Annotated in this window: 113 protein-coding genes and 3 tRNA genes (2 of these 116 cut by a window edge); 56 read left to right on the forward strand and 60 right to left on the reverse strand. The window is 36.2% G+C overall.

The genetic code is table 11. From position 1 onward, the window contains the following. The 4 genes from AB8P06_RS13485 to AB8P06_RS13500 form a co-directional block, all read left to right on the forward strand. Positions 1 to 849, forward strand: the 3' portion of a protein-coding gene (locus AB8P06_RS13485; protein ID WP_369842508.1) for an IS1595 family transposase. It extends 78 nt beyond the left edge of the window; 849 of the gene's 927 nt are visible here — the last part of the coding sequence; its start codon lies off the left edge, out of view; its stop codon occupies positions 847 to 849. Then, positions 840 to 1,085 (forward strand): hypothetical protein, encoded by a 246-nt coding sequence (locus tag AB8P06_RS13490; RefSeq protein ID WP_369842509.1) that lies wholly within the window; start codon positions 840 to 842, stop codon positions 1,083 to 1,085. Before AB8P06_RS13485 ends, AB8P06_RS13490 begins: the two co-directional genes overlap by 10 nt. Before the next feature lie 129 nt (positions 1,086 to 1,214). Beyond that, a complete protein-coding gene (locus tag AB8P06_RS13495) occupies positions 1,215 to 1,607 on the forward strand; it encodes a hypothetical protein (RefSeq protein ID WP_369842511.1) in 393 nt (130 codons plus the stop codon). Then, the gene (locus tag AB8P06_RS13500; protein ID WP_369842512.1) at positions 1,597 to 2,790 is read left to right on the forward strand and encodes a DUF6575 domain-containing protein; all 1,194 of its coding nucleotides are present in this window, start codon (positions 1,597 to 1,599) and stop codon (positions 2,788 to 2,790) included. The genes AB8P06_RS13495 and AB8P06_RS13500 overlap by 11 nt, the downstream gene beginning before the upstream one ends. Positions 2,791 to 2,861: 71 nt before the next feature. On the opposite strand, the gene AB8P06_RS13505 is transcribed toward AB8P06_RS13500, so the two are convergent. From AB8P06_RS13505 to AB8P06_RS13535, 7 genes are all read right to left on the reverse strand, one after another. After that, complete coding sequence (locus tag AB8P06_RS13505; protein WP_369842514.1) at positions 2,862 to 3,227, reverse strand: VOC family protein; 366 nt, start codon at positions 3,225 to 3,227, stop codon at positions 2,862 to 2,864. 155 nt (positions 3,228 to 3,382) lie between these two features. After that, positions 3,383 to 3,529, reverse strand: coding sequence for a hypothetical protein (locus AB8P06_RS13510; RefSeq protein WP_369842516.1), 147 nt, complete (start codon positions 3,527 to 3,529; stop codon positions 3,383 to 3,385). Positions 3,530 to 3,645: 116 nt separating this feature from the next. Then, entirely contained in the window at positions 3,646 to 5,178 is a 1,533-nt protein-coding gene (locus tag AB8P06_RS13515) for a peroxidase, FMP-type (RefSeq protein WP_369842518.1), read from the reverse strand. 21 nt (positions 5,179 to 5,199) lie between these two features. Further along, positions 5,200 to 6,669, reverse strand: coding sequence for a ferritin-like domain-containing protein (locus AB8P06_RS13520; protein ID WP_369842520.1), 1,470 nt, complete (start codon positions 6,667 to 6,669; stop codon positions 5,200 to 5,202). A gap of 4 nt (positions 6,670 to 6,673) precedes the next feature. Continuing rightward, the gene (locus AB8P06_RS13525; protein WP_369842522.1) at positions 6,674 to 8,173 is read right to left on the reverse strand and encodes a GMC oxidoreductase; all 1,500 of its coding nucleotides are present in this window, start codon (positions 8,171 to 8,173) and stop codon (positions 6,674 to 6,676) included. Next, the gene (locus tag AB8P06_RS13530; protein ID WP_369842524.1) at positions 8,112 to 8,717 is read right to left on the reverse strand and encodes a GMC family oxidoreductase; all 606 of its coding nucleotides are present in this window, start codon (positions 8,715 to 8,717) and stop codon (positions 8,112 to 8,114) included. Before AB8P06_RS13530 ends, AB8P06_RS13525 begins: the two co-directional genes overlap by 62 nt. Further along, positions 8,714 to 9,160: a hypothetical protein gene (locus AB8P06_RS13535; RefSeq protein WP_369842525.1), complete on the reverse strand. Its 447-nt coding sequence runs from the start codon at positions 9,158 to 9,160 to the stop codon at positions 8,714 to 8,716. Before AB8P06_RS13535 ends, AB8P06_RS13530 begins: the two co-directional genes overlap by 4 nt. A gap of 543 nt (positions 9,161 to 9,703) precedes the next feature. On the opposite strand from AB8P06_RS13535, the gene AB8P06_RS13540 reads away from it, so the two are divergent. Continuing rightward, on the forward strand, positions 9,704 to 9,946 hold the full coding sequence (locus AB8P06_RS13540) for a hypothetical protein (RefSeq protein ID WP_369842527.1): 243 nt from the start codon (positions 9,704 to 9,706) through the stop codon (positions 9,944 to 9,946). Positions 9,947 to 10,263: 317 nt separating this feature from the next. Here the strand turns inward: AB8P06_RS13540 and AB8P06_RS13545 are convergent, their stop codons facing one another. Continuing rightward, positions 10,264 to 10,767 (reverse strand): hypothetical protein, encoded by a 504-nt coding sequence (locus tag AB8P06_RS13545; RefSeq protein WP_369842529.1) that lies wholly within the window; start codon positions 10,765 to 10,767, stop codon positions 10,264 to 10,266. A 284-nt stretch (positions 10,768 to 11,051) separates the two neighbouring features. Here AB8P06_RS13545 and AB8P06_RS13550 point away from each other — a divergent pair, with 284 nt between their 5' ends. Both AB8P06_RS13550 and AB8P06_RS13555 read left to right on the forward strand, forming a co-directional pair. Continuing rightward, complete coding sequence (locus tag AB8P06_RS13550) at positions 11,052 to 11,228, forward strand: BF3379 family histone-like protein (RefSeq protein ID WP_007843402.1); 177 nt, start codon at positions 11,052 to 11,054, stop codon at positions 11,226 to 11,228. A gap of 156 nt (positions 11,229 to 11,384) precedes the next feature. Then, positions 11,385 to 12,956, forward strand: coding sequence for a M20/M25/M40 family metallo-hydrolase (locus AB8P06_RS13555; RefSeq protein WP_369842531.1), 1,572 nt, complete (start codon positions 11,385 to 11,387; stop codon positions 12,954 to 12,956). Positions 12,957 to 13,038: 82 nt separating this feature from the next. Here the strand turns inward: AB8P06_RS13555 and AB8P06_RS13560 are convergent, their stop codons facing one another. Then, positions 13,039 to 13,608: an RDD family protein gene (locus AB8P06_RS13560; RefSeq protein ID WP_369842533.1), complete on the reverse strand. Its 570-nt coding sequence runs from the start codon at positions 13,606 to 13,608 to the stop codon at positions 13,039 to 13,041. Positions 13,609 to 13,620: 12 nt separating this feature from the next. After that, a complete protein-coding gene (locus AB8P06_RS13565; RefSeq protein ID WP_369842535.1) occupies positions 13,621 to 15,744 on the reverse strand; it encodes a Tex family protein in 2,124 nt (707 codons plus the stop codon). A gap of 233 nt (positions 15,745 to 15,977) precedes the next feature. Between AB8P06_RS13565 and AB8P06_RS13570 the strand changes: the two genes are divergently transcribed. From AB8P06_RS13570 to AB8P06_RS13605, 8 genes are all read left to right on the forward strand, one after another. Continuing rightward, entirely contained in the window at positions 15,978 to 16,655 is a 678-nt protein-coding gene (locus tag AB8P06_RS13570; protein WP_369842537.1) for a YceI family protein, read from the forward strand. Between the two features lie 114 nt (positions 16,656 to 16,769). Beyond that, entirely contained in the window at positions 16,770 to 17,072 is a 303-nt protein-coding gene (locus AB8P06_RS13575) for a GIY-YIG nuclease family protein (protein ID WP_369842539.1), read from the forward strand. Between the two features lie 382 nt (positions 17,073 to 17,454). After that, positions 17,455 to 17,718, forward strand: coding sequence for a DUF1294 domain-containing protein (locus tag AB8P06_RS13580; protein ID WP_369842541.1), 264 nt, complete (start codon positions 17,455 to 17,457; stop codon positions 17,716 to 17,718). A gap of 179 nt (positions 17,719 to 17,897) precedes the next feature. After that, on the forward strand, positions 17,898 to 19,703 hold the full coding sequence (gene typA / locus AB8P06_RS13585; protein ID WP_369842543.1) for a translational GTPase TypA: 1,806 nt from the start codon (positions 17,898 to 17,900) through the stop codon (positions 19,701 to 19,703). A gap of 120 nt (positions 19,704 to 19,823) precedes the next feature. Next, positions 19,824 to 21,431: a glycoside hydrolase family 10-like protein gene (locus tag AB8P06_RS13590; RefSeq protein WP_369842544.1), complete on the forward strand. Its 1,608-nt coding sequence runs from the start codon at positions 19,824 to 19,826 to the stop codon at positions 21,429 to 21,431. Between the two features lie 371 nt (positions 21,432 to 21,802). After that, positions 21,803 to 22,354 (forward strand): ferritin, encoded by a 552-nt coding sequence (locus AB8P06_RS13595; RefSeq protein WP_369842545.1) that lies wholly within the window; start codon positions 21,803 to 21,805, stop codon positions 22,352 to 22,354. A gap of 178 nt (positions 22,355 to 22,532) precedes the next feature. Further along, entirely contained in the window at positions 22,533 to 23,624 is a 1,092-nt protein-coding gene (ychF, locus tag AB8P06_RS13600) for a redox-regulated ATPase YchF (protein ID WP_369842546.1), read from the forward strand. Positions 23,625 to 23,706: 82 nt separating this feature from the next. After that, a complete protein-coding gene (locus AB8P06_RS13605) occupies positions 23,707 to 24,819 on the forward strand; it encodes a hypothetical protein (RefSeq protein ID WP_369842547.1) in 1,113 nt (370 codons plus the stop codon). Positions 24,820 to 24,868: 49 nt separating this feature from the next. On the opposite strand, the gene AB8P06_RS13610 is transcribed toward AB8P06_RS13605, so the two are convergent. From AB8P06_RS13610 to AB8P06_RS13620, 3 genes are all read right to left on the reverse strand, one after another. Then, positions 24,869 to 25,033, reverse strand: coding sequence for a hypothetical protein (locus tag AB8P06_RS13610; RefSeq protein ID WP_369842549.1), 165 nt, complete (start codon positions 25,031 to 25,033; stop codon positions 24,869 to 24,871). Between the two features lie 58 nt (positions 25,034 to 25,091). Then, the gene (locus tag AB8P06_RS13615; RefSeq protein ID WP_369842550.1) at positions 25,092 to 25,238 is read right to left on the reverse strand and encodes a hypothetical protein; all 147 of its coding nucleotides are present in this window, start codon (positions 25,236 to 25,238) and stop codon (positions 25,092 to 25,094) included. Positions 25,239 to 25,316: 78 nt separating this feature from the next. Beyond that, entirely contained in the window at positions 25,317 to 25,526 is a 210-nt protein-coding gene (locus AB8P06_RS13620; protein WP_369842552.1) for a bacteriocin, read from the reverse strand. A 147-nt stretch (positions 25,527 to 25,673) separates the two neighbouring features. On the opposite strand from AB8P06_RS13620, the gene AB8P06_RS13625 reads away from it, so the two are divergent. Both AB8P06_RS13625 and AB8P06_RS13630 read left to right on the forward strand, forming a co-directional pair. Beyond that, positions 25,674 to 26,612, forward strand: a complete 939-nt coding sequence (locus AB8P06_RS13625) for a helix-turn-helix domain-containing protein (protein ID WP_369842553.1) — start codon at positions 25,674 to 25,676, stop codon at positions 26,610 to 26,612. 86 nt (positions 26,613 to 26,698) lie between these two features. Further along, the gene (locus AB8P06_RS13630; RefSeq protein WP_369842554.1) at positions 26,699 to 27,463 is read left to right on the forward strand and encodes an SDR family NAD(P)-dependent oxidoreductase; all 765 of its coding nucleotides are present in this window, start codon (positions 26,699 to 26,701) and stop codon (positions 27,461 to 27,463) included. Between the two features lie 40 nt (positions 27,464 to 27,503). Here AB8P06_RS13630 and AB8P06_RS13635 read toward each other — a convergent pair whose 3' ends face one another. The 8 genes from AB8P06_RS13635 to AB8P06_RS13670 form a co-directional block, all read right to left on the reverse strand. Then, positions 27,504 to 28,652, reverse strand: coding sequence for a methionine aminotransferase (locus tag AB8P06_RS13635; protein ID WP_369842555.1), 1,149 nt, complete (start codon positions 28,650 to 28,652; stop codon positions 27,504 to 27,506). A gap of 141 nt (positions 28,653 to 28,793) precedes the next feature. After that, positions 28,794 to 29,891: a grasp-with-spasm system SPASM domain peptide maturase gene (gwsS, locus tag AB8P06_RS13640; RefSeq protein ID WP_369842556.1), complete on the reverse strand. Its 1,098-nt coding sequence runs from the start codon at positions 29,889 to 29,891 to the stop codon at positions 28,794 to 28,796. Then, the gene (locus AB8P06_RS13645) at positions 29,888 to 30,103 is read right to left on the reverse strand and encodes a hypothetical protein (RefSeq protein ID WP_369842558.1); all 216 of its coding nucleotides are present in this window, start codon (positions 30,101 to 30,103) and stop codon (positions 29,888 to 29,890) included. Before AB8P06_RS13645 ends, gwsS begins: the two co-directional genes overlap by 4 nt. After that, entirely contained in the window at positions 30,100 to 31,113 is a 1,014-nt protein-coding gene (gene gwsG / locus AB8P06_RS13650) for a grasp-with-spasm system ATP-grasp peptide maturase (protein ID WP_369842559.1), read from the reverse strand. Before gwsG ends, AB8P06_RS13645 begins: the two co-directional genes overlap by 4 nt. 67 nt (positions 31,114 to 31,180) lie before the next feature. Next, positions 31,181 to 31,402: a hypothetical protein gene (locus tag AB8P06_RS13655; protein WP_369842561.1), complete on the reverse strand. Its 222-nt coding sequence runs from the start codon at positions 31,400 to 31,402 to the stop codon at positions 31,181 to 31,183. 347 nt (positions 31,403 to 31,749) lie between these two features. After that, positions 31,750 to 32,961: a T9SS type A sorting domain-containing protein gene (locus tag AB8P06_RS13660; RefSeq protein ID WP_369842563.1), complete on the reverse strand. Its 1,212-nt coding sequence runs from the start codon at positions 32,959 to 32,961 to the stop codon at positions 31,750 to 31,752. A 413-nt stretch (positions 32,962 to 33,374) separates the two neighbouring features. After that, a complete protein-coding gene (locus AB8P06_RS13665) occupies positions 33,375 to 34,106 on the reverse strand; it encodes a LytR/AlgR family response regulator transcription factor (protein ID WP_369842564.1) in 732 nt (243 codons plus the stop codon). Continuing rightward, positions 34,075 to 37,014, reverse strand: coding sequence for a sensor histidine kinase (locus AB8P06_RS13670; RefSeq protein ID WP_369842565.1), 2,940 nt, complete (start codon positions 37,012 to 37,014; stop codon positions 34,075 to 34,077). The genes AB8P06_RS13665 and AB8P06_RS13670 overlap by 32 nt, the downstream gene beginning before the upstream one ends. Positions 37,015 to 37,155: 141 nt before the next feature. On the opposite strand from AB8P06_RS13670, the gene AB8P06_RS13675 reads away from it, so the two are divergent. The 7 genes from AB8P06_RS13675 to AB8P06_RS13705 all read left to right on the forward strand — a co-directional run bounded on the left by AB8P06_RS13675 (position 37,156) and on the right by AB8P06_RS13705 (position 45,868). Then, complete coding sequence (locus AB8P06_RS13675) at positions 37,156 to 39,039, forward strand: DNA topoisomerase IV subunit B (RefSeq protein WP_369842567.1); 1,884 nt, start codon at positions 37,156 to 37,158, stop codon at positions 39,037 to 39,039. 78 nt (positions 39,040 to 39,117) lie between these two features. Beyond that, positions 39,118 to 39,606 carry a hypothetical protein gene (locus AB8P06_RS13680; RefSeq protein ID WP_369842568.1) on the forward strand — a complete coding sequence of 163 codons (489 nt, stop codon included), beginning with the start codon at positions 39,118 to 39,120 and terminating at the stop codon, positions 39,604 to 39,606. Further along, positions 39,603 to 42,188, forward strand: a complete 2,586-nt coding sequence (locus AB8P06_RS13685) for a DNA gyrase/topoisomerase IV subunit A (protein WP_369842570.1) — start codon at positions 39,603 to 39,605, stop codon at positions 42,186 to 42,188. The genes AB8P06_RS13680 and AB8P06_RS13685 overlap by 4 nt, the downstream gene beginning before the upstream one ends. 5 nt (positions 42,189 to 42,193) lie before the next feature. Further along, positions 42,194 to 42,847, forward strand: coding sequence for a rhomboid family intramembrane serine protease (locus AB8P06_RS13690; RefSeq protein WP_369842571.1), 654 nt, complete (start codon positions 42,194 to 42,196; stop codon positions 42,845 to 42,847). A gap of 32 nt (positions 42,848 to 42,879) precedes the next feature. Beyond that, on the forward strand, positions 42,880 to 43,977 hold the full coding sequence (locus AB8P06_RS13695; protein WP_369842573.1) for a helix-turn-helix domain-containing protein: 1,098 nt from the start codon (positions 42,880 to 42,882) through the stop codon (positions 43,975 to 43,977). A gap of 146 nt (positions 43,978 to 44,123) precedes the next feature. Beyond that, positions 44,124 to 44,909 carry an SDR family NAD(P)-dependent oxidoreductase gene (locus AB8P06_RS13700; RefSeq protein ID WP_369842574.1) on the forward strand — a complete coding sequence of 262 codons (786 nt, stop codon included), beginning with the start codon at positions 44,124 to 44,126 and terminating at the stop codon, positions 44,907 to 44,909. Further along, complete coding sequence (locus tag AB8P06_RS13705) at positions 44,906 to 45,868, forward strand: NAD-dependent epimerase/dehydratase family protein (RefSeq protein WP_369842575.1); 963 nt, start codon at positions 44,906 to 44,908, stop codon at positions 45,866 to 45,868. The genes AB8P06_RS13700 and AB8P06_RS13705 overlap by 4 nt, the downstream gene beginning before the upstream one ends. A gap of 18 nt (positions 45,869 to 45,886) precedes the next feature. Here the strand turns inward: AB8P06_RS13705 and AB8P06_RS13710 are convergent, their stop codons facing one another. The 5 genes from AB8P06_RS13710 to AB8P06_RS13730 all read right to left on the reverse strand — a co-directional run bounded on the left by AB8P06_RS13710 (position 45,887) and on the right by AB8P06_RS13730 (position 49,882). Further along, positions 45,887 to 47,143: a hypothetical protein gene (locus tag AB8P06_RS13710; RefSeq protein ID WP_369842577.1), complete on the reverse strand. Its 1,257-nt coding sequence runs from the start codon at positions 47,141 to 47,143 to the stop codon at positions 45,887 to 45,889. 68 nt (positions 47,144 to 47,211) lie between these two features. Continuing rightward, entirely contained in the window at positions 47,212 to 47,571 is a 360-nt protein-coding gene (locus tag AB8P06_RS13715) for a DUF4180 domain-containing protein (protein WP_369842579.1), read from the reverse strand. A gap of 11 nt (positions 47,572 to 47,582) precedes the next feature. Continuing rightward, complete coding sequence (gene prmC / locus AB8P06_RS13720) at positions 47,583 to 48,434, reverse strand: peptide chain release factor N(5)-glutamine methyltransferase (protein ID WP_369842580.1); 852 nt, start codon at positions 48,432 to 48,434, stop codon at positions 47,583 to 47,585. Then, entirely contained in the window at positions 48,434 to 49,192 is a 759-nt protein-coding gene (yaaA, locus tag AB8P06_RS13725; RefSeq protein WP_369842581.1) for a peroxide stress protein YaaA, read from the reverse strand. The genes prmC and yaaA overlap by 1 nt, the downstream gene beginning before the upstream one ends. A 78-nt stretch (positions 49,193 to 49,270) precedes the next feature. Then, complete coding sequence (locus tag AB8P06_RS13730) at positions 49,271 to 49,882, reverse strand: L-threonylcarbamoyladenylate synthase (protein ID WP_007843467.1); 612 nt, start codon at positions 49,880 to 49,882, stop codon at positions 49,271 to 49,273. A 101-nt stretch (positions 49,883 to 49,983) separates the two neighbouring features. Between AB8P06_RS13730 and AB8P06_RS13735 the strand changes: the two genes are divergently transcribed. The 3 genes from AB8P06_RS13735 to AB8P06_RS13745 all read left to right on the forward strand — a co-directional run bounded on the left by AB8P06_RS13735 (position 49,984) and on the right by AB8P06_RS13745 (position 50,278). Continuing rightward, positions 49,984 to 50,056: transfer RNA gene (locus AB8P06_RS13735), tRNA-Met, on the forward strand. Between the two features lie 38 nt (positions 50,057 to 50,094). Beyond that, a tRNA-Met gene (locus AB8P06_RS13740) sits at positions 50,095 to 50,167 on the forward strand. A gap of 38 nt (positions 50,168 to 50,205) precedes the next feature. Then, positions 50,206 to 50,278: transfer RNA gene (locus AB8P06_RS13745), tRNA-Met, on the forward strand. A 67-nt stretch (positions 50,279 to 50,345) separates the two neighbouring features. On the opposite strand, the gene AB8P06_RS13750 is transcribed toward AB8P06_RS13745, so the two are convergent. Continuing rightward, positions 50,346 to 50,798 carry a carboxymuconolactone decarboxylase family protein gene (locus AB8P06_RS13750; RefSeq protein WP_369842582.1) on the reverse strand — a complete coding sequence of 151 codons (453 nt, stop codon included), beginning with the start codon at positions 50,796 to 50,798 and terminating at the stop codon, positions 50,346 to 50,348. 240 nt (positions 50,799 to 51,038) lie between these two features. Then, the gene (locus AB8P06_RS13755) at positions 51,039 to 51,620 is read right to left on the reverse strand and encodes a hypothetical protein (protein WP_369842583.1); all 582 of its coding nucleotides are present in this window, start codon (positions 51,618 to 51,620) and stop codon (positions 51,039 to 51,041) included. Between the two features lie 333 nt (positions 51,621 to 51,953). Between AB8P06_RS13755 and AB8P06_RS13760 the strand changes: the two genes are divergently transcribed. The 4 genes from AB8P06_RS13760 (at position 51,954) to AB8P06_RS13775 (ending at position 55,952) form a co-directional block, all read left to right on the forward strand. Next, the gene (locus tag AB8P06_RS13760) at positions 51,954 to 52,319 is read left to right on the forward strand and encodes a BlaI/MecI/CopY family transcriptional regulator (RefSeq protein WP_369842585.1); all 366 of its coding nucleotides are present in this window, start codon (positions 51,954 to 51,956) and stop codon (positions 52,317 to 52,319) included. A 1-nt stretch (position 52,320) separates the two neighbouring features. Continuing rightward, positions 52,321 to 54,138 (forward strand): M56 family metallopeptidase, encoded by a 1,818-nt coding sequence (locus AB8P06_RS13765; RefSeq protein ID WP_369842587.1) that lies wholly within the window; start codon positions 52,321 to 52,323, stop codon positions 54,136 to 54,138. 60 nt (positions 54,139 to 54,198) lie between these two features. Further along, positions 54,199 to 55,104 carry a GLPGLI family protein gene (locus AB8P06_RS13770; RefSeq protein WP_369842589.1) on the forward strand — a complete coding sequence of 302 codons (906 nt, stop codon included), beginning with the start codon at positions 54,199 to 54,201 and terminating at the stop codon, positions 55,102 to 55,104. Between the two features lie 278 nt (positions 55,105 to 55,382). Further along, on the forward strand, positions 55,383 to 55,952 hold the full coding sequence (locus tag AB8P06_RS13775; RefSeq protein ID WP_369842591.1) for a sugar O-acetyltransferase: 570 nt from the start codon (positions 55,383 to 55,385) through the stop codon (positions 55,950 to 55,952). Positions 55,953 to 56,069: 117 nt separating this feature from the next. Here AB8P06_RS13775 and fsa read toward each other — a convergent pair whose 3' ends face one another. Next, complete coding sequence (gene fsa, locus AB8P06_RS13780) at positions 56,070 to 56,723, reverse strand: fructose-6-phosphate aldolase (RefSeq protein WP_369842593.1); 654 nt, start codon at positions 56,721 to 56,723, stop codon at positions 56,070 to 56,072. Positions 56,724 to 56,949: 226 nt separating this feature from the next. Between fsa and AB8P06_RS13785 the strand changes: the two genes are divergently transcribed. Further along, a complete protein-coding gene (locus AB8P06_RS13785; RefSeq protein ID WP_369842594.1) occupies positions 56,950 to 57,438 on the forward strand; it encodes a YdeI/OmpD-associated family protein in 489 nt (162 codons plus the stop codon). A 269-nt stretch (positions 57,439 to 57,707) separates the two neighbouring features. Here the strand turns inward: AB8P06_RS13785 and AB8P06_RS13790 are convergent, their stop codons facing one another. Next, positions 57,708 to 58,262, reverse strand: coding sequence for a tetratricopeptide repeat protein (locus AB8P06_RS13790; protein WP_369842595.1), 555 nt, complete (start codon positions 58,260 to 58,262; stop codon positions 57,708 to 57,710). A 184-nt stretch (positions 58,263 to 58,446) separates the two neighbouring features. On the opposite strand from AB8P06_RS13790, the gene pepE reads away from it, so the two are divergent. From pepE to AB8P06_RS13805, 3 genes are all read left to right on the forward strand, one after another. Further along, a complete protein-coding gene (gene pepE / locus AB8P06_RS13795) occupies positions 58,447 to 59,139 on the forward strand; it encodes a dipeptidase PepE (RefSeq protein ID WP_369842597.1) in 693 nt (230 codons plus the stop codon). Positions 59,140 to 59,252: 113 nt separating this feature from the next. Then, on the forward strand, positions 59,253 to 60,623 hold the full coding sequence (gene dacB / locus AB8P06_RS13800) for a D-alanyl-D-alanine carboxypeptidase/D-alanyl-D-alanine endopeptidase (protein ID WP_369842599.1): 1,371 nt from the start codon (positions 59,253 to 59,255) through the stop codon (positions 60,621 to 60,623). A gap of 6 nt (positions 60,624 to 60,629) precedes the next feature. Further along, positions 60,630 to 61,799 carry a sensor histidine kinase gene (locus AB8P06_RS13805; protein WP_369842600.1) on the forward strand — a complete coding sequence of 390 codons (1,170 nt, stop codon included), beginning with the start codon at positions 60,630 to 60,632 and terminating at the stop codon, positions 61,797 to 61,799. Between the two features lie 148 nt (positions 61,800 to 61,947). Here the strand turns inward: AB8P06_RS13805 and AB8P06_RS13810 are convergent, their stop codons facing one another. From AB8P06_RS13810 to AB8P06_RS13850, 9 genes are all read right to left on the reverse strand, one after another. Next, positions 61,948 to 63,804 carry a M61 family metallopeptidase gene (locus AB8P06_RS13810; RefSeq protein ID WP_369842602.1) on the reverse strand — a complete coding sequence of 619 codons (1,857 nt, stop codon included), beginning with the start codon at positions 63,802 to 63,804 and terminating at the stop codon, positions 61,948 to 61,950. A 289-nt stretch (positions 63,805 to 64,093) separates the two neighbouring features. Continuing rightward, positions 64,094 to 65,725: a M1 family metallopeptidase gene (locus AB8P06_RS13815; protein WP_369842603.1), complete on the reverse strand. Its 1,632-nt coding sequence runs from the start codon at positions 65,723 to 65,725 to the stop codon at positions 64,094 to 64,096. 76 nt (positions 65,726 to 65,801) lie between these two features. Continuing rightward, positions 65,802 to 66,197: a hypothetical protein gene (locus AB8P06_RS13820; protein ID WP_369842605.1), complete on the reverse strand. Its 396-nt coding sequence runs from the start codon at positions 66,195 to 66,197 to the stop codon at positions 65,802 to 65,804. 12 nt (positions 66,198 to 66,209) lie between these two features. Beyond that, entirely contained in the window at positions 66,210 to 66,962 is a 753-nt protein-coding gene (locus tag AB8P06_RS13825) for a methyltransferase (RefSeq protein WP_369842606.1), read from the reverse strand. Beyond that, on the reverse strand, positions 66,953 to 67,690 hold the full coding sequence (locus AB8P06_RS13830; protein ID WP_369842608.1) for a DUF2071 domain-containing protein: 738 nt from the start codon (positions 67,688 to 67,690) through the stop codon (positions 66,953 to 66,955). The genes AB8P06_RS13825 and AB8P06_RS13830 overlap by 10 nt, the downstream gene beginning before the upstream one ends. After that, on the reverse strand, positions 67,690 to 68,070 hold the full coding sequence (locus AB8P06_RS13835; RefSeq protein ID WP_369842610.1) for a DoxX-like family protein: 381 nt from the start codon (positions 68,068 to 68,070) through the stop codon (positions 67,690 to 67,692). Before AB8P06_RS13835 ends, AB8P06_RS13830 begins: the two co-directional genes overlap by 1 nt. Positions 68,071 to 68,321: 251 nt before the next feature. Further along, a complete protein-coding gene (locus AB8P06_RS13840) occupies positions 68,322 to 68,822 on the reverse strand; it encodes a MepB family protein (RefSeq protein WP_369842611.1) in 501 nt (166 codons plus the stop codon). 85 nt (positions 68,823 to 68,907) lie between these two features. Further along, the gene (tatC, locus tag AB8P06_RS13845; protein WP_369842613.1) at positions 68,908 to 69,735 is read right to left on the reverse strand and encodes a twin-arginine translocase subunit TatC; all 828 of its coding nucleotides are present in this window, start codon (positions 69,733 to 69,735) and stop codon (positions 68,908 to 68,910) included. A gap of 120 nt (positions 69,736 to 69,855) precedes the next feature. After that, positions 69,856 to 70,815, reverse strand: a complete 960-nt coding sequence (locus tag AB8P06_RS13850; protein WP_369842614.1) for a KpsF/GutQ family sugar-phosphate isomerase — start codon at positions 70,813 to 70,815, stop codon at positions 69,856 to 69,858. A 157-nt stretch (positions 70,816 to 70,972) separates the two neighbouring features. Between AB8P06_RS13850 and recQ the strand changes: the two genes are divergently transcribed. The 11 genes from recQ to AB8P06_RS13905 all read left to right on the forward strand — a co-directional run bounded on the left by recQ (position 70,973) and on the right by AB8P06_RS13905 (position 85,452). Then, positions 70,973 to 73,177, forward strand: coding sequence for a DNA helicase RecQ (gene recQ, locus AB8P06_RS13855; RefSeq protein ID WP_369842616.1), 2,205 nt, complete (start codon positions 70,973 to 70,975; stop codon positions 73,175 to 73,177). 470 nt (positions 73,178 to 73,647) lie between these two features. Beyond that, positions 73,648 to 74,727, forward strand: coding sequence for a glycosyltransferase (locus AB8P06_RS13860; RefSeq protein WP_369842618.1), 1,080 nt, complete (start codon positions 73,648 to 73,650; stop codon positions 74,725 to 74,727). Between the two features lie 67 nt (positions 74,728 to 74,794). Further along, on the forward strand, positions 74,795 to 75,145 hold the full coding sequence (locus AB8P06_RS13865) for a hypothetical protein (protein ID WP_369842620.1): 351 nt from the start codon (positions 74,795 to 74,797) through the stop codon (positions 75,143 to 75,145). A gap of 272 nt (positions 75,146 to 75,417) precedes the next feature. After that, positions 75,418 to 76,821, forward strand: a complete 1,404-nt coding sequence (gene lpdA, locus AB8P06_RS13870) for a dihydrolipoyl dehydrogenase (RefSeq protein ID WP_369842621.1) — start codon at positions 75,418 to 75,420, stop codon at positions 76,819 to 76,821. Positions 76,822 to 76,923: 102 nt separating this feature from the next. Next, positions 76,924 to 77,778, forward strand: a complete 855-nt coding sequence (locus AB8P06_RS13875) for a proline and serine-rich protein 1 family protein (RefSeq protein ID WP_369842623.1) — start codon at positions 76,924 to 76,926, stop codon at positions 77,776 to 77,778. A 116-nt stretch (positions 77,779 to 77,894) separates the two neighbouring features. After that, positions 77,895 to 78,719, forward strand: a complete 825-nt coding sequence (locus AB8P06_RS13880) for a CvfB family protein (RefSeq protein WP_369842624.1) — start codon at positions 77,895 to 77,897, stop codon at positions 78,717 to 78,719. Positions 78,720 to 78,811: 92 nt separating this feature from the next. Continuing rightward, positions 78,812 to 78,958: a hypothetical protein gene (locus tag AB8P06_RS13885; RefSeq protein WP_369842625.1), complete on the forward strand. Its 147-nt coding sequence runs from the start codon at positions 78,812 to 78,814 to the stop codon at positions 78,956 to 78,958. Positions 78,959 to 79,149: 191 nt separating this feature from the next. Beyond that, positions 79,150 to 79,743, forward strand: coding sequence for a TetR/AcrR family transcriptional regulator (locus AB8P06_RS13890; protein ID WP_369842627.1), 594 nt, complete (start codon positions 79,150 to 79,152; stop codon positions 79,741 to 79,743). Between the two features lie 92 nt (positions 79,744 to 79,835). Further along, positions 79,836 to 81,188, forward strand: a complete 1,353-nt coding sequence (locus tag AB8P06_RS13895; protein WP_369842629.1) for a TolC family protein — start codon at positions 79,836 to 79,838, stop codon at positions 81,186 to 81,188. A 9-nt stretch (positions 81,189 to 81,197) separates the two neighbouring features. Next, positions 81,198 to 82,259 (forward strand): efflux RND transporter periplasmic adaptor subunit, encoded by a 1,062-nt coding sequence (locus AB8P06_RS13900; RefSeq protein WP_369842631.1) that lies wholly within the window; start codon positions 81,198 to 81,200, stop codon positions 82,257 to 82,259. A gap of 7 nt (positions 82,260 to 82,266) precedes the next feature. Continuing rightward, positions 82,267 to 85,452, forward strand: a complete 3,186-nt coding sequence (locus AB8P06_RS13905) for an efflux RND transporter permease subunit (protein ID WP_369842633.1) — start codon at positions 82,267 to 82,269, stop codon at positions 85,450 to 85,452. Positions 85,453 to 85,706: 254 nt separating this feature from the next. Here the strand turns inward: AB8P06_RS13905 and AB8P06_RS13910 are convergent, their stop codons facing one another. The 9 genes from AB8P06_RS13910 to AB8P06_RS13950 all read right to left on the reverse strand — a co-directional run bounded on the left by AB8P06_RS13910 (position 85,707) and on the right by AB8P06_RS13950 (position 91,473). Continuing rightward, positions 85,707 to 86,153, reverse strand: coding sequence for a KTSC domain-containing protein (locus tag AB8P06_RS13910; RefSeq protein WP_369842635.1), 447 nt, complete (start codon positions 86,151 to 86,153; stop codon positions 85,707 to 85,709). 324 nt (positions 86,154 to 86,477) lie between these two features. Further along, positions 86,478 to 87,059, reverse strand: coding sequence for a GDP-mannose pyrophosphatase NudK (gene nudK / locus AB8P06_RS13915; RefSeq protein ID WP_369842637.1), 582 nt, complete (start codon positions 87,057 to 87,059; stop codon positions 86,478 to 86,480). Beyond that, complete coding sequence (locus tag AB8P06_RS13920) at positions 87,049 to 87,405, reverse strand: DUF4406 domain-containing protein (RefSeq protein ID WP_369842639.1); 357 nt, start codon at positions 87,403 to 87,405, stop codon at positions 87,049 to 87,051. Before AB8P06_RS13920 ends, nudK begins: the two co-directional genes overlap by 11 nt. A 63-nt stretch (positions 87,406 to 87,468) precedes the next feature. Then, a complete protein-coding gene (locus tag AB8P06_RS13925) occupies positions 87,469 to 88,050 on the reverse strand; it encodes a Crp/Fnr family transcriptional regulator (protein WP_369842641.1) in 582 nt (193 codons plus the stop codon). Between the two features lie 37 nt (positions 88,051 to 88,087). Beyond that, positions 88,088 to 88,666 carry a hypothetical protein gene (locus AB8P06_RS13930; RefSeq protein WP_369842642.1) on the reverse strand — a complete coding sequence of 193 codons (579 nt, stop codon included), beginning with the start codon at positions 88,664 to 88,666 and terminating at the stop codon, positions 88,088 to 88,090. A 14-nt stretch (positions 88,667 to 88,680) separates the two neighbouring features. Beyond that, the gene (locus AB8P06_RS13935) at positions 88,681 to 89,592 is read right to left on the reverse strand and encodes a TIGR01777 family oxidoreductase (RefSeq protein ID WP_369842644.1); all 912 of its coding nucleotides are present in this window, start codon (positions 89,590 to 89,592) and stop codon (positions 88,681 to 88,683) included. Between the two features lie 25 nt (positions 89,593 to 89,617). Beyond that, positions 89,618 to 89,962 (reverse strand): hypothetical protein, encoded by a 345-nt coding sequence (locus tag AB8P06_RS13940; RefSeq protein ID WP_369842646.1) that lies wholly within the window; start codon positions 89,960 to 89,962, stop codon positions 89,618 to 89,620. 5 nt (positions 89,963 to 89,967) lie between these two features. Continuing rightward, the gene (locus AB8P06_RS13945) at positions 89,968 to 90,567 is read right to left on the reverse strand and encodes an HPP family protein (protein WP_369842647.1); all 600 of its coding nucleotides are present in this window, start codon (positions 90,565 to 90,567) and stop codon (positions 89,968 to 89,970) included. Between the two features lie 9 nt (positions 90,568 to 90,576). Beyond that, positions 90,577 to 91,473 (reverse strand): arginase family protein, encoded by an 897-nt coding sequence (locus AB8P06_RS13950; protein ID WP_369842648.1) that lies wholly within the window; start codon positions 91,471 to 91,473, stop codon positions 90,577 to 90,579. A gap of 300 nt (positions 91,474 to 91,773) precedes the next feature. On the opposite strand from AB8P06_RS13950, the gene AB8P06_RS13955 reads away from it, so the two are divergent. The 6 genes from AB8P06_RS13955 (at position 91,774) to AB8P06_RS13980 (ending at position 96,310) form a co-directional block, all read left to right on the forward strand. Next, a complete protein-coding gene (locus tag AB8P06_RS13955; RefSeq protein ID WP_369842650.1) occupies positions 91,774 to 92,106 on the forward strand; it encodes a single-stranded DNA-binding protein in 333 nt (110 codons plus the stop codon). A gap of 19 nt (positions 92,107 to 92,125) precedes the next feature. Next, complete coding sequence (locus AB8P06_RS13960) at positions 92,126 to 92,584, forward strand: HRDC domain-containing protein (protein ID WP_369842652.1); 459 nt, start codon at positions 92,126 to 92,128, stop codon at positions 92,582 to 92,584. 142 nt (positions 92,585 to 92,726) lie between these two features. Beyond that, positions 92,727 to 94,076, forward strand: coding sequence for a histidine--tRNA ligase (gene hisS, locus AB8P06_RS13965; RefSeq protein WP_369842654.1), 1,350 nt, complete (start codon positions 92,727 to 92,729; stop codon positions 94,074 to 94,076). A gap of 87 nt (positions 94,077 to 94,163) precedes the next feature. Next, entirely contained in the window at positions 94,164 to 94,811 is a 648-nt protein-coding gene (locus tag AB8P06_RS13970) for a GNAT family N-acetyltransferase (RefSeq protein ID WP_369842656.1), read from the forward strand. Between the two features lie 64 nt (positions 94,812 to 94,875). Beyond that, the gene (locus tag AB8P06_RS13975) at positions 94,876 to 95,412 is read left to right on the forward strand and encodes a PH domain-containing protein (RefSeq protein WP_369842658.1); all 537 of its coding nucleotides are present in this window, start codon (positions 94,876 to 94,878) and stop codon (positions 95,410 to 95,412) included. Positions 95,413 to 95,512: 100 nt separating this feature from the next. Continuing rightward, entirely contained in the window at positions 95,513 to 96,310 is a 798-nt protein-coding gene (locus AB8P06_RS13980; protein ID WP_369842659.1) for a class I SAM-dependent methyltransferase, read from the forward strand. Between the two features lie 49 nt (positions 96,311 to 96,359). On the opposite strand, the gene AB8P06_RS13985 is transcribed toward AB8P06_RS13980, so the two are convergent. From AB8P06_RS13985 to AB8P06_RS13995, 3 genes are all read right to left on the reverse strand, one after another. Next, a complete protein-coding gene (locus tag AB8P06_RS13985; protein ID WP_369842661.1) occupies positions 96,360 to 96,596 on the reverse strand; it encodes a YtxH domain-containing protein in 237 nt (78 codons plus the stop codon). Between the two features lie 96 nt (positions 96,597 to 96,692). After that, positions 96,693 to 97,535: an isoaspartyl peptidase/L-asparaginase gene (locus AB8P06_RS13990; RefSeq protein ID WP_369842663.1), complete on the reverse strand. Its 843-nt coding sequence runs from the start codon at positions 97,533 to 97,535 to the stop codon at positions 96,693 to 96,695. Between the two features lie 104 nt (positions 97,536 to 97,639). Further along, on the reverse strand, positions 97,640 to 98,527 hold the full coding sequence (locus AB8P06_RS13995) for a cyanophycinase (protein WP_034669712.1): 888 nt from the start codon (positions 98,525 to 98,527) through the stop codon (positions 97,640 to 97,642). A 201-nt stretch (positions 98,528 to 98,728) separates the two neighbouring features. Between AB8P06_RS13995 and cphA the strand changes: the two genes are divergently transcribed. Beyond that, positions 98,729 to 101,356: a cyanophycin synthetase gene (gene cphA / locus AB8P06_RS14000; protein WP_369842664.1), complete on the forward strand. Its 2,628-nt coding sequence runs from the start codon at positions 98,729 to 98,731 to the stop codon at positions 101,354 to 101,356. Positions 101,357 to 101,403: 47 nt separating this feature from the next. On the opposite strand, the gene AB8P06_RS14005 is transcribed toward cphA, so the two are convergent. From AB8P06_RS14005 to AB8P06_RS14045, 9 genes are all read right to left on the reverse strand, one after another. After that, a complete protein-coding gene (locus AB8P06_RS14005) occupies positions 101,404 to 101,862 on the reverse strand; it encodes a hypothetical protein (protein WP_369842665.1) in 459 nt (152 codons plus the stop codon). A gap of 21 nt (positions 101,863 to 101,883) precedes the next feature. Continuing rightward, complete coding sequence (locus tag AB8P06_RS14010; RefSeq protein WP_369842667.1) at positions 101,884 to 103,068, reverse strand: ATP-grasp domain-containing protein; 1,185 nt, start codon at positions 103,066 to 103,068, stop codon at positions 101,884 to 101,886. Between the two features lie 77 nt (positions 103,069 to 103,145). Beyond that, positions 103,146 to 103,979: a type 1 glutamine amidotransferase gene (locus AB8P06_RS14015; protein WP_369842669.1), complete on the reverse strand. Its 834-nt coding sequence runs from the start codon at positions 103,977 to 103,979 to the stop codon at positions 103,146 to 103,148. A 35-nt stretch (positions 103,980 to 104,014) separates the two neighbouring features. Continuing rightward, positions 104,015 to 105,133, reverse strand: a complete 1,119-nt coding sequence (locus AB8P06_RS14020) for a carboxylate-amine ligase (protein ID WP_369842671.1) — start codon at positions 105,131 to 105,133, stop codon at positions 104,015 to 104,017. A 23-nt stretch (positions 105,134 to 105,156) separates the two neighbouring features. Next, positions 105,157 to 106,110, reverse strand: coding sequence for an ATP-grasp domain-containing protein (locus AB8P06_RS14025; protein WP_369842673.1), 954 nt, complete (start codon positions 106,108 to 106,110; stop codon positions 105,157 to 105,159). A gap of 57 nt (positions 106,111 to 106,167) precedes the next feature. Further along, on the reverse strand, positions 106,168 to 106,881 hold the full coding sequence (locus AB8P06_RS14030; RefSeq protein WP_369842675.1) for an alpha/beta hydrolase-fold protein: 714 nt from the start codon (positions 106,879 to 106,881) through the stop codon (positions 106,168 to 106,170). Positions 106,882 to 106,910: 29 nt separating this feature from the next. Continuing rightward, positions 106,911 to 108,122: an ATP-grasp domain-containing protein gene (locus AB8P06_RS14035; protein ID WP_369842677.1), complete on the reverse strand. Its 1,212-nt coding sequence runs from the start codon at positions 108,120 to 108,122 to the stop codon at positions 106,911 to 106,913. Positions 108,123 to 108,262: 140 nt separating this feature from the next. Continuing rightward, a complete protein-coding gene (locus AB8P06_RS14040; protein ID WP_369842678.1) occupies positions 108,263 to 109,678 on the reverse strand; it encodes a M17 family metallopeptidase in 1,416 nt (471 codons plus the stop codon). 4 nt (positions 109,679 to 109,682) lie between these two features. Beyond that, positions 109,683 to 110,804: an alpha/beta hydrolase-fold protein gene (locus tag AB8P06_RS14045; protein WP_369842829.1), complete on the reverse strand. Its 1,122-nt coding sequence runs from the start codon at positions 110,802 to 110,804 to the stop codon at positions 109,683 to 109,685. A 215-nt stretch (positions 110,805 to 111,019) separates the two neighbouring features. Here AB8P06_RS14045 and glgB point away from each other — a divergent pair, with 215 nt between their 5' ends. The 3 genes from glgB to AB8P06_RS14060 all read left to right on the forward strand — a co-directional run. Next, complete coding sequence (glgB, locus tag AB8P06_RS14050; protein WP_369842679.1) at positions 111,020 to 112,975, forward strand: 1,4-alpha-glucan branching protein GlgB; 1,956 nt, start codon at positions 111,020 to 111,022, stop codon at positions 112,973 to 112,975. A 2-nt stretch (positions 112,976 to 112,977) separates the two neighbouring features. Continuing rightward, complete coding sequence (locus AB8P06_RS14055; protein WP_369842681.1) at positions 112,978 to 114,384, forward strand: glycogen synthase; 1,407 nt, start codon at positions 112,978 to 112,980, stop codon at positions 114,382 to 114,384. Between the two features lie 181 nt (positions 114,385 to 114,565). Continuing rightward, positions 114,566 to 115,343, forward strand: partial view of a glucose-1-phosphate adenylyltransferase gene (locus AB8P06_RS14060; RefSeq protein ID WP_369842682.1) — the 5' portion only. The gene runs 491 nt beyond the window's last position; only the first 778 of its 1,269 coding nucleotides appear in the window; its start codon is at positions 114,566 to 114,568; the stop codon falls past the right edge of the window.

Here is a 115,343-nt window from a genome sequence, read left to right on the forward strand (position 1 = left end):
GAAATGTTGAAATGGAACAAACTTCCTGTAAGCCCTTTTGATGAAAATTCAAAAGTATATAAGTGTAAGAATAATCAATATAGATGTAAGAATACAGGTAAATATTTTAATGTTAAGACGGGAACAATGTTTGAAAATTCTAAAGTTAGTCTTCGTAAATGGTTTATGGCTATTTGGCTTGTTACGTCCCACAAAAAAGGGATTAGTTCTATACAATTAGGAAAAGATATTGGAGTAAGACAGGCAACAGCCTGGTTCATGTTACAAAGAATTAGAGCCTGTTTTGGTATTGAGAATAATAATGAGCTTGAAGGTATTGTAGAATGTGACGAAACTTTTATTGGAGGTAAGAACAAGAACCGTCACAAGGACAAGAAGGTTCCAGACTCACAAGGACGAAGTTTTAAAGACAAAGTTCCTGTGATGGGAATGCTGCAAAGAGATGGTAAAATGAATGCGTTTGTAGTAAATGACACTAAAAGAAAAAGTATTCAACCTTTGATTTGCAGATATGTAAATCCAGAAACAACAATATTAATTAGTGATGAATGGTGGGCTTATAAAGGCTTAGATAAATATTATACTCATAATGTAATCGACCATTCCAAAAAAGAGTATGTAAGTTTGCAGGACAATAATATACACACAAACAACATAGAAGGCAGTTGGAACATACTGAAAAGAAGTGTTTCAGGAATGTACAATCACGTTTCAAAAAAGCATCTTCAAAAATATGTCGATGAATTTGTGTATAGATTTAACCTGAGAAAGGTCACAGACCAAGAAAAATTCAGATATTTGTTGTCAAATTCAAATGTCCGAACTAAGTATAAAGAATTATGTCATTAGGCGAAGCACTTAAAGAAAAAAATGTGAGATACATTACAAAAGATGGTGTAGATTATTTTTATGTTGAAGATATAAAGAAAAATTATGAATACTTTGCATTCGATGGAACTGAAATAATTTACATAGATAATATTCCTTTAGTTGATGGCAAACATGTGCTTAAATTAGTGGAATTCGATTTGAATATGAAAAAGGTTTTAAACTTTAAACCTAAGAAGAAAGATAAAGAATCTTAATCTGTGAATCAATACTTTTGTGAGTAATATTTTTAGTTTTTAAATTTGCATATCTTCTATGTAATGAATATTTTATATATTTAAAGCCTTATAATTATTTGTTTCACCAAATCATATATAATAAGTGCTATGTGGAAAGAACAACTTCCTGATAAATGTCCGACTGATAAGGCAATTGATTTAGAATCTGAAGTATTTAGAGTCACAAAGTCTGAGACTCCTTGTGATGATGATTTTTTAGTATATGCAAAGCTCTATCCAGAAAACACTAGATATCAAAAAGTATGTAAAGCTTATGCAATATCTTTCTTTAATACTATTGAAAATGCAAAAAATGCCATAAAAGCTTCTATTGAAAGAGGAAACAAATTAGGAAATTATATTGCCAAATACAATTTAGTTAAAGAACATGGTAAATCTGAACTAAATGAAAGTAACGGACATATAAGCACATGGTTTTATGACAATGCAAATTTTGAAAGTAATAATACATTAAACATTATTGAGTATAATGACAATTGATTCTAAATATCATATTCCTGAATTCCCACTTAATTTAAGTGTGGTAGAGGCTTTTGATTTTTCAGAAGAACCAGTCTTATTACTTGAACAAGATGAAATTGGAAATTTCTATTTAAGTTATTTAACATATTCTAATGGAGAAGCTGATGTTGAAACAAGATCTTATCTTCAAATAAGTAAAGAAAAACTCCAAAATGTTTTTGAAAATAAAATTTCAGTTTATCATGCTTTTTCAAAACCTGAAAATGGTTCCTTATATGTTATAGATTATGATTTGAGAACTGGTGATGCATTGAATGTATTTCTCATCCCCATAAATGTAATATCTGAATACAATTTAGTACCTGATTGGTATGATTATAATTTTGATTATTCAATTAAAGAGGTTGAACTAAGTGAGACATATATCTTAAACTATTCTGAGAAAAAGCAAAATTTAATATTTGATTTTTATTTACAAAGTGAAAATTTAAAATCATCTATAAAGCCATATGCTTTTTTTAAAGTTTTTACGCCTGTAGTTGATATAATCAAAAATTTAGTAGGTTTTGATAGTAGAAATGCTGATAAATATCTCGAATTTTCAAATCTAAGACAGGCATCATTAGGTATCACAATTGAGATTAATTACTCTAATGATTTATTTTTAGAAAAGGAAGATATTGCAATAAATACAATTATCGATTTATTAAATGCACAAAATCAAGAGGACTTTAAGAAAGTTATCAATTCTACTAAAGACACGAAATATATAAAAGAATATTCTTTAATTATAAAAACAATCATTGATAATAAAGCAACTCTTAGTACTGCATATGCTAATCCTATTACAAAAGAGGTTAAGTATGCTATATTAGATGAGGAAAAAGCTAAAATTGCAAAATCAATTATTGATGAATCGTTTGAAGTTATTGAAGACATTGAAATAATAGAAGGGATATTTAGGGAGATCGATATTGATGCAAAAGAACCTTCTTTTAAAATATATGCCCCTAGTGAAGATATCTCAATAAGGGGTAAATTTGAAACCTCAATACTTGAAAAGATACAAAATGATTATGTAAATATTGGAAAAGAAAACTATCGATTTACAATAAAGACTTTATATTATCCTGAAACAACTGTTAAATCAGAAGAAATAAAGAGGTATATAACAGACTATGAGTTAATTAATAAAGAATAATAAATATTAAGAGGACTAATTAATTTTAGTCCTCTTTTATTTTTAACAAGTTAGTGTAAACTAACGTATAATTACCAAAAGTTAATAAGGTTACCATCAGGATCTCTGAACAGTAATGATTGATTACCCCACGGCATTGTAGCAGGCTCCTGCACGATGTTAGGAGATATAAAGCCTCTCAGCCTCTTAAATTCTTTCTCTACATCATCAACCATAAACTCTATAATTGCAGAACGGTTTTCGGCAGGTTGGGCAATGCTTTCGCCACCAAAAAACTGCAGGGTCTTAGTGCTTCCGATCGCAAGAGTTGCTGTGGGTGTTTTCAGCTCGGCAAAATCAGGAGTATACTGTATTGCCTTAATTCCTGTTATTTGTTCATAAAACGGGACTAAACTTTCAATATTGGCTGTAATAATACGGATTGATACTAAATTCATTTTTGAAGATTTAAAATTATTCTACAAAAATAGGATGGAGTTGTGACAAGAGGGTGTCAGTAGATCTTACTTTATTTAGTTATCCGGTTTGAATCATTTACCTGTCATATACAAAAAATCCCAACTTTCGTCGGGATTTTAAGTTCAAACAAAACCTATTTTGAATCTCCAGGCTTGTGTTTGTGCGGTTTCAATTCCGGATGTTTCGGTTTGGTTTCCGGTGTTACTCTTTGCCTTCTGTCAGGAGTTCCGTCTGGTTTGTTAGGTTTTGGTCCTGGTTTAATGGCTTTGATTGTTTCCATATAAAGATTTTTATTAGTAGTCTAAAATTAATATTTCGCTAAAACTTTTCATTACGGAAAGCCATAACGAAGACTATAAAAATATCTTTATCACACCGTCGAAATTTTATAGCAATTTACCCTTTATGATAAGGACATCCCGCAGCTGCAGCCGTTTCACTGGCGCTACTCAGATGAATTCTGCTGCCATCAAAGAACTGCTCTTCGATAACACGTCTCTGATCTTCAGGAATATCTTCCAGTTTACGAAGCGTATTGACCTGAATGTGAGGCCAGCTTGTGGTACCGCCGTCATTTCCGAAATCAAATTCGAAAAATACAATCTGTTCGTATTGTAACTGTAGTATTTCTTTTCCATTTTCAATCACGGTTTCGATCCACAATCTGAAATCTACCTCAACGGTTGGAACAAACCGGTTCACAAAAGGGACGTTTAAAATTCCGCCCTGTGCTCCGGTTTTCATTTTGGATGACATTTTAACATGAACGTAATTGCTGACTTGCTGACCTCTTAACGTATCCCGAAGCTTCAGATCCGGGCGTACGGAATATGGATATAAATTATCAGCCAATATCCGTTGGGTATAGATCTTATTTGAACCGGGATCATTCTCATCAGTCAGTTTTTCATGTACCCAGGCCGGAGCCGGCTGATCAAGATCAATAGGATTGGCAGAGCTTGCTCCTGCGCCACCCATAGTACGTGAAATAGAAAGGTGATCCGTTTCCCATGCTGCGTTACCATAAGGGAATTCGGGAGAACCATTAATTAAATAACTTCCACCCTGAGGGGCAATATCTCCCAATAAAGTAATCGTGCTGCCATGAGGAATAACACCACTTCGCGAAATAGAGTAGTCAGGGATAAAATAAGGCCCGTCGATTCCTGCTCCTGGTTTTAATTCCTGGGCCGGGATAATCTCATAATATTGCTGTCCCGGTTGTAATTCACTTAGAAGGATATATTTCTTTTCCTGCCCTTCAGGTGTTACTCTTACAAGAGGCTCGTCTCTGTATTCTCCTTTATATCCGTAATTTTCAAAATCCTCCTGTGAAAAAGCATGAATACCGCGGTCTTTTTCAATAGATTCTTTAGTTGCTGCATGATTGTAAACATCACTCAGCCATAGATACATGCCGTTTTCTTCATGAATAGGAGTGTATTTTAAAGTATCCTGTCCTGCTTCGGTATTAACACTTTTAATGCTTTGTTCATATTTAACGGCTCCACAAAACAATTCGCTGGCACCACCACGGTTACGGACACCACCCGGAACAATGGAAAATGTTAATTTCTCAATATATTCTTCACAGGCAAAACTGAATTTCCCCGGAATGGTACCTGAATTTGCGCCCGGAGAAGGCATAATCGTAGTATGGATTCCGCTGGCTAATGATGGATGAGGTACATTTTTATTGTAATTGGCGTTGTAGCTTACCCATGTTCCATCCAGTGCTGCCAGAATTCCATAATCTACACTGTTTTCAATATTCTGCAGGTTGTCCTCTCTAAATGGCCTCACCGGATCATCAATAAGAAGTTTTGAATATCCATTCATTATTTCTGCCAGAGCGCTTTTACTTTCATCCGGGCTTTTGCGGAATAACTGTTCTCCCGCTTCGGGGCTTTCTTTTTTTCTTTTAAGCATGATACATAGTTTTTATGGTTATTAGTTTGTAGGATATTCAAAAGTTGGCCCTGCATTTTGTTGGGCATTCAAAGGCTGGTTCATCAATCCGACAGCCTGTTCTTTCAGAGCATACATATACATGATCGATTTTTCCAGTTCTTTTGCGTTGCCTTCTACTGCAGCCTGAATAGCATCCAATAGATTTTTATAAGTCTGGTTAAATGCTTTTCCCTGTGCATATAATTGCGGATTCGATTGATAATCTGCCATTTTAGGATTGGGTTTTATCGGATAAGCTGCATTCCAGTCTACGGGTAATTCTTTTCCTGTTGGTGGTGTGGTTACCGGCATCATACCATTTTCATCCATAAAAGGTTCATAATTTCCCCCAACATAAAAATGCTCATGGAAAACTTCCTTAAATCTGAAATAATGGGCCAATTCCGCACCTTCTTCAAACTGGGAAGGATCAACATCAAAAATAGAATCATCCGCACCTTCACCTTGTCCCTTGATCTCCTGGAAAACAGCGATTACCCCTGTTAAAGCTTCTACAGCATGCAATTTTCCGCCACTTCCGTAATATTGCTCGGGACGGATCTGTTTTGCCGGATCTCCTGTAAAAATTCCGCCTGTATTTAATTCTTCAAAACTCTGTGGAAGACTTCCATGCTCTTTGTAATAAGCAATAATTTGGAAAACAACAATATAAAAGAATAAAACATCATAATATTCTCCAATGGTATGAACATTTTCCATGATGAAACCTTTCATATTTTCAAGGGTCCAGAAGTTGTTCTCCTGTAAAGCACTTTTAGATGATAATGTGCCTGTCTCAGTTTCATAATCATATTTCGGAGCTTTCACCAAAGGATTACTCGGGCTTTCGATAGCGATAAAGGTTGCAATACTGTTTGTGGAGAATGTTTCCAGACCTACATAGAAATCGACATTCATCGGTAATTTCATCGGGTAGGTGGGATAATTCTGCGGCCTGTTGACAGAAGGCTGAATACTTACCGCATTCATTACATTACAAACCATAATCATGTGAAGCATTTCTTCAACGGCAACACTCCTGATGATTTGGGAAGCTAACGCATTGGTTCCGTCTTTAATCGAATACAAAGCCGTAAGATAAGGCGGGATTGTAGAGTGCTCGATAAGAATGGCGGTTTGCAAAAGATCCTGTAAAACAGGACGATAATCGATCTCAGCCAATTCTTTTTTAGCTTTGGAAGCTTTACCTGATAATTCCGGAACTTCTGATCCGAACTGCGAACTTAAATATTCATTAAATCCTTCAGTCTGGTCATTTAATAAGAGATTAGTCAGGGTTTTGCTGTGATGCTTTAATCCTTCAATCCAATCTGCTTTACTGATTGCAGAATCAAATAATAAAGAAGATAATGAAAAGGCATCTGCAACAATTGCATTTCTGCCTGAAATATTCGCCCCTTTTAATAAAGTTTCCTGAGGCTCTGTTTTATTGATAAGTCTTTGTCTCATGTTTTCAGTTTTTTAATTTAATTTCCAGATCAGTCAGGATCGATTCCACCGAACGGATCGTGAATGCAGATAAAGTTAAAGTAGGGTTTGAAGTGCCCAGAGTCGTCATATTTCCGGCTCCGACGATGTATAAATTCGGGTGATCCCAGGATTTACAATAGCTGTTCGTTACAGAATCATCCGGATTGGAGCCCATCCTGTGAGTTCCCACAATGTGGCCGGCTCCGTTGTAAGAATACCTCACATTGTTGTACATAAAAGTATTGTTGTCGGTTGCATTATACTTTGTGAAATCTTTAATTCCCAATCTTTCAAACATCTGATCTGAAGCCAGTTTAGCCTGCTCCATGGCTCTCTTTTCATAATCTGTAAGTTCATAATGAATAACAGGGCGGGGAATGCCCAGTGCATCCATGTACTGATCATTGATGGTAACCCTGTTGTTGGGATTGGGAAGCTGCTCAATTTCAAAATGAAATAAAACCTGTCTTGAAAGCCTGTAAGCCAAAGCCTCCTTCAATTCTTCCCCAAAAAGGCCTTCACTCAAAAATTCCGAAAGATCGGATCCCGGTGAAAATGTTGGCCAGCTCCAGCCCCAATTATCAAGCGGAGAAATCCACGCCGAAAATTCACTTCTGAAATTACCGTCCCGGAAAGACGAAATATTGGTGGTAGAACCCGGACCTCTGTATGGATAAACCGGCTCAGGGAATAATCCCCACGTCAGCATTACCATATGATCCATTAAATTCCTTCCTACCTGATCACTGCGGTTGGCCACCGTTTTTTCAACTTTCTGACCGTTTTCAATAGCTGTATATTTTGAATTCAATAAAATTTTCGGGTTTTCAAAAGCATTGGCTGCCAGGATAACGATGGAATCCGAAGTATCAATGGCCTCTTCCACAAAATCTGTTTTCTCTTTTGAAATATATCTTCTCAGATGGACTTTTGAAATCTGATCTTTATCATCAACACTTAACCTGTAAACAACACTCTGGGCTTTAATCTTCAGGTACGGATTACGGGTAAGGTTATCATTTTCATTGACTTTATATAACGCTTTTTTCAACGTTTTTAAAGCATTGTATTTTGCCTGCACCGGACAGATCGGAACGCAGGATGCATTACCTTCGCAACGTTCTCCCATATAAGGATTCCAGACTGAGCCCAATGCTTTGTATTCTTCTTTTTCTGAGCTGTCCAAAACCAGCTTATATCCTGACTGTGTGGTTTCAGCTTTAATGATTTTTGTTTTTCCGTATTTTGGATTGGGAGTTGAATTTCTTCCCTGTGGAGAAGGAACCAGTGTTAACGGGATATTTTCAAAATTTAACTGAACACTTGTTCCGGCAAGACCTTCCATGATCTTTTGATCCATATAGCTCTGGGGAATTTCTTCCATCGGGAAAACATAATCTCCATAATACTGTTCCATACTTTCAGAAATAGGGTATTCCTGTTTTATTTCCTGAAACACCGATTTCAAATTCGGCCATTTCATAATAAGGTTTTAAAGTATCATAATCAATCGGCCAGTCCATAGCTCTTCCGTATTTTTCCTTTAAAAAGAAATCATTCGGAAGCATTCTCGGCGTTGTTCCCAGCCAGTGAAGCGTTGTTCCGCCACCCACTCTGATGGCATCGCTTGCAAACGGCATCGGGCCAAACTGAACGAGATATCCCTTTTTATCCGGAAACGGTGGGGTGATAGGTTCCATATCCAAAACATTCGGCGAAGGAGCCTGTTTTAAGTTGGGATAAGGTGAATTCGGAACTTTGGCTTCCTGCCGATAAAAAGTACGCATATACTCATTATAATTAGTCATTGATGACACGGAATCCAGTTCTAAACCTGCCTCTAAACCGGCTTCAAACATCAATACCGATAATTCACGGATGTTCTCAGATTTCCCGGCATCTGCACGGTGAATCATTTTCCCTTTTTCCGTATCGAAAACATGATCGGTCAGGAGTTTCGCGATCAGTGATCCTGCAATCCCCGTTCCTACGATGATCACATCTTTTTTGTTGTCTGTCTGGCTCATGAGTTGCTGTTTACAGGTTTAACGTTCCAGGATTTGTAACCGGGCTGTTTGGCTCCCGGCGGATGGGCGTGCATGACATTCCAGACCAATCCTTCTTTGTAGGAAAGATCATTGATATAAGCTCCTTCCCAGGTTCCCAGATACCAGATGGTGATCACTTTGCCTGCGATATCATTCATTCCGGGATCTGCCATAATTTCGGAGGCAATAGCATTTCTTAACTGATCTCCGGTAAATGAATTTTCAAACACATTTTTGGAAACTGTAAGAAATTCTACAAAAGTGGCGGCTTCCAAATTTCCTAAAATGTAGGTGTAATAGGTTTCAGCCAGGCCTGTAGCCTGTAATTCGTTCACAGAAAAACCGGTAAGCGCTTCTGAGACGGACATAAACACGTCGAAATAATAATCGTCGACATTGAGGATTTTGTTAATAATAATCATTCCTTTAAAATTTGATGTTAAGGTATTTTTCAGCTCCTCCTTATGAGGGAGTCAAACATGCAGTTGATTAAGACCTGTCAGTCTTTTCGGAATACCATTGTAGAACCCATCTCTTTTTTAAGAAATGAATATTTGTTTTTTAAGGCTATCCATAGTTATCAGTTTTTTATTTATCCGAAATTAATCAGATATTGTTACATAAGATTCAGTATTTCTACGTAATTTTTATTTGTATTTTTTGTAAATGATTAAAAAAAGGCTTTAAACAATAGGCATTCGGGGTATTATATTTTCACTTTGTTTAGAATTATTTTAAATAAAAGAGTGGGTTTAAAACAGCTTTTGTTATCTTCGACTGAAATTGCTTAACCTCAGTTTATTACTTGTGTTTTACAATGTAATCCTTAAAAACAAATCAGATAAAACCATTTTATTACTTTTTATTAACAGCAATTTTATTTCTTACAAATTGCACCGATGATGCACGACCTAATGTTCCGGTTCCAGTTCATGAAACCTTTACGATCAAATCAAAATATGTTAGTGAAACAAGAACGATCAATATTGGACACCGGAAGGCTATTCCAAAGATTCCGTTCCTTTACCCGTAATGTATATGGCGGATGGAGGAATAATGCAAGAGTTTCTCATATGGCCACTACACTTCCAGAACTCATAAAATCAAAAAAAATACCGCCCATCATTTTGGTCGGAATTGAGAAAACACAGGATACAAGGAATTTGGTTATATGGTCGGGGAGTCCGAAAAATTCAGGATCTTTATGAAAGATGAGTTAAAAATACGGCTGATAAAGTTTCATTGAGATGAAAAGCTCAACAATGAAACTTTATGAATTAATACTTTAGACTTATTGTTTCTGTTTCTTTCAATGACCGGTTTTCATATCGCAAAGAAAAATTATGGATCGGATTTCTCTAAAATGAGCCGAGTTTTTTAATCTATAAAATAGATTTTCCAAAGAATGCTTCATAGCAGTTTGCTGCTTTTCTTTAATTTTCTTAAATATAGCAGTCGAATTTAAAAGCTTTGCGTTAATAAAAAATGATTGAGTGAAAAAAAATAGTATAACATTAGCTTTTATTTAAAGTTCCATCTTCAATAGATAAGCAGGCAGCGAAAAAGGTTTCATCGTACTATCTTCTGCAACTGAAAACCCGGATTCTTTCATAAATTCCAGTAAAGGATCATGGGTTACTATATTCATCCATACGATATCAGTAAATGAAATGGCAGATCTTGTTTTTTTCCACAGTGATTGCCTTACTTCCTGAGTATCAAATTCCTGAAGAATGACGAAATTCAATTCCGTTATTCTTTTTTCTTCCGAATATCCGGGGTAAACGGAACCGCTTTTCAAAATGCTGTAGGCAATGGGTTGCTCATTAAGATAAGTTATGATAAGTTGATTGGATAAATCATTCAGCTCATTGATCATCTTTCTTGAGTCTAAACTCCCGATATAATTTTTGATTTCCTCATCCGGAACCTTTTCTTTATAGAGATTGTTAATAGCTGTTGTTTTTATAGTAAGAAGATCAGCAACGCCTTCATCAGATCCTATGGTGAATTTTGAAATGATATCCATAAATTTTTTATTCAAAGTTACACGGTTATTGAATTCAAAAGAATAGCTGTTAAAAATTTTTATCAATATCGATTAATGAATTTATTTATTTCTGCAGTACCAATTTTTATTTCAATGAGGGCAATTTAACCTGATGGAATAGAGTTGTACGTTAATATTAGCCCAAAAGTATTCTATATTCATTCTAAATTTTAACAATTCTTGCTATTTCTGAAATTTTTTTTAAGCCAACTATTGCAAAACCCACCATAAAACCTATATTTGCAGCCTAAATTTTAAAAATAATGAAAGAATTAATTGAAAAAATCAACACGGAATTTGAAGCATTTGCATCTGAAGCAAATCAACAAGCAGAAAAAGGAAACAAGGCTGCGGGAACCAGAGCTCGTAAATCAGCTTTGGAACTAAGCAAATTGTTCAAAGAATTCAGAAAAGTTTCTGTTGAAGAATCAAAAAAATAAATCATTTTAAGCCGGCTCGATGAGCCGGCTTTTTTTATCAACTTTATTCTCTTCTTAATACATCCGGCTGATATTTTTCTTTAATACAGCTAATTTTTCACCATTCATTTTTAGTTTTCCCTGAATTCCTTTATCTTTATTCCAATCTATAAAGTTATGAAGATAAACACCTTTTTTGCCATGCCGGCTGTTGTACTGGCTGTGCAGTTTTCGTGGGGACAGGCACCGGCAAAATCACAGGAAAAACTTAATCCTGTTGTAGAAAGTTTTGTGAATGAAGTGAATAACAATTCCCAGCTGGAGAATCTCGCCTATGAACTTCTTGACGGCATCGGGCCCCGTCTTGTAGGTACTCCGGAAATGCTGGCTGCCAATGAATGGACGGCTAATAAATTGCGTTCATGGGATATCGATGCCAATCTTCAGCAATTCGGAACCTGGAAAGGATGGCAGAGGGGAATTACCCATGTTGATATGACTTATCCGCGGGTAAAATCTTTGTCTGCAACACAGCTTGCATGGAGCCCATCTACTAAAAAAGCGATAGAAGCAGAAGTAGTAGTGCTTCCTAAAGTGTCTTCCAAAGCTGAATTTGATAAATGGCTGCCTTCTGTAAAAGGAAAAATCGTATTGATGGCGCAATATCAGAAAATTGGTCGTTCTGATGAGCAGATCAAAGAATTTGCAACGCCGGAACTGTACGAAAAATTAAAAGCCGAAAAAGATAAAGCTTCAAAAGATTTTAAGGATTATGTGAATAGCATTGGTTATGATAACAATACACTTCCGGATGCTTTGGAAAAAGCAGGAGCCGTGGGAATTGCAATTTCCAACTGGACCGGAATCATGGGAGCAAACAGGATTTTTGGAGCTAAAACAACAAAAATTCCTATGCTGGATATTGATGTGGAAGATTACGGAATGCTTTTCAGAATGGCAGAAAAAGGAGCAAAACCTAAAATTAAAGTGGAAGCTCAGTCAAAAATTCTTCCTGAAGCCAAAACTTTCAATACGATCGGAATGATCAAAGGAAAGGAAAAACCGGATGAATATGTAATCCTTTCTGCCCACCTTGATTCATGGGACGGTGCGCAGGGAGCAACGGATAACGGAACAGGGGTGCTGACCATGCTTGAAACCATGAGAATATTGAAAAAATATTATCCGAACAATAAAAGGACCATACTTGTAGGACTTTGGGGAAGTGAAGAACAGGGATTGAATGGCTCCAGAGGCTTTGTGGCAGATAATCCGGAAATTATGAAGGGTGTGCAGGCTGCCTTTAACCAGGATAATGGGACAGGCCGCGTAGTGAATATCAGTGGCCAGGGATTTGTAAAAGCTTATGATTATATCGGAAGATGGCTGAATGCTGCTCCCAAAACTGTAAGAGATAATATCAAAACAGACTTTCCGGGAATGCCCGGCGGAGGCGGATCAGATCATGCATCGTTTGTAGCTGCCGGAGTACCCGGGTTTTCGTTAGGATCACTTAACTGGGGATATTTCGGGTATACATGGCATACCACAAAAGATACCTATGATAAAATTGTGTTTGATGAAGTAAAAAATAATGTAATCCTTACTGCCACTTTAGCATATATGGCTTCAGAAGATCCTGAATTTACCAGCAGGGAAAGAAGGGTAATGCCGCAGGATGACAAGGGAGAAACGGTAAAATGGCCGGAAGTAAAGGAACCGAGAAGAGATTCGAAAGAATTTAAATAAAACTATATCAGCCGCCTCAGTAATGGGGCGGGTTTTTTATCAGTATGGTTTATTAAAGTTTTCAAAGACAATCAAATATTCTTTAAAGTAAAAGATTCTGGTTACTTTCCTGAGGTTTTAACAGTTCTTTAATTTCAGGGATTTTACTTTCCTTTACAATGTAAGTTTTACAGATTTTATTATTCATGTGCATACTGAAGTTCATTTGAGTGCCCGCTGATCTTATTGCGCTATTGGGAGGAATATAATCTGTGAAAACAGGATAAAAGTTGGCCAGGCATAGAACATTTCTTTGCAGTGATTTAAGGAAGCCGGGATAATTTCCATAATCATTAAGAACTTTAATTCTAAATATTTTCTTTCCTAAGGTTGTTCCCCGGTACATTTCTGTAAGTGTTCCTGAAATAATGACAACAGGAATACAAAGCAATACAGAAATAAGTGCATGTATTTTAAATAACATAAAGAAAATGAGAAAGAAAGGAAGCATATCAATCACTTTTGCAAAAAGTCTTTCTGTCTCATTTCCTTTGTATCCGGGGTTATAAGGAAGATAATATTCGTAGGCATGGTATATTCTGTAACCCCACTCATCAAATTGTTGAGTCGGTCTGTGAATGATTTTCCTTTCTTTAACTTCCGATATTTTCATAGCGGGTATCTTTTATAATATCATGCTCAACTGAATTCTTTTTCTGGATTCGTCAATTTCCGTTACCTTCACTTTCACATGCTGGTGCAATTTGACCACTTCATTTACATCCGAAACAAAGCCGTCTTTTAATTGTGAAATGTGGACTAGTCCGCTTTCCTTGATTCCCAGGTCTACAAAACACCCGAAGGCTGTAATGTTGTTGACAATTCCCGGAAGGATCATTCCGGTTTTTAAATCTTTAATGCTTTTTACACCAGGATCAAATTCAAATATTTTGGCTGCTTTTCGCGGATCAAGTCCTGGTTTTACAAGTTCTTTTAAAATATCCTGTATTCCTAAAATTCCGATTTCCGTGGTGATGTATTTTTCCGGTTGGATTAAAGCGATTTTCTCTTTGTTGGCGATGAGTTCATCAGTTTTAATTCCCAGATCTTTTGCCATTTTTTCTACAATTCCATAGGCTTCAGGGTGTACAGCAGAATTATCCAGAGGGTTTTTACCATTGGTGATTCTGATAAACGCAGCGGCCTGTTGAAATGTCTTTTCTCCTAATCTCGGAACTTTTTTTAACTGTTTACGATCTTCAAATGCTCCGTTTTCAGTCCGGTAGTTAACTATATTTTCAGCCATTTTTTCACCGATTCCCGAAACATAACTTAAAAGCGGCTTGCTCGCTGTATTCAGGTTAATTCCCACCGAATTTACACATTTCATCACGGTAGAATCCAGTTCGTTTTTCAATTGGGTCTGATCTACATCATGCTGATATTGTCCGACACCAATAGATTTGGCATCAATTTTCACCAGCTCGGCTAAAGGATCGGCTAATCTTCTCCCGATAGAAACCGCTCCACGAACGGTAACATCATAACTCGGAAATTCCTCACGTGCAATTTTGCTCGCAGAATAAACCGAAGCTCCGGCCTCCGAAACCACAAAAACCTGCAATGGCTTATCAAAAGCAATTTTCTTAATAAAAAACTCTGTTTCTCGGCTTGCAGTCCCGTTTCCGATAGAAACCGCCTCAATATGATAAGCATTGACCATAGAACGGATCTTTTTCATGGCCATTCCCGTTTCGTTTTGGGGAGCATGAGGATAAATGGTTTCATTATGCAAAAGATCTCCCTTTTCATCAATACATACAACCTTACAGCCACTTTTATAACCCGGATCAATGGCTAAAATACGCTTTTCACCCAATGGCGGGGCTAACAATAACTGGGTTAAATTTTCAGAAAAAATTTCAATGGCCTTCTTATCGGCTTTTTCCTTTGCTTCCTGCAAGCTTTCGTTGGAAATAGCAGGCTCTAAAAGTCTTTTGTAGCTGTCTTTTATAGCCAGTACAATCTGATCCGAGCTCTCGTTATCAGATTTGATAACAGCTTTCTCAATGAAATCGATGGCTTCCTCCTTATCCACTTCTACATTTACTTTTACAAAACCTTCAGATTCTGCTCTCAACATAGCCAGAAGCCTGTGGGAAGGTGTTCTGTTTAAGTTTTCATTCCATTCAAAATACTGCGAAAATTTCTGGGCTTCTTCCTCATCCTTTTTTGCTTTCACTACCTTTGATGTAATGGTAGCTTTCCGTTGAAATAAACGGCGCAGGTTTTTACGCACATACATGTTTTCATTGATCCATTCAGCCATAATGTCTCTTGCTCCCTGAAGAGCTTCTTCCTCAGAGGCAACTGTATCATTGATATATTTTGAAGCCAGAAACAGAATGTCATTGTTTTTCTGACTCATAATAATTTTGGCTAAAGGTTCGAGTCCTTTTTCTTTTGCTGCATCTGCCCTGGTTTTTTTACGCTTTTTATAAGGAAGGTATAGATCCTCAAGTTCCTGAATATCGAAGCTTTCTTCAATTCTCTGTTTTAGCTCAGGAGTTAAAGCATTTTGTTCTTCCACAGATTTTAAAATCGTTTCCTTACGTTTTACAATTTCTTCAAACTGTTTATTGATCTTTGAAATCTGCTCGATTTGTACTTCATCCAGATTTCCGGTGAAATCTTTTCGGTACCGTGAGATAAAAGGGATGGTACAGTCTTCTGAAAGCAGTTGCAGAGTATTGTTAATGCTTTTTTCAGGTATGTTGAGTATCTGTTTTATATAGCTTGTAGCGTTCATTTTAAATTTTAAACAGCTAAAATAGGCAATTTTAATATGGAGTGAAATATTTTAAATGCAGTCCCGTTTACTATTTCAATGATCAGAATGAAGAAAAAATACCTGTTTTAATATTTTCTTGATGTAGGTTAAGATGATAAATAATAAGGTTTTTCTATTTTTGAAACTTCAAGATTTAAAATTTGAAATATATTTAGATTTTGATAAAACAATTTTTTAAACAATTAAATAATATGAAAAAAATTAGTGTAATTGCATTAGTAGCAGTAGGACTGCTTGCAGCATCGTGTAATAAAGAAAAAGCAGCTGAGACGGCAACAGCAACTCAGGAGCAGACCGTAGCAGAAAGCAAAGGAGAAGTATTGACAGTAGATGCTGCAACTTCTGTAGTAAACTGGAAAGCCGCTCACAAAGGAGGTATGGCACCTCGTTGGGGAACTCTGAATGTAAAATCCGGAGATTTAAGCATTGAAGGAGGTCAGCTAACTGCAGGAAACTTTGTGATCGATATGAATTCTATCAAAGTAGACCCGGCTTCAGTAACGGAAAAAGATAAAAAACCGGAAGATCTTGAAAAGCATTTAAAGACTCCTGATTTCTTTGATACAGCGAAAAATCCTACTTCTGATTTCAAAATTACAAGTGTTACAGATTTGAAAGAAGCACCTGCAGATGCGATTGCCGGAGCTAATAAAACAGTAAGCGGAAACCTTACCTTATCAGGAAAAACAATGAATGTAACTTTCCCTGCTAAAGTGGATGTAACAGAAAATTCAGCTGCTATTGAAGCTAAATTTACAGTTAACAGAGCTGATTGGGGAATTAAGTTCGGTACTTCAGAAGCAGATCCTGCTGAATGGATGATTAGCAAAGACATCGAGATCGGTGTTAATGTAAAAGCTAAAAAATAAATTGTTAGAAACAAAAAATGAAGAGCTGCTTTTTTAGGAATGCAGCTCTTTTTTATTATAGTATTTAACATCCACAAACGAATAAAACTTTCTATATTTATGAAAAACACAGATATGAAAAATAAAGTTAGGGGTTGGATGTATATTTTATTATGCTCAGATGACAGTTATTATACCGGAAGTACAAACAACCTTGAACGCAGAATTCTCCAGCATCAAAAAGGGGAAGGCTCCAATCATACTAAAAAAAGGCTTCCTGTCAGACTCATCTATTTTGAAGAGTATGACCGTATTGATCTCGCCTTTTACAGAGAAAAGCAAGTACAAGGCTGGAATCGTAAGAAAAAAGAAGCTCTGATTAACGGAAATTCTGAATTGCTTCCTCAATTGGCAATAGCTTATAGAGATCTGATTTAAAGGTGGCTTCGAGTGCCTCAGCCACCTTTCATAGTATTATTGAAATAGTTGTTTATGAGATAATAAAATGGAATTGTAGTGTAATGTTGTGTATCTCAGTGAACTGTTAGAATCTTGTTGAACATAAATAAAAATCAAGCATTTGTAAAAAATGGGACAGGTGGCTTCGAGTGCCTCAGCCACCTTTCATAGTATTATTGAAATAGTTGTTTATGAGATAATAAAATGGGATTGTTGTGTAATGTTGAGTATCTTAGTGTACTGTTAGGATCTTGTTGAACATAAATATAATACATAAATAAAAAATCAAGCATTTGTAAAAAGACCAGTACAAGGTGGCTGAGGCACTCGAAGCCACCGTTCAATCACTACTTTTGCATTAATGATATATATTCTGTTTTTAATTAACCTGTTTTCCCTGATTGTTTTTGGTTGGGATAAAAGACTTTCTGTCAGGCATAAAAGAAGAATCTCAGAAAATATGCTTTTGGGGCTGACGTTTTTCGGTGGAACTATAGGATCTGTTTTAGGGATAATCATTTTCAGACATAAAATTTCAAAGGCATCATTTTTATTAAAGCTCGGAGTAATTATTTTGATACAGGCTGTATTGATTTATTTTTTTGAAAAATATCTTTGGTATTAATTATTTAATCTCATTGAAGTTTCCGGACGCTTTTTCTCAAAATTTTTTATAATATACTTTATTTTAGAGGTTTAAATGTCAATTTATTTTAATATACTCATTATGAATTTGTTAAATAATTGAACTTGTTGCTAATATTTCATTAAAAAACACTATTTTTGCACCCGTAAAAATCATTCATGCAAAACATTAGAAATATTGCGATTATCGCACACGTTGACCACGGGAAGACGACTTTGGTTGACAAGATTATTCATGCTACAAACATTTTCAGAGAAAATCAGGAAAGTGGAGAATTAATAATGGATAACAATGACCTTGAAAGAGAAAGAGGGATTACGATCTTATCCAAAAATATTTCTGTTACCTATAAAGACACTAAAATTAATGTAATTGATACTCCTGGTCACGCCGATTTCGGTGGAGAAGTAGAAAGAGTTTTAAAAATGGCAGATGGGGTAATTTTGTTGGTAGATGCCTTTGAAGGGCCGATGCCTCAGACAAGATTCGTACTTCAGAAAGCTTTGGAACTTGGTTTAAGACCATTAGTTGTTATCAATAAAGTAGATAAGCCAAACTGTCGTCCGGACGAAGTTCACGATCAGGTATTTGACTTATTCTTCAACCTTGAAGCTACTGAAGAGCAGTTGGATTTCCCAACGTTCTACGGATCTTCAAAACAGGGTTGGTTCAACACTTCATTAGAGCAGACTGAAGATATTTTACCATTATTAGATGGAATTTTACAATACGTTCCCGAGCCGAAAGTAACGGAAGGAAATCTTCAGATGCAGATCACTTCTCTTGATTATTCTTCATTCTTGGGAAGAATCGCGATCGGAAAAGTGACGAGAGGGGAGCTTAAGGAAGCTCAATGGATCGGTCTTGCTCAGGCAGACGGTAAAATTGTAAAAGGAAAAGTAAAAGAATTATACGTTTTCGAAGGTTTAGGAAAGAAAAAAGTAACTGAAGTTCAGGCCGGAGACATCTGTGCTGTAGTAGGTTTTGATGCTTTCCAGATCGGAGATTCTTTCGTAGACCTTGAAAATCCTGAACCATTGGAAAGAACTGCAATTGATGAGCCTACATTGAACATGACGTTCTCTATCAACAATTCACCTTTCTTTGGTAAAGATGGTAAATATGTAACTTCCAATCACCTGAAAGAGAGATTGATGAAGGAACTGGAGAAAAATCTTGCATTAAGAGTTCAGCAGACTGATGATGCGAATACTTTCCTTGTTTTCGGTAGAGGTATTCTTCACTTATCGGTTTTGATCGAAACAATGAGAAGAGAAGGATATGAAATGACAATCGGCCAGCCACAGGTTATCCTAAGAGAAATCGATGGAGAAAAATGTGAGCCTTATGAATCTTTGGTTGTAGATGTTCCTGAAGAATTTGCTTCAAGAGTTATCGATTTGGCAACGCAGAGAAAAGGTGACCTTCATATTATGGAAACTAAAGGAGAGATGCAGCACATGGAATTCGAGATTCCTTCAAGAGGTTTGATCGGATTACGTTCTCAGATGTTGACTGCTACTGCCGGTGAAGCTATTATGGCACACCGTTTCACAGAATATAAGCCTTTCAAAGGTGCAATTCCAGGAAGAAATAATGGAGTATTGATCAGCAAGACTCAAGGTCCGGCTACAGAATATTCTATCGCTAAATTACAGGACAGAGGTAAGTTTTTCGTTGATCCGGGTGAGGAAATCTACGCAGGTATGATCATCGGTGAGCAAAACAAACCTGGTGACCTGGTTGTAAACATCGTAGAAGCAAAACAGCTGAACAACATGAGAGCTTCAGGAAAAGATAAAGATACCGGTGTTGCTCCGAAAATCTTATTCTCATTAGAAGAATGTATGGAATATATCCAGGGTGATGAAGCGATTGAAGTAACGCCGAACTTCATCCGTATGAGAAAGAAATTACTTTCTGAAGAAGAAAGAAAAAGAGTTGAAAGATCAGCGAAAGCTTAATCAAATTCTTATAAATATAGTAAAGCCCTGAATTTTCGGGGCTTTTTTTATGAAGTAACAAATAAAATGTTTATTTTTTCCCCTTAAGTTTAAAAATAATTTAAAGTAGTTTTGCAGACTATGAAAGTGATTCAATTAAAGCTAGTATTTTTATTAGGGATTTTTGCGGCATGCAGCAGCTCCTGTTCAGTTCAGAATAATGTGGTAAAGCCCGTACCGGATAAAAATACAATAAAACCGGATAAAAATATTTCAAAACCTAAAGATTCCGTTGTGATCAATAAACCGGTAATTCCGCCAAAGGAGGAAGTTTTTAAAGTAAATCTTCCTGCCATTAACAGGGAATTCCGTGGTGTATGGATTGCAAGTGTTGCCAATATCAACTGGCCTTCAAGAAATAATCTGTCAGTTGATCAGCAAAAAGCTGAAGCCATCAGTATGTTGGATATGCTGAAAGACAATAATTTTAATGCTGTTATATTTCAGGTCCGCCCTTCTGCCGATGCTTTATATACAAGCTCAATTGAGCCTTGGTCATACTTTTTGACAGGTGAAACCGGAACTCCTCCTTATCCGAATTATGATCCGTTACAATTCTGGATCGAGGAATCTCATAAGCGCGGATTGGAGCTGCATGTATGGTTAAATCCTTACAGGGCACATCATGCAAATGGAGGTGCTGTTAACAGTTTGTCGATGGTAAATAAACTTTCCGATATTGTTGTACGGCTGAAAAACGGGATGTATTGGTTTGATCCTGCCAATCCAAAAACTCAGGGCCATGTTTCCAATGTTGTAAAAGACATTGTGAAAAGATACGATATAGATGCCGTACATTTTGACGACTATTTTTATCCTTACGCTACTTATAACAGAGGCGCGGATTTCCCGGATAATGCAACCTGGAATGCTTATGTAAGCAGTGGCGGAACATTGTCGAGAGAAGACTGGAGGCGGGATAATGTAAATAAGTTTGTGGAAAGAATCTATAAAGAAATTCATGCAGAAAAAAACAATGTACGATTTGGGATCAGTCCGTTTGGAATCTGGAAACCGGGTTATCCGGAAGGGATAGTCGGATCCTCACAATATGATGAGCTGTATGCTGATGCTAAATTATGGCTGAATAAAGGCTGGGTAGATTATTTTTCACCCCAGCTGTACTGGCCGATTGATTCAAAAGGGCAGGGCTTTGAAGCATTATTAAACTGGTGGAAATCTGAAAACACCCTAAACCGCCACTTATGGCCGGGATTAAATACCGTTGAGGTAAAAGTTTCGGATCGTCCGACAGAAATTAAAAATCAGATTGAAATTTCAAGACAGATTCTGAAAAATGATGCCGGAGAAATTCACTGGAGCATTGCCGGACTTACAAAGAATTCAAACATGTTGCCGACTTTAAAAAACGGGCCTTACAAAGAGAAGGCATTGGTTCCGAGAAGTCCATGGATTAAAGCGGTACCATTACAAACCCCTACATTATTTACAACAGATAACGGAAGTTTTGTACAGGCAAGCTGGAGCACTAAAAATATTGGTGATGTTTTTCAGTGGGTAATTTTCACACAATATAACGGAGTCTGGGAAATTGAAATCGTTCCTTTAGACAATCTTTCAAAAGAAATTCCGAAATACAAAGACGGAAAAACCCTGAATGCAGTTGCAGTTAAGGCAATTGACAGATTAGGCAACGAAAGTGATTATATGGCGAAGAAGCTGAAGTGAAAAGGCTGAACTGCTGAATCATTAATTTGTAAAATCGTTAAATTGTAAGTTGAAAATTAACTGTTATCCTGAGCGAAGCAAAAAAGAAGGTAGAATCTTACGACGTAAATTTTTCCAGACCGAAAATCTTCGATTTTCTCGTGCTTTAAAAAACATATTTAAAAATAAACATCGCGTCTTTGCAATTTACTTGAATAACAATAAGCCCGGTTCTTCTGATCCGGGTTTTATTTTAGAATGACTATAGATTAATAATTCAAATTGTTGAAATATAGTATGTTGTGAACGTATGTTCTGCAATTTGTTAAAATTAAATACTTTATCGGAATCATTTTTGCATCATTATACCTAATCACAAAAAAATATACATTATGAATACTAACAGACTTTCCCCGACTGTGGAAAAAGCACTTAGTGATCAGATGAATAAGGAAATTCATGCATCACACGTTTTTTTGTCTTATGGAATCTGGGCTGATGATAAAGGTTACCAGGGAATTGCCAATTTCCTTTACAGGCACGCACAGGAAGAAAGAAATCATTCGATAAAATTTATGGAATATGTTCTCAACAGAGGAGGTAAACCGAAAGTAGACGCCATTCCGGCACCACCTGCTGACCCGGAATCATTATCAGCATGTTTTGATGGAGTTTTTAAGCATGAAGTTGATAATACTACAGCAATTTACAGAATTGTAGATCTGGCACTGGAAGAAAAAGACTGGGCAACGTGGAATTTCATGCAATGGTTTGTACAGGAACAGATCGAAGAAGAAACACTGGCTCAGAATTTAATTGATAAGTTAAAAATTGCCGGTGGTGACAGAGCAACCGATGAGTCTTTATTTACTTTAGATAAAACTTTACAGGAAGCCCCGAATGATGTTCCGCTGGCGCAGGATGCAACGGGGGCTAATCCGTAGATGACAAAATAAAATTTTAAAAATCTGTCGGTCTTTCCGGCAGATTTTTTATTATGAAACTCTTTTTAAAATCACTATCTTTGCACACTGATAATTCAAGGTATACATTTAAACTGTTAAAGTTTGAGTATAAGCGAAAAACCTTGAACCGTAAACATAAAACTTTGAATTTTACAATATGAAATGTGGAATCGTAGGCTTACCGAATGTAGGTAAATCAACTCTTTTTAACTGTTTAAGCAATGCAAAAGCTCAATCAGCGAATTATCCTTTTTGTACTATTGAACCTAACTTAGGAACAGTATCAGTACCGGACCAGAGATTATTTGAACTGGAGAAAATAGTAAACCCTGAAAGAGTTTTGCCGGCTGTTGTTGAGATCGTTGATATTGCCGGTCTGGTAAAAGGAGCGAGTAAAGGAGAAGGTTTAGGAAACCAATTCTTAGCCAACATTCGCGAATGTGAAGCCATTATCCATGTTTTAAGATGTTTTGATAACGGAAATATTATTCACGTTGAAGGCTCTGTAGATCCTTTAAGAGATAAAGAAATTATAGATATTGAGCTTCAGCTGAAAGACCTTGAAACCGTAGGTAAAGCCGTTGAAAAAGCTAAGAAATTTATCAAATCCGGTAAGAAGGAAGATATTCTGACATATGAAACGCTTCAGAATCTTCAGAAGTTTCTTGAAGACGGAAAAAATGCAAGAGAATTTGCAGCAGACGATTTTGCAAAATCTATTATCGGAGAAGTTCAGCTTTTGACCAATAAACCTGTACTTTACGTTTGTAATGTAGATGAAAATTCTATCAAAAACGGAAACGAATGGGTTGGCAAAATTGAAGAAATGGCGAAAGGAGAAGGAGCTGAAGTTGTTGTTCTTGCAGCACAGATTGAAGCCGATATCAATGAGCTGGAGACTTTCGAGGAAAGAGAGATCTTCCTTGAAGAACTAGGTCTTACAGAACCGGGCGTAAACCGTCTGATCAGAAAAGCTTACGATTTATTAAAGCTTCAGACCTACTTTACTGCAGGAGTAAAAGAAGTAAGAGCATGGACTATCGGACAAGGATGGACAGCTCCTCAGGCAGCCGGAGTGATTCACACCGATTTTGAAAAAGGTTTCATCCGTGCTGAGGTAATCAAATATAATGATTATGTAAGCTACGGTTCTGAAGTTAAAGTAAAAGAAGCCGGAAAACTTTCTGTGGAAGGAAAAGAATATATTGTTCAGGATGGAGACATCATGCACTTTAGATTCAACGTATAAGAAAATATTAAAGTTCGTATATATAAAAACGTTTCCATGAATTTGGGAGCGTTTTTTGTATGCATTTATCAAACGCTTACCTATGAGATATTTGTATTTTCTCCTTTCCTTTTTCTTTTTTTCTTCATGCTCTGTAAAAAGTAATGAAGAGAAGAATTGTTTTACAGAAGCTGAAGAACCGTCTGTAAAAAATGATTATATAATTCAAGCTATTGATAAAAAAAATTATACTGTAAAACAGATTCTTAAAGAAAAACCTGAATATCTTGAAATTATTAATCTGAAAGAATACAGGAGTTTTAAAAAGGACAGTGCATCCTCCGATATGTATGGTACAGATCTTCCACCGGAAAAGTTTAAGGAAAAATGGAAAATAAAAGAAAAAGAATTTGAAAGATTTAACGAAAAATTTACCGGACAGTTCCGATATTTTTCAAAACAGGAAGCTGGAAATATACAATATGCTTTAGCAGAAAATAGCCTGGGATACTGGCTTTTAAAAATAGAAAATAGCAAGCCTTCCGCTTATTTTTTAGGATTGAGTTTCAGCCATTATTATTGCAATGAGGTTCAGGAAAACCCTATCGTAAAAGATGGATTTCTTCAGATAGAAGGTAGTTTGGTTAAAATTATAAAGATGCCCGGACTTCCCGGGTATGATGATTATTCTGCTATCGAAGACGGAAAATTATTTAAAATCAACTTAAAGTATTTAATGAAAGATTCTGATCGCGACGGATACAATGATATTTTTGAAAAGAGTTTTGGTTTAAATCCGGACAATAAAGATTCTGATTGGGACGGAATCAGTGATTTTGATGACATGAACCCTTTGTTTAAATCTGAAAAGAATAAATTTACCGAACTATATGAACAATTATTGCCCGATTATGGGATAGAACAGCTCAAAAAAGACCATTATTCTTTTGATGTATATGCGAGTGATTGTGATTATTTTCACCGGGTTAATCCGGAATTAAGAATTTTATTTGTTCCTGAAAGTGAAAGTAAACAGACAGATTATGTCAGAGTAACTGATGTTCTTAATGGTGGAATTTCTAAAATCAAAAGAAATAAAAATGATCCCAACAGGTTTTATATTACAGAATGGGGAAACAGCAGCTCCTCAGATTACTCCGCCGAATATATAAATGGGAAGTGGGTTTTGAATGTAGTAGGCGGATATATTGTTTAAAATAAAATACCGCCCCGTATAAGAGCGGTATTTCTTTTTGAAAATATTTTTATAAAGGATCTATTACCGGTCTGCATTGCAGCTGTGCACAGCCCATTGATATTTTTCTGCATCCTCCTGTTGCAGGATCTATACAGTCTTCCAGGCCACCTGTAACGGTTCTCAATTGTTTCTTATTAAGCTTTTTCCCTTTGGGTAATTTTTGATTTTCCATGATAATTGATTTTATGATTTGTTAAGTTTTAATTTAGAACATTAAAATGTACACGAATCTAAGGTATATACCGGCATTGTATTTCCGCACATTGTCGTCCATATGCCATACATTGATTGGTATCAGGATCAATACACATTTGTAAGCCGCCTGTAATCGTTCTCAATTGTTTTTTGCTCAGTTTTTTTCCGTTTTGATTTTTCATAGTGATGATTTTTAATGAGTTAGTTTATGACTAAGTTATAAAAAATAATTATATATCACTTCGTATTGACAAATATTTTTAAACAGGATCTATAACCGGTCTGCATATTTTTTGTGCACAGGCGGAAGAGATAAGGGTACAACCGTTTTCGTCAGGCTGGGGAAAGCTCGGATCACAAGGGAAAGTAGGGCAGTAAACAGGCTGCATACAATCAAGCATACCTCCGGTAATGGTTCTCAGTTCTTTTTTGTTTAATCTTTTTCCTTTTGATAAGTTTAAATTTTCCATTTTAATTTGATTTTTAATGAGTTAGTTTAAAACTAAGGTATAAAAAATATCTAATAATATATCACTTCGTATAGAAAAATAATTTTGTTATAAATTTTAAATATAGTTTCTCAACTTTGTATATTTGAATTTTACAAATGATTGATCATGGAAAAAATCGTTCACACTTCTCTGGAAGATTTCTACAGAGAGATAACAGCCAAGCTGGGAAAAGATTTTGAAAGTATATTCCCAAAAGGACTTCATAAGGATATTGGTCATTTCAATGTATTTGATATTGCCCAAACTATTGAAAGGGCAAAAACCACTTCTGAAATGCCCTATAACAGGAGAAAATATTATAAAATAAGCCTGATCAGGGGCAGGAATAGAGCTGAATATGCAGATAAAGTAATTGCCATTAAAAAAAATGCTTTGTTGTTTGCGACGCCTAAAGTACCTTATCACTGGGTACCTGAAGATCCTGATCAGTCGGGGAGTTTCTGCGTATTTACCGAAGATTTTTTCATTAAAAACCAGTCCCGTTATTCCCTTGAAGACCTCCCGATCTTTCAGCCCGGCGGTTTTCCTTTGTTTGAAATAGATGATGAAATGGCAGACGAAATAGAACAGCTTTTTATCAAAATAAAAAAAGAAATAGCTTCCGATTACATTTTTAAATATGACCTGATCAGAAATTATGTCCTTGAACTGATTCATTACGGGCAGAAATTACAGCCGGCCACAAAACTTTCAACGTCTAATGATGCTTCTCTGAGAGTGGTTTCCTTATTTATTGAGCTTTTAGAAAGACAGTTTCCTATTGAGTCGACAGATCAAAGATTACAGCTTAAAACTGCAAAAGATTATGCAGACAGATTGGCGGTACATGTTAACTATTTAAATAAAAAACTTAAAGAAAGTACGGGAAAAACGACAACTGAATTTATTGCAGACCGACTTATCCAGGAAGCTAAAATTCTTTTGAAGCAAACAAAATGGAATGTTTCAGAAATATCATATGCATTAGGATTTGAGGAGATTGCTCATTTTTCAAACTTCTTTAAAAGAAAAACAACATTTACACCTTTAGAATTTCGTTCATGATTTGAATTTTACAAATTTCAGATTGATTCAAGCAAATATCTTTACCCTAAAATGCGCCAACTTTGTATCATTAAATAATGAAAGAAATGGATACAAAAACAAAAATCGCATTAGTAACCGGTGGAAGCCGTGGTTTAGGAAGAAATTCAGCAATAAAAATTGCTCAGAAAGGGCATGACGTAATTATTACTTACAGATCTAATAAAGAAGAGGCAGAAGCTGTTGTAAAGGAAATACAGTCTCTGGGAAGAAAAGCTATAGCTTACCAACTAGATACAAAAGATATTAAAAGTTTTGAAGCTTTTGTAAAAACAGTCGGTGATCACCTGGAAGAAAATACAGGAAGCAGAAACATCGATTATCTGATCAACAATGCCGGAACAGCTTTATATGCTCCGATACAGGAAGTCACCGAAGAACAGTTGGATGACGTTGTAGATATCCACTTTAAAGGCGTATTTTTCCTGACTCAGAAATTATTACCGTTCATTAATGATGGTGGTGGTATCGTGAATATTTCTTCAGGATTGGCGAGATTTGCTTTGCCGGGATCCTCCGTTTACGGGTCAATAAAGGCAGGTGTTGAAATGTTAACCAAGTATATGGCGAAAGAACTGGGATCAAGAAAGATCAGAGTCAATGTTGTTGCTCCCGGAGCTATAGAAACAGATTTCGGTGGCGGAAGAGTGCGGGACAGCAAAGAAATGAATGATATGGTGGCAGGAATCACAGCTTTAGGAAGAGCAGGCCTGCCGGATGACATCGGTGGAGTAGTGGCTTTCCTTTGTACTGAAGACTCTCGTTGGATTACCGGTCAGAGAATTGAAGCTTCAGGCGGAATGTTTTTATAAAAAAAATCAGGTGGCTTCGAGAACCTCAGCCACCTGATTTTTATATTTTAGATAAATTCTCAATCGCTCTTTCCAGAGTTTCCTGTTTTTTTGCAAAGCATAACCGAATCACATTTTCGTTCCGTTTGTTTTTATAAAAAGATGAAAATGGAACACTTGCCACTTTATGGGTAACCGTTAATTCGCTGGCAAAATCAAAATCATTCTTATCGGAAATCCTGTCATATTTTAAAGCCTGGAAATAAGTTCCTTCACAATCCAGAAGCTCAAAAGAGGTATTGGCTAATCCCTTTCTCAGAAAATCTCTTTTCTCCTGAAAAAACTGATTAAGATGATTGTAATGGTCTTCATTTTTCATGTATTCGGCTAATGCAAGCTGGATGGGAGTATTAACACTGAAAACGTTGAACTGGTGAATTTTTCTGAATTCATCCGTTAAAATTTTAGGGGCAGCACAATATCCTATTTTCCAGCCTGTAACATGGAAGAGCTTTCCAAAAGAAGCTACCAGAAGACTTCTTTCTTTCAGTTCCGGATATTTGCATATGCTTAGATGCTGTTTTCCGTCAAAAACAATATTTTCATAGACTTCATCACTTAAAATAAGTATGGAGGTATTTTTTACAATGCTGATCAGTTCCTGCAGATCATTTTCCTTTAAAATCTTTCCTGAAGGGTTATTCGGATTATTAAGGATGATCATTTTGGTTTTTTCGCTCACTAAACCTTTTACAGCATTCCAGTCGATTTCATAATCCGGAGCTTTCATTTCAAAGCGTTTTACAATACCACCGAAAAGCTCTACCGTAGGCTCATAACAATCATAAGCAGGTTCAAAAATAATGACTTCATCATCTTTTTTAATGAAAGTGGCAATCGCGGTGAAAATAGCCTGGGTTCCTCCTGCTGTAACCGTTATTTCAGAATCCGGATGATAAACGGCCTGATGGCTGTTTTCAATTTTACGGGCAATTTCTTCCTTTAAAGCGATCATTCCGCCCATCGGAGCGTACTGATTAAATCCTTTTTTAATAAAATGATCTACGTAGTCTAATAATCCGGTATCCGGCATGAAATCCGGAAATCCCTGTGATAAATTGATTGCTTCATTCTCATTGGCCAATTGAGTCATCTGGCTGAAAATAGTGGTTCCCACATCAGAAAGCTTGGAAAAAGGAAGTTGTATCATTGACGCTGTTTTTTTACGTTCACCGAATTTAATTATTTTTTGTAAAGAAAAGCCATCATCGCATAAAAAAGACTATCCGGTGTGGATAATCCGATATTAAGGAAATATTTTACGAAAAAATAGAATGTCTAAATCAGCGGTTTATTTTTTTATTAACGACCCCATTTCATAGTGTTGAATTGCTGATTCTTTTAACGGATTCGTACTCCATTCTTCCCATTCACAGGTGTAAGGGTTGTATCCACATTTAAGCGGAGCAGAATATATATCATCGGGAGTATCTATGTAAGCACGACAATCGGTACATATATGACGGAATTCACAGTCTTTGCACTTGGTAATCTGATCTTTGGTAATATTCCAGTATTTTTTAAATTCCGGATGATCTACAGCTTCCTGCAGTGAACTGTTTTTGATATTTCCATAACTTTCTTTCATGCTGGGGCAGTTTTTGATATCACCTTTCGTATCTATACTTATCTTACGATTAAGACAACTGTTAAAGGCTAAAGATTCTGTATAAGTGGGAATATTGATAGAAAATAGATTACTATGGATGGCACCACAATGAAGTTCATGGTCTATGATTCTATCGGTTTGTAATATATAACCCATTCCGTATACACCTTCTTTATAAATCCCGGCTATAGGAGCCCCGGTTATGGTAAGATTACTTATTTTTCTATTTTCATTGACAAAACACTCTGTTTTTATATAAAATTCATCATCATCTTTATCGGCAGGAAGTATGATTTCAATGGATTTGATTTGTGAAGGATTGATAAGTTCCATGAACCGGTCAAGCTCCTGCCGGGAAACCTTTTTGAAAAACCGGAACTGAATAAAATTACAGCACAAGGTTTCCAATTGCTTCAAAAAAGGTTCATTAAAATAGGATATTTCATCCCATGCATCTAAAATGCAATGTGAAATGTGTGCGGGAAACAACCATTCTTCAGACATTTTTGGAAAAAGCTGTAACTCATCTGTAGAGCAGTAAAAAGCCAGTTCATTGTCTTCTAAAAATTCAAAATATTCTTTTAATATTTCTTTTCCTTCATGATCTAATTGTGAAGATATTTCAACAATATCAATGTATCTGCTGTCCTTGAATAAAGAGCTGAAGGCATTAGGAATCGGATAAATATTTTTACGTTGCAAATCACAGATTGTAGCACGGGCTGCTCCTTTTACAATGAAGCAGTGACTATATAAGAGTAATAAGTTTTGAGTGATCACAATATGAAAGCTTTTGAATAGGGTTTATAAAAGGGCTCAGAAATCATAATTCCAGCATTGTATTTGCCTAATTCTATAGGTTTGGACTGTTTTATGGTGTCAAGTTCTTTTTTATAAACATGTATTTCCCAACTGTCAACGTTTAATGGCAGCTGGTTTCTGTTTTTTTCTATCCAGTCTTTTATTTCTTTTTTTATTTGTTCTTCTTTCATGTTTTTTCTTTTATAAGGTCAATCGCTATTTGCCGTTCAATATCATAATTGCAGTTTTTGGATACCCATTGAAACTGTCCTACAGGATTTACTTCCAGAAAGACATATTCCCCTTCAGGAGTATAAATCATATCAATGGAACCACAATTCATATCTATACTTTGCATGAAATGATGTAGCTTTTCTTCTATTTCCTGCGGTAATTGATAAGGGACACAACGGTTGGGGCGTTCAGTATCATAATTCCTGAAATCTATTTTTGTTTTTTCGTTGGCCTGTGAGAAAATAACCATTGTGTAGAATTTGCCTTTCAGATAAAAGATACGCAATTCATATTTTTTTGTGATATATTGCTGGAACAAAGAAAAATGATTTGCTTTTTTTTCTTTATTTTTTTGAAATAGTTGTAAAGCTTTATTTTTATCGAGAATTCGTACAGGTGAGATGATATTTATTACATAATCATTGAATGAAATTTTTATAGGATTGAATTTTATATCCTTAGAAATCAGTTTTTCATATTTATCTGAAAATATTCTGAGTTCCTTTGGATGATTAGTAATCAAGGTATCAGGAATGTTTAACCCTGAATCTTTAGCTTTTGCCAGATTCGAAATCTTATTAGTTAGATTATCGTGATGGGTATTTATTTTTTCACCATGTATTTTAGTGAGGAGATTATAAAGTTGATAATTCAGATGTTTTTGTTCCTTGAAGTTATTAGACTGGATCTTTGAATTTAGTAAATAATGATCTTGAGTTATTTTTATTAGGTTATAAGTAAATTCACCTCGTCTGTACCAGAAACTTTTAATCCTACTATTATTAAATGTTTTACCATTAGCTCGGAAAACTACACTTTCATTTTTTTGATTTGTGATTTTATAGGTGATATTTTCAATGAAAGTAATATCATTAAATCTTGTTACCTTTTCATTACTTAAGGAAAATATCCAATCCAATACATCATTTGTTGATGAGTCATCACTGGTTGATTCTACAATTATCATTTCTCGAAAAATAATAAAAGAATAGGCAAATAAACTGTAATTTGCTTATTTGCCTACTAATTCTTGATTATATGGTATACCATTTACCATCAATAAGATAACTCATATCTCCATATGATCCATCTTGTAATACATCAAAACAGTCTTGTGTAAATCTTACTGATCCACCGTGGGCTTCAGAGTTTATTACTCCACCGCCGGTTGCTTTCGCTTCGCCACCTTTGATTTTATTCATTTCATCTGGAGTCATTACTTCAAATTTTGAAGAATTTAAACTTTCTAGTTTCATAATATTGTGATTTTATTTTTATCTCTGTCTTGCCGCCTTGAGATAGTTGTTCAGCGTACAGCACTTGATTCAGGGGATGGCTGTGTCTTCCCATTTTAATTTTCCTTAATTTCGGGAAATATCATGCAATAGCTGCAGGTAGAGTGCTTTTGTAATATTACAGTAACAAGATTAATTAGTTTTCCAGGAGTAACCTAACTGTAATTTATAAGTGTAACCTTTTCATTATTAACTGTAACTGGAAAAATATCACATGTAAAAAATTATTTTAACCGAAATCTGTAATCAGTTAAAAAAAAGACTACCCATATCCGGATAGTCTTATGATTATTAATTTTTATACCTGTTTATTTTGAAATAAGCAGTTTCTGGGAACTTGTTTTTGAATTCGTTTTAATTTCAACAATATAAGTTCCCTGGATCAATTTTTCTGTATTCAGTTTTATATTTTGGCGGCCGCTTTCTACTGTTTCTGATTTTTCAATAACAGCTTTTCCAGACATATCGATTACTTTTATGGTCACCGATTCTTTTTTTGATAGATTAGTCTGTACATCCACATAATTTTTAGCAGGATTTGGGACAAGCAGATATTCCTTAGTCTCGTTCACGCTGCTGAGTTCTGCTCTTGCAACAGCTGCATTATCTCTGAGCGGAGATTTCAGGTTATTGTCTTTTTGTACTGTTTCCACAGGCTTTGGAATACATATAACAAGACATGTTGTACATTTCGGTTTATCGCCTTCATATTGGGTCACACATACTTTATAAGATCCGGAATTGGTATATGCATGAGACGTTAAGACATCTGTTACATAGCCATCACCCCAGTCTACTTTGTAAATGCTTGGAGAATTTGTGCTCTCAAGGAATACCTGTCCAATGGTGATATTACCTGAAGTACTGGTGGTCATCTGAAGCTTAAAGTTAGAATTACATTCACCACAATTTTCGCAAGGTTTTACACAGATATTATCAAAAAATACTACCTCTTGCTGAGTTGACGTCATATCAGGGCTTATTCCCAATGTGGTAGAATTCATCATAATATTATCAAAAATAGCAGTGTTCACGGTAGCCATGGTCCAAGATCCTTCAGAATTACTCGGAAGAGAACCACCGCTGGATAGTTGGATAGGAGCTTTAACACGTACCCATCCGCTTCCAGGGGTTACCGTAATGTTTGCAACAAATGTTGTACTGTTGGTTCCGTCGGAAAGGGTAATGTTCGGATGGTAAGGAGTTCCTAAACCGCTGTCATTTTCAATATAAAAATCAAAATAAATACACTGTCCAAGGAATCTTTTTCCAAGACTCTGGTAATCTGTGTGATTCTCGTACCAGGAACTACCTGACAGATCTTTTAAGATAAGAAATTGTGAGCCGTCCAAAGGATTGGCAGTCCCGAATCCTACACTTACATTTCCATCGGGTGGAGCTGCAGGAGCCCAGTTGCCCGCCGGATTGGAAGTATCATTAAAATCAGAACACGGAGCTTGTGCGTTAAGCACAAAACATCCTAAAAGCAGGTAAATCGATAAAAAATATATTCTTATCATAATGCAAATTGGTTTTATAAATCAAAAGCCAACAAAAACTTTAGGAATTAATACTCAGTTTAATCGGTTTTCACCGTTTTATGGTATTCTAAATGTATCCTGAAATTTAACTTCTCGTTATTGTGAATTAGTAAATGTTTCGATTTTGCTAATAAGTGTAAATGAACTTCTCTTAATTGTGATTTAGTATGGAAATTTCATCGGATTATTTAATGACAAAAATGATCTTCTGTTTTATATTTAAGCCTTTGAAAAATGGTCGTAAACCCTATAAAACAGGTGGGATTCCGGTGTCCGGTATTATTTTAAATAAAATGATTACAAATATATTGATGTATGTGATTGGAATACGGTAAATCTCAATAGCCAATGCTCACCAATAATAAGTGTATCATTTTTACAGATAAGTGCGATCACTCCAGATGCTCAATTTTATATAAAAAATCATTTTTCTTGCGTACGGAAACATCAAGAACAGAATCATCCGTCATAATTACCTGGCCGCCTTTTCCCTTGATATATTCCTTCAGATGGCTGAGGTTGATGAGATGCTTGTGATGTATCCTGAAAAAATTAAACTCCGAGAGATATTCTTCAAAATCATGTAACGTTTTAGATACAATTACTTTTGTCTTATCGATCAGGTAAAATGTAGTATAGCTGGAATCTGCCTCACAGCGTATGATATCTGCAATATTTGTCAGTTTGAAACCCTGAAGAGTAGGAAGGCTGATTTTATTCTGATTGGCAGTATTAGTGGAAACGTTTTTACTTTTTTTGATATTCTCCAATGCTTTATTGACCGCAATGATAAAATCAATTTTTTGAATTGGTTTTAAAAGATAGTCTGTAGCACCGTTTTTTATAGCCTGAATCGCAAAATGCTCAAATGCCGTAATAAAGATGATCTGCGAATCTATTTCCCTTAATTTTGATAAAAGATCGAAGGCTGTGCCGTCTTTCAGTTGTACGTCCAAAAAAAGAATATCCGGTGAGTTTTTGGTAAGATAAATATAAGTCTCTTCTACACTTGAGGCTTGAAATGCAATCTGAATTTCCGGAAATTCGTTCTGAAGCAATAGAGAAATGTAATCTCTTCCGTCTTGCTCATCATCAATAATGCAGACTTGTGTTTTGGTTTTCATAGGGTGTAATATAAATTTTAATTTGTGTTCCAGGTTTTAGTTGTTTTTCAGAAAGGTTGTTGATCTCTAAAATAATATTAGTCTCAAAAAGCTGCTTAAATGTTTCAATTCTTTTTTGGGACAATTTTACTCCGAATGAATTGGTTTTTGTTATCGATTGTCCGGAATTACCGATCCCTACACCATTATCTTCAATACTTATACAAAGTGATGCCCCGTTATACTCAAACGAAATTTCAATATTCCCTTTTCTGTCTTTTAAGCCTGAGATACCATGTTTAATGGCATTTTCTACAAACGGCTGTATCAGTAAAGAGGGGATTATCCATTCTTCATTAGTGTTCTCTGATACAATTATTTTATACTCAAACTGATCTTTTAAACGCAGTTTTTCCATGTTTAAGTATAAAGAAAGATATTCTACTTCTTCCCTGATCGGCATAAACGTTTTTTCAGAATAGTGAAGGGTTTTTCTGATCATCTGGGAGAATGTGTTTAAATAATTTTCAGTTTCATCATAATCTTTTTTATAAAGCAGAAACTGTATGGAATTGAGACAATTGTAGATGAAATGCGGATTGATCTGGGCTTTAATCGCCTGCAATTCCAGTTCCGCAATTTTTTTCTCATAATAGAGAGCTTCCAGTTTCTTATTTCGTTTTTTCTGAAAATACAGTGTGATGAGAATGAAAAGCAGGGTGCATCCTAAAAAAATTAATATTAATTTAAACCACCAGGTCTGCCAAAACCGGGGTTTGATCTCAAAAGCTACTGAAGAATAGGTGTAAGACTGTTTGTCATTATAGCCCAATCCGAAAACTTTAAAAATATATTGTCCGGGAGGAATCGAATTGAATACAATCTTAGATGAGCTGCCTGTCTGCCATTCATCACTTAACCCTTCTATTTTATATTTAAATTTTATCTTTCCCTGAGAAGTATAATCAGGAAAGCTTACATCAAAAGTGAGGGTGTTGTCCGGGTTTTTTCCTATAATTTCCTGATTTAGGTTGAAAATTTCCCTGTTTCCTATGGTGACTGAATTAATGATTACTTTCTTATTGATAAACTTAGGCTGAGCCAGCAGATTGTGAATAGGAAGAATGCCCAGTCCTTTTGAAGTTGCTGCATAAATCGTATCTTCCTTTATGACACAACCGGTGACAACATTAGAGGGAAGACCGTCGGTCTGGGTAAAATTATCAATCTTAAGACGGGAGCCTGTAATTTCAATTCTGCTTAATCCTGAATTGGTGCTTGCCCAAAATACCCTTTCATTTTCAACTTCTATCTTTTTGATCTGGTCTGTTGATAAGCCGTTTTTTTCCGTAATTCTTTTAATAATTTTTTTATTGTTGAAAAATATGATGCCATTAAGATTGGTGGCTGCGATATAAACATTTGATTTTAATTTTTTAATGTCGGTCACATAATATCCTTCAAGAAATAAACTTTTCTTTTTTGTCTTAGTATTGAGCTTATATAAATCTTTAAAATTTCCGAAAAATAGACTGTCTTTGTCGTAGGGTAACGCGGTGTAACTTCTTTCATTGAGCAATTGAGAAGAAGTATGGGTCATAAAATTATAAGAAGTAAGAGATTCGGAAGTACAAAGCAATACCGAATCATCGGTATATGGCAGCACATTTTTTAAGCTGCGACTTCCTAAATTGACTGTTTTATGGGTTAAAGTATTATATTGGATTGCACTGGGAGTCATTCCGAATATGATGGTATTTCCTTTTGAAAACAAAGCTTTAGTCTCAGCTTTACTGTTTTTTTCAAAAGTAATATCTGTTATGGTATTGGCGTTTAGAATGCCACTTTTTGCCTCATTATAGCCCAGAATTATACTGTTGTCGGTTTTTGCAATAGCCTTAATATAAGACGAATTGTTTTTTACAGGTAGATGAATGTAATTATTGAAGAACTTATCGGTAATAAAGTAAACACCATTATTTCTTGTTGAAAACCAGACATTATTATCCCGGTCTATCATAATATGGTTCATCACGAAACCCTCCATAAGTTTAAGAGGATTAGAAAGTTTCTGTTTATCCAGTAACGACTGCCTGAAAAATAAAACTCCGCCTTTATCTAAACAAAGCCATATTCTGTAATTTCTGTCTACCACAAGATAATTGATCTTTTCATCAATAGAAACAGATTGAACTTTTCTGAAATGAAATTTATTTTCTAATTGATAAACATTAACCTGATTATTGGATTTTAAAATATAAAAATTACCTTTTCTATAGATCGTACCTTTAGGCAGGGATATATTGCAGGCTCTAGTTTTTTTGGTGAGGATGTTATAAGCCAGAATCTTACCATCCGCATCAGCTAAATACAGCAGATGATTGGGAAGATCAAAAGTAAATACATAGCGTGGCTCCTCATATGCCGTCTTTTTTTTTGTGAGATACAAAGGGATTGATTTTACTTTCCCATTTCTGTAAACATATATTTCTTTAGGGTCACGGGTAGTATAAATAAAAAGCGAATCTCCACTGCTATATGCCGCACAATTATGATTGAATTTAAGCTTTCTAAGCTCTTTGTTGTCATCCGAATTAATAATTTTTCCCTCTTTTAAATAGACGAAATCATTTAAATAAGGAACTATGAAAATTTCGCCGTTAGACAGAGGGTAGCACGATAAAATATCGATATTCTTCAGTCCGTTTTTCTTATTGTATTGTTTAAATTCCTTCCCGTCAAACCTGAACAGCCCGTTATCACTGCCAATCCAGATAAAACCTTTACTATCCTGGGTAAGCATATAAGTATAAGAGCTGTTTAAGCCATCTTCTTCATTATAGTTGACCAGTCCGGGGATCTGTGCCAAAAAGAATGATGAAAAAAACAGAGTGATAGAAAATGAAAGAAATCCAAATAGTTTTTTCACATGATATTGAATAATGCTGTAAATATAGAATTTGATTAATAATAACACAACACATGTGGATAAATATTGATGAAAATGAATTAAAAAAAATCGGATAATTTTGTTCAATTTCGTATTTTTGTATGTTTGCTGAAATAACATATGTCACAAGATACAAATCCAATCTATTCCGAAGATAATATCAGAACCCTCGACTGGCAGGAGCACATCCGTTTACGCCCCGGTATGTATATCGGGAAACTGGGTGACGGCTCGTCTGCTGATGACGGTATTTATATTTTGCTCAAAGAAATTCTTGATAACTCCATCGATGAGTTCAGGATGAAAGCGGGTAAAAGAATTGAAATCAAACTCGATGACGGTAAAGTTACGATCCGGGATTTCGGTCGTGGGATTCCGTTGGGAAAAGTAGTGGATGCCGTATCCAAAATGAATACCGGTGGAAAGTACGACAGCAAGGCCTTCAAAAAATCTGTAGGTCTGAACGGGGTTGGTACAAAAGCGGTAAATGCCCTTTCAGACTATTTCCGGGTAAGGTCTTTCCGGGAAGGAAGGATGAAGGTCGCCGAATTCTCACGCGGAATGATCTCGGAGAATCATGAAGAAAAAGAAACTTCAGACAGAAACGGGACTGAAATCTCCTTTATTCCTGATGGAGAAATTTTCCTTCATTTCAAATACAGGAAAGAGTATATCGAAAGAATGCTCAGGAATTATGCCTACCTGAATCCGGGACTGAAAATTATTTTCAACGGAGAAACTTATTATTCTGAAAACGGTCTTAAAGACTTATTGGAAGAAGAACTGGAAAGCGAAATCCTTTACCCGATCGTGCATTTAAAAGACACTGATATTGAGCTTGCCATTACCCATTCGGATAAGTCCCAGACTGAAACCTATTTTTCGTTCGTAAACGGTCAGAATACAACACAGGGCGGAACGCACCTTAATGCTTTCCGGGAAGCCTATGTAAAGACAATCCGCGAGTTTTTCAATAAGAACTTTGATGCTTCCGATATCAGGAAATCCATTATTGCGGCCATCTCTATCAACGTAGAAGAGCCTGTTTTTGAATCCCAGACCAAAACAAAGCTGGGATCTAACGATATAGGGCCAAACGGACCTACCGTAAGGACTTTCATTATTGATTTTCTGAAAAGCAAGCTGGATAATTTCCTGCATAAAAACCCTGAAATTGCCGAAGCGATCCAAAGAAAAATCCTCATTTCCGAAAGAGAAAGAAAAGAGCTTTCCGGGATTCAGAAGCTGGCAAGAGAAAGAGCAAAAAAAGTATCCCTTCATAATAAAAAGCTCCGCGATTGCAGACAGCATTATAACGATCAGAAAGCAGAAAGAAAAGGCGATACACAGATCTTTATTACCGAGGGGGATTCCGCATCAGGTTCTATCACAAAATCAAGAGATGTAGAAACACAGGCCGTGTTTTCGTTAAAAGGTAAACCGTTGAACTGCTACGGACTTACCAAAAAAGTGGTGTATGAAAATGAGGAATTCAACTTACTCCAGGCTGCTTTAAATATTGAAGAAAGCCTTGAAGATTTAAGATACAATCAGGTAATCATCGCTACCGATGCCGATGTCGATGGAATGCACATCCGTCTCTTAATGATTACGTTCTTTTTACAGTTTTTCCCTGACCTGATCAAGAACGGACATTTATATATCCTTCAAACCCCTTTGTTCAGGGTGAGAAACAAAAAAGAAACAAGATATTGCTACTCGGAGGCAGAAAGATTAAAAGCGTTGAATGAGTTGGGAAGAAACCCTGAAATCACCCGGTTTAAAGGATTGGGAGAGATTTCACCTGATGAATTTAAGCATTTTATCGGCAAGGATATCCGTCTTGAACCTGTGGTCGTAGGAAAAGACCAGACCATAGATCAGCTCCTGGAGTTCTATATGGGTAAAAATACACCGGACAGGCAGGTGTTTATTCTTGAGAACCTCGTCGTAGAAGATCCTGATATTGATAAAAGGGAAATTCTGGATGAAGTAGAAAATTAAAATATAATTTAAAAACTAAAATAAAATTAAAAAAGAGTAATAATCCCAGAAACTCAGATAAACTAAACACAAATAACTATGAGATTAAGTAACCGTAACAAAGCTTCGGTGTACAATTTTATTAATACCTTATTATTCATGATACTTGCGGGTGGGATCACCGGTTTTTTCTTAGAAGAATCCAGGTTTAATATTTTAGGACAGGGAAGCTATTTGTTAATTATTGTTCCCGTTATTCTGTTGGGTATTTTTTACCTTAACGGAAGGCAGATTTTTGAATATGACAGTGACGGAGAGGCGCTTAACTTTAAAAACAGAAATATCATACCTTTTCTGAATAAACCTTTAAGCGATGAGTTTCCAAAATACAAACTATTAAAGTACGAAATAGTACAGATCTTTTTTTTAAAAAGACTGTATATTACGATTTCAAGTAAAAATTCCGGCTCAACAATGTTGAAATACGAAATTTCTTACCTGACAAAGAAAGAAATAAACGATTTAAAATTCTCATTAAACAAAGTTGTGAAAGCCAATAACGAGAAAAAACTATTGAATAACAAATGATAACAGACGAAAATTCGCATGAAGGGGAAAGCTTAAAAAAAGTTTCCGGACTTTACAAAGACTGGTTCCTGGATTATGCTTCTTACGTTATTTTAGACAGGGCGATTCCGTCTGTTTATGATGGCCTTAAACCGGTTCAGCGAAGAATCATGCATTCCATGCGGGAGCTGGAAGACGGCCGTTATAATAAAGTAGCCAACATTGTAGGAAACACCATGAAATATCACCCTCACGGTGATGCTTCCATTACAGATGCAATGGTACAGATCGGGCAGAAAGAGCTCTTGATAGATACCCAGGGAAACTGGGGAAATGTGTACACCGGAGACTCTGCCGCTGCAGCAAGATATATTGAAGCAAGACTGACTCCTTTTGCTCTGGAGGTTGTTTTCAACCCTAAAACTACAGAATGGGCAAAATCCTATGACGGAAGAAATAATGAGCCCATCGATTTGCCGGTAAAATTTCCTTTGCTTCTGGCACAGGGAGTTGAAGGGATCGGGGTTGGACTTTCTACCAAAATACTTCCGCATAATTTCAATGAATTAATCAATGCATCCGTTGCCTATCTGAAAGGTAAAAAGTTTGAATTATTCCCGGATTTCCTTACCGCAGGATACCTGGATGTTTCAGAATACAATGATGGCCACAGAGGCGGAAAAGTAAGAGCCAGGGCGAAAATTACCAACATAGACAAACATACACTGGTAATTTCCGAGCTGCCTTTTTCCAAAACAACAAGCGACCTGATTGATTCTATCCTGAAAGCCAATGAAAGAGGGAAGATCAAAATCAAAAAAATTGAAGACAATACCTCAGACACTGTTGAAATTCTGATTCACCTTCATAATGACGTTTCACCGGATAAAACCATTGATGCGTTATATGCCTTTACAGATTGCCAGGTAACGATTTCACCGAATGCCTGTGTCATTGTAGGTGACAAGCCGATGTTCCTGAATGTATCTGAAATTTTAAGAATGAATACTGATCATACGGTTTCATTATTAAAGAAAGAACTTGAGATCGAGCTTCATGAATTACAGGAAAACTGGCATTTTTCATCATTAGAAAGAATCTTTATCGAAAACAGGATCTATCACGATATCGAAGAAGTGAAAACCTGGGAAGAAGTGATAAAGATGATCGATAAAGGGTTGAAACCCCATACCGGACATTTGCTGAGAGCAGTGACGGAAGATGACATTCTCAGATTAACAGAGATCAGAATCAAGAGGATTTCAAGATTTGATTTAGATAAGTTTAAAGAAAATATTGCAGCCCTTGAAGGTAAAATAGAGCAGGTAAAACATCATCTGGCGAATCTTATTGCCTATGCCATTGATTATTATCTGAATATCCAGAAAAAATACGGGAAAGACAGACAGAGAAGAACGGAGCTCAGAATTTTCGATACCATTGATGCAACTAAAGTTGCGGTGGCCAACGAAAAATTCTATGCTAATTTTGAAGAAGGCTTCGTAGGAACTTCCCTCAAAAAAGACCAGTATTTATTTGACTGTTCTGACATCGATGATATTATTACTTTCAGAAAAGACGGAAGCATGAAGGTGGTGAAGGTAGAAGCCAAAACATTTATCGGTAAAGATCTTCTGCATGTAGCCATATGGAAGAAAAACGATAAGCGAACCGTTTATAATATGATCTACCGTGAAGGTAAAGAAGGTCCGTATTATATGAAACGTTTCTCAGTAACCGGAGTAACAAGAAATACCGATTATCCTCTGGCTTCCGATAAAAAAGGTTCGGAAATGCTTTATTTCTCAGCTAACCCGAATGGTGAAGCGGAAACGGTAAGCGTTCTCTTAAAACCCAACCCGAGAATCCGTAAAAATAAAATGGATATAGATTTCTCTGAATTAGCTATTAAAGGGCGTGATTCCAAAGGAAATCTGGTAACCAAATATTCCGTCAAAAAAGTGGATCTCAAAGAAGAAGGAGTTTCTACACTGGCTCCGAGAAGAATCTGGTTTGATGATACCGTGAGAAGATTGAACGCTGATGGCAGGGGAACCTTACTTGGAAATTTCAAGGGTGATGATAAAATTTTAACGATCAATACTCAGGGAGAAGCCAAACTGGTCAGTTTTGATCTTGGAAACCGTTTTGATGATGAATACCTGATCCTTGAAAAATGGAGGCCCAATCAGCCTGTAACCTGTATTTATTACGATGGTGAGAAAGAGATCTATTTTATCAAAAGATTCCTGCTGGAGAATAATACCAATCCGCAGACCTTTATGCCTTCAGAACATCCGAAATCATTCATTGAAAATGTGCTGGTTGCCGACGGTTCCACTGCAGAAATTATCTTTGCAAAAGACAAAGGAAAAGACCGCGATCCTGAAACGGTAAACATCGATGAATTTATCGCTGTAAAAGGAATAAAAGCGATTGGTAACCAGTTCACCAAATTTAAAGTAAAAGCGATCAATATCACCATTCCTGAACCTGTGGAAGAAGAGCCGGAAGTATATGAAGATCCGGGACCTGCTGAAGGAACAGATGATGAAGGCGGGGTAATCGGAGATTTATTTGATGGCGGAGAACCCGAAAATTAAAAAATATGAATATTCTGATATTAGTTATTATAGCCACTTCAGTTATCAGCTTTATCGCTTTTAACAATGCCGGTATTTTTGAAAAATATAAATTCAGCGTAGGAGCAATCCTGAACAGAAAAGAATACATCCGTCTGCTTTCTGCAGGATTCCTCCATGCAGATATTATGCATCTTTTGTTTAATATGATGACGCTTTATTTTTTTGGGCCCATCGTTATTGAAGGTTTTGGAAATTTAGGTTTTTTAATCGTTTATTTTGGATCTATCCTGCTGGGTAATATATTTTCATTATTCATTTACCAAAGACAACCCTGGTATTCTGCAATAGGAGCTAGTGGTGGTGTTTCCGGTATTTTATTTGCAGGAATAGCATTGATTCCTGGACTGAAAATTTATATTTTCTTTATTCCGATAGGGATTCCGGGATTTATTTTTGGACTTCTCTATTTCAGTTACTCGGTTTATATGATGCTCAATCCGAGACAGCATGATAATATCGGGCATGCAGCGCATTTAGGCGGTGCTTTTTTCGGTTTGGTATATGCAGTGGCCAATCAACCGGCAAGAGCGATAGACAATGCTTTGTATATTGGGATCATGGCAATTCCGCTTCTCTATTTAAGCTATGAAATTTTTGTACGGAAAAGAATAGGCTAAAAAAGCTATATTTAACCAAAATATTAAAACCAATGAACACATCAGAGTTAAACCGTTTTATCGTGGTACTTATCTATGGTTCATTGGTTTTGCTTTCCCTGCTGAAACTTGCCAATCCGCTCCGTGTAAACAGGAAAGCCAATTTCTGGTTCGGGATGTTTCTGTTTCTGTGGTCGTCTTTCTGGCTTGATGAGGTGCTTTCATTGGTTAAAGATGCTCCGGTGGAAATCCATTCCATTCTTCCCGTTCAGTTCATCCAGTTTTTAACGCCGATCCTGTTTTTTTTCAGTGTATTGTTCTACACCAATCCTGCATTTAAGTTTAAGATTTCAGATCTCAAATACCTGATCCTGCCGGTAATTTTTCTTATTAATCTCTTGTTACAGCGTCTTGAGATCGGGAATAAAAATCTTTCCGGGCTCATATTTATAGGATTGATATTGTTCCAGGCATTGTTTTACACCGGGCTTTCATACGTTACAATAAGAAAACATCAGAAGAGGATCCAGCAGTTTTCGGCCAATACCGAAGGGATCAATCTGAACTGGCTGGAATATATCATCATCATTATCTTCATCATCAATATTATATATCTTATTTATAATCTTTCTTACAATTCAACCTCATTGAACGCCTTCATTAATATCGGTTTTTTACTCGTTATTTACAGCGTTGCTTACTACTCTTTAAAACAAAAGGAAATTTATCCGGTTGAAGAAAAACAGCGTGAAGAACTGATTTCCATCAATGAAGATTCCGATACGGAAGAGGTTAAAAGAAAACTGATTTCCGATGAAGAGTTGCTGAGAATTAAAGCCGAACTTGAGAAACTCATGGAATCGGAGGAACCTTATCTCGACAGCGAACTCAATTTAATTAAGCTTTCAGAATTACTTTCCGTATCTACCCACCATTTGTCTTATGTGATCAATTCCGGATTTCAGAAAAACTTTTTCCAGTTCGTCAATGAATACAGGATCCAGCATGCCAAGCATTTGCTAAAAGATAACAACAGCAATAAACTTTCAATTTTAGGTATTGCTTATGAATCAGGTTTCAATTCCAAGACTTCCTTTAATACCACATTCAAAAAATTGACAGGCAAGACTCCCTCTGAGTTCAAAAAATAAGTTCAGGTTTATAAATCTTAACTTTTAAAAATCTTAATTCATTGATTTTAAATATTTTATGGATTTATTCAAAATATGTTCATCCATATAATCCGGAACATTAAAACGGTTTCCCCGAGATAATTTTGTACCAGAAAGTTTTTCTTATGGATACTAAAGAATCATACGCAGTAGTTACGGGAGCGAGCCAGGGATTGGGGAAAGCATTCGCTGAAAGTCTGGCTAAAAAAAACATCAATGTTATTTTAATAAGTCTTCCCAACCAAAACCTGGAAGAATTAAGTAAAGAAATCGCAGAACTTTATCATGTGAAAACCCATTACTATGAAGTTGATCTTTCTGTGAATGAAAACGTTTTGAAATTAACTAATTGGTTGAATTCATCATTTAGAATTCATATTTTAATTAATAATGCCGGATTGGGAGGGACGAGAAAATTTGTGGATGCAAGCCCGGATTATATCAATACAATTTTACAGGTTAATGTAACCGCCACTTCATTAATTACCCATCAGTTGCTACCCAATCTTCTGGAACAGCCTCAGGCTTATATCCTCAATGTTTCCAGCATGGCTGCTTTCTCTCCGATAGGTTTTAAAACTGTTTATCCCGCTTCAAAAACCTTTATCCATTCCTTTTCACGAGGACTGCATGAAGAATTAAAAAATACAAACGTATTTGTAAGCGTAGTCAATCCGGGAGCCATGAAAACCAATATTGATGTCTGCAAAAGGATTGAAAAACAAGGAATTTTAGGTAAATTAACGCTCCTGGATCCGAATAAAGTAGCACATTACTGCATCAATCAGTTATTCAAAAAAGATTCGGTGATCATGGTAAACCCGATAAGCTGGCTCATTATGAAAGTCTTACCTATATGGATTAAGCTGCCATTGATGACCAATGCGATAAAAAAAGAAATAGAGGCATGAAAAAAGTTTTTGTGACCGGAATTACAGGACTTCTCGGCGCTAATGTTGTTATAAAATTATTAAAAGATGATTATTTTGTTATTGCTCTGGTGCGCAAGAAAAGCGGCTATTTGGGTGAAGAAAGTGAAAACCTCCGACTGATTGAAGGTGACTTGTTTTCTGATATCTCATCTTATCTTAAAGAGGTTGACTGTTTCATTCATATTGCTGCGGAAACACGCCAGGACCTTCTTTTTTATGATGATTACAAAAAGATAAATTACGAAGCTTCTCTCCATCTTTTTTCACAGGCCGTATCTTCCGGGGTCAGAAAGTTTTTATTTGTGAGCACAGCCAATACATTAGGGTTTGGAAGTATGAAGGAGCCGGGGAATGAAAGTATGCCGCAGAAATATCCTTTTACAAAATCTTTTTATGCCAGGACCAAGCTGGAAACAGAAAATTACCTTTTACAAAACAACAAAACAACGGAAGTCATCATCCTAAACCCGACTTTTATGATCGGACCTCTTGATTATAAACCCAGTTCCGGGAAAATAATTTTCTGGGCCTGGAAAAAGAAAGTTGTATTTTATCCGGAAGGCGGAAAGAATTTCGTTCATGTAGAAGACGCAGCCAATGGAATTGTAAACGCAATAGAGAAAGGAAAAGATGGTGAAAAATACCTTCTTGCGAATGAAAATTTAACCTATAAACAGTTTTTCAGAAAGATAAATGAGATTACCGGCCAGAATCCGGTACTGATTCCGATTCCTGGTTTTGGATTGGCTTTTCTGGGATGGATAGGTGATTTTCTCAGGCTGTTAAAAATTAAAACCGGTATGAGCTCTGTCAATATGAAGGCTCTGAAAATTGAAAATTTTTATTCTAACCGGAAATCAATGAATGAATTAGACATCCGGTACCAGCCCATTGAAAAAGCAATACGGGATGCCGTGGATTTTTTTGAAAACAGATGAGAAATCAAATATTGATAATTATATTTCTTCAGGTTTGATATTACCGGATAAATAGGGTGGAAGCTTCCTGAATGAATCATAAAGTTTAGCGGTATTGATTTTCTTTTCTCTTTCATTTTTAGTATAATGGTTACAGTTTATGTATAAAAAATAAGAGATTATTCTGTTGTAGTCATCAAGGTTTTCATCTTCTATCATGTGTCGTATTTGAGAGAAAAACAAGTCTCTATCTTTTGATTCGGAAATAGCTCTCCCCAATCTTCCGACATCGCCATAATAGTGATTTTTTTCAGCATTTTCAATCCGGAAAGTGATACCGAAAATCAAATCAAAAACATTAATGTCCAGCTCTTCAAGCTCTTTGATATACGTTTGGCGGGCTTCCCAGGCATAACTGCCGTCAGAAACCCTTTCAAAGCGGTCATTCATAATATCAAGATGTGATTTTAAAAATACACCCCAATTGGCAGTTTCAGCAGATAGCAAAGCTATATTTATGCCTTGTATTCTTGGGCTGCTATCCTGGCTGCAGCCACCCACAACTTGTTTTGATCTCATATCATCAAGAAGTTCTTCCTTTTCAGCATGGGATAATTTTTGCCAGTTTTCCGGAAGACGAAGTGACATTTCAAATCTATAGGCATCAGGAGCATTTTCTTTAAATTTTGTAATAGAAGGATCAATCAGACAATCAGAATAAATAATTTGCCTTGCATATTTCTGATCCAGCTGAATACTTTTAAAATTATCAGGGAAATAAAAAGCCTCAATAGTTTCAGGAGAATATGATGATTTGCCTTTGTATGTATAAACCCATGTGTTTTTCATCGTCTTTTCATAAAGCGCTTTTTTATAATTTTGCTCAATGCCGAAACCGTTATCATCGTTCAAACTGATTTCATCATATCTGATAACGTCCTGATCACGATAATTTTTTCTTTTGGTTTTAATAACCAAAACTTCTTTTTTGATTTTTGCATCAGGGTATTTTGATATGAAATCTTCGATTGAGATATTACTGTCCATATCTTTTTTAGCCTGAATAATATTTCCTGAATCAAGCCGTATGATAAAGCATTTAGTCTGAGGTTTGGAATAAAACTTTTTGTTCAGATCACAGATTTTATATTTCAGGTTTAGTGAATCAACGATCTTTTCCAGTTTATTCATTGTATTTTCACTATAGATCAATCCATTGTTAAAAGTAGTAAATTCTTGAGCATAAGAAGCCACAGTAAATGCTATGGTGAATAACAGGCAAATTTTTTTTCTCATGGTGTATAAAGCCTTAGTTTGCCTATATAACGGAAACAATGGAAAAATTATTTTCTTTTACATTGAATTTATTCTGAGAGTTTCTCCAAAGCTTTTTCTGTTGTATCAACAAAAATGATATGCCTGGTCTTATTGCTTTCAAAAATAAAGTCTCTGATGCTTTTACTTTGATATGTACTGAAATCTCCGACAATAGCCAAACGAACCCGGTAGTTGGAGAATTTCTGAAGAATGTCACCGGCCAGTTTGGTTTTCAGGTCAAAAAACTCCGGAGTAATGTTTTTCTCATGAATGATGATCCTGTCAAACCCCTGATAATAAGCATTACCGAGAAGATCCAAAGCATCCTGGGCAGATTGGATAATCAGATTATCAGAAACAGCTTCAGCGATATTTATGCTGTTGACGATATGTGTTTTAATTTCCATGTGAAAATAAATTATTTGATTCCGAAAATAAACCTGTCATTCTCAGATAAATCTTTGATCAGCTGAGCTTCCGAAAAATGACCGGTGTATAAGTCCAGAGTTTCCGGGCCCAGCTTTTGATTGATCTCTAAAAATAAAAATCCGTTTGCATTGAGGTGCTTTCTGGAATCTTCTGCAATTTTTCGGTAGAAAATCAAAGCATCGGAAGTGGGGGAGAAGAGTGCCATTTTAGGTTCGAATTCTTTTACGGAATCTGCAATTTCAAACTCTTCTTCAATCCCGATATAAGGTGGATTTGAAATAATGACATCATAATTCTCAGTCAATTCAGAATTCAGATAATCACCATGAATAAAATGAACATCGAGCTGATGAAAGTCCGCATTCTTTTTTGCGGTTTTCAAAGCCTTTTCAGAAAAATCAATGGATGAAACTTCAGCTTCAGAAAAATGTTTCTTTAAAACCAGAGGAATCACACCGCTTCCGGTTCCGATGTCAAGAATTTTTATACTTTCATGGGTAAGCCTTAATCTTTGAATCTTTTTGATGGCTATTTCCAGCAGCTCTTCTGTTTCAGGCCTTGGAATCAATACATTCTCATCTACGAAAAATTTCATTCCGTAAAATTCGGTTTCCCCTAAAATATGCTGATAAGGCTTGTTGGTTTTTAATTCTGAAATCACCTGCTGAAGACGGCTTTCATCGTCGATCAGTAATTCCTGGTCGGCAAATCTTCTTTGATAAAAGGCATTAAGACCTACAATTTTCTGTATAAAGACAGAGCATAAAAAAGAGCTTTCCGACTCTGTATAGATTTCGGAAAGTGCTGTTTTGAAATATTGTTTAAATTCTGAAATTGTCATTATCTCATAAAAACCAGTTTTGTATCGGTAGACTTTTCTTCATCGATCAGATAGCCTTCATAGTTGAAAGCTTTTACATCATCTAAAGTCTGCGCGTTGGTTTCTGCACAGAATCTAACAACTAAACCTCTGGCGTGTTTGGTATAGACTACAATGGTTTTTAGTTTCCCGTCTTTCAGTTCATAGAAATCAAAATCAATTACCTTATGGTTGAGCTTTTTACGGTCGATTACTTTTCCATATTCATTGCTCGCCAGATGGAGAAGGATTTCGTTCTTTTTCATCTCGGAATTTAACTGTTCCGTGATTTTTTCTCTCCAGAATTCATAAAGGTTTTTATATTGGTCAAACTCAAAATGACGGCCCATTTCCAGTCTGTAAAGCATTACTTTATCCGATGGTTTCAGAAGGCCATATAATCCGGAAAGCATTCTGTAGTTTTTCTGTAAATAATCCACAGCATTCTTATCCAGAGTTTTTGCATCCAGACCTCTGTAAACTTCACCGGTAAAAGCAAACATGGCAGGTGCAGATTCTTTTGCTCCCGGCTTTGATTTCCATTTTTGATTTCTTTCCCAGTTTTCATCCGCCAGTTTGGGCGATATTTCCATTAGTTCGGAAAGATATTTCGGAGATTTATGTTTTAAATGAGATTGTATAAATGCAGCCTCTTCAATGAATTTTGGTGTAGTAGATCTCAACAGGTCGGTTGAGTTTTCCACATTCATTAATTTAGCAGGAGATGTTATTATTTTCATAAAAAATTAAAGTTGATAAAATGTGAATGTTTAAATTAAACGTTTTCACTTATAGAATTGCTGTTTGGCCTTTTACTATTAAACTATTCCTTTTCCCTGTCTGATCACTTCCGGTTCTCCCGAACTAAGATCAACAATGGTAGAGGCAATATTGTCTCCATATCCTGAGTCGATCACAATATCTACCAGATGCTCATATTTTTCAGCGATCAGTTCCGGATCTGTAGAATATTCGATGATCTCGTCATCATCTTTGATGGAAGTTGAAGCGATCGGATGTCCGAGTTTTTCAACAATCAGTTGCGGAATCGGATGGTCAGGGACACGGATCCCGATAGTTTTATGTCCTTTATAAGCCAATGGTACATTTTTATTGGCCTCGAGAATAAATGTAAAAGGTCCGGGAAGATGGCTTTTCAGAAATCTGAACACCGAGGTATCGATGGGTCTTGTAAAGTCTGAAAGATGGCTGAGATCATTACAGATTATAGAGAACTGAGCCTTTTCCAGTTTGATTTTTTTCATCTGAGCCAGTTTTTCCATAGCCCGGATGTCAAAAATATTACAACCTAAGGCATATACCGTATCTGACGGGTAAATGATAAGCCCGCCGTTATTTAAAGTTTTAATCACTTCATTGATAAGGTTTTCCTGTGGATTTTCCGGATAAATTCTTAATATCTTTGCCATAAAACAAAGATACAAATAATAAGATAGTTTTCATAAAAGTCCTTTATTTAAAAGAAAAATTAGGAATTATAAAAAATAGTCGTATATTTGCAATCCAATATCGCGGGATGGAGCAGTAGGTAGCTCGTCGGGCTCATAACCCGAAGGTCATCGGTTCGAGTCCGGTTCCCGCTACTAAGCAAGTGCTTTCGGTAAGCACTCTAAAAATACACCGCGGGATGGAGCAGTAGGTAGCTCGTCGGGCTCATAACCCGAAGGTCATCGGTTCGAGTCCGGTTCCCGCTACTAAGCAAGTGCTTTCGGTAAGCACTCTAAAAATACACCGCGGGATGGAGCAGTAGGTAGCTCGTCGGGCTCATAACCCGAAGGTCATCGGTTCGAGTCCGGTTCCCGCTACTAAAGCAAAAAGAGAATCACAATGTGGTTCTCTTTTTCATTAAATCAATTCTGAATTTTACAAAAACTATCCGAACATACCTACCTGGTAATCTCCCGGAACCTGTTGGAAAGCAATATTGAAGCGGTTCCAGACGTTAATGGCATTCACCACTAAAGTAAGGTCAATGATCTCTTCTTCAGAAAACTGTTTTTTTGCATTTTCATAAGCTGTGTCAGGAACATGAAGACTGTTTACTGCTTCTGCCCATTCCAGAGCTGCTCTTTCCCTGTCTGTGTAGTAAGGTGTTTCTCTCCATGCACTTAATCCGTAAAGGCGCTGTTCTGTTTCGCCCATTGCACGAAGCTCTTTAGAGTGCATGTCAAGACAATAAGCACACTGGTTGATCTGTGAAATCCTGAAATCAATAAGCTCCATCAGTTTTCTGTCAATCGTAGAATGTTTTAAATACTGGTTAATTCCAAAGATCGGAGTAATCGCTTTTTTTCCTTTTTCGAATAAATTAATTCTTGGTTCCATAAGATTTTAATTTTGGTTGTTATACCTTAATGACAATTGTATTTTAGATTCTGGACAAATAATGCCACATTTTTTTGCACGAGGAATGCAATTTAAAATTATAGGCCTCCCTTTTGAGATTTTAAAATTTGTGAAAGATTCCAACAGGATATAAATGAATCCTATAAAAAGAAAAATCCCGCTTTAAGAGCAGGATTTTATATCTGTAACTAATAATCAATTATCAGTATGATTCATCATCTATGGTGCAACTTCTGCGTAAGGTCTCAGTTTAATATCCTCTGCCATAGTCTGGCCCAAGAATTCAGTTTTCTGACTTCCTTTCATTCTTCCTGCCGCAGCATTGGCATTGAAATAAGCTTCACTTAATTTAGTGGCAATTTCAGCAGGGTTAAAATCTATTTTTGTATCACCCTCAACACCTAAATATCCATTTTTTCTCGTAAGATATGTGATATAGTTTTTATAATTGATCAGTGTATTTCTTAAATAAGTTGTATGGTATTCCATACATTTTTTTGCTTTTTTAGAAGAGTTATTAAGAATACAGTTATTCATATTCCCTCTGTACAAACGCCATTCAGATTCCAGAATACCATATTCTTTTCCTAAAGCTACTTTCCCGTTGGTAAGGATGTTATTATCACCTTCTTTTGTAGCAATGGCTTGCAGGTGTCCGATCACAAGCGGAACGGTGTTTTCAATTTTCGTTTTCGTTTCTTTTAAAGAGCTGAAATCTGCAGCCGGAGAATTTTTCTTTTGAGCAGTCGTTACGTTAAAAATCAATAGTAATAGTACAATCAATAAATTATATCTTTTCATGAGAAATTTTTAAAGCACTAAAATAAATATATTTTCTCATTTTAAGCACATTCATTTTAGTTTTATTTAATAAAAATTAACAAGTTTTAAGAATTTACCGTCAAATCCAATATTTTAGTATTGATCATTCAGGTCATAAATTCCCTTTATTAAAAATTTAACATATTTTAATAAAAAATAAATATTTGATTATCAGTTACTTACATTTATTCTTTCTTTATCACTAAAAAAATAGTTGTTTGATTGAGATTTATTTCTACATTTGTATAACTAGTTTCTTAGTGATATAGAAACAATGACGTTTTTATATGATAATGATAAATGAAACAGGATATGAAAATTCAGACTTTAACAAAAGCAGAAGAACAGGTAATGCAGTATTTATGGAAACTGGAAAAAGGATTTCTTAAAGATATCCTTGATTTATTCCCTGATCCGAAACCACATACCAATACTGTTTCTACGATTTTAAAAGTATTAAAAGATAAAGAATTTGTAGAATATAACGTCTACGGAAGACAGCATGAATATTTTCCATTGATTTCCAAGGAACAGTATTCTGGAAAAACGATGAAAAGCCTTGTGAAGAATTATTTTAAAGGTTCTTACAAAAGTGCCGTTTCATTTCTGGTAGAAAAAAATGAAATGACTGTAGAAGATCTTGAAATGTTATTAAACGAACTCAAAAAGAAAAACTAATATGGAAGCCATATTTCTGTACTTTGGGAAAGTAATTGTATGCTCAGGTGTAACGTTTTTGTATTATCAGTTGTCTTTAAAAGACAAGACATTTCATCATTATAACAGATTTTATTTGTTATCGGCCATGTTACTGTCATTATTATTGCCTTTGATCAGGGTAGATGATTTTACGATAGAGGTGAATAATGAGGTATATGCATTAATTAATAAGGTACAGAATTTTAATTCAAATAAAACGATAAACAATGACCACATTTATTTTAGAATTATTTTTTCAGCTTTGGGATTGGTTTCTCTCTATTTTTTAGGGAAATTTATTTACGGGATTCTTAGAATTCAACAGCTTAAACACCAATTTCAAAAAGAAAGTTTTGACGGGATCAATTTTTACCGTACAAACCTTACCGAAGCTCCGTTTTCTTACTTTAAAAACCTGTTCTGGAAAAATACCATCGTATTGAATTCAGACATCGGAAAGCAGATTTTAAAGCATGAAATGGTACATATTGAGCAGAAACATTCACTGGATAAAATTTTTATTCAGGTCATTACTTCCGTCTTCTGGTTCAATCCGTTCTTTCATATCATCAAAAAAGAACTCAATCTAATCCACGAATACCTGGCTGATAAAAAAGCCGTAAAACAATCGGACACAAAAGCATTTGCGCAGATGCTTTTAGCAAGTCACTTTTCCGGAACACAGTTACCTGCAACCAGTCCGTTTTTAAGTTCAAATTTAAAAAAACGACTCAAAATGTTACAAAAACCCAAAACCAAATTCGGATATGCGCGAAGAATTTTTGCATTGCCGGTTTTATTTTCAGTAGCCTTTGCTTATATGGTAAATGCTAAGAATAAAGAAATCAAAGAAACGAATATAGCAATCGAACAAGCTGTTTCTCAAATTAAAAAAGACACGGTAAAAAATGAAAAGATCAACACGATTGATATTGCCCAGCAAAAACAATTAAGAAAAAGAGAAACTGAAAAGTTAACCGATCTTGGAAAGAAGATTCAGGAAAAAAGTAAAGCATTAAAAGAGCTGAAACCTGAAAGCAAAGAATTTCAGAAAAATGTTGATGAGCTGAGCTCACTTTCAGAAGAAATGGGGAAAATTACCAGCTCAGACGATTTTAAAATGGCCTATACCATCAATGGAAATGAAATAAGAAAAATTAATGATTATTTCAAATCAGACGAATGGAAAGATAAAATGAAAGACCTTAAAAAGATGGATATTGAAATTCCTGAAATACCGGAAATCAATTTTGAATATCCTGATGTTCCATTACCTCCGAATGCTCCCGATGCACCAAGAGTTAATGTGTATAGCTTTAAAGATTTTAAAGATATGAAATGGAGTGCTGAAGACAAAGCTAAAGCTTCTGCAAATGCTAAGAATGCCATGGAAGCTGCTACAAAACGGGCTAAAATTGACAGAAAGCGAGCCAAACTGAATGAAAAACGTGCTAAGCTGGATATGGAAAGAGCCAAACTTGATGCTGAAAGAAGAGCTTTAGACGGAAATAACAGAAGAGTTTACATCTATAATGGTACCACAAGTTTTAACGATTCAAAAAATCCGGTAACCATAAGACTGAGCTCTGACTTTAAAAAGAATGCTGATGGTTTTACCGTTTCAAAAATAACAAATCTTAATTCGACGTATGATAATATGAAATTTTATATCAACGGTGTTGAAGTAAGCAAAAAAGAAATAGATGCTTTAAATCCCAACCAGATTAAAAGTATGAATGTAAACAAACGTACTAAAGACGGAGATCCTTCAGGAGAAATAAGAATTCAGACAAAATAATAAAGTCCCGACTTAGCTTTGTCAATATAAATTGGCAAAGCTTTTTTATACATCAAGCTTATGAAAAACACTATTTTACTTTTTTTATTTTTTAGCATATTCGCCAATGCACAGGTCAACAGGTTCTTCTACGAATATAAATTTATTCCTGACTCTAATGATAAAGCCGATGTGAAAAAGGAAATGATGCTTCTGGATATTGATAAAAACGGTTCCAATTATTACAGCCGCGATAAGTTTGTTGCTGATTCCACGGCTCAGGCCGATCTGGAAAAACAGATCAAAGGTGGATCAGGAAATATAAATATCAATAAAAGTGAAAGACCCGGGCAGGTTTCCTATAAAGTAACCAAGCAGTATCCTGATTTTAAAACTTATTTGTTTACAAGGGTTTCTACTGACCAATACAAAGTAAAAGAAGATACAAAACCGGAATGGAAAATTCTTTCTGATAAACAGAAAATCGGAGAATATAATGCTCAAAAAGCGACAACCAGTTTTGGCGGCAGAGAATGGACGGCATGGTTCACCACTGATATCCCTTTTCAGGACGGACCCTACAAATTCTATGGCTTACCAGGATTAATTGTAAAAATTGAAGATTCTACAGGATCACATATCATGACTCTGGTTGGAAACAAAACGATTCAGGCTCCTGCAGCTGAAAAACAAATGGAAATGCCACAGAATGTAAGAATGTTCGGGATAGGCGGAAAAGAAATTGAAGTCACAAAAGATCAGTACAGAAAAGCATGGAAAGCTTATGTAAACGACCCTTCCAAAAACATGCGAGAAATGATGATGAGAAATAGTGGTGATTCAAATACGAAAGTGGCTTTTAAAGTGAAAACTTCTGATGGAAAAGAGATCTCAGATCCTAATCAGGTTTTCAGGGAAATGGAAAAGCGCACCAAAGAAAGTTTAAAAAAGAATAACAATCCGATAGAACCGGATCTGGTGAATTAACAAAACATATTTTTCTAAATCAAAAAACAGGGTGGTCAACAGATCATCCTGTTTTCTTTTTAATGATAGGTTTTTATATCGCAAAGAAAATGATGAGTTGGATATATTTAAGATGAGCAAAGTTTTTTAATATACAATAGATTTTCAAAAGAATACTTCACAGCTTTTCTTTTCTTAAAAATATAGCGGTCGGATTTTAAAAGCTTTGCGTTAATAAAAAAATGATGAATGTAAAATATAGTTACCTTCTTTTATTATCTTTAAATCAAATTCAGATTATGACAGAAAAAGAAAAATGTGAACAGGGATTACTGTATAACGCCAATTACGATGCTGAGCTTATCAATGAACGAATGATGTGTAAAGATTTGTGCCTGGAATATAATCAGATTAAAAATACAGATACTGAAAAAAGAAACCAAACCATCCGAAAAATCATTAAAAATTCAAAAGAAAATGTATATATAGAACCTTCATTCTGGTGTGATTACGGCTATAATATAGAAACTGGCGATAACTTTTATGCCAATCATAATCTGGTGATTTTAGACTGTGCAAAAGTAAAATTCGGAGATAATGTTTTTATCGGTCCCAATTGCAGCTTTTATACTGCCGGTCATCCGCTTGATGCAAAACAGAGAAATGAAGGACTGGAATATGCACATCCGATTACAGTCGGAGATAACGTCTGGTTCGGTGGAAATGTAGTGGTATTACCCGGCGTTTCCATCGGAAATAATGCAGTAATAGGAGCAGGAAGTGTTGTTACCAGAAATATTCCGGATAACGTAGTTGCAGTGGGAAATCCGTGCAAGGTAGTTAAAACTATTGTCGAAAATAATAATTAGAATCCAGAAATAGATGAAGGAAATGCATGAAACAATCATGTTCTTGAGCTTGATCTGTTAAAATAAAAGGTTCCGGAACGAAGTTCCGGAACCTTTTTATAATGTATTCTTTTAAGATTAAGCTAATTTCTGAGAGTCAGAAATAAACTGAGCCAGTCCGCTGTCTGTTAACGGGTGTTTCAATAAGCTCAAGATCGGAGGAAGTGGAGAAGTGATCACATCAGCACCGATTTTAGCACAGTCGATAATATGCATTGAATGACGGATAGAAGCCGCTAAAATTTCAGTGTCATACATATAGTTATCGAAAATTAAACGGATCTCCTGAATCAGATTTAATCCGTCTGTAGAAATATCATCCAGTCTTCCCAGGAAAGGAGAAACATAAGTAGCTCCGGCTTTTGCAGCTAAAAGAGCCTGTCCTGCAGAGAAAATCAAAGTACAGTTGGTTTTGATTCCTTTATCTGAAAAATATTTTAATGCTTTGATTCCGTCTTTGATCATCGGGATTTTTACCACGATATTCGGATGGATAGCCGCCAATTCCTCCCCTTCTTTGATCATTTCCTCATAAGTTGTAGAAAGCACTTCAGCAGAAATATCACCGTCTACAATTTCACAAATTGCCTTGTAATGATTTTTGATCGCTTCAGCACCTCGGATTCCTTCTTTGGCCATTAATGAAGGGTTGGTGGTTACACCATCTAAAATTCCAAGGTCTTTTGCTTCTTTGATTTGCTCTAAATTAGCAGTGTCAATAAAAAATTTCATTTGATTTATAGATTTATTTCTGCAAAGATAAACATTCCTTTGTGAGTGGAAAATTTTAATTTTTTTAAGGAATTAGGAATTAGGAATTAGGAATTAGGAATTTTTTTGATAAGGTTCAAAATTCCCTTCCCTGAAGGGGGATTTTGCGAAGCAAAAAGACAGGTAGTTTAAATCCATAAATTTAATCCACATCTCAAATAAAAACATTTTTCTAAATTTGTTCGTTATGGAAAAAAACAGCTTTACGGCAAGACTTGAAATCATTGGGATCAATCCTTTTGTATTCGTTCCTGAAGAAGTTTTAAATCTTATTTTTGACGCTTCCGGAAGAACTAAAAGCCCCATTCCGGTGAAAGGCACTGTAAATGGCAAAGAATTCAGACAGAATCTGATGAAATATTTGGGTGAATGGCGGTTATATATTAACCTGACCATGCTCAAAAACTCTCCTAAGAGAATCGGTGAAGTGATCGAAGTCTTTGTAGAGTTTGACGATTCAGACAGGACGATTTCCATTCATCCGCAGCTGGAAAAAGCAATTAAAGAAAGCGCTGTTGCATCGAAGAATTTTGAAAGCTTGATCCCTTCAGGAAAATTAGAGCTGATTCGATATATCAACAATCTGAAAACCGAAGCAAGCATTAATAGGAATATTGAAAAAATCATCCGGTATTTACAAGGGGAAACAGACTTCTTCGGAAAGAAAATCAATTAGAAATGGTAACTATATTTCAATGATCGGCTTTTATATCGCAAAGAACAATTATGAATCGGACCTATCTAAGATGAGCAAAGTTTTTTAGTCTATACAATAGATTTTCAAAAGAATGCTTCATAGCAGCTTTGCTGCTTTTCTTACTTTTCTTAAAATACAGCAGTCAAATTTTTAAAACTTTGCGTTAATAAAATGATTGTAAAATAGTATATAACTATCTTAAAAATAAAGCATAAAAAAAGATCCGGAAATTTTCCGGATCTTTTTATTTATGAATTTAAAACTTTATTAAGCTTTATCGCATCCTGATTGGTAGGGTCATACTGTAAAGATTTGGCAATATGTTCTTTCGCTTTATTAGGGTCGTTTTTCTGTTCCGCGAAAGCAAGGTAGAAATAAGCATAAGCTAAATTTTTCTTATTTTGTTCCACCTCTTCCGGCTTTACAGTAGCAATATATTTTTCATAAGCAATTTTTGCATTGGCATCATCCTTAGCAGACTGATAGGCATAAGCCTGACTGTAATAAGATGGAGCCCAATCCGGTAACAAAGCCGATATTTTCTTCCAAGTATCAATTGCATTGGTCCAGTCTGAAGCTTCCTGATAAGCTGCAGCCAGTTTTGCCAGTGATTCTGTATCTTTTGGATTGGCTTCAATTTGTTTTTTAAGGCCGTCGATAGTAGAATTGCTTCCTGTCTGGCTTGTAGCCGCCGCATTATTTGTACTGTCTGTTTTAGTCGTTTGAGCATTCACAAAACTTACACTTCCTACCAATATTAAACCTAAAAAAAGGTTTTTAATATCAATTTTAATCATTTTCATATTCTTATATTTTTCAAATTGTAAATTCTAAAATTCAATAATAATTCCACAAAAGCTTAAATTTTAGAACCTTTAAGTTTTTTTGGAAAATATTAACGGGATTGATGTTTTTTTATCAAAATTTTTGATTCGTGACGGTTTGGATTATCTTTGTATGTTATCATTTTAATCTATATATTTTTGTATGAATATTATATTAGCTTCAACTTCCACCCTTTTCGGGGGAGCCTATTTAGAATATCTGAGAGAAGAATTAATTGAATTATATAAAGGAATCGACGAAATAATTTTTGTACCCTTTGCCCGGCCCGGCGGGATTTCCCACGATGATTATACCGAAAAAGCACGTTCATTTTTTGAAACGATCAATATCAAAGTAAAAGGCCTGCACGAATTTGAAGATAAAACCGAAGCTCTGAATAAGGCTAAAGGTTATTTTACAGGAGGCGGAAATACCTTTTTGCTGGTTAAGACATTGCATGAAGAAGGACTCATGTCTCTTTTAAAAAACAATGTGGAAAGAGGAAAGCCTTACCTTGGATGCAGTGCGGGAAGTAATATCGGGGGTCAGAATATGAAAACCACGAACGATATGCCGATTGTGTATCCACCGAGCTTTGACTGTATGGGATTGGTACCTTTTAATCTAAACCCGCATTATCTGGATCCTAATCCCGAGTTAAAACATAACGGAGAAACCAGGGAAACAAGGATTAAAGAATTTCTGACTCAAAATGACCTGAAAGTAGTAGGACTTCGTGAAGGAAACTGGATCAGGAGAATCGGAGATGCCATTACCGTTGAAGGAAATGAACTGACCCGGATTTTTGAAAAAGGGAAAGAACCTTACGAAATAGAGGCCGGAAGTACATTGTAATGAATTAAACACTTCTTTATTTTATTATCTTTGATTAAGAATTGAAGTGTTTTTCAGCTTTAAACAAGGAAAATGCTTATATCAAAATTTAAAATAAAGTTTTATAATAGAAAATGAAAAAGACGTTTGCCGTTCTTACGCTTTCAGCACAGGTATTATTTGCTCAGGATATTGCCCAGAAGCTTGATACTGCTACCAAAGATTTAATGAACTCCTCAGCGGCGGTTGCATCCGGTTTATCTTTTTATGTTTCAGATGAGAATGGCAATTTTGTTTATGAATATCAGGGAAGCAAAGGACTTTCCACAGCTTCAACCCAAAAAATATTTACAGCCGGAGTCGTTTTGGAAACTTTAGGTAAGAATTATACCTATAAAACAACATCAGGCTATTCCGGAAGTATTTCAGGAAGTGTATTGAATGGGAATCTTTATATTTCTTCCAACGGAGATCCCACATTGGGAAGCTGGCGGTATGAATCCTGTAAACCCGATACTTTTAAAAAGAAATTGATAGAAGCCATTAAAACTTCAGGAATTGCAAAAATATCAGGCGACCTGATTATTGATGATTCTTATTTTGACCATCAGACGATACCGGGCGGATGGCCGTGGGATGACCTTGGAAACTATTACGGAGCGGGAGTCTGGGGTGTAAACTGGCGGGAAAATCAGTTTGATATCAATATTAACGGGAAAGATTTTAAAAGTTTTTCCTATCCTTTGGAAGGTGTGAAATGGCTTAATGACCTTAAAACCGGCGGAAGCTCAGATCAAAGCCTGATCTTTACAGCACCTCATTCTGATGTTGCTTTAATCAACGGGACCTTGCCGGCAGGAAAAATGGTGACTGTTTCCGGATCAGTTCCCAATCCGCCACTGCAACTGGGAATGGAAATAAAACAATGGCTGAAGGAATCCGGAATTGATTTTTCAGGAAAAGTGCTTACTTCTTCACAATTGGAAATAGAAGGCGGAAAATGGGAAGTGCCTAAAAATAATATTATATTTACTTTTGAGTCGCCGACTTTAGATAAGATTGTTTACTGGTTTTTAAGAAAAAGTATCAATCTTTACGGGGAAACCTTTATCAAAACTTTAGGCAAAGAGAAAAAAGGAGATCCAGGCTTTAAAAGCGGAGTGGCTTACCTTAAGGAATTCTGGAAGTCAAAGGGTATAAACCCGAACATGATCAATTTTGCAGATGGAAGCGGACTTTCACCCCAGAATTATGTTTCTGCCAAAGCGGAGGTTCAGGCTTTGCTGTATGCCCGAAAACAGTCATGGTTTGAGACTTATTATGACGGTTTTCCGACACAGGATAATGGGATGAAAATGAAAAGCGGAACGATGAGAGATACAAAATCCTTTGCCGGTTTCCATACTTCAAAAGAAGGCAGGAAATATGTGTTTTCCATTATTATCAACAATTATCAGGGAAGCGGAAATGCAGAGTTGCAGAAGATTCTGAATGTTTTAAAATAAATTTTAATGAAAAATCGTCCGTTTTTATCAAGGATAAATAATTGGTTTGTATTTACATTACTTACTGTAATCGTTGCAGCTCTGATTTTATCATCCAATATTCTCATTAAAAATTTAAGACAGAAAGAAGCCGAAAGAATAAAAGTTTTCGCTACGGCAATTAAAATTTTACAGGACAACCAGCAAAAAAGTTCTGAAACCCAGGATTTATTGTTTGCCATCCTTACAGAGAATGACCAGATTCCATCGATTTTAACGGATGAAAATAAGCAGCCTTTCATATTTGACGGAAGCTCACGTAATATTTCACAGGAAATATTGAGCAATCCTCAGGAGCTGAAAAAGCTGATAGCCAAGATGGAAAACAATTACGAACCGTTTGAAATTGAAGTTGCGAATGGGAAAAAACAGCTTGTTTTCTACGACAATTCGGCATTGCTTAATAACTTAAGGTATTACCCTTATTTTTTAGGTTTACTTGTTTTCTCGTACTTTCTATTTTCATTCTGGTTTTTAAGAACAATCAAAAAAACAGACGAAGGGTATTTATGGGCTGGTCTTGCCAAAGAAACCGCTCATCAGATCGGAACGCCTTTATCTTCCATGATCGGCTGGATGGAAATCATGAAACTGGAAAATCCGGATTCTGAAGGTGTGCATGAGATTGAAAAGGATATTGAAAGACTAAGAACCATTTCCGAAAGGTTTTCAAAAATAGGTTCTGTTCCTGAACTGAATGACATGAATTTCAATCAAACCATTCAGGAGAATTATAATTATTTAAAAACCAGGATTTCGAGGAAAATAAATTTCAGTTTACATCTTCCCACTTATGATATTCTGGTTCCGCACAACAGGATCCTGATGAGCTGGGTTATTGAAAACCTGGTTAAAAATGCAGTAGATGCCATGAAAGGAGAAGGGATATTGCAGATGTATGTTTTCGAAAGAAATAAAAATATCCTGATCGAAGTAAAAGATACCGGCAGCGGAATGACCAAACAGCAGTCGAGGAATGCATTTAAACCGGGATATTCCACTAAAAAACGAGGTTGGGGCTTAGGTCTTTCTCTTGCTAAAAGAGTGGTTCAGGAATACCATAACGGAGATATTAAGATCTCTCAGACCGAAGTAGGAAAGGGGACAACCTTCAGAATAATTATTAAAAAAACTTAAAGTCATTGCGAGCGAAGCGAAGCAATCTCAGGTTTAAAATAAGTCTTAATTATTAAAATTTTGAACCATTAGAGAATTAAGCTTGAGATTGCTCGCAATGACGGAGTGGGAATAAAAAAGCGAGGACAATACCCTCGCTTTTCTTATTTTATTTCTTACCGGTTAACCACTGATCCTGCAGCTTTTGTTCTGCCGGAGTCGGATTGGCTTTGTATTGTAGTGTTTCTACAGAAAGCTTATCCAGAATGGCTTTTCCTTTAAGTTCTACTTTATCTGTTTTGTCGCCATTATTTCTTAAAACAACAACAGTAACATTTTGTCCGTCTTTAATCGTTTTGGTATAGTTGATAAATTCCTGAACATTTTGAATATTGATGGTTTTTCCATCCAATGAAAGAATTTCATCGGTGATTTTAAAGCCTATGCTTTTGGCGAAAGGGGATAAAGCCGAGCTTTCATCAAAAATAAACGTATTGTTCTTATCATTATATCTCGTTTGGTTAGGATCTTTGATAAACCAGAAAATAGGCGGAGTATCCTTTTTTGTCATTTCCACACCTACCTGGTTAAGGTACTCTGCATATGGAGTAGGCTGATTTCCTGCAATATATTTATTGTAGAAATCTTTTACCTGAGGATATCCGGTAACCGTTACCAATTCATCGATCAGCTTATCATCTTTGAAAGGCTTGTTTTCCCCGAATCTCTGAGACAGCTTTCTGATCATATCCCTGTAGCCCATCTCACCGTTGGACAGTTTTCTTAGCTCAATATCCAGACACATTGCAAGAAGAGCTCCTTTTTCGTAAACGTTTCTGTACTGGTCCTTATATTGATCAAGCAAAACATTTTTACTCATCACCGTAAACGGCATCGTGTCGTCGTAGTTTTTGGAGTTGGTAATTTTTTCATTGATTCTTTTCAGGAACTCATTTTTATCAATTAAGCCTTCCTGAATCTGGAATAAATTAGCAAAATATTCCGTTCCGCCTTCATACATCCAAAGGTGCTGTGACATTTTGGGATCGGCATAATCGAAGTAATGGATTTCTTCAGAGTGGGTTTTCAAAGGGTTAACCGTATGGAAAAACTCGTGTGAAACTACATCTGTAATCGTTTTATCAATCGCTTCTTTAGGCATCATTTCCGGTAAAACCACACTGGTGGATTCGTGGTGCTCCAAAGCTCCGAAACCCTTGATTCTCGGTCCGTCTGTACCTGCAAGATAAAGCATGATTGCGTATTTCTTATTGGTATTCATATCACCCAGGAATTTCTTCTGGGCAACCACCATTTTTTCCAGATTATCTTTAAAATCAGCAGCTTTATATTTTCCGGAAGGTGAATATACTCCCAAAACCAGATCCATGCCTCCTGCGTTGAAGGTAATGTAATCAGGCTTCGTGTACATCAATGGAGAATCCGTTACTTTAGCATAATTGGCCAGAGTATACGTATCTGTTGATTCAGATTTGTCCTGATCTACCAAAGCGGTAGTTCCATAAAAATCTGTCGGCTTCTGAACGATCAGCTGATACGGTACATCCTGCATATTATCGATATAACCGATGAAACCGTGGGTATTGATTAAATAAATCTTACCTGCCTCAATATCAGTTCCTGACGGAGAAAATACGGCTTTATGCTTGTCATTATCCATTTCATCATCAAAGCTGTCATTCACCAGATAGGTAATTTTAGTCAGATCTTTGGCATTCTTAAGAGAATAAGTGTTGTCATTAACCTTTGTGAAAGTTAATTCTTTCCCTTTGTTATCAAGAAATTTTATGCCTTCTACAAATCTTCCGTAATCGTCTACAGAATAAGTTCCGGGAACGGTTTTTGGAAAATGGAACTTTACATCACCGGATTTCATTTTGGGGAATTCCATGGTAACAGCGACTTTATCGTCTTTCACATTCACCAGATCAATATTGGTTTTAATAGACTGCGCATGAATAAAAGCAGCAGCTAAAATACCTAAGCTTAGTGTTATTTTTTTCATTGAGTTTGATTTATACTTAAATAGTTGTCATAAAAATCATTTTGTTACGAAGAAGTGTATTAAACTTTTCTTAAAACTAAAATAAGCATAATTGTAAAACTGCAAAATTGCTAAAAAGTAGAACTGCTGAGAGGTAAGGTTTAAATTATAAAACAAAGATTTATATTTTGGCTAATTAAGCGATTTTACTTTTTAGCAATTTTGCAGTTTTACAATTTCACAGTTTCACAGTTTTGCGATTTTACAATTAGACAATTCAGCCATTTTGCCTTTCCGCTTTTCCACCTATTTACTGCACCTTCTTATAATTGATGTAATAATTTTTATTAAACACTACCGGGCTTGCTTTCTTCAGCTTTACCGTTTGCCAGCTTTCAGTAGGCTTGATGGTTTCCTCATTGTCTATCCTGATCGGGAGCTTAAAGTTTTTAACCACATTGGTGTATCTGTATTGTAAAGTTTCTCCTTTCTGAGAATACTCCAGCGTTGGAATTTTAGTGGTTCTCAAATACTGGTTGAATACACTTGAGAAATCGATTCCTGCTTTTAAGGAAATATAATTTTCAACCTGTTCTGTCGTTACGGTCTGATGATAAAAATCTTTATTCAGTCCTCTTAAAATCTGTCTGAATTTTTCATCATTGTTGATCACCTGTCTGATGGTGTGAAGCATACTTGCGCCTTTAGGATACATGTCGCCGCTTCCTTCATTTCTTACACCGTATTTTCCGATAATGGGCACATCGTTGCTTACTTTGTGCTGAATCCCCTGTGCATAAGTGTCTGCGGATTTTTTATCCATGTATTTTTCCGTAAAAAGAACCTCTGAGTACATCGTGAAGCCTTCGTGAACCCACATGTCTGCCTGGTCTTTTGCGGTGATATTATTGGCAAACCATTCGTGGCCGCTTTCGTGGATGATGATGTAATCCCAGTTTAATCCAACTCCTGTTCCGGAAAGATCTGAGCCGAGATATCCGTTCATATATTTGTTTCCGTAAGCTACATTGCTTTGATGTTCCATCCCTAAATACGGAGAATCTACAAGTTTATATGAGTCTTCATAAAAAGGATAAGGACCAAACCAATATTCAAATGCAGAAAGCATCGGTTTTACCTGCTGGAACTGTTTTTTAGCCTTATCTAAATTATAATCCAGAACCCAGTAATCTAAATCCAGATTTCCTTTTTCGCCTTTAAAAGTATCTTTGAAATTCACATATTTTCCAATATTAGGAATAATGGAGTAGGCATTAATTGGATTTTTTACCTGCCATGTGAAAATATTTTTGTCGTTTTCCGTTTTCTTGTCAATCAGTTTTCCGTTTCCTACGCCCACAAGATCTTTAGGTGTAATGATTTTCATGATAACCCCATTGTCCGGCTCGTCACTCCAGATATCTTTCGTAGGAAGCCATATAGATGCACCGATTCCTTCATCGGCAACACTCATCCACGGATTTCCTTTTTCGTCTTTTGTGAAAACCCATCCGCCATCCCAGGGTGCATTTTTAGCAATCACGGGATTCCCGGAATAGGTAACATCGATTGTATATTTTTCTCCTTTTTTGAAGGCTTTTTTAGTCGTAATGAAAATGAAATCACCGTCCTGCTTATATTCGGCGATCGGGAAACTGGCTTCCACCTTATCTGCTTTCATCGGCTTTTGCAGGTCTATCTGGAAAACAGGGTTGGTAACATCTTTTATAATTTCAAAGCTGATTGTATTATTTCCTTTTATGTTTTTCTGCTCGAAATCCGGTTCTACAGACAGTTCGTATTTTTTTACATCCCAGAAATTACGGAATTTGGTATTGGAACCTTTTAAAGTATCCTGCTTGGTAAAAGCCTGAGGCCTTTCAAAGAATTGCCCGAAAACAAGTCCCGATGCAAACAGAAGGGTATAGGTCAGTTTTTTCATTTGAAATTAAATTAATCTATCCAAAAATAGAAAATTTAACAGCAATACGTTTATTTAATTAAAAATAATTTGTCTATCAATTAAAGGATATCATCCAGAAGACAACGCTCATGTACATCCAAAGTAAGGAGAAAAACAGATGTGCAACGGTTTCGAAAGTCTTTCCTTTCCATAGTTCTGACGAATAGCCGAAAAACTGAATGATCAGCCGGATAGTCCAGAAAATACCCAATCCAAATGATATTTTTTTACCGAAAGAGGTTTCGATCAATTCATTGGAAGATGTTATACAAAGCAACCCCATAAGAAATACAGTTAAAGCAATAAAGAGGGTATGGACGACCATTATTTGCCGATTGATCAGGCTCAGTGACCGGAGTTCTTTTTCCCAGTTAAAATATTTAGGAAAAATAATATGTACTAATGCTAAAACAATTAAAAGTCCGCCGATTATTTTTAAATGCAACTCCATCTTGATTGAATATTAAAGTGAATAGATGAAAATGGACATAAAAGGTGTAAATTTTATCTCCTTACATGATGCAAAGCCTGCATTTTCAAAAGCGTTTTTCCATGTAGTTTTTGAAAAAAAATGAGTAAACCCAACTGAGAATGCTAAAAAATTAGGAAAATCCCGTAAATGTTCTACCAAAATTACCTTTCCATGAGTTTTGCATACCCGGTGACATTCCTTTAAAAAAAGGATTTTTTCTTTGTGTGATCTTATCTCATGAGCCGCTGAAAGCAAAAAAATCAGATCAGCCGATTTCTCAGCCAGAGGTATTGAATCTGTTACCATCTGTTGAGTATCAGGATATACAAGGCTCACTTTTCGGGCTCTTATAATAGCCAGCTCAGTATGTCGTTTGGCATCATAAAAATCAAATACTTTTAAATCTGCTTGCGGAAAATTATCTTTAATAATATAGCTCGTTTCGTCGAAACCTGCATTAATATTCAAAATTTGTTTTACATCTTGTTTATCAACTGAACAGTTTTTCAACCAGTGAAATTTGTAATATCCTGAAAAATCATAAACATATGCAGATACTACTAAAGGCATTATAAGGCCATAAAGAAATGCTGCAGTAATAATCCAATATAAAAGATCCGGCCATTCAAAAATCTGACGACTGATGATAATTAAAGCCAGAATTCCTGTTCCTGCGATATAAAAATGGCGGTTAAAACTTAAGATGTTTAAAACGCCCTGAAATTTTCTTCTCTTTACTTCCATGGTTCTGTTTTTCCTTTCTTCCAGTAATACGGAATATTGTTAATAATAAAAGCATTGGCTAAAACAGGATTTCCGAGCTTCAGCGTATCTAAAAAATCAAAATGATAATCAATCACTTTTACAGGCTTAGGAATCCAGTTCTGTCTTACGCCTTCAATAATAAGAACTTCTTTGGTTTCTTTATTATAGGTGAATGTAAATGGCAATGGGCCTGCAAATCTTCTTGCTTCTTTCCAGTCTGCAAATGGTGAATCCTGAGGCAAAGAAATGTTTTCTTCTGTGGTGCTGAAGACAATTTTAAACTTTGATTTAATTGATTGTATTTCTTTTGTATTTTCTTTTTCAGTTTGCTGAATATCTGTTGTAGAATAATTGTAATGGGTAAATAAGTTACCCCGGAATTCCATTTTCTTTTTATCGGTTTCAGATTTCAGGATATATAAGCCACGTAATCTTTTTCCTGCATTGTTGGTGTATCGTACAAATACTCGATAACCTATCAGAAAAAAATCATTTCCCATAAATTTTGGAAATCCTTTGGGGCGAAGGTCTTTTGTTTGAACCATTGCCACTGCTACAAAAGCCCATTTATCCTGAAATGTGTCAAGCTCCAGACATTCGGGAATAAGATCCTGTAGTTGTTCTTTGGGAACAGTGAACGTCAAAACAAGCGAACTTTCAAAAAAAGCTTCAACAGCAAACGGGTGATTTTTTAAAAAGGCAAGCATTATGATTGAGGTGTTTTCGGATTTAAATGAAACTCATTGAAGTAAATAAGTAATATAAATAAAAAAGCAAATAAGGAATTGAATTTACCCCAAAGTAATAAGTCGGGGACTAAAATAAATTCAAGGATATTCATTGCTGCAATTGTTATAATTTGTAAAGTAGCGTTTAGTTTTGTCTTAATTCCTGTCAAAATCCATACAGCCATAACAATTTCTGACAATCCGATCAGAATGGTTAGCATTCTTGAGTGGGTATTGCTTAAAATCCTTGCAACAATCTGTTCATGGCGGGGAACAAGATTGAATACTTTGCAAAACAGTCCATTGATAATCCAGACTGTGGCAATGCAGTAATTCAATATGGTATGGATTTTTTTCATTCTGTAAAAATCATTAATTCTATTGATTGCAGAAAACTTTGGGAATGTATTTATAATTTCTTATTTCCCAAATCCCTTACAAATATATAATAATTTTCGAACTTTCAATAATTATTGAAAATATAATTTAAAATAATTTCCCTTTGAATTTAATGCTGTATTTTTTGAACGGCTATTTGTATGGAATAGATTTCAGAAATAGAAACATTATTGTTTTACCGGGATGAATGCTGAAATTCAGACCTGTTATTCTAGTGCTGTACTAAAATATTTTTGAGGGTATCAAAATTAATAATCGTAGAATCACTTATATCAATGAAAAATTGGATCTGCCAGTTTTGCGTTCTTTCAGCCTGCTTGCTTTCGGCCTTGTCCCATGGAGGATAAACCCGGAATCCGCGTTTGCCTTCCTTTTGACTGCTTGTCAGAATCTGTTTTTCTGCCAGTACCTTTTTAGGGAAAATAAAAAACCCGGAACTATTATTTTGTTCCGTCGCTATGATGTAGAAATCAAAATGATCGGATGATGTAAAAGGTTCCGTTTTTCCTGCCGAGTTTCTTCGCCACAGTGTCACAAACTGGCCGTTCTTCGTCGGTGTAATTTTGGCTTTCCTGAATTTGATAATGAATGTATTCAGTAAAAAATTGTGCCCGGAATACTCTTCAGATTCAGGATCGGCTGTAAGATTTGAAAGTTCTAATTGTAAAGCTTTGAAGACAGAATTTTCAATCCGGTTTATTATTTCAACCATTCCTTTTTATTCTTTACTTTACCGATTTATCCGCTTTTTACTTCTTAACCTTTTTGCTCTTTTGCCTTTCCGCCTTCTACAAAGCCTACTTCTGAACTGCCGGAAGATTTCCTTCTCTTTTCTGAACTTTTTTATAAGTATAAGAACACATGATAATACTGAACTCATACAATAAAAGCAATGGCATGGCAGCCATCATCATACTCAAAACATCTGCCGGAGTAATGATTGCAGCTACTACCATGATCAGAACGATAGCATGACGACGGTAAGTCCTCATAAATGTTGGAGTAAGAATTCCAATAGTAGTGAGGAAATAAATAAGAATAGGGAACAGGAAAATAACACCCATTCCTAAAATAACCTGTAAAAATAAAGTGGTATAATCACTGAGATCATATAACGGAACGATAATATCTGAAATTTTGAAAATTACCCCGAAGTTGACCGCAAACGGAAGAATTAAAAAATATCCGCACAAAACTCCGGTCATAAAAAGAATCCAGACAGCATTAATGATAAAGATTGAATTCTTTCTTTCCCTTGGATGCAAAGCCGGACTGATAAAACGCCATAACTCCCAGACAATATAAGGAAATGCTGCAATAATTCCCCCAAAAATAGAGACCGACATCATAACATTAAACTGCTGGTAAAGCCTTTGTACACGCACAGGGAAATCTTTTGGAAGATGAATACTGTCTTCCCCCAAAAGCATTCTGGAAAAGTGATTGACAATTTTAAATGTTGGAAAATCGTTTCTCGTGGGACCAAAGAAAATATGATCCATAATCCAGTTGATATTAAAACCGACTGCGAAAGCGGCGATTACAATAGCAATAATTGAGCGTACGAGGTGACCTCTTAATTCTCCAATATGCCCAAGAAAGGACATTTCTTTACCTTCACTCACAGAATAATTTTTTAAAGTTCCAAATTTATGAAATATTTAAAGAAGTTAGAGGTTAGAAATCAGCTTTACAAACAGATTGAGTATTTACTGATTTCTAACCTCCGGCTTCTTACTTCTGATTTAGTTAATTCCTTCGTCTAGCAGCTTATGCAAATCAATAATCCCGAAATATTTTCCGTTTTCAGTAACCACAAGCTGGCCAATGTTGTTTTCTTTAAGAATTTTCATAGCTTCTTTTGCCAGGGTATTTCTTTCGATGGTTTTAGGATGGGCAGACATAATGTCTTTCGCTAAAACTTTAGAGACATCATCGCCTTTCATCAGCATTCTCCTCAGATCTCCGTCGGTAATCACACCAATGATCTTGTCTTCATTCGTCACAACGGTAATTCCGTGTCTGGATGCACTGATTGAGATAATAACATCTCTTACCGGAGCATCTTCCGTAACCTGAGGTTTTTGTGAAGAAAGAAAATCATCAACTTTTGAAACCAGGTTTTTTCCTAAACTTCCTCCCGGATGGAATTTTGCAAAATCATTTTCTTTAAAATCATTCAGCTCCATAAGGCAAATGGCCAACGCATCGCCAAGCGCCATTTGTATCGTTGTGGAGCTTGTAGGTGCCAGTTTATTCGGGCATGCCTCAAGGTCTACGTGAGTATCCAGGATAATCTCAGAGAACTCTGCAAGTTTACTGTTTTTATTTCCTGTCATTCCGATCAGTGCGGAAGAATAATCTTTTAAATAAGGAACAAGATTCGCTATTTCCGGTGAATTTCCTGAATTTGAAATGCATAAAACGACATCCTGTTTCTGAATAACTCCCAGATCTCCGTGAATAGCTTCGGAAGCGTGAAGGAACTGTGAAGGCGTTCCTGTAGAATTTAAAGTGGCTACAATCTTATTGCCGACGTGGGCAGATTTTCCGATCCCCACTACAATTAATTTTCCTTTTGCCGAATGAATGACTTCTACAGCTTTTACAAACTGGTCATCAATCCTGTTTTTTAATTTTTCAAGTTCTGAAATTTCTATTTCTAAAGTGCTCTTTGCAATTGAGATGATATCGGTCTTTTCCATTTTTATTTTATAGGTATACAAAAAATCTCTTAAAAAACGTTATATTTAAAAAAGAATATTTAATATAAATTTTATTTTTTATAAATTCGTTCGCTTTTATTTTAAGCAAAAAATTTATAACTTTGGATAAGATGCAAATTTAGCAATAGAAAATTAGATGAGCGCAAAAAAAGCCAATTTATCAGGCGAATTGAAAAAGTATTTCGGGTTTTCTACTTTTAAGGGTCAACAAGAACAAATTATAGAAAATCTGTTAGATGGAAAAGATATATTTGTTTTGATGCCGACAGGAGGAGGCAAATCATTATGTTACCAACTTCCGGCTCTTATCTCTGAAGGAACGGCAATCGTAGTTTCACCCCTAATCGCATTAATGAAGAATCAGGTAGATGCTGTAAACGGTCTTTCATCAGACGACGGGGTAGCACACGTTTTAAATTCTTCATTAAATAAAACTCAGACCAAGCAGGTTTTTGATGACATTAAAAGCGGTAAGACAAAACTTTTATATGTAGCTCCGGAATCGTTAATTAAAGAAGATTATCTTGATTTCCTTAAAGAAGTTACCATTTCTTTCTTTGCTATTGACGAAGCGCACTGTATTTCAGAGTGGGGACATGATTTCAGGCCTGAATACAGAAATTTGAAACTTATTATCGACAAGATTGCTAATGTTCCGGTGATTGCCCTTACCGCTACAGCAACCCCTAAAGTACAGGATGATATCCAAAAAACTTTGGGAATGGCGAATGCTTTGGTATTTAAAGAAAGTTTCAACCGTCCCAATCTATATTATGAAGTTCGCCCCAAGGTGAATGTAGATAAGGAAATCGTTAAATTTATCAATCAACATAAAGGTAAATCAGGAATTGTATACTGTTTAAGCCGGAGAAAAGTTGAAGAATTTGCTCAGCTTTTACAGGTAAACGGGATCAATGCATTGCCTTATCACGCCGGGCTGGATCAAAAGGTGAGAGTGGCCAATCAGGACAAATTCCTGATGGAAGAAGTAGATGTAATCGTAGCTACCATTGCATTCGGAATGGGAATTGACAAGCCGGACGTACGTTTCGTTATTCACTATGATTTCCCGAAATCCCTGGAAAGCTATTATCAGGAAACGGGAAGAGCGGGAAGAGATGGCGGAGAAGGCTATTGTCTAGCATTCTATGATCCTAAAGATATTGAGAAATTAGAAAAATTCCTGGCCCAGAAACCTGTTTCGGAAAGAGAAATCGGATTACAGCTTTTAAATGAGGTGGTAGGATATGCCGAAACCTCAATGAGCAGAAGGCAGTATATTTTATATTATTTTGGGGAAATCTTTGATCCTGTAACCGGAGAAGGAGCTAAAATGTGTGACAATGCATCAGATCCTCCAAAACTGAAAGACGCAACCGATGATCTCAAAAAAGTATTGGAGCTTATTAAAGATACCGGAGAAAAATTCAAATCCAAAGACCTTATTTCCGTTATCGCAGGAAAAGAAAATGCCGTTACCAAGTCTTATAAACTTGAGCAGAGCTCTCATTTCGGCTTCGGAAAAGAAGAAAAAGATAATTACTGGAAAACCATTCTAAGGCAGGCTACCGTTCAGAATTTTCTGCAAAAAGATATTGAAACCTACGGTGTTTTAAAAATTGCAGAAAAAGGACAATTGGTTTTGAAAGGTAAGCTGGAACATTCGTTTTTAATAGCTGAAGACAGGGAATTTGATTTAACCCAGGCGAAAGCTGAAAGTGATCAGATCCAGATGCAGTCCGGTGGTGGTCTGGACCAGAATTTATTTGGACAGCTTAAAGAATTAAGAAAAAAAGTAGCTAAAAAATACGGAATTCCGCCTTATACGGTTTTTATGGATCCGAGTCTGGAAGATATGACGGTTCAGTATCCGATTACTGTAGAAGAAATAGCCAAAATTTACGGAGTAGGTGAAGGAAAAGCCAAAAAGTACGGGAAAGAGTTTGCTGACTTTATAAAAACCTACGTTGAAGACCATAATATTGAACGTACTCAGGATATGGTTTTGAAGCAGGTTGCCAATAAATCCAGTCACAAAGTTTTCATTATTCAGAGCACGGATAAAAAAATTGACCTTGAAGATATTGCAAGAGCCAAAAACCTGAGTATGAATGAATTGCTGAAGGAAATGGAAAGTATTGTTTACCAGGGTACAAAACTCAATATCGATTATTATATTGAAGATAATTTTGATGAAGATATAGTAGACGGTTTCATGGAATTTATGAACGAATCTGAAAGTGACAGCATGAAAGTGTTATTGGATGAATTCGGGGATGAGCTTTCTGACGAAGAAGTGAGAATGCTGAGGATAAAATTCATCAGTGACGTTGCCAATTAAAAATAATCTCAGAAACAAAATAATTAAAAGAAATTCTTCAAAAGAGAGTTTCTTTTTTTATGGATGAACTGTTATTTTACTGCAAATCGAGACAAAGAATAGTAAATGAATACTGAACAAAGCCGCGCTGCTTATTGGTAAAATACAAGAATGAGATAGACTTTTATTTTAAACCATTAAGAATATTTAAGTAATATTTTACATGTTATCTTAAGCGATGGTATTACTTTAATAAGTTTACGCCTTTATTTAGCTTAATATTTCTCTTTAAAAAAAACTTTGTCTTCCCTTGCGTTATTATAAAATAAATTTAATGGTTGTTTATTTAATAAAACACCAGTCTGAATACAACCTAAAAATTCTTTTTTGTTCTTAATAACTTAATATTCTTAATGGTAAAAAATGAATATTAAATCTTCTGCTTCCCCAATATTTGAAACTTACCCAAACTTTTTACTAAATTTACATTGATGAAAAAGATTTCTGTCATATTTATTCTGCCGGATTTGGAAACCGGAGGCGCAGAAAGAATTGTTACCACTATTGCGAACCATCTCTCAAGAGATCGGTTTGAGCCCAAGATTTTGCTGTTACGCAAACAGGGCGGATATCTTAATCTTGTAAAAAAAGATGTTGAAATTATTGATCTTAATACCGAAAGGATCAGGCATTCGTTAAAACCTATTTTAGGAGAAATTTACAGGAGAAAACCCGATATTGTATTTTCCGGGTTCGGAGAAGTGAATGCTTACTTATCATTATTTATCAAGCTTTTTCCAAGGACTAAATTTATTGCAAGGGAAACCAATGTTGTAAGTCAGCATGTCACAAGAAAAGAGATCAGGTTTTTCTATAATTTCTATAATAACTATCAACGGATCATTGCTCAAAGTGATGATATGATGAAAGATCTGACGAAGAATTTCAATGTTAATTCCAATAAAATTGTCAAAATAAACAATCCTGTGGACTTTGATTTTATTGATGAAAAGCTGAGGAATTCTGCCAAGCCGGAAAGTTTCAAATATAATTTTAAAAATGTGGTAGCTATTGGAAACCTGTCCTCAAGAAAAGGTTTTGATAATCTTCTGAAGGTGTTTTCAAGGCTTAAAAATGAGAATATTTTACTGCATATTTTAGGAGATGGAAAAGACAGGGAAATCCTGCATCAGATGAAAGATTTCCTTGGATTGAAGCATGTTTTTTTTCATGGCAGACAGGATAATCCGTACCAGTTTCTGAAATATGCCGACCTGTTTATTCTTTCCTCAAGATATGAAGGCTTTCCGAACGTTTTACTGGAAGCCGGAGCCTGCGGTACCTATTCTCTGGCCAATAACTGCCCGGGTGGGATTAATGAGATTATTCAGAACCGTGTGAACGGGGAAATTTCAGATATTGACAATCATGAAGATTTTTCACAGAAAATAATGAGCATTTTGCATCAGTCTTACGATAAAGAGGCTATTAAAAATTCTATTAAATCCAGATTTTCAAAGAATATTATTTTAGATAAATACGAAAAAGTTTTGATGGATCTGATGAAATAATAAGATTATTCAGACTTTCCGTACATTTGTCGACAATAATTTTATCTAAAAAATCAAGATTTCAAACATGAAAAAAATCCAGAAACTAGGATGTTTGTGTGAAAAACCGGAATTGAATCATACAGATTATAGAAGTTCTGAAGTTGGTACAGCTCAAACTAATGGAAAAAGAATCGATGTAAATATTTTACAATGTAAGCTTTGCCAGAGAATATGGATTAATTATCGTGTTGAATTTGAAAACTCTCCAAATTCAGGAAGATGGTATAAAGGAATTATTACTAAGAAAGATGTTGTCGGTGCTACGGTTGAAAATGCTTTAGAGCATTTGGAAAATATGGACTGGTATTTATATGGTGGTGATTTTTTTGGAAATGAAGGAACATTCGGGCAAGGAAAACTGAACATTAATGTATAAATTCAGGTGAGCATCATATTATATATTGCAGGCACTATTGCTTTTTTTTCAGGAATAATATTGATGATTTTAGGAGGCATTAAATTTGGAATTGCTTTGATTTTTCTTGCAGTAATTATATGGATAAATGCAAATAGATAATTACTTCTTATATTTTTCTTAATTCCCGGGTTCAATATATAAACTTGACAAAACTCACTTGGGGGTATGGTAATTAATCGTTAAATTTGTAAGACTAAGAAAGATAATAATAAACAAATTCATAAAATAACATGAGTCAATTTGATGTTACCGTAATAGGTTCTGGTCCTGGTGGTTATGTTGCTGCAATCCGTGCAGCACAATTAGGCTTCAAAACAGCAATTATTGAAAAATACCCAACTCTGGGCGGAACCTGCCTTAACGTTGGATGTATTCCGTCAAAAGCGCTTCTAGACAGTTCTGAACATTTTGAAAATGCCAGGCATAATTTTGCAGGTCACGGAATCATTATCAATGAGCCGCAAGCTGACATCGCAAGAATGATCGAGCGTAAAAACGAAGTAGTAAAGCAGAATACAGATGGTATCAATTACCTGATGAATAAAAATGCAATCACTGTTTTTGAAGGAGTGGGAAGCTTTGAATCGGCTACTCAGATTAAAGTAACTAAAAATGACGGTTCATCAGAAACGATCGAATCTAAATATACCATTATTGCTACCGGTTCTAAACCTTCTTCTTTACCTTTTATCAGTATCGATAAGGAAAGAGTGATTACATCCACGGAAGCGTTAAACCTTAAAGAAATCCCTAAACACTTAGTGGTAATCGGAGGTGGAGTAATCGGTCTTGAATTAGGATCTGTTTACTTAAGATTAGGAGCTCAGGTAACTGTTGTTGAATTTATGGATAAGATCATTCCGGGAATGGATGGAGCTTTAAGTAAAGAATTAACGAAGGTTCTTAAAAAACAGGGAATGAAGTTTATGCTTTCTACGGCAGTTTCAGCGGTCGAAAGAAATGGAGATTCCGTGAAAATTACCGCTAAAGATAAAAAAGGAGAAGAAGTAGTTGTAGAAGGAGATTATTGTTTGGTTTCTGTAGGAAGAAGACCTTACACAGACGGTCTTGCTCTTGAAAAGGCAGGTGTGGAACTGGACGAAAGAGGAAGAGTAAAAACAAATGACCATTTACAAACCAATGTGGCTAATATTTATGCCATCGGTGATGTGATCAAAGGAGCAATGTTAGCTCATAAAGCCGAAGAAGAAGGTGTCTTGGTTGCTGAAATTTTAGCAGGCCAGAAACCACATATCAATTATAATCTAATTCCCGGCGTTGTTTACACATGGCCGGAAGTTGCCGGAGTTGGTAAAACCGAAGAGCAGCTGAAAGAAGAAGGAGTAGCTTACAAGGTAGGTTCTTTCCCGATGAGAGCTTTAGGCAGAAGCCGTGCAAGCGGTGATGTAGACGGTTTGGTGAAAATTATTGCTGACGAAAAAACAGACGAAGTTTTAGGAATGCACATCGTAGGAGCAAGAGCTGCCGACCTTATTGCAGAAGGTGTTATTGCGATGGAATTCCGTGCAAGTGCTGAAGATATTGCAAGAAGTTCTCACGCCCACCCAACCTATGCAGAAGCTATTAAAGAAGCTGCATTGGATGCTACGGCGAAGAGACCTATACATATGTAATTTTTATTGAAAGATTTAAAATCATATATAAATTAAAGAGAAGTGTTATCGCTTCTCTTTTTTTTGGCATAAAAATGGAGTTGGACTTAATAAATTTATTTTATGAAGAATATTTTTATCAGTTTGATGTTTTTTGCAGGCATTAATTCATTTGCGCAGGAAGCAGGAAAAGCAGGTGATCTTTTAAAAAATGAAGCTTCTGCGACAGAGATGCAATCACCCAAAAGCTTAAATACAAAAAATAATACATTTAACCAGTCTAAATATAGAAATAGCACAAGCTCAAACCAGAAAGTAAAAAATCCGGATTATCAGTGGAATACAAATTATGGTTATGCAGAAGTTTTTCTACGAATTCCCGAGCAGGGATTTTTCACGGTGGAAGTTGATGACCAGGCCATTTCAAACGGCTCCGGAAAATACCGTTTTTTTGATCTATCATCCGGAAGAGTTCCGATATCCATCTACGATAATGGATTTTTAATTTACAGAACCACATTAATGCTTCGGAATAACAATAGATTAGTGCTGGATTTTTTTACCAATGAAGGCCTTTATTTATTGGATTCATATCCTGTTCAGGGGCAATATTCAGGTTTCAGTGACTGGAATGATGTATGGAACAATCCTTATGGAAATCAGTCAGGAAACTGGCATAACGGTGGAAATGTAATGGATGATACTACTTTCGGTAAGTTTATTGAAATGCTGGAAAGAAATGAAAAATTTGATGACGGTAAAATGGCGATGATCAATCAGCAGATGCGCAGTTCATTGTTTACTTCTTATCAGATAAAAAGTTTGGTGAAATCTTTAAGCTTTGATCGGAATAAATTGGATCTGGCTAAATCTATGTACCGGAAATGTGCAGATAAAAACAAATATTTTCTGGTTTACGATGCGTTCGATTATGAAAGCAGTAAACGGGAACTTATGGAGTTTATAACAAAATCATAACATACAGGGAAGAGAAGTTTTTGCTTCTCTTTTTTTATTCTTTCGTAAGCGTCGTAAAGAGAAAGAATTATTTTTTGCTTAATTATCCGTAGCTTTGCAGACTAATTTGATCATTAATGCTACTCGGAAAAACTCAGACTTTAAAAATTTCAGAAAAAATAAGTTCAGGATGGATACTCACTGACGAATCTGGTGAAAAAGCTTTTTTACCCAAAATTTTCATGCCGGAAGAAAAGGAAATCGATGAAGAAGTTGAGGTTTTTGTATATCAGGATGATAATAAACTGAAAGCAACGACTGAAATTCCGTTAGCGGAAGTGGGAGAGTTTGCCGTAATGAACTGTGTACAGAGCCTTCCCAGTGGAGCATTTATGGATTGGGGAATCATCAAAGATTTATTCATCCCTTACAAACAGCAGAAATCTAAAATCATTGAAGGCAAGAGATATCTTGTCAATATTTACGTAGATGAAGACCTGGACCTGATCACAGGAACGACTAAGTTTAAAAGAAATCCGCAATATGAAAACCTGCCTTTTCAGAAAGGAGACAAGGTAGACCTGATCTTAATGAATGAAAGTGAGCTGGGCTGGAATGTGGTGATCAATAAAAAATACATCGGATTGATTTACGCATCTGATGTGTACAAAAAACTATATCCTTTATCTGAAGAAACAGGCTATATAAAAGCGATTCGTGAAGACGGTAAAATCGATGTTTCCCTGCAGCCGGAAGGATTTGAAAATATTGATGAATTTAAACAGAAGATCCTTGATAAACTAGGGGAAAACTACGGACTTCTGTATCTTTCCGATAAATCTACGCCGGAAGAGATCAAAGATGAAATTCAGATGAGTAAAAAGAATTTCAAAAAAGCAATTGGCGGACTTTATAAAGATAAAATTATAGACATCCTGGAAGACAGGATAAAATTATTATAAAACAAAACGGGCAGAAATTTCTGCCCGTTTTTTATTTTGTAAATATTATAAGAAAATCCAACAGTACGGAGCTGAACATTCAACCCGGCTGAATGATAGAGATATTTCACATCACCCTTTTTCTTTTCGTTCTTATCCACAATCTGCTTCTTGTTTTCATAGAAATGATAGCCTGTATCACCAGAGATATTTTCCTGAGAAAAGAAGTATCCACACACACAAGAGCTGAGAATAAATAAAATTTTTCGCACCGGTTGTTAATTTTCCGGCAAGATGAAAAACAGTCTATTCTTTGTGGATTAACAATACTTAATTTGAATACTGAGCTTTAAACCTGACGGATGTCATATAATTTTGTTTAATTATTTTGTTTAACAATTTTGTCAAAAAAAATGTTTGATTTATATTTGCACAAATTTGTTTAACAAAAATGTCAAATCAAGCAAAAAAAGACCAAACACAAGAATTGATCAAAGAGACAACGAAGAATTTATTCTTTGTGAAAGGGAAGTTTGACGCTACCACTCAGGAAATTGCTGATGCAGCAGGAGTCAACAGAACGCTTATCAACTACTACTTCCGCTCGAGAGATAATCTGATCCAGATTATTTTTGATGAAGCTCAGAAGGTTGAAAAGGAAAAATCTGAAATCATTATGACTTCTGATTTACCTTTTAAAGAAAAGATGGGACAGTTTATTGAAGGAAGCTTAGCGACAAGTCTTCAGTATCCGTATCTGGAAACATATATCGTTTCACAGATCAATAAAGGAAACTGCCATAAAAAAGATATCGAAGAAGATGAACTGGAAAAACTGTATAATGATATTAAAACTGAAATGGAATTGGGAAATATTGCTACAATGAAGCCTATCCAGTTTCTTTTAAATATGGTTTCTCTTTTGGTTTTCCCGAGTGCGGTACGTCCGCTTCTTATGGAAAACCTGATGATTGATGATGAAGAATTTGACCAGATTATTTCAGAACGCAAAGAGATTATTCTGAATATGTTATTTAAAAATTAAAAAACGTTAAAGTATTTTTAAATATGATTCGTTCTTTAAAAATAAAATACTGATAGAAAATAATATTAAAAAAATAAACGAAGTATAAAATTATGAAAAGAAAACGTATAACTGCACAAAAGCTAAAAATTGGGATAGCGGCTGCATTTATGATTTTCGGCTTTTCATCAGTGTCTGCTCAACAGCAGGTTTCCCTCCAGGAAGCTATTAAACAGGCACTTCAAAACAAGGCAGAGGCTAAGAAAGCTGCTTTACAGATCAAAAAAGCTGAATACAAAATTGATGAAGCCAGAGCCGGAGCTTTACCACAGGTAAGTGCTACAGCGGGTTTAACTTATAATCCTATTATTCAGGAGTCCTTGCTTGAATTTGGCGGAGAAAGAATTAGAGCTCAGTTGGGACAGCCATGGAGTTCTACCGCTTCCGTACAGGTTCAGCAGGCTATTTTTGATCAGAGAGTCTTTACAGGCCTTAAGGCAGCGAAATCAACAAGAGAATTCTACATTCTGAATGTTCAGCTGACCAACGAGCAAATCATCGAAAATGTTGCAACAGCCTACTATCAGGTATTTGTACAGGAAGAAAATTTGAAAACGGTAGAAGCAAGCTATGCCAATACGGAAAAAGTAAGAAATGTAATCAAAAGTTTGGTTGATAACGGCTTGGCAAAAGCGATCGATTTAGATAGAACGAATGTTCAGCTTACCAATATCGGATCAAACAAACAGACATTGATCAACTCGGTAGAGCTTTCAAAAAATGCTTTGAAATTTTATATGGGAGTTCCGATCAGTACCGATATTGAGCTTGAAGAAAAAACGATCGAACCAAAACCGGAGCTGATTGCCAGTAATGTAAACCTTGACGACCGTACGGAGATCAAAGTTTTAAATAAAAACAGAGAACTTCTTGTGTATAATAAGAAAGCAACGGAAGCTTATCTGTATCCTACCGTAAACCTGGTAGCAAATTACGGCTGGGGCGGACAAGGAGGAAAATTCCCTCTTACAAACGGGATTAACAAAGGAGTTCTCTGGAGTGATTATTCAGCGATCGGCTTAAATATAAACATCCCGATTTTCACCGGTGGTGCTACAAAAGCTAAGATCAACCAGGCGGAAATTGATATTCAGGATTTAGATCAGGATATTCAGAATACCCAGTTAAACTTAAGCCTGGATTATAAAAATGCAGTTACCAATATGGAAAATGCACTGATCAATATCGAAAGTATGAAAGATAATGTAGGTTTGGCAGAAAGGGTTCAGAAAAACACGCAGTCAAATTATCAGTACGGTCTGGCAACATTGACAGAAGTTCTGGATGCTGAAAATGCATTGACGCAGGCTAAACAGAACTATTCAAACGCATTATTGGATTACAAGCAGGCTGAGATCAAATTAATTAAAGCTAAAGGAGAATTAAGCACATTACAAAACCCATAATAAACTATAATGAAAAAAACTTTAATATATATCATCGTAGCAGCTGTACTGGTAGGTTTAGCCGCTTATAAGATTGCCGGGAATAAAGAAAAGCAGACCAAAGAAGTAACGGAGGTTGCGAAGCAGGTAGATAAGATCAACGTGAATGTTGTAACGGTAAAAAGAGAAAATATTACTACAGATTATTCTGCAAACGGAACTTTCCTGCCAAAACAGGAGATGAACCAGTCTTCTGAGATCGCAGGACGTATTGTAAGCGTTTTGGTGAAAGAAGGATCAAGAGTTTCTGCAGGTCAGACATTGGCGATCATCAAAAAAGATGCAATTGAAGTGGATGTTTCACAAGCTCAGAATAATTTACAGAACGCAATTATTGATAACCAGCGTTATGAAAATGCGTTTAAAACAGGTGGAGTTACCAAACAGCAGGTAGATAACTCAAGATTACAGCTGAAAAATGCACAGGCAGCAGTTCGTGCACAGGGAGTAAGAGTAAATGATACAAGCATCCGTGCCGGAATCAGCGGGATGATCAACAAGAAAATGGTTGAGCCGGGAACTGTGGTTTCCGTAGGAACTTCAATGTTTGAAATCGTTAACATCAACAGTCTTAAACTTTCCGTATTGGTTGACGAAAGCCAGATCGGGAAAATTCAGTTAGGTCAGGAAGTTCCGATTAAAGTTAATGTTTTACCGGAAGATTCTTTCGTAGGTAGAATTACATTCATTGCTCCTAAAAGTGATGCCTCTTTAAATTTCCCGGTTGAAATTGAAGTTCAGAACAGAGGAAATCTGAAAGCAGGGATGTATGCAACAGCTACATTTAAAACAAACAATGGAGCGGAAACTCAGAATATGTTGACAGTTCCTGCAGAAGCATTCGTAAACGGGGTAAGTTCAGGACAGTTGTTTATCGTTCAAAACGGAACTGCTAAGCTGATTACCGTTACAGTTGGGAAAGTTTATGGAGATAAAGTACAGGTTCTAAGCGGTCTTAACGGCGGTGAGCAGGTTATTACCAGCGGACAGATCAATCTTGATAACGGATCGAAAATCAATATTATAAAGTAGAGGATTTATGAAGTTAGCAGAAATATCGATTAAAAGACCTTCGTTGGTAATTGTATTATTTACAATTCTTACGTTGGGAGGTATCCTGAGTTATACGCTCATGGGATACGAATTGATTCCGAAGTTTGAAACCAACATGGTTACCATTTCTACGGTTTATCCGGGAGCTTCACCTGCTGAGGTGGAAACTTCCGTGACCCGGAAGATTGAAGATGCCGTTGGATCTTTGGAAAACGTGAAAAAAGTGGAATCTTCATCTTACGAGAGTTTATCCGTAATTATGGTGCAGTTGAATGATGGTGCAGATGTAGATTATGCTTTGAATGATGCTCAGAGAAAGGTGAATGCTATTCTGGCAGACCTTCCGGATGATGTAGATGCACCGTCTCTGAATAAGTTCTCCTTAGATGATTTACCGATTATCACGATGAGTATTTCATCAGATAAACTGAACAGTAAAGACCTTTATGACCTTTTAGATAAAAAAATCGAGCCTATTTTCTCCCGTGTAAACGGAGTAGCGCAGGTTGATCTTGTAGGCGGGCAGGAAAGAGAGATCCAGGTAAATCTTGATGAGAAAAAACTTCAGGGTTACGGGCTTTCAATCGGAGACGTACAGCAGGCTATTCTTTCGTCAAACCTTGATTTCCCTACAGGTAGCTTGAAAACAAGAACGACAAAATCTACGATCAGGTTATCGGGAAAGTATAAATCAGTTGCGGAAATGAACAATCTTGTTGTTTCCAACAAAGACGGAGCTCAGGTTCGTTTGTCTGATATTGCAACGGTTTTTGATGCTCAGAAAGATGTTGAAAAAGTAGCGAGATTTAATCAGTTTCCTACAATTTTAATGCAGGTTAAAAAACAATCTGATGCCAATGCGGTAGCAGTGTCTGAAAGTGTACAGAAAACCATTGAAACCGTTCAGAAAAACTATGCAGCACAGGGAGTTAAAGTTAAAATTGTAAATGACACAACCGACTTTACCCTGGAATCTGCCAACCACGTTATTTTCGACTTATTCTTAGCGATTATTCTTGTGGCAATTGTGATGTTATTATTCCTTCACAGTATCAGAAACGCGTTTATCGTAATGGTTTCTATCCCGGCTTCATTGATTGCAACGTTCATCGGAATGAATTTAATGGGATATACCTTAAACTTAATGAGTTTATTAGGGCTATCGCTCGTGGTAGGGATCCTTGTGGATGATGCGATCGTTGTTCTTGAAAACATTTACCGTCACATGGAGATGGGGAAAAGTAAGATCAGGGCAGCCTATGACGGAGCTTCAGAGATTGGATTTACCGTAGCTGCGATTACCTTGGTAATTGTGGTGGTATTCTTACCGATTGCGATGAGTTCGGGACTTGTAGCCAATATCCTTGCTCAGTTCTGCGTCACGGTGGTTATTGCAACGATGCTATCATTGCTGGCTTCATTTACCATTATCCCTTGGTTATCATCAAGATTCGGTAAGCTGGAGCATTTGACAGGTAAAAACTGGTTCCAGAAATTTATCCTTTGGTTTGAAGGTTTAATTGATAAATTCACCCACTGGATTACAGGAATTCTTGAATGGTGTCTGAAAACTACCCTAAGAAGAATATCAACGGTAGTGATTACCTTTATTGTTTTGATTTCCTCATTCATGCTGGTGGCATTCGGATTCATCGGTGGTGAATTCTTCCCTCCGATAGACCGTGGTCAGTTCCTTGTTCAGATGGAATTATCAAAAGATGCAACGATTGAAAAAACGAATCAGATCACATTAGATGTTGAGAAGTTTTTAAGAAATGATAAAGATGTTGTAGACCTGATCACAACAGTGGGGCAGCAGTCTACCGGTTTTGGTGGGGCTCAGGCAACTACTTATCAGTCTGAAGTTCAGGTAAATTTAACAGATAAATCAGAACGTTCAGAAAGTACCAACATCAAAGCTGCAAAAGTAAAAAGAACTTTAGAAGAGAAATTCACAGGGGTTGAGTTTAAAACAGCTCCAATCGGTATCATGGGTGCTGAAAATGCTCCGATCGAAATGGTGGTAACTGCTCCTGATAACGAAATTGCCGTAAAAGAAGCAACCAGAATCCTTGAATTACTGAAAAAAGTTCCTGGAGCAGTAGATGCTGAATTATCTACCGATACAGGAAATCCTGAGGTTCAGGTGAATATAGACAGAGATAAAATGGCTTCTTTAGGCTTAAATCTTTCCAGTGTAGGACAGACGATGCAGACGGCATTCAACGGGAATACAGACGGGAAGTTCAGAGCCGGTGAATATGAATATGATATCAACATCCGTTTTGCAGACAACAACAGAAAGTCAATTGATGATGTTAAAAACCTGATGTTTACCAATCCTCAGGGAGAGCAGATACGTCTAAGTCAGTTTGCTGATGTAAAGATGGGTTCAGGACCGAGTTTGCTTGAGCGTAGAGATAAATCACCTTCTGTAAAAGTAAGGGCAAAAGCAGTAGGTAGACCTGTAGGAGACGTTGCCAACGAATGGGCAAATCAATTCATGAACAGCGATAAAAAACCGGCCGGTGTTGATTACATCTGGAGCGGGGATATGGAAAACCAGCAGGAAGGTTTCGGTACGTTAGGTATTGCTTTATTGGCGGCTATCGTATTGGTGTACCTTGTAATGGTATCATTGTATGACAGTTTCGTGTATCCGCTTGTGGTACTATTCTCCATTCCGTTAGCGATGATCGGGGTTATGGTGATCCTTGCCTTAACTGCCAATTCACTGAACATCTTTACAATGTTGGGGATGATCATGTTGATTGGTCTTGTTGCGAAAAATGCGATTTTGATTGTCGACTTTACCAATGCGAGAAAAGCGGCAGGCTCAAATACACATGACGCTTTGGTACAGGCTAATCACGCGCGTCTTCGTCCGATCCTGATGACAACGATTGCGATGATCTTCGGTATGTTACCGATCGCATTGGCAACCGGAGCAGGAGCGGAGATGAACAAAGGTTTGGCTTGGGTAGTTATCGGTGGTTTGACATCGTCTCTATTCCTTACTTTGATTATCGTACCGGTAGTATACTCTCTGTTTGATTCTGTCCTGAGAAGAATGGGCAAACATGAAAAAGTAGACTACGAAGCTGAGATCAAAGCCGACTACGTACACAAAGAACTAAGTGATGATGGGTATACTCCTAAACACATAGACTAATATATTATAACCTTAATTAACCGAAAAGCGCATCAGATTTCTGATGCGCTTTTTTATTTAAAATTTCATATAAAGTCCCAATAAGTATCTGTGTCATCTGCTCAATCTGCGAAAGAATAAATAGAATCAGACTTTTGCCACTTAACTTATCCTAAAATCGGTTTTAGACCAACATACAATCTCTATTCCATTTTTAAGCCACAAAAAAGGCTTCCAGAACTAACCGAAAGCCTTTACTTATTTTTATGTGAAAATTAATCTGCCATAGCCTCACCGGACTTTCTGTAGATGAAACTTCCATAAATGTGTCTTCTTGCAAAACGGCTTGGTGAATCAGCATTAGCCATTTTTATATACGTATTTCTGGGAACACCAATATATTCATACATTTTTCCATTCAAATGCTGAACGGTCAGAATCTGTTTTTCAAAATAGAAATCCTGAATGATTGATTTTGTTATCGTTTCAGTATATTCTTCTTTATATTTTTCCTGCGTTTCCGGGTTGATGCTCACCAAAAAATGGTAGGCTTCGATCACAGATTTGCTTTTTTCTTCAGCCTCCAGTTTTCCGGCTTCATCATTGACAAATTTATCAGGATGCGAATCTTTCATCGTATTTCTGTAAATTGTCTTTAATTCTTTTAAAGTAACATTTTTATCAACTCCAAGAAGCTTTCTGTGCTCACCAACTCTTTTCATATGTAGATATTTATTTTAAGATCCTATACAATCGCTATCTTAATCAACAATTTGTCTGTACTATACTGTCTTTTGTGATTGCGTAATCTGAATCCTTATTTCGGGGTGCAAAATTAGGGAATTAAATCTTAAAAATCATAAGTTATTCATTATTAATTTATTTGATTGTTTGTTTTCAGATATTAGTGTTACAAATTAGTGACATTTCTGTTAAATTATTTAACCACTAATAACACAAATAGTTTCACTAATAACACAAACAAAACTTATCATCATTTATTTGTGAACATTAGTGTAAGAAATTAGTGTCATCTGTGTTTAAACTTACATAATATTCTTAAGTCTCACATACTGCAGCAGCATAATCGTTTTGGCATCTTTAATTTCACCGGTATCAATCATAGTAAGAGCATCATCAATAGAGAGTTCCAAAACTTCAATATCTTCACCCTCTTCCTCAAGTCCGCCACCATCTGCGGTTTTCATTTCTTTGGTATATTCAGCGATGAAAAAGTGAAGGATTTCAGTAACTGAGCCCGGTGACATATAAGATTCAAAAACTTTTTCAACCTTTGAAATTTTATAGCCGGTTTCTTCTTCAGTTTCCCGTTTTATGCATTCTTCAGGATTATCATTATCAAGCAGTCCGGCACAGGCTTCAATCAGCATGCCTGTTGAATTCCCATTAATATAAGTTGGTAATCTGAACTGTCTTGTCAGAATAACGGTGTTTAAATCTTTATTATAAAGCAGAATGGTGGCGCCATTTCCCCTGTCGTAGGCTTCTCTGCTTTGAGTTTCAATGGACCCGTCCTTTTTAGTTTTTTCGTAGGTAACTTTATTTAAGGTATACCAGTTATCTGATAAAATTTCTGTTTTTATAATTTTTATTTCATTATTCTGCATGTGGAATATCTTCGATGTTAAAATAAATTTTCAGACCTCTTTCTTTAGCAATTCTTACATCTTCATCTGCTCCTTTTGACACACCTTCTAATCGCAGGACTGCATCACATTTTTCCAGAATGCGATGAGCAATGGGATATTGTATTTCCTGCCAGGCTTCATCACCAGGGTGAGTTGAACCTGCAAGATTAATTAATGGTAATGCGAGCCACTCTCCAATCATTGGAATATGTCCTTTTCTGAAAATAGGCAAAGCCGCTGATTCAAGATTGCTCATATTCTTTTGTATTAACTCTGGGTTATCATTTGTCCCGCTTCGGTACGGTCCGGCAATAAGTATAAGCATAATATTTTTTAAGTAAAATAACGGAACTTAAGATATAGAAAAAATAAGATAGTTTAAGAGGTACTACTTTTTATGTTTATTTGTTTTAATATTACTTAAGAATTCCGGAGTGATTCCCAGGTAGGATGCAATTTGTTTCTGGGTGATCTTTTCTGCGGCCAAAGGATATTTTTGCAAAAAAGTATAATACCGTTCTTCAGCCGTATTAGAGAGATTTTCAATAATTCTGAGCTGTTCTCTGATATATGCATTTTGCATCATTATCCTGAAAAATCTTTCAAATTTTGGGATTTTTAAATACAGTTTATCCAAATCATCTTTTTGAAGCTGCAGAACAGTGCTTCCTTCCAATGCCTCAATATTCAGCATTGCAGGTTTCTGATTGATAAAGCAGAACATATCTGTGATCCACCAGTCCGGAAGTGCAAACATAATTGTAGATTCCTTTCCTGCTGCATCCATATAAAAAGCTCTTAAAATACCCGACTGCACAAAGCTTATTTCCTTACAGGTTTGTTGTTGTTTAAGAATGAGTTCTTTTTTTTGAATATTTCTCTCTTTTAGTAAAGAAAGAAAATAAGAAATTTCCTCATTGTTAAGTGAAACATGTTTAGCAATATTCTTTAAAATTAAACTGTCATTCATAGGTATTTACGATCATCATTTATCAGAATTGACACTGTTAAAAAGTTCTTTGCAGTAAAAATGTCAGTTTTGAACCCTTGATAAAATCTTCCATAGAGGTATCTTTCGTTGCATTTTTATTGGTAAGCTCTATGAGATACTGTATCGATCCCGGAAGCTTATTGTCTTTACAGATAAGATTGAATTTTTTTATTTTAGGATCTGAATCCAGGAAGGGAAGATAATGGGAATCTTCTATTTTCATATTGCTGACATCAAAAGAAGCACGAGGATCTTTCTGAAGCTTTAAAAATCTTTTCTGTGTTTTGTCGGTCGTTTCATCAAGGAATTTTTCCATCAGATAATCAGTCAGCAGCTGAGGATAAATAAGGCCTTCCTGCAATATTAATTTTGTATTCTGATTCTTTTTATCATAAAAGATAACCTTGTCATCAAACCTAACCTGAAGATCTGTGACAACTATTTTGCCAGCAAATTTTTTATAATTTTTCTTCTGATAGTCTTTTTTAAACTGTTCGGCAATAATTTTATCCTTTGTGCTCAACGTTTCTTTTTTCTGAGCAAAAGCGTTTACTGACAATGATAAACAAAGACCTAATGAAATTAACAGTTTCATATATTTCATAATTTTTATTTCTTTTCTTTTAATAAATCTTCCAAAGCTCCTTTTAAATCAGGGAATTCAAATTGAAATCCTTCACGCTCTATCTTTTCGGAAGACACTCTGGAACCTTTCAGTAAAGCATCTGCCAGCTCTCCGAAAATTAATTTTAAAACAAATGCAGGAACATGAGGCATAAACATCGGTTTTTTTAAAACTTCAGCAATTTTTTTCGTAAAGTTTTCATTAGTGGTATGTTGTGGTGAAGATGCATTATAAGCTCCTTTTACATGTGGATTTTTTAAAACAAATTCATAAACAGAGCAGATGTCATTTACATGAATCCAGGGCATATATTGCTTTCCGGTGCCGAGAGGTGAGCCAATTCCCAATTGTATGGTTGGCAACATCTTTTTTAAAGCACCTTCCTTTTCTGAGAGAACGACTGCCGTTCGTATTTTAACTATTCTTTCAGCCAGGTTTTCTTCAAGAAGCCGGTCAGCTGCCTGCTCCCAGAGAATCACTACTTTACTGAGGAAATCGCTTCCTTTTTCATCATCTTCCTTGTAGATATTTTCCGTTGTTTTGGTGCCATAAACATTAATTCCGGATGCAGAAATAAATGATTTAAGCTTAATATTTTTCTTTTTTAAAGTGTCCAGAATCAGTTTTGCCGAATCTGTACGGCTGGAGATCAGTTCTTTTTTTCTCTTCTCAGTCCATCGCTGTTCAGAAATATTGGCTCCTGCAAGATGAATAATATGGTCAACATTCTCAAAAGCCGACTCATCAATGATCTCTTTTTGTACATTCCATTCATAATCATTATCGCGCTTCTTCTTCCGGGTTAAAAACCTGATCGTATAATCTTTTTCTATCCTCTTCGATAGTTCCTGTGCAATCATGCCACCGGCACCTGTAATCAAAACAACTTCTTTCATAAATAATCTATTTCAGTTTGAGTGATTATGCCTGATTCTTGACAATCAGAATAAAATCATCTTCTAGAAATTTATAACCGTAATCATAAATAAACTGATATTCAGAACCGTTCTTATAAACCTTTATATTAGTGAAATAATCAAAATCAAAACCCAAGCCATCCAGTTTGGATCTTGAAATTTTTGTTTTTCCTTCAGTATTGATTTCTCTCAGGATACGGTAGTTTTTACGGAGTTTATTATTGATATTCCGCATCAGGTTACTCGAATCCTTGTTGTGCTTGTTGTTATAGGCGTTTCGGCACGCATCATTGCAGAACTTTTTATCTGACCGGCCGATAATTTTTTCGCCACATTCGAGACAATTCATACGATTTATTTTTTCATTTTGTGGGCAAGTTTTTTTTTCTTCAGCAGTTTCATAAACCTGGTATGGGTAGGATAGCTTCTGTTTGGGGTCATATTATTGAAAAATAATGCTACCAGCAGTAAGATAATACAGCCTGATAAAACAGGAGAGATGACGTACCAATATCCCAATTCAGGAATTTTTCCGGTAGAGCTCACGGCAATCAGGGCTGTTGCCCCACCCGGCGGATGAAGGGTCTTGGTATATTGCATCAGTACAATGGAAAAAGCAACTGCCAACGGAGCAGACAACCAGAGAATATCCGGAAATATTTTATAAACCGTAACCCCTACCAATGCTGAGATAACATGTCCACCAACAAGGTTTCTGGGCTGAGCGAGTGGACTTTGAATTGCCCCGTAAATCAGGACACTTGACGCCCCGAAAGAGCCGATCAGGAATATGTTTTCAGCCTGTAATAAAGAATGCGATTGGATGAATGCGATAATTCCGATCCCAAAAAATGCTCCCAGAAATGACCAGAAATGCTCTTTATAATCTACAAGCGTTTCTTTATAAATCACATATTTTGAAACCCTGAAGGTTCTTTTTAAGGTCTTCTTCATTTATTCTTTTTAGTTATTGATCAGTTGAATTAAATTCTCCACAAAAATTTTGGTATAATAGCCGCTTTCATCATAATCGGGATCTAAAATAGTAATTTCAATTCCGAAACACCGGTCATCATTCATAAGAGGCTGCAGAATTTCTTTAAGATGGTCATAATCAATCCCGTCTTCCATTCTGCTGTCGACGGCTGGCATAATTTCATCTTTTAAAACATCAACATCAAAATGAATAAAGAAACCATCCAGATTTTTGTTGATTACTAATTGTAAAAAATATTCAGAGGTTTTTCTGAAACCGTTTTTCCTGAGATTTTCAATATCGAAATAATGAATCTCAGAATTTAGAATCTGTTCCACATATTCTTCATCATCTGTTTCTGCATTTCCGACGCAAAATATATTTTCTTCAGCAAAATAAGGTTTGAGATCGTAGATATTGGTGAGCTTTTCATGCCCCATTCCGGAAACAATAGCAAGATCCATTCCTGCCACACCACCACTCGGAGAAAGTCTTGGCGGAATAAAATCCGTATGCCCGTCCAGATAAAAAAGTCCGAAATTTCCGAGCTGTTTCAGGGCAATTGCATTTCCTATTAAAATACTACAATCACCTCCGAGAATGATGTTGAAGGTATTTTTATCATAGTGCCTAAGAATAAGTTCTGCTTGTTTCTTAGCATACTCAATAATTTTATCAGAATTTTTAACACCCGTTTCCTCATCAAAATCCATTGAATATTCCGGTGAATCCAGCCTGAAAATATTTTTAGGATCAATTCTTTTATGAAAATCAAATTTTCTAAGCCAATCCGGAAGCTTTTTAACGCCGGGCTCAATTTCGTGTTCTTTTTTTGTAAGTCCCAAATTGAGAGGAAACTCAAAAATATTGATATCCCTTTTCATAAATTGATATTTAGCCAAAGATACAGAATTATCCGTTTTCAAACGGCTGGGAATATGTTAATCTTTCCAGATAGTCTTTAGTACCACATTTTTAAAATGAGTCAGTGAAATTTAAATAGAAATGAAGAAAGAAGATTTTAAGGACATTGAATAAATATTATCCATTTACAAACGACTACAAATGAATTTAAATAGTTTTATACCGACTTTAGTTTGTGGGTTCTACAATCTTTGCAACAGAGATTTGAGAAAACAGTGAACGTCTCTGATCTGAATTATTAATCTTAAAAAAATATAGTTATGTCACTAAGAAACAAAGTAACATTAATTGGTTACACAGGAAAAGAAGTTGAAATGATAAACTTCGATAACGGAAATGTAAAAGCAAGTGTGTCTTTGGCAACAAGCGATCACTACACCAATGCAAAAGGTGAAAAAGTGGAAGAAACACAATGGCACAATCTCGTAGCTTTTGGAAAAGTTGCAGAAATTTTTCAGAAATATGTTCCGAAAGGGAAGGAGATTGCTGTTGAAGGAAAACTGACCTACAGATCTTATGATGATAAAGATGGGGTAAAGAAATATATAACTGAAATCAGAGTCGATGAGATTCTGCTCTTAGGAGGTAAATAATACTAATTTAAAAACGCAGATGATGAAAATAAAAGTTTTTACGATAAGATTAGACAAAGAGTTTTTACACAAAGACCAAAAATCTCTGGATCATTTTCTTGCCGGGCATGAGATTATAAAAGTGGAAACTGCTTTTGTAAATGATGAAAATTACTGGTCGGTAGTATTGTATTTTGATGAGCTTAAATCAGAGCCAGCCGGTAGTGTTAAAGAATCAAAAACGATCAAATATTCAGCAGAAAATGATGTGCTGAGCTCTGATGAAGAAAAGATTCTGAGTGCTTTAAAATTATGGCGGTCTGAAAAAGCCAAAGAACAAAACCTGCCTACTTATTTTATAGCCAGTAATAAAGAGCTGATGTCTGTCGCTAAATATAAGCCTGCTAAAAAAGAAGAATTGCTGGATATTAAAGGCTTCGGAAAGCACAAAATAGAAAATTACGGCGAAGAGATCTTGGAAATCCTGGAGAATGTCTGAATTTAAAAGAATGGTTCTAACGCACAAATGATGAGGCCATTCAGATGGGTCGGAGGAAATTATTTCTCCGGCTTTTATGTTGTGGTCTAAAAGTCCTTTCAATTCCTTATTTTTGCAAATACTTATCATTATCAATTATAAAATGAAACCAAGTTTAGCAAAAGGGACGAGAGATTTTACAGCACAGGAAGTTTCAAGAAGAAAATATATCATCAATATTTTACAGCATAACTTTGAATTATTCGGATTTCAGCCATTGGAAACACCAAGCTTTGAAAATCTTTCTACATTAACGGGGAAATATGGAGAAGAAGGTGATCGCCTTATTTTTAAAATTTTAAATTCAGGAGATTATACTTCTAAAGTAAATCAGGAAGACTGGGAAAATAAAAGCCATCAGAAATTAACTTCCCAGATTTCAGACAAAGCTCTTCGTTATGACCTTACCGTACCTTTTGCAAGATTTGTAGCAATGAATCATGGGAAATTAACCTTCCCTTATAAAAGATACCAGATTCAGCCGGTTTGGAGAGCAGACCGTCCTCAGAAAGGAAGATTCAGAGAGTTCTATCAATGCGATGCAGATGTTGTAGGGAGCGAAAGCCTTTTACAGGAAGTAGAGCTGGTTCAGCTGTATTTAAAATCGTTTTCAGACCTGAAAGTTCCGGTGACCATTCATGTCAACAACAGGAAGATCCTTTCCGGTCTCGCAGAATATGCCGGAATTACCGATAAACTGATAGATTTTACCGTAGCTCTTGATAAATTAGACAAGATAGGAAAAGAAGGTGTTGTTAAAGAGCTATTGGAAAGAGGAATTGTTCAGGAATCTATTGATAAACTGGATTTTTTGTTTACCCAGTCTGATGATGCTTTGGAAAACCTTCTTCAGCTTAAAGAAAAATTTGCTGGAAATGAAACCGGTTTAAAAGGTGTTGAAGAGCTGGAATTTGTACTGACACAGTCTTTAAGCCTTGGCGTGAATATAGAAAATTTAGTCTTTGATATCACATTAGCAAGAGGACTTGATTATTATACAGGAGCTATTTTTGAGGTGAAGGCAGATGAAGTGCAGATGGGCTCTATCGGAGGTGGCGGAAGATATGATAACCTTACTGAAGTTTTTGGAGTGAAAAATATCCCGGGAATCGGAATTTCTTTCGGATTAGACAGAATTTATCTGGTGCTGGAAGAATTGGGACTTTTCCCTGAAGAAGCTTCATCTAATGTAGAATATCTCTTTGCTAATTTTGGAGGCGACGAAACGCTGGAAGCTTTAAGATTGATTATGCAGCTGAGAGCAAAAGGAATTTCTGCAGAACTCTATCCTGAAAATGCAAAACTGAACAAACAGTTTACCTATGCAGAAAAGAAAGGAATCAAGAATCTTGTTTTCTTAGGCGAAGAGGAAATTAAAAATAAAAAAGTAACCTTTAAAAATCTTGAAACTGGAGAACAGAACACAGTTTCCCTTGAAGAATTTTTAGGATAAAAAATAAAAAGAAGTTTGTCTCAAAAGCCAACTCATATGACTTTTGAGACAGCCTCCTTTGTAATTATTATATAACTCTGATGAAAAATGAAAGAAAAAATTTCTTCAGATATTATAGAAAAATGGCTCAAAGGCTGGTCTCTGTCAAGAAATAAACCTTTGGCCGTAAGATATAAATCAGGATTTAAAGTTGAGGTTGGAGATCCTGAACAGAAATTCCGTTATGTATTCGCTGAACCCAATGAAGATTTCATTCAACTGGCAAAATCGATTAATGAGCCCTGGGTGTTTCTGAAAGTCTGTACTTCTTCTGATAAATTCAAAAATAATATCCCTGATAAATGGGAAGTTCAGCCACAAGGCTATATGATGTCCTGCTTTCAGCCTATGCGTATTTCCAATGTTAGTTTGCATAAGGATTATCAATTGGAATATGATCATTACAATTCAACGTCTGTTGTTAAAATACTGACTAAAACAGGAGAATTAGCTTCAATAGGGCGCATTGTCATTGTTGATGATCTGGCGATCTATGACCGGATTTCTACTGAAAAAAATCACAGAAGAAAAGGTCTTGCTTCTTTCCTGATGAAAGAACTTGAAAAAATTGCTTTATCAAAAGGTATTTCAAATAATTTTCTCGTGGCAACCGAAGAAGGCAAAGTTTTATACGAATCATTAGGCTGGGAGCTTTATACTTTTTATACATCAATCGTGATTCCCGGGAAGGTTTAAATTTTTGACCTGAATGAAATAATATTCGTAAAGAAATAGTAATTTAGGCTCTTAAACTATTACTATGAGCGAGAGATCAAGATTTGACGAAATCAAAGACGAACTGGAAAAACTGGATATCAATCCTACATTTTTTGCCAGAAAAGAGATTCGGGAATTACCCAACGTACTTTCAACGGACGAAAGAATAGTTTATCTGGTTGAAGGCAGAAATAAAACCACCAAACATCACATTATTTTAGTGGCTACAGACAGAAGACTGGTTTTTGTTGATAAAGAAATGCTCTACGGATTAAAAGTGGAAGATTTTTCGTACGATAAAATCACTTCAATACAATATGAAAAAGAGCTGATGCTGGCTTCGATAGATATTAATGTTTCAGGAGATATTGTTGAAATAGACGGAGTAGGCAAGTATGAAGCAGAATTGTTCTGCGAAAAAACAAGAGATTTTATGTCGCGTCCGAAAGAGTATTTTCAACCTAAAACAGAACTTTCAGTTTTAGATCAGCTGGAACAATTGGGAAAGCTTAAAGAAAATGGGGTTCTAACTGAAGAGGAATTCTTAGAACAAAAGGCTAAACTTCTTGAAAAACTGTAGATAAAAATAAGGATATTCAAAACGACTATATCAGGATTATTAAAAAGTTACCCTATAAATTTAAATGAATCTCTGATATGAAAACATATGATAGAAAACTATGGAAAATTATCTTGAAATCAATAAAAATTCATGGAATGCGAAAGTAGAACCTCATTTGAAATCGGATTTCTATTTTGTGGAAGAATTTTTAAATGGGAAAAGCTCCTTGAATTCAATTGAACTGGATCTTTTGGGAAATATTGAAGGAAAAACGATTCTTCATCTGCAGTGCCACTTTGGTCAGGATTCCATTTCCTTATCGAGGTTAGACGCAAAAGTTACCGGAATAGATTTGTCGGATAAAGCGATTGAAGCGGCAAAAGATCTGGCTGAAAAAAGTGGAACCGACACAGCATTTATCTGTTCGGATGTCTACAACCTTCCGAATGTTTTGGATCAGAAATATGATATCGTTTTTACAAGCTACGGAACCATAGGCTGGCTTCCCGATCTGGATCAATGGGCAAATGTGATTCATCATTTTCTAAAATCCGGCGGACAATTTGTAATGGCCGAATTTCATCCTGTAATCTGGATGTTTGATGATGATTTTGAAAGGGTAGGCTATAACTATTTTAATGAAAAACCGATTGTAGAAACCTATGAAGGAACCTATGTCGACCGTTCTGCCGATATTGTGCAGGAATATGTCATGTGGAATCATTCCCTGGCGGAAGTGCTTCAGAATTTAATTAAAAATAACTTGGAAATCGAAAAGTTTCAGGAGTTTGATTGGTCACCTTATCCCTGCTTTAAACATATAACAGAGTTTGAAAAAGGAAAATGGCGGATAGAAAAATTCGGAAATAAGGTACCGATGGTCTATGGGATTTCAGCACAAAAAAAGTCATCGTAATAGTATACTACGATGACTTTCTATATATGAATGTTAAAAAAAACTAGTCTTAATTTAAAGAATCTTCAGTTTTTGTTTTTACCTCATCAACCTTAGACTGCACCTGGGAAGCTACATCATTTGCCTTACTCTTAATATCATTTCCCCATTTGTTAAGATTGTCCTTAGCATTGTTAATTTTATCCTTTACCGCTTGTTGCTGCTCCGGAGTCGATTTTTTATATTTCCAATATGCCAAAGCACCTAAACCTAATAAAGCCAGTAAGCCGTTTGTTTTATTTCCCATGATTTCTATTTTTTAAGTTAATATAAAATTTGTTATATAAGTAAACATGTAAAATGCGTGCCAAAAAAAAAGATTGAATGATAAAATAATGTTAAATTAATTGAAAACTTCAAAATTTTCTCCATCAAAACTTGCAAAAACCATAGTGGGATAAGAATCCTGATGGAAAAGGTTTCCGTTTTTATCAATAGCAATGGCCCCTGCAAACCCGTCAATTGTTTTAAGCTCCTCAAAAGTTTTACTGAAAGCATTTTCAAGGCTCATTCCGTCGGTTACCCTTGTTACAATTTTTGTTGCGGTAGCATTGCTCACAATGTCTTCTCCTACACCGGTACAGCTTACAGCACAGAATGAATTGGCGTAATTTCCAGCCACAGTAGCCGAATCGGAAATTCTTCCCGGAATTTCAAAGCCCTTTCCGCCGGTAGAAGTTGCTACGGCCAGTTTACCATCTTTATCGATGGCTACACAGCCTACCGTTCCTTTTCCGCCGTTATTCAGCTTTGCTTCATATTCTTTTCTCCTTTGAGGAATTTCAGTAGAAAAGTTTTCAAAGCCATGTTCTGAAGCATATTTTTTTGCTCCGTTTCCGCCTAAAACCCTGTCATCCTCTTTCATTAATTCCTTTGCTACAAAAACCGGATTTTTTACATCCCGGATATTGATCACTCCGCTTAATTTCTGAGTTTCACCATCCATAATGGCCGCGCTCATACGAATCACTCCGTCACTTTGAATCTGAGAACCAATTCCTGCATTAAAGAGCTCATCATCTTCCAGAAGAGAGACCGCATAGGCAACCGTATCAAAAGAAGAATGCGACTGAAGATATTCAAAAGCCTTTTGAGCTATATTTTTCAAAGAATTTTGTTTGGCAGTTTTTACTTCGTGGCTCTGATCGCTTTCAGAGAAAAAACCACCGTGGATGATTATTTTCATATTGTATTTATATAATCAATTGTGAATCGTGAATCGTACTTTAAAGTTTAATATAAAAATATTTGTTGGTAAAATTCACCGTTCACCATTGACAATTGACTTCTTTACTTGTCTTGTGGAATCGGGTTAAACTGCGAGTTTTCTATCGTCAGTGTTTTGGTGGTAAGATCATAATGATCATTCATCGACATGACGTGTACCGTTAAATTATCAATAGAAATCGGCTCACCCAGATTGATATTGGTGAGATTGGTATCTTTTATAAATCTTCCGTCCACAATAATGACAAGGCCCGAACCTACTGCTGTCATTACATCGTTATAGATAAAAAGTCCGGTATCTTCACCCAAACCGATACCCAATGTTCTCGGATTATTGACCACAGCCTGGAAAAGACGTCCGATTCTTCCCCGCTGTACAAAGTGAGTATCAATGATGACGTTATCAATAAGTCCCAACCCCTGTGTAGTCTTAATTTCTCCTTTTAACAAAGCTTCAGAGCTGCTTCCCTGATAGATCATGTTTTCTGATGCAGCAGCAGCTCCGGCAGAAGTTCCGGAATAAATAAAATCCTGTTCCTGGTATTTCAGTAAAATGGTATCGTGAAATCTTGTCCCACCGAGAATCGATGTTAATCTTAGCTGATCTCCACCGGTAAACATGACCACATCTGCAGCACTGGCTCTTGCGACCATTGCATCAGAATTGGCTTCTTCACGGTTATGGATATCAAGAATATTTACGTTTTTAGCACCCAGAAATTCAAACGCTTTTTTATACTCAGTTCCTACGATTTGAGGAATTTGTGAAGCGGTAGTGATAATTTCTATTACAGAATTTTCTTTATGCTTAGATTCATTGATTATTTTTCGTAAAATACCTCTTTCAAAAAAGTTCAGGTTTTTCTCTATATTTTGGTCAAAATCGGTTTCTGCAAAGCTTCCTTTATTTACAGCACCTCCGATAACAATTAATTTTCCAACGGGTTTCATCATAGGACACAAAGTTAAAAAATAATTAATATTTAACGAAATATCAATAGCATTTAAATTGATTTTGAGGATTTTAAAATTGTTAATATTATTTAACCTTTTTTTGATAAATCTTTAAGCATGCTATGGTTTTGTTTATGCTTTTACATTATCTTTGATTTTAGAAGAAGTTATTGTTAACTAAGAAAATGCAAATTGACTATGAAAATTGAGAAGATACAGGCATTACGTGGTCCTAATATCTGGAGTATAAGAAGGAAGAAACTGATACAGATGAGGTTGGATCTTGAAGAGATGGAAAATTTCCCTACCAATAAAATTGAAGGATTCAGAGAAAGGATCGAAAAACTCATTCCGTCACTTTTCACACACAGATGCTCGGAAGGAGTAGAAGGCGGTTTTTTCCATCGTGTGGAAACGGGAACGTGGATGGGACATGTGATTGAACATATTGCTTTGGAAATCCAGACTCTGGCAGGGATGGATGTAGGTTTTGGAAGAACCCGCGAAACAAAATCACCGGGAATTTATAACGTTGTATTTAATTATATTGAAGAAAATGCAGGAATTTATGCTGCTGAAGAAGCTGTAAAAATTGCGGAAGCTTTAATTGAAGGCAAAGAATATGATCTTGAAGCCTGTATTCATAAATTAAAAGAAATCAGAGAACGTGTACGTCTGGGCCCTTCAACCGGAAGTATAGTTGAAGAAGCGGTTTCCCGGAGGATCCCCTGGATCCGGTTAGGAACCAATTCTTTAGTACAGCTCGGATATGGAGTTAATCAGCAGAGATTTCAGGCAACAATTACAGGGAAAACCAGTTCAATTGCTGTAGATATTGCATGCAATAAAGAGTTGACGAAAAAAATGCTTCACGATGCTGCCATTCCGGTTCCGATCGGAGATCTGGTGGTCGATGAAGAAGATCTGGAAAAAGTTATCAAAAAAATAAATTATCCTATCGTTTTGAAGCCCTTGGATGGAAACCACGGAAAAGGTTCATCCATCAATGTCAATGATTGGGAAACAGCGAAAATAGGATTGGAACATGCTCAGAAATATTCAAAGAAAGTAATTGTAGAAAAATACATTACCGGATATGATTTCAGGGTTTTGGTAATTGATAATAAAATGGTTGCAGCAGCAAGAAGAGTACCTGCCCATATTGTGGGTGACGGTGAGCATAGTCTTCAGCAGCTGATTGAAAAAGAAAACAAAGATCCGAGAAGAGGTTACGGACACGAAAATGTACTGACCGAAATAGAAGTGGATAAAGATACACTTGAGCTTCTGGAAAAACTTCAGTATACCCTTGAAACTGTTCCACAAAAAGGAGAAATCGTTTATCTGAAATCAACGGCCAATCTTTCTACAGGAGGAACATCCATTGATGTTACCGATATGATACATCCGGAAAATATCACGATGGCGGAAAGGATCTCTAAAATTATAGGCCTTGATGTTTGCGGAATCGATATTATGGCGGAAAATCTTACCCAGCCACTTAAAGAAAGCGGCGGCGCTATCATCGAAGTAAATGCAGCACCGGGATTCAGAATGCACCTGGCTCCGAGTGAAGGACTTCCGAGAAACGTAGCAGCTCCTGTTGTAGACATGCTTTATCCTCCGGGAAAACCTTTTACCATCCCGATTATTGCGGTAACAGGAACTAACGGTAAAACCACCACGACAAGATTAATTTCCCATATCGTTAAAAATAACGGTTATAGAGTAGGCTTTACGACTTCCGACGGGATTTATATTCAAAATACAATGCTGACAAAAGGAGATACCACAGGACCCCTTTCGGCTGAATTTGTATTGAAGGATCCCACGGTAGAATTTGCCGTTCTGGAAACTGCCAGAGGCGGGATTTTGCGTTCTGGTTTAGGCTTTTCCCAATGTGATATCGGAGTTCTAACCAACATCAAAGAAGATCATTTAGGAATGAATGATATTCACAATCTGAAGGACCTTACCAAAGTAAAAAGAGTGGTTCTTGACAGTGTAAAGAAAAGTGGCTGGAGCGTAATGAATGCTGATGATGAATATTCCATGAGAATAGTGAATGATCTCGACAGCAATGTTGCGATCTTCAGCATGGATGAAAATAATCCGCATATCAGAAAGTTTGCAAAAGAAGGAAAGATCACCTGTGTGCATGAAGAAGGGTTTGTAACCATTAAAAAAGGCGACTGGAAAATACGAATCGGAAAAGCAAAAGACTTCCCGATCACCATGGAAGGGAAAGCCAGGTTTATGATTGAAAATGTTCTGGCAGCCAGCTTAGCATGTTATTTATACGGTTTTGGGATTGAAGATATCTCCAATTCCCTGAGGACATTTCTTCCAAGTGCGCAGCTTACTCCGGGCAGACTGAATATTTTTAAGTTCAAAAATTTTAAAGTTTTAATTGATTTTGCCCATAACCCGGCCGGATATGAAGCTATTGAAGATTATCTGAAAAATGTGGAGTCTACTAAAAAAATAGGTATTATTTCCGGAGTGGGTGACCGAAGAGATGAAGATATCAAACTGTGTGGGAAAATAGCAGGAAGAATGTTTGACTATATTATCATCCGAAATGAAAAGCACCTCCGCGGAAGAAAAGAAGAAGAAATCAACGGACTGATCATAGACGGGATTAATGAAGCAGGAAAGGATGTAAGCTATGAAATCATTCCTAAAGAAATTGAAGCTCTAAAACATGCGATAGGAATGGCAGAAGAAGGTACATTTATTACTGCATTAAGCGATGTGATCTCCAATGCTATTGATCTGGTACAGGAATACCAGGCAAGAGAATTGCTGGAAGATGATAAGATCTGATGAAAATCATAGATAAACAACAAACCTCCGAAATTTCGGAGGTTTGTTTATTTTAGGTTAATCCATTTGTTTTCAATTTTCCGCATGATCTGCAGGTAAGGAATAAGAAGAATAATTTCAAACCGGATGGTGAAATTAGTTGATGACGTGAACGGTAAAACAAACATGACAACTCCACAGATGATAAATCCGAGTATGGCATCTGCCATTGCTGCTTTCGGAGCCCATTTTTCTTCAAACCAAAGTCCGTAAGAGACAATTCCCTTAAAAATAAATATAAAAGATATAACATAGCCAATGAGACTGTAAGGTCTGGTGGTGCTCAATCCGTAAATAGATAAATCGGTGTCATCAAGGAAAAATCCAAAAGCCAACAGGAGAACGCCTGCTATTCCCGTAAAAAGAAATATCCATATGAAAATTTTGATCCATAACGGTAACAAATCCCTTCGGCGTAAAGGGAAATCCTGGGTATCAAATTCTTTGAATACTGATTTATCTTCCATAAGATGCTAATTTAGGAATTTTTATTCATCTCCGAAAAAGGCATTCGAGCTGCCGATCCAGATGGCATCTTTCTTATTAAAATCTACGTTTACCATGGCTGCTTTGGTCATTCTGCCCAGGTTTTCCAGGAGAATGGGGCGTTCGTCATTTTCACGCCAGATGTATAATAAACGGATCTCAGCTTTTGAGAATTCACCGTTGATATCTTCAAAAATAGGTTCGTAGCTTACTTTCCTCTGTAAAATATAGTTTTCTTTGTCTTCAATAGCGTCTGTAATTTCCTTGGTAGGATTTAAATTCACACCGCTTCCTGCAAATGAAAATAAAGGTTTTAAAACAAAATTCTCAAGATTTTCACTGTCTGGAAACTCGTGTAGAAAATAACTCTTCGGAACAAACTGATGGTTCAGAAGCGGTAAAAGGAACTTTGAAATTTTAAAGAACCAGTTCGGATGGGTGATCCATTTTACATCTGCTTCTTCACGGAAATCAAACTCGGTTTTCAGATCGGGAATTCTTTCCAACTCATCAAAAATAACACGGTTGTAGATTCTTTTGATCTCAATTTGTCTGCCGTTGTTCTCGTAATATAATTTTCGGCCTTCTTTTTTTACTTGGGTCAGACAAACGGTTTTTATTCCCAATAATTTTTCAGTAAAGACAAAATCAATGACTGTTTTCTGTTTTTCCGGGAAGATCTCAAGAAGAATTACATTTTCAGGGTTTTCATCTCCGACAATCAATTCTTTTAAATACGATTTAAATTCCTCATGGGGCATTTTATTCTTAATCTCAGAAATAAACGGGTATACCTCGCAGAAGGTTTCCTCTAATTCTTTTTGAAAAGCATATAAAGAGGGAAAAGCCTGAAGCTCTATCAATTGTGGCTCTATTTCTCCGTTTTCACTCCTGCATACCCCGAAATCTATCGTGAAAAAATGAGGTTGATGAGTATCATTGGGAACTCTGCAGCTATCAGGAATTGCTTTTTGAAGGGTTTCAAAGGGTATCGCTTTGATCTGATCTATAATGCTTTCACTGGCATCAATCAGTTTATTTTCAAATTCTTTAGTAAGGAAAATCGGGCTTTCGGAAACCCTGAAAGAAGGTTCCAGACCACTTTTCTGTTTTAATATTTCTTTGAAATGACTGTATTTTTCTTGTGAAAATTCGCGGTTAAATTGTTTTCTGTATTTTGGGATCATATTCTTTTTCTTTGTGATTTTAAAAAATCGAGCAATTTTGCTCGATTTCTGTATGGATAGTTGTTGTAATTTTTATTTTAAGCCAATACTTCCGCTTCCTTCAAAATGTTTTTTTTTGCAAACTGCAGGAACCTCGGAAGAATCTGGCTGCGGGTAAGGATGATCTTATCTTCATCATCCATTCTGTCTAATGTTTCAAGATATTTTTCCATTCCGAAGTTTTCAATCATCGCATCTTTGTTCTTTTCATCTTTCAGGTTTTCAAGCATGCTTGCAGGATCGGCTTCCGGGTGAAACTGGGTCCCGAAAATCTCTTCTGAAAAACGAATGGCCATCACTGCTCTTTCCAGGTTGATATGCGGACGGAATTTTTCTATCGCCACAATTTTCATTCCCAATTCTTCAAAACGGTCAAGGTTGGGTTCAATAAACTGAAAAGCTCTTGAATCAACGGCGTAAAAAGGATTCGGAAGGTTTTTGAATAAAAATTCCTCTTCACCTTCTTCTGTCTTATGCACCGGCATCACCCCGAAAGAATAAGATTTTCTCTTGCAGATGTTCCCTAAATCCCAATGAATGCTTGCCAACTGAAAAGAATGACAGATCAAGAACAGGTATTTCTTATTTTCGCTGTACTTATTATGATCGTAAACAGAATTTAAAAAGTCTGCATATTTCGTTTCCCATTCAAAGCCTTCTCTATGTGGATTTCCGGGACCTCCGGAAGAGATGAAAATATCAAAATCTTCTATGTTCGGAATTTCATCTTTATATCTTACATCAAACGTATTGATGATTACTTTCTCATCAGAACTTTGCTGAAATGCTTCAGAAATTTCTTTTATATTTCTAAAGCCCTGATTAACATGATTGTTGTTCATATCAAGCAAAGCAATTCGAATATCTTTCATACTACATCATATTTTTTACAAAGTTACCAAAAATATTATGAAGCAGGTTCGCCGTGTGTGATCCCGTATTCCGTCTCAGAAATCATATAATCAACCACTTTTGTCAGGTCTCCTGTTTCATTGAAAATTTTCAGCTGTCTGTCTGCGCCGGTTCCGTTTTCCAGAATCGTCCATGCATATTCTACTTCTTTCCGACAACCTAAATCATCCACCACATCATCTATAAACTCGAGAAGTTCTTTTAATAAGTGCGGATACGGAACTGATTCTTCTTTTCCGAAATCAATCAGATGAGCTTCAATTCCGCTTTTGGAAGCACGCCATTTATTTTCATTGAGTAATAGCCTTCTGTAACTTCTGAAGCTTAGATTCTGCTGATGAAGCTTATAAATTTTAGCAACCAGACTTTGCATGATGGCAGCCATACAAACAGTTTCATCTATCCTTAACGGCATATCACAGATTCTGAATTCAATAGTCGGGTAGAACGGGTGAACGCGAAGATCCCACCAGATTTTTTTAGCGTTATCTATGGTTCCCGTTTTTACCAGAAGATCTACATAGCTGTCAAATTCTGCCAGAGAATTAAAATAGCTGGGAATTCCGGTCCTTGGAAACTTAACGAAAATTTCCTGTCTGTAGGATTTGAAACCTGTATTTCGTCCGATCCAGAAAGGTGAGTTGGTCGACAATGCATAAACGTGGGGCAGGAAGTAACGCATTACATTCTGAATCCTTACACCTTCTTCACGGTTCGGAATTCCGATGTGTACATGCAGTCCGAAGATAAGGTTTCCACGGGCAACATCACCCATATCGTCTACGATCTTATTGTAACGCTCACCATTGGTGATGGTATTATGTTCCCAGTTTGAAAATGGATGAGTTCCACCTCCTGAAACACGAAGGCCCTGTTCATGAGCTGTATTGATAAGGTGTCTTCTTAGGTTCGTAAGTTCGGCTCTGGCTTCCTGAATGTTTTGGCAAATTCCCGTTTCCATTTCAATCATGGATTCGTGCATTTCGTGCTTTAAATTTTCACTTAAAACCGCTTTGCCGCCTTCAATAATTTTAGAAACATGAGAGATCAGGTCTCTGCTCTCGACATCAATGATTTGATATTCTTCTTCGATGCCTATAGTAAATTGATGCATGTTTTGTGTTTTTTTACAATATTTTATTTTACAGAGTCCTTTACAAAAGTTCCCCAGGAGATATTCGGTTTTCCGGGAACATATTCTTTAGCTTTTTCAATGGCAAGTTTAGCGGCGTGCTCTACGATCCATGCGAAGTTTTCTTCTCCCACAGAATTGATGTCAGCATCAGGGGCAGGATTACAGAAATCTATCGCGTAAGGAATACCGTCTCTTACTGCAAATTCTACCGTATTGAAATCATATCCTAAAGCTTCATTCATTTTAATGGTGTAATCATGGATGGTTTTTAATAATTTTTCCAGTTCTTCATCTTCGGTCTGATGAGTGGTTGCATATCTCAGATGATGCGCGTTTCTCGGTTCGTAAGGCATGATGTGAACGTATTTCTTACCCAAACAGTATACTCTGTAGTAATCGTCAAAAATAATTTCTTCCTGTACCATCATGACGAGTTGTTCCGTTTCGCCCAGTTTATTCCACAGGTCTTCAGGATTTTCAACTCTGTACACATTTCTCCATCCGCCGCCGTCATGGGGTTTCATATAAGCCGGAAATCCTACATAATCGAAAATGTATTCCCAATCGTGCGGGAACTTTAAATTTCTGAACGACGTTTCCGATGTATTGGTCGGCCTTTCATGTGAAGGCAGTAAAACTGTTTTTGGCAACGGAATTCCCAGTTTAGACATCAGGGCATTGTTGAAAAACTTTTCATCAGCACTCCACCAAAACGGGTTATTGATCACATAGGTTCCGTTAACGGCTGCATTTTTAAGATAGGCTCTGTAAAAGGGAACGTCCTGTGAAATTCTGTCTATGATTACTGCATAGCCATAATCAGCTCCCTGTTCAAGCTTGTCGATATGTACAGGTTCTGCTATGATCTCTCCGCCACCCAATTCATTTACCTTGTCGATAAACGCCCAGGGAAATGTATCTTCCATACCAAATAGAATTCCCACTTTTTTTGTCATAATTGTTGTTTTTAAGGTTTTTTATAATTAAAATTTTATCTTAAAATTAAATAATTTTCAGGAGAAAAAAGTACCTATGAAGGTCGGGAAAACCATTCTCCATAAAGGCCAGTCATGGTTGATCCATTTTCTTTCATCGTACCAGTAATCTATTCCTTTTGCGGTTAAGATCCCTGCCATTTCCAGGTTTTTATCTTTGCAGATATCCTGATCTGAAGTGCTTAGAACAATGTGCATATGCTTGTATTTCCAGGACTCATCATTTTTTACGAATTCTCTCGGACAGTTAAAATACACCAGATCGTCAGAATATCCGTCCATAAAATTCCGGATACTGAAAGCTCCCGACAAACAGAATAAATGAGATACCACATCCGGGAACCTGAAAGCGAAATTAGCCGCATGATATCCACCAAAACTGGCTCCCGCCACTGCCACACGATGGGTATTGTGAAGTTTCTGTATATACGGGATAAATTCCTTAATCAGGAACTGTACATACAATTCATAATTTTTGATCCTTTGCTGCGGCGAAATTTTTTCATCATAAAAGCTCCAGCCATCGATGGTCTGAATGTTATAAAGCTTTACTTTTCCCTGTTCTATAAACCAGTTGATGCTTCCGTTAAGATGGAAATCATGATTTTGAGTGTATAAACCCTGAGAAGTGGGAAACATCACAATAGGATGTCCGTAATGTCCTGTAACCTCTACTTTAAGGCTTATTCCTAATATATGTGAATAATAATCGGTATGTTCTATTTGCGGCATTTTTAAAATAATTATTTATGATTGATATATTAGCTGCTCGGCCTGTTTTTCGGCGGAAGGATATTAAGCATATCGGCATTGATTGTTTCGGCTGCATAATCCAGTCTTTCCTGTACAACAGTAGCATCATTGGATTTATAAACAATTCCTACATGGTAATCTATCGGAAGGAATTTTACCACTTCATCAGATTTGAATTTTTCATAATCCGGTTCTTTATCTTTGATCAAAGCAACGATTAATCCTGCATAATAGCCTGTAGGTTTGGAAATTTCATAGTTTTTACCTCTTAAAAGGGCATCTTCAATTTTGGCCCATTCCCGCCAGATATTGATGCTGCTTGAAGCTTCCACAAGATCAGGAATATGGGCACCTCCGACTCTGGATGATGTTTCCAGGAAATACCATTTTCCGTCATCTTTACTTCGGATAAACTCAGTATGTGTGGCACCGTTTAACAATCCGAAATTCAGAAGCACCTTTGTATTGACTTCTTCAAGAGCTTTAAACTCGTCAGAATATCTTCCTAAGGTTTTTGTTCTGAAAACACCGCCTTCATGAGAAACCTGCATGGGAGGAGCAAGGTATTTGGAGGCAGAGGTAAATGTGATTTCTTTATTAAAAGTTAAACTGTCAACATGATATACATCTCCGGGTTTAAAGCTTTCCAGTAAAAAAAAATGGCGTTCTTCTCCAAGCCCGTTCAATGCTTCCCAAAGCTGGTCTTTGGACGTGATTTTTTTGATTCCCGATGCGGAAGCTTCAGAGCGTGGTTTTAAAACCCACGGTGCCGGAACCCTGTCTGCAAATGCATTCACCTCATCGTTATTGAAAACTGCTGTGAATTCAGGAACATTAATTCCCGAATCCTTAGCTTTTTGTCTCATGGCAAGCTTATCCCTGAAATATCGGTGTGTGGTCTGCCCCATACCCGGAATCCGGAAGGTTTCTCTTATCAGTGCCGCTTTTTCTACATCATAGTCATCAAGGGCAACTACAGCATCCACTTTCCTGGTTTGCATCAGATGGGAAAACCCCTGAACCAGATGTTCCAGGTTCCAGACGGAAGGCTTTATTTCAGGCATGTAAAACACCTCATCGACCGCATGCCACGGCCAGTTTTTTTCTTTAAGGTTTTCTGATGTTATTAAGATTATTTTATTACCGAGCTTCTTCATTTCGTCCATGAAGTCATAGCCCTTGTAATAGCACGAAATACATACTATAGTTTTCTCCTCCATATAATGTTTTTTAATTTTTAGTGGATTTTCAAAAATAAAAACAAATTTCTATTAATTATTTAATGTTAAAATTTGATTTATGGTGAACTATTGAGAATCTCCTACCAATTATACAGAGTTTTTTTGTAATAAACTAATTTTTAGTGATAATTTTCGATTAAATCGGCCAATAACTGTACTCCAAAGCCGGTTGCCGCTTTTTCCCGGGCATATCCCACGTTTCCGAAAGCTACTCCTGCGATATCCAGATGGGCCCATTTAGGATGATCTTCAATAAACTGTTCTAAGAATTTGGCAGCAATAATACAGTCCCCGATCGGCTTCATTGAAATATTTTTCAGATCAGCTACGTCAGACTGGATATCATCTTTCCAGATGTCCCATAACGGCAGATTCCATAACCTCTGGTTGGTTTTATCTCCGGTCTTTATCAAAAGGTTTTTAAGGCCTTCATTGTTGGAAAACAATGCCCCGCAGGTATCACCGAACATTCTCACCGAGCTGCCTGTCAATGTGGCTAAATCAATTAGAAAATCGGTTTTGTAATTTTTAGCGAGATAAGAAAGTGAATCGGCCAGGATCATTCTTCCTTCGGCATCTGTATCGAGTACCTCAATCGTTTTGCCATTGTAAGCAGTGATCACATCACTTGGAAGATAAGCATTCTCGGAAATGGCATTGTCTGTAATTGGTAACACAGCAACGATATTCACCGGAAGTTTCATCTCTGCAGCATAGATCAAAGCTCCTAATACTGCTGTAGCACCACCCATGTCAGATTTCATGTAATGCATGTTGGCCGGGTTTTTCAATGAAATCCCACCGGTATCAAACAATACACATTTTCCGACCAGGCCAAACGTCTTGGCATTTTTTACGGTCGTTTTATATTCCAGAATGGTAAAAGCGGCATCGTAAGCACTTCCTTTATTCACGGCAAGATAAGCGCCCAGTCCCAGTTCTTCACATTTTTTTCTGTTGAAGGCAGTATATTTCAGCGCATACTTCTTGGCTAAATTTTTAAGATAAGCACTGAAAACATCAGGTTTCTTAAGATTGGCAGGTTTATTCAGCCAGTCCTGGCAGGCAATTTGTCCGTTGCTTATGGCTTCGGCTCTATGGGCAATATGATCCAGTTTTTTCTGGCTTAAGCTTTCAAAATGAATCTCAAATTTAGGATTCCAGAAAGGATGGCTCTTATCAAAAGGGTAGTTGTAAGTACCCATCAATAATCCTTTTGTAAATTCTTCAAATTGTTTTTCAGTAATAAACTCAGCCAGAACCAATGTAGGAACAGCCTGAAGGTTCTTTTTCTGGGCTTGTGAAAATTTACCGGCTACCTGCTGAATTTCAAAATCCTGCAGACTGTATTTTCCTAAACCGATAAAATAAATAATGCTTTCATGATCGGTAGAAATGAAAACCTCATATTTTTTCCCTGTAAAAAAAGCGGAAATATTTTTATTGTAATTTTTACTCCTTTTTGTCCATTCTTCTTCAGTGAATAATTGGAAGATCTGGGTATAGTTTTTATTTTTTTTGTTGATTAATTTCATAAGGTTAATTTTTAATGCTTTTTTGTTGTGGGATTACTTCTACCGGATTTTCTGTGTTATCATAGAATAACCATTCGATGGCTCTCGGAAACTCCTGTGACCAGTAAAATTCACTGTGAGTGCCTTCAGGATTGATGCTGGTACGGAATTCAAAATCAAACAGATTCTTTTTCTCCCATCGTTTCAGGTATTCTTCAAAGATCCGGATTCTTTTTACCATTCTTGAGCCTTCCTGCCCGCCGCCGTATAAATAAATTTTTGTTTTAAACGGAACCCTGAAACTCATCATCGGGAAATTATTATTCGGCTCTACCCAGAGAGACGGTGAAAAAATTAATAGTTTTGAATAAACCTCGGGATAAAGAAACCCACTGTAAATGCTGATCAGAGCACCTAAAGAGCTTCCACCGATTCCTGTATTTTCCCTGTCTTTCTTAGTACGGTAATTTTCATCCACAAAAGGTTTTAAAGTGTCTGTGATAAAACGGATGTATTTTTTTCCTTCCGAGCCGTTTGCAACATTATCGTTATCAAAAATATATTCCTTGATCCTTTCTTCACTTCCGTGCTCTATGGCAATTACAATAACATCACCACGGCCATATTCGGCAAGAATGGAGAGTTTTTTATCGATTTCCCAGTTTCCGTAGCCGCTGCCTTCATTAAAAAGGTTCTGGGCATCCTGAAGATATAAAACAGGATAGCTTTTATTGGAAACATAATAATCGTAAGGCAGTAAAGCCCATACTTTCCGGTAACGGTCAAGCTGTGGAATATAAAACTCCTCGGAGATTATTTCTGCAATCGGGAAAAACTCATCTTTAAAGGGTCCCCAGTTGAATCGCCATTTTTCCACAATATCAGAAATACTGTTTGTTTCTTTCCTGGCTTTCCGGTTTGGAGTAATGCTCCCGTATTTGTCGAGCTCTACATTTTCCCAACCTCCTTTGGTAAATTTATATTCAATGTCAGATGGAAGTACCTGGTTATCGATCTCAATAAAATAATTGTTAGGATCCGATTGTTTAAGCTGATATTTAGTGTCTTTAGGATTCCAGTTGTTGAAATTTCCGGTGATATACACCGTTCTGTCATCGTTTTCCTCAGTATAAAGTTCAAACTTCATCATGTGTTTTAAAAAAATTAACAGCTAAATTTATAAAAAATCTTTTTATGTAGATTATTTTTCAAATTATAAAATCTGTGATTGAAAAATTAATATATTTGGTCAACAAGGGAATGAAAGAGATTAACATCACAATTATTTCAACAATAATTAATGGCTGTTGTTAATATTTTTCGTAGTTTCAATGGATATATAAAAAATAGAATCAAGTCTTGATGAATTCGGTTAAAACTTATACACTTTTTACGGAACATGATGTATATCTTTTTCGGGAAGGTAAGCATTATAAGCTGTATGACAAGTTTGGAGCACATTCTGTGGAAAAAGACGGGATTCATGGTGTTTATTTTTCTGTCTGGGCCCCAAATGCAGAAAAAGTTTCAGTGATAGGGAATTTCAACAACTGGAATCATAAAGACCATATTCTATATCCGCGCTGGGACGGATCAGGTATTTGGGAAGGCTTTATTGCCGGACTAACCTGGGGAACCTTGTATAAATATGCAATTGAAACGGCAAGAGGTGAGATTTTAGAAAAAAGTGATCCCTATGCTTTAAGCTGGGAGCAAAATAAACAGGCTGCCTCACTGGTTTCTACCACGTGGTATGAATGGACAGATAAAGAATGGCTGGAGAACCGCTGGAAGAAAAACAGTCTTGATGCTCCGATTTCCGTTTACGAATTGCATCTTGCATCCTGGGTAAGAGAAGGAGATCATCCGGACCGGTTTCTGAATTACAGGGATATAGCCGGAAAGCTGGTGCCCTACATCCGGGAAATGGGTTTTACGCATGTGGAATTCATGCCGGTAATGGAATATCCTTATGATCCGAGCTGGGGATACCAGATCACAGGATTTTATGCGGCAACTTCCCGTTTCGGATCTCCGCAGGATTTGATGTATCTGATTAATGAGCTGCATAAAAATGAGATCGGTGTTATTTTAGACTGGGTTCCGTCTCATTTTCCGGGAGATGCCAATGGTTTACATCGTTTTGACGGTTCGCATCTGTATGAGCATGAAGATCCGAGAAAAGGGTTTCATCCCGATTGGAAGTCATATATTTTCAATTACGGAAGAAATGAAGTGAAATCGTTTTTAATCTCGAATGCCATGTTCTGGTTTGAGCGTTATCATGCGGACGGATTACGTGTAGATGCTGTAACTTCAATGCTTCATCTCGATTATTCAAGAAATGAAGGAGAGTGGGAACCGAATATTTACGGGGGCAATGTAAATCTTGAAGCCAAAGCTTTTTTGCAGGAATTCAATACCGCAGTTTATAAAGAATTTGGAAATAATATCATCACCATAGCAGAAGAAAGCTCAGATTTTCCGATGCTGACGAAACCCGTACATGACGGCGGAGTAGGCTTTGGAATGAAATGGATGATGGGCTGGATGCATGATACCCTGGATTATTTTAAAGAAGAACCCGTTAACAGAAAATACCATCACCATAAACTGACTTTTGCTTCGGTGTATATGTATAATGAAAATTATATGATGCCTTTGTCACACGATGAGGTGGTACACGGAAAAGCCAGCCTGATCTATAAAATGACCGGTGATGAATGGCAGAAATTTGCCAACCTTCGCGCCTTGTATGTTTATATGTTTACGCACCCGGGAGCTAAGCTGCTGTTTATGGGAGATGAATTCGGGCAGACAAGTGAGTGGAATTTTACCCGAAGTTTAGACTGGCATTTATTGGAATATCCGGTTCATAAAGGGCTGCAGGCTCTTGTAAAAGATTTAAACCATATTTACAGAAACGAAACTGCCTTTTATGAAAACCAGTTTGATAAGCACGGTTTTGAGTGGGTGGAAGCCGATGACCTTGAAAATTCGGTGTATATCTATCTGAGAAAAGGGAAAAAAAGAGACGATGTTTTAATGGTTATATTGAATTTAACTCCGCAGGTTTTGGATTATAAGGTTGGAGTGAATGCAGGAACCCATTGGGAGGTTATTTTTAATTCAGATGAGGAAAGATATAGCGGAAGTGGAGTAAACCCCGAGATATTTGAAGAAAAAGACGAACAGTGGATGAACCACCCGAAATCAATCAGTTTAAAACTCCCGCCTCTTGCAGGAATTATTTTAAAACAGAAAAAAGAAAAGGATAAAAAGTATAAATTACAAAGAATTAAACTACATAAAAGATAAAAATGATTATTTATCATCTCAGTACGGAATGTTATCCGGTGGCGAAAGTAGGAGGTCTGGCAGATGTGGTAGGAGCATTGCCTAAGTATCAGAATAAAATAAAAGGTATAGATGCCAAGGTAGTGATGCCCTGGTACAATAAATCTTTTGTTTATGATCATGAGTTTGACATTGTTTTTGATGGCTTTATTCATCAGGGACCGAATATGCTCCAGGTTCAGGTTCTGAAAGAGAAAACCGATGCTTTAGGTTTTGAGTTGTATATGGTAAGGGTTCCCGGACTTTTAGACAGGGATAATCCTTATGGCTATGATGATGAAAGTTTTCAGTTTCTGGCTTTTCAGCATGGTGCTTTACATTGGCTGAGCGCGATGGAGATCCGTCCGGATATTTTACACTGCCACGATTATCATACCGGGTTGGTTCCTTTTATGATAGAGCACTGTTATGAATTCAAATTTCTGAAAGGTGTAAAAACGATCGGAACAATCCATAACGGAGAATATCAGGGAATGATGAGCTGGAATATGGCCAATTATATGCCGTCTTTTGATGCCTATAAATGGGGATTGCTGGATTGGAACGGATTAATTAACCCGCTGGCAAGCATGATCAAATGTTCCAATGCTTTTACAACGGTTTCAGAAGGATACCTGGAAGAGCTTTTTATCAGTTTTAAAGGCCTTGAAAGCCTGGTACGTGAAGAATTCAGTAAAGCATACGGAATTATCAACGGGATTGATGCCGAAGTCTGGAATCCGGAAGCAGATCCTATGCTGGATTTTAATTTTACGATTAAAAATGCGGTAGAGCAGAAAAAGAAAAATAAAGATAAGCTTTGTAAAGAATATGGTTTAAAACCGGATCTTCCTTTGTTTGCTTTCATCGGAAGGTTTGCAACGGAAAAAGGGGCAGATTTGCTTCCCGACGTTGTGTGGAAGAGTATAAAACAGAGTTATGGTGCTTTAAATATTATGATCCTTGGATCTGGAAACTCTTATATAGAAAACAAACTGAAAGAATATGACTATTACTACAGCAATTTTGCTTTAGACGTAGGATATAAAGAATATCTTTCCCATAAAATATATGCTTCGGCAGACTTTTTATTAATGCCGTCAAGAGTAGAACCTTGCGGGCTGAATCAGATGTACTCGATGAGGTACGGAACCATTCCTGTAGTAAGATATACAGGAGGATTGAGAGATACGGTGGAAGATATTTCAACGGGAGGCGCAGGATTGAATTTTACCTATCCCGGCGTCGATGATATCGTCCATGCGATGAACAGAGGGATAAGCCTTTATCAGGATAAAGATAGAATGGAAAACCTTATTTATGCCAATATGAAATTTGATTTTGCATGGGAGAAGTCGGCAGCCAAATATATAGCGCTTTACAATAAGTAAAATGCTGAGGCAGGCTTTTCTCTTTTCATAATGATGGTGATTCCTGTAGAAAGAAATAAGGTTTATATGAAGTTGTAGTTTATAATGAGAATCTGAAAGCAGAAAATAAAGAATGTTTCAGGATGTAGACAGATATTAAAAACAGAAAAGTAAACTTAATCAATAAAATGCAATTATAGATATGAAACGCAATGTTATTTCCATTGTTTTAGGCGGAGGCAGAGGCACAAGGCTTTTTCCATTGACCTATTCAAGATCCAAGCCGGCAGTTCCTATAGCCGGAAAATACAGATTGGTAGATATTCCTATTTCAAACTGCCTCAATTCAGGTTTGAATAAAATTCTCGTGTTAACACAGTTTAATTCGGCCTCTTTAAATTCACATATTAAAAACTCCTATCACTTTGATATCTTCAGCAAGGGTTTTGTAGATATTCTTGCTGCCGAGCAGAATGTAGAGAATGATAATTGGTACCAGGGAACGGCAGATGCGGTACGCCAATCGATGAAGCATCTTGAAAAGTATGATTACGATTATATTTTAATTCTTTCCGGTGACCAGCTTTACCAGATGGATTTCAGGGAAATGCTGGATTTCCATATCGAAAAAGGTGGTGATGTTACCATTGCGACCATTCCGGTGAATGCCAAAGATGCTACAGGTTTTGGGATTTTAAGTTCGGATGATGAAGGAAATATCACATCATTTGTTGAAAAGCCGGGCTATGATCTTCTCAGAGACCTTAAATCTGAAGTTTCTGAAGAAAATAAACATGCCGGAAAAGAATATCTGGCCTCAATGGGAATTTATATTTTCACCAGAAGCATCCTTAAAAAGATGTTTGACGAGGGAGCAGGAGATGATTTCGGAAAAGATATTATCCCGAATTCGATAGGGAAGTACACCACTTTAAGCTATCAGTATGAAGGCTACTGGACAGATATTGGGACCATCGAGT

It is taken from the genome of Chryseobacterium tongliaonense (genome assembly GCF_041224435.1).
Lineage (GTDB): Bacteria > Bacteroidota > Bacteroidia > Flavobacteriales > Weeksellaceae > Chryseobacterium > Chryseobacterium tongliaoense.

Bases quoted from the DNA above. Each gene is read 5' to 3' on its own strand.
- AB8P06_RS13490 (WP_369842509.1), top strand. From the start codon at position 840: ATGTCATTAGGCGAAGCACTTAAAGAAAAAAATGTGAGATACATTACA.
- AB8P06_RS13495 (WP_369842511.1), top strand. From the start codon at position 1,215: ATGTGGAAAGAACAACTTCCTGATAAATGTCCGACTGATAAGGCAATT.
- AB8P06_RS13500 (WP_369842512.1), top strand. From the start codon at position 1,597: ATGACAATTGATTCTAAATATCATATTCCTGAATTCCCACTTAATTTA.
- AB8P06_RS13505 (WP_369842514.1), bottom strand. From the start codon at position 3,227: ATGAATTTAGTATCAATCCGTATTATTACAGCCAATATTGAAAGTTTA.
- AB8P06_RS13510 (WP_369842516.1), bottom strand. From the start codon at position 3,529: ATGGAAACAATCAAAGCCATTAAACCAGGACCAAAACCTAACAAACCA.
- AB8P06_RS13515 (WP_369842518.1), bottom strand. From the start codon at position 5,178: ATGCTTAAAAGAAAAAAAGAAAGCCCCGAAGCGGGAGAACAGTTATTC.
- AB8P06_RS13520 (WP_369842520.1), bottom strand. From the start codon at position 6,669: ATGAGACAAAGACTTATCAATAAAACAGAGCCTCAGGAAACTTTATTA.
- AB8P06_RS13525 (WP_369842522.1), bottom strand. From the start codon at position 8,173: ATGAAATGGCCGAATTTGAAATCGGTGTTTCAGGAAATAAAACAGGAA.
- AB8P06_RS13530 (WP_369842524.1), bottom strand. From the start codon at position 8,717: ATGAGCCAGACAGACAACAAAAAAGATGTGATCATCGTAGGAACGGGG.
- AB8P06_RS13535 (WP_369842525.1), bottom strand. From the start codon at position 9,160: ATGATTATTATTAACAAAATCCTCAATGTCGACGATTATTATTTCGAC.
- AB8P06_RS13545 (WP_369842529.1), bottom strand. From the start codon at position 10,767: ATGGATATCATTTCAAAATTCACCATAGGATCTGATGAAGGCGTTGCT.
- AB8P06_RS13550 (WP_007843402.1), top strand. From the start codon at position 11,052: ATGAAAGAATTAATTGAAAAAATCAACACGGAATTTGAAGCATTTGCA.
- AB8P06_RS13555 (WP_369842531.1), top strand. From the start codon at position 11,385: ATGAAGATAAACACCTTTTTTGCCATGCCGGCTGTTGTACTGGCTGTG.
- AB8P06_RS13560 (WP_369842533.1), bottom strand. From the start codon at position 13,608: ATGAAAATATCGGAAGTTAAAGAAAGGAAAATCATTCACAGACCGACT.
- AB8P06_RS13565 (WP_369842535.1), bottom strand. From the start codon at position 15,744: ATGAACGCTACAAGCTATATAAAACAGATACTCAACATACCTGAAAAA.
- AB8P06_RS13570 (WP_369842537.1), top strand. From the start codon at position 15,978: ATGAAAAAAATTAGTGTAATTGCATTAGTAGCAGTAGGACTGCTTGCA.
- AB8P06_RS13575 (WP_369842539.1), top strand. From the start codon at position 16,770: ATGAAAAATAAAGTTAGGGGTTGGATGTATATTTTATTATGCTCAGAT.
- AB8P06_RS13580 (WP_369842541.1), top strand. From the start codon at position 17,455: ATGATATATATTCTGTTTTTAATTAACCTGTTTTCCCTGATTGTTTTT.
- typA (WP_369842543.1), top strand. From the start codon at position 17,898: ATGCAAAACATTAGAAATATTGCGATTATCGCACACGTTGACCACGGG.
- AB8P06_RS13590 (WP_369842544.1), top strand. From the start codon at position 19,824: ATGAAAGTGATTCAATTAAAGCTAGTATTTTTATTAGGGATTTTTGCG.
- AB8P06_RS13595 (WP_369842545.1), top strand. From the start codon at position 21,803: ATGAATACTAACAGACTTTCCCCGACTGTGGAAAAAGCACTTAGTGAT.
- ychF (WP_369842546.1), top strand. From the start codon at position 22,533: ATGAAATGTGGAATCGTAGGCTTACCGAATGTAGGTAAATCAACTCTT.
- AB8P06_RS13605 (WP_369842547.1), top strand. From the start codon at position 23,707: ATGAGATATTTGTATTTTCTCCTTTCCTTTTTCTTTTTTTCTTCATGC.
- AB8P06_RS13610 (WP_369842549.1), bottom strand. From the start codon at position 25,033: ATGGAAAATCAAAAATTACCCAAAGGGAAAAAGCTTAATAAGAAACAA.
- AB8P06_RS13615 (WP_369842550.1), bottom strand. From the start codon at position 25,238: ATGAAAAATCAAAACGGAAAAAAACTGAGCAAAAAACAATTGAGAACG.
- AB8P06_RS13620 (WP_369842552.1), bottom strand. From the start codon at position 25,526: ATGGAAAATTTAAACTTATCAAAAGGAAAAAGATTAAACAAAAAAGAA.
- AB8P06_RS13625 (WP_369842553.1), top strand. From the start codon at position 25,674: ATGGAAAAAATCGTTCACACTTCTCTGGAAGATTTCTACAGAGAGATA.
- AB8P06_RS13630 (WP_369842554.1), top strand. From the start codon at position 26,699: ATGGATACAAAAACAAAAATCGCATTAGTAACCGGTGGAAGCCGTGGT.
- AB8P06_RS13635 (WP_369842555.1), bottom strand. From the start codon at position 28,652: ATGATACAACTTCCTTTTTCCAAGCTTTCTGATGTGGGAACCACTATT.
- AB8P06_RS13645 (WP_369842558.1), bottom strand. From the start codon at position 30,103: ATGAAAGAAGAACAAATAAAAAAAGAAATAAAAGACTGGATAGAAAAA.
- gwsG (WP_369842559.1), bottom strand. From the start codon at position 31,113: ATGATAATTGTAGAATCAACCAGTGATGACTCATCAACAAATGATGTA.
- AB8P06_RS13655 (WP_369842561.1), bottom strand. From the start codon at position 31,402: ATGAAACTAGAAAGTTTAAATTCTTCAAAATTTGAAGTAATGACTCCA.
- AB8P06_RS13660 (WP_369842563.1), bottom strand. From the start codon at position 32,961: ATGATAAGAATATATTTTTTATCGATTTACCTGCTTTTAGGATGTTTT.
- AB8P06_RS13665 (WP_369842564.1), bottom strand. From the start codon at position 34,106: ATGAAAACCAAAACACAAGTCTGCATTATTGATGATGAGCAAGACGGA.
- AB8P06_RS13675 (WP_369842567.1), top strand. From the start codon at position 37,156: ATGTCACAAGATACAAATCCAATCTATTCCGAAGATAATATCAGAACC.
- AB8P06_RS13680 (WP_369842568.1), top strand. From the start codon at position 39,118: ATGAGATTAAGTAACCGTAACAAAGCTTCGGTGTACAATTTTATTAAT.
- AB8P06_RS13685 (WP_369842570.1), top strand. From the start codon at position 39,603: ATGATAACAGACGAAAATTCGCATGAAGGGGAAAGCTTAAAAAAAGTT.
- AB8P06_RS13690 (WP_369842571.1), top strand. From the start codon at position 42,194: ATGAATATTCTGATATTAGTTATTATAGCCACTTCAGTTATCAGCTTT.
- AB8P06_RS13695 (WP_369842573.1), top strand. From the start codon at position 42,880: ATGAACACATCAGAGTTAAACCGTTTTATCGTGGTACTTATCTATGGT.
- AB8P06_RS13700 (WP_369842574.1), top strand. From the start codon at position 44,124: ATGGATACTAAAGAATCATACGCAGTAGTTACGGGAGCGAGCCAGGGA.
- AB8P06_RS13705 (WP_369842575.1), top strand. From the start codon at position 44,906: ATGAAAAAAGTTTTTGTGACCGGAATTACAGGACTTCTCGGCGCTAAT.
- AB8P06_RS13710 (WP_369842577.1), bottom strand. From the start codon at position 47,143: ATGAGAAAAAAAATTTGCCTGTTATTCACCATAGCATTTACTGTGGCT.
- AB8P06_RS13715 (WP_369842579.1), bottom strand. From the start codon at position 47,571: ATGGAAATTAAAACACATATCGTCAACAGCATAAATATCGCTGAAGCT.
- prmC (WP_369842580.1), bottom strand. From the start codon at position 48,434: ATGACAATTTCAGAATTTAAACAATATTTCAAAACAGCACTTTCCGAA.
- yaaA (WP_369842581.1), bottom strand. From the start codon at position 49,192: ATGAAAATAATAACATCTCCTGCTAAATTAATGAATGTGGAAAACTCA.
- AB8P06_RS13730 (WP_007843467.1), bottom strand. From the start codon at position 49,882: ATGGCAAAGATATTAAGAATTTATCCGGAAAATCCACAGGAAAACCTT.
- AB8P06_RS13750 (WP_369842582.1), bottom strand. From the start codon at position 50,798: ATGGAACCAAGAATTAATTTATTCGAAAAAGGAAAAAAAGCGATTACT.
- AB8P06_RS13755 (WP_369842583.1), bottom strand. From the start codon at position 51,620: ATGAAAAGATATAATTTATTGATTGTACTATTACTATTGATTTTTAAC.
- AB8P06_RS13760 (WP_369842585.1), top strand. From the start codon at position 51,954: ATGAAAATTCAGACTTTAACAAAAGCAGAAGAACAGGTAATGCAGTAT.
- AB8P06_RS13765 (WP_369842587.1), top strand. From the start codon at position 52,321: ATGGAAGCCATATTTCTGTACTTTGGGAAAGTAATTGTATGCTCAGGT.
- AB8P06_RS13770 (WP_369842589.1), top strand. From the start codon at position 54,199: ATGAAAAACACTATTTTACTTTTTTTATTTTTTAGCATATTCGCCAAT.
- AB8P06_RS13775 (WP_369842591.1), top strand. From the start codon at position 55,383: ATGACAGAAAAAGAAAAATGTGAACAGGGATTACTGTATAACGCCAAT.
- fsa (WP_369842593.1), bottom strand. From the start codon at position 56,723: ATGAAATTTTTTATTGACACTGCTAATTTAGAGCAAATCAAAGAAGCA.
- AB8P06_RS13785 (WP_369842594.1), top strand. From the start codon at position 56,950: ATGGAAAAAAACAGCTTTACGGCAAGACTTGAAATCATTGGGATCAAT.
- AB8P06_RS13790 (WP_369842595.1), bottom strand. From the start codon at position 58,262: ATGAAAATGATTAAAATTGATATTAAAAACCTTTTTTTAGGTTTAATA.
- pepE (WP_369842597.1), top strand. From the start codon at position 58,447: ATGAATATTATATTAGCTTCAACTTCCACCCTTTTCGGGGGAGCCTAT.
- dacB (WP_369842599.1), top strand. From the start codon at position 59,253: ATGAAAAAGACGTTTGCCGTTCTTACGCTTTCAGCACAGGTATTATTT.
- AB8P06_RS13805 (WP_369842600.1), top strand. From the start codon at position 60,630: ATGAAAAATCGTCCGTTTTTATCAAGGATAAATAATTGGTTTGTATTT.
- AB8P06_RS13810 (WP_369842602.1), bottom strand. From the start codon at position 63,804: ATGAAAAAAATAACACTAAGCTTAGGTATTTTAGCTGCTGCTTTTATT.
- AB8P06_RS13815 (WP_369842603.1), bottom strand. From the start codon at position 65,725: ATGAAAAAACTGACCTATACCCTTCTGTTTGCATCGGGACTTGTTTTC.
- AB8P06_RS13820 (WP_369842605.1), bottom strand. From the start codon at position 66,197: ATGGAGTTGCATTTAAAAATAATCGGCGGACTTTTAATTGTTTTAGCA.
- AB8P06_RS13825 (WP_369842606.1), bottom strand. From the start codon at position 66,962: ATGGAAGTAAAGAGAAGAAAATTTCAGGGCGTTTTAAACATCTTAAGT.
- AB8P06_RS13830 (WP_369842608.1), bottom strand. From the start codon at position 67,690: ATGCTTGCCTTTTTAAAAAATCACCCGTTTGCTGTTGAAGCTTTTTTT.
- AB8P06_RS13835 (WP_369842610.1), bottom strand. From the start codon at position 68,070: ATGAAAAAAATCCATACCATATTGAATTACTGCATTGCCACAGTCTGG.
- AB8P06_RS13840 (WP_369842611.1), bottom strand. From the start codon at position 68,822: ATGGTTGAAATAATAAACCGGATTGAAAATTCTGTCTTCAAAGCTTTA.
- AB8P06_RS13850 (WP_369842614.1), bottom strand. From the start codon at position 70,815: ATGGAAAAGACCGATATCATCTCAATTGCAAAGAGCACTTTAGAAATA.
- recQ (WP_369842616.1), top strand. From the start codon at position 70,973: ATGAGCGCAAAAAAAGCCAATTTATCAGGCGAATTGAAAAAGTATTTC.
- AB8P06_RS13860 (WP_369842618.1), top strand. From the start codon at position 73,648: ATGAAAAAGATTTCTGTCATATTTATTCTGCCGGATTTGGAAACCGGA.
- AB8P06_RS13865 (WP_369842620.1), top strand. From the start codon at position 74,795: ATGAAAAAAATCCAGAAACTAGGATGTTTGTGTGAAAAACCGGAATTG.
- lpdA (WP_369842621.1), top strand. From the start codon at position 75,418: ATGAGTCAATTTGATGTTACCGTAATAGGTTCTGGTCCTGGTGGTTAT.
- AB8P06_RS13875 (WP_369842623.1), top strand. From the start codon at position 76,924: ATGAAGAATATTTTTATCAGTTTGATGTTTTTTGCAGGCATTAATTCA.
- AB8P06_RS13880 (WP_369842624.1), top strand. From the start codon at position 77,895: ATGCTACTCGGAAAAACTCAGACTTTAAAAATTTCAGAAAAAATAAGT.
- AB8P06_RS13885 (WP_369842625.1), top strand. From the start codon at position 78,812: ATGATAGAGATATTTCACATCACCCTTTTTCTTTTCGTTCTTATCCAC.
- AB8P06_RS13890 (WP_369842627.1), top strand. From the start codon at position 79,150: ATGTCAAATCAAGCAAAAAAAGACCAAACACAAGAATTGATCAAAGAG.
- AB8P06_RS13895 (WP_369842629.1), top strand. From the start codon at position 79,836: ATGAAAAGAAAACGTATAACTGCACAAAAGCTAAAAATTGGGATAGCG.
- AB8P06_RS13900 (WP_369842631.1), top strand. From the start codon at position 81,198: ATGAAAAAAACTTTAATATATATCATCGTAGCAGCTGTACTGGTAGGT.
- AB8P06_RS13905 (WP_369842633.1), top strand. From the start codon at position 82,267: ATGAAGTTAGCAGAAATATCGATTAAAAGACCTTCGTTGGTAATTGTA.
- AB8P06_RS13910 (WP_369842635.1), bottom strand. From the start codon at position 86,153: ATGAAAAGAGTTGGTGAGCACAGAAAGCTTCTTGGAGTTGATAAAAAT.
- nudK (WP_369842637.1), bottom strand. From the start codon at position 87,059: ATGCAGAATAATGAAATAAAAATTATAAAAACAGAAATTTTATCAGAT.
- AB8P06_RS13920 (WP_369842639.1), bottom strand. From the start codon at position 87,405: ATGCTTATACTTATTGCCGGACCGTACCGAAGCGGGACAAATGATAAC.
- AB8P06_RS13925 (WP_369842641.1), bottom strand. From the start codon at position 88,050: ATGAATGACAGTTTAATTTTAAAGAATATTGCTAAACATGTTTCACTT.
- AB8P06_RS13930 (WP_369842642.1), bottom strand. From the start codon at position 88,666: ATGAAACTGTTAATTTCATTAGGTCTTTGTTTATCATTGTCAGTAAAC.
- AB8P06_RS13935 (WP_369842644.1), bottom strand. From the start codon at position 89,592: ATGAAAGAAGTTGTTTTGATTACAGGTGCCGGTGGCATGATTGCACAG.
- AB8P06_RS13940 (WP_369842646.1), bottom strand. From the start codon at position 89,962: ATGAATTGTCTCGAATGTGGCGAAAAAATTATCGGCCGGTCAGATAAA.
- AB8P06_RS13945 (WP_369842647.1), bottom strand. From the start codon at position 90,567: ATGAAGAAGACCTTAAAAAGAACCTTCAGGGTTTCAAAATATGTGATT.
- AB8P06_RS13950 (WP_369842648.1), bottom strand. From the start codon at position 91,473: ATGAAAAGGGATATCAATATTTTTGAGTTTCCTCTCAATTTGGGACTT.
- AB8P06_RS13955 (WP_369842650.1), top strand. From the start codon at position 91,774: ATGTCACTAAGAAACAAAGTAACATTAATTGGTTACACAGGAAAAGAA.
- AB8P06_RS13960 (WP_369842652.1), top strand. From the start codon at position 92,126: ATGATGAAAATAAAAGTTTTTACGATAAGATTAGACAAAGAGTTTTTA.
- hisS (WP_369842654.1), top strand. From the start codon at position 92,727: ATGAAACCAAGTTTAGCAAAAGGGACGAGAGATTTTACAGCACAGGAA.
- AB8P06_RS13970 (WP_369842656.1), top strand. From the start codon at position 94,164: ATGAAAGAAAAAATTTCTTCAGATATTATAGAAAAATGGCTCAAAGGC.
- AB8P06_RS13975 (WP_369842658.1), top strand. From the start codon at position 94,876: ATGAGCGAGAGATCAAGATTTGACGAAATCAAAGACGAACTGGAAAAA.
- AB8P06_RS13980 (WP_369842659.1), top strand. From the start codon at position 95,513: ATGGAAAATTATCTTGAAATCAATAAAAATTCATGGAATGCGAAAGTA.
- AB8P06_RS13985 (WP_369842661.1), bottom strand. From the start codon at position 96,596: ATGGGAAATAAAACAAACGGCTTACTGGCTTTATTAGGTTTAGGTGCT.
- AB8P06_RS13990 (WP_369842663.1), bottom strand. From the start codon at position 97,535: ATGAAAATAATCATCCACGGTGGTTTTTTCTCTGAAAGCGATCAGAGC.
- AB8P06_RS13995 (WP_034669712.1), bottom strand. From the start codon at position 98,527: ATGAAACCCGTTGGAAAATTAATTGTTATCGGAGGTGCTGTAAATAAA.
- cphA (WP_369842664.1), top strand. From the start codon at position 98,729: ATGAAAATTGAGAAGATACAGGCATTACGTGGTCCTAATATCTGGAGT.
- AB8P06_RS14005 (WP_369842665.1), bottom strand. From the start codon at position 101,862: ATGGAAGATAAATCAGTATTCAAAGAATTTGATACCCAGGATTTCCCT.
- AB8P06_RS14010 (WP_369842667.1), bottom strand. From the start codon at position 103,068: ATGATCCCAAAATACAGAAAACAATTTAACCGCGAATTTTCACAAGAA.
- AB8P06_RS14015 (WP_369842669.1), bottom strand. From the start codon at position 103,979: ATGAAAGATATTCGAATTGCTTTGCTTGATATGAACAACAATCATGTT.
- AB8P06_RS14020 (WP_369842671.1), bottom strand. From the start codon at position 105,133: ATGCATCAATTTACTATAGGCATCGAAGAAGAATATCAAATCATTGAT.
- AB8P06_RS14025 (WP_369842673.1), bottom strand. From the start codon at position 106,110: ATGACAAAAAAAGTGGGAATTCTATTTGGTATGGAAGATACATTTCCC.
- AB8P06_RS14030 (WP_369842675.1), bottom strand. From the start codon at position 106,881: ATGCCGCAAATAGAACATACCGATTATTATTCACATATATTAGGAATA.
- AB8P06_RS14035 (WP_369842677.1), bottom strand. From the start codon at position 108,122: ATGGAGGAGAAAACTATAGTATGTATTTCGTGCTATTACAAGGGCTAT.
- AB8P06_RS14040 (WP_369842678.1), bottom strand. From the start codon at position 109,678: ATGAAATTAATCAACAAAAAAAATAAAAACTATACCCAGATCTTCCAA.
- AB8P06_RS14045 (WP_369842829.1), bottom strand. From the start codon at position 110,804: ATGAAGTTTGAACTTTATACTGAGGAAAACGATGACAGAACGGTGTAT.
- glgB (WP_369842679.1), top strand. From the start codon at position 111,020: ATGAATTCGGTTAAAACTTATACACTTTTTACGGAACATGATGTATAT.
- AB8P06_RS14055 (WP_369842681.1), top strand. From the start codon at position 112,978: ATGATTATTTATCATCTCAGTACGGAATGTTATCCGGTGGCGAAAGTA.